This is a genomic window from Kordiimonas aestuarii, assembly GCF_025574465.1.
GTDB classification, from domain to species: domain Bacteria; phylum Pseudomonadota; class Alphaproteobacteria; order Sphingomonadales; family Kordiimonadaceae; genus Kordiimonas; species Kordiimonas aestuarii.
In genome coordinates, this window is sequence record NZ_JAOBPP010000021.1 from 55688 (window position 1) to 171030 (window position 115343).

The window sequence follows — 115343 nt, forward strand, 5'->3', positions numbered from 1 at the left end:
TCAATTTACGCCGGTCTTCCAGCGCCTTGTCTGCCGCGAGTTCGTAAAACGAAAAGGTGCCGCGCCCGGCGGCCTTGGCTTTTTTCATCGCGATCTCGGCACGCGCCAACAGATGTCCGGGCGTATCGGCATCATCGGGCGCGATTGCCGTGCCGATGCACGCGGTGAGACGGATTTCCTTGCCTGCGACAGTGAAGGGTTGCTCCAGCTTGCGGCGCAGGCGTTCCAGCAGCAATTCCGCATTCTCGGACAGCTTCACCCCTTCCTGTACAACGCAGAACTGGTCAGCGCCAATGCGCGCCAGGGTCACCATGCCGCGCAAACTGCTTTGCAGGCGCCCGGCAACATATTTCAACAGCTGGTCCGCTGCCGCCTGCCCGATCGCCGTGTTCATTTCCTTGAAACTGTCCAGATCAAGATAGTGCAGCACCACCTTGTGGTCCGCCTCTGCCGCCGCGTGCATGGCGTGTTGCAGCCTGTCCATCATCAATTGCCGGTTGGCAAGCCCGGTGAGGGCGTCATAATTGGCGAGATAATTGATCCGGCGTTCCGCTGCGCGCTGCTCCCGCAGGTCCCGCACCACGGCCACGTTATGGGCTTCGCCGCTGACGATAGCGCTTTTGAAATATAGTTCGGTCGGGATTTCTTCCGCCGCGGCGCTGACCAGCGTAGCTTCTTCAAGCTTGGCCCCCGCCTCCGCCAGCCGTGTCACATTCTGCCCGATGGGGAAATCACGGAAGTAACGGGTGAAAGCCTCACCCCTTATGCCGCGAATGGACTTGCCCACAAGGCGCAGGAAGCTTTCGTTCGCGTTCACGATATGCCCACCATGGTCGATCATCACGATGCCTTCGATGGCCGCGTCAGCAAGGCTTCGCAGACGATCCACCTCCACCGCGCCCTGCCGGGTGAGGCGAAAATCGGTCAATGCCATTGCAAGGCTCGCGCTCAACAGCGCAATCGCCGAGATCGATACCGCGAAGCTCATCACCGTGTCAGAGACCAGCTTTTCCGGCACCGGCGCATTGGCCACAAATGTCACGCTAACACCGGCAACCGATATCTGATGCAACGCGATCATGGCCCCCGCCAGCAACAGTGCCGCGAGGATCTGTCGGACCGCGTCTTCCATCTTGTTCATCACCACCATCGCCGCGCCTGAAAGGGTAAGCGCCACCAGCGTTGCCACCGCGCTATAGCGCGGGTCAAAATTCATCGTGCCCTGAACGGTGATCGCCAGCATCTCGACAAAATGGATAACCGCGATGCCGGCCCCCACAATCAGCCCGGCCAGAAGCCGCGCGCTTCGCGTTCTGTTGTAGGTTGAAAGGGCAAAGCCGACCCCGACAATTGCAATGCTCAGCACACCGGCGATGCCGCTCATGATCACGCTGTGCTTGACCGGCATGTGCAAATCCCACCCCAGCGACGCCATCATATGTGTGGCCCAAATACCGCTGCCCACCGCGAGGGCAGAGGTCACGAGCCAGCTCTTGCGGTCCCGTTCCGCGCACACCCGGGTGCGCTGCAGCAGGAAAAGACAGGTAACCGCACAGAAAAGCGCCAGAAAGGCTGCGAGCGCCAGCACACCGAGGTCATGCTCGTAGATAAAACTCGTGACAATTTTCTCAATCATAAAACGGTGTCCTGCGCCCCCATGGACATGATGTCAGTTACCCTAAAAGGGATTCATTTGAGAAACTATTAATTCATGACAAATAAGCGGGCAGACAATTTAATGGGTGGCGCGTAGTATGGTCTGACGCTGCCGCTGCACGGGGGAAACATGACGTACGCGAACGCCATTTCAATACTGAAGAACCGGTTTGGGGAGCAGCTCTCCACCCGCATGGCGGACCGTGAAGGCCACGGTAAGGATGAAGGCGGCCATGCCCCTATGCTGCCAGATGCCGTCCTGCGTGCCAGCACCAAAAACGAGGTTGCAGACGCCGTCAGGCTGTGCGCCAGATACCGCATGCCGGTGATACCCTTCGGGGCAGGCACATCGCTGGAAGGGCACATATGCGCCGTTCATGGCGGCCTCTCCATAGACCTCTCGGGCATGAACCGCATTCTTGCGCTGAACGAAACTGACCAGGACGTAAGGGTGGAAGCCGGTGTCACCCGGCAAACGCTCAACACCCACCTGCGCGACAAGGGCCTCTTTTTCCCGGTTGATCCGGGGTCAGAGTGCACCCTTGGCGGCATGGCGGCCACGCGGGCGTCCGGCACCAATGCGGTGCGCTACGGCACCATGCGCGAGCAGGTGCTGTCGCTTGAGGTTGTCACTGCAGACGGCGAGCTTATCGAGACCGGCTCCCGGGCCCGAAAATCGGCGGCAGGGCTTGACCTCACGCACCTGTATATTGGCTCGGAAGGCACGCTGGGCATTATTACGGAACTGAGCCTGAAGCTGCACGGGATTCCTGAAAAACTGGCGGCGGGCGTCTGCCGCTTCCCCAACCTTGGCGCCGCGACGGACACCGTGATGGCGACCATCCAGATGGGCATCCCCGTCTCGCGCATTGAGCTATTGGACGAACTGTCGATCCGCGCCGTCAACCAGCACGCAGGCACCAGCCACCTTGAGGCACCAACCCTGTTTCTGGAGTTTGGCGGCACGGCGGCTGGCGTGGACGAACAAATCGCCACCTTTACCGACCTCGCGCTTGCCTGCGGCGGGTCCCACATTGCTTTTGCGGACAATCAGGAAGACATCAACCGCATGTGGCATGCCCGGCACCAACTCTATTATGCCACCCGCGCCATGGCACCGGGCAAACAGGTAGTGACCACCGATGTGTGCGTACCCATTTCGCGGCTTGGTGACTGTATGGCCGAGACCCGCGCTGATTTTGAAAAAAGTCCGGTCATGGCCACAATGCTGGGGCACGTGGGCGATGGTAACTTTCACACCATCATGCTGGCCGACCCCGAGAGCGCCACCGAAATTTCGGCCATGGAATGGCTGAACGAACGCATGGTACGACGCGCGATTGACATGGGGGGCACCTGCACGGGCGAACATGGCATCGGCCTTGGCAAGCGCACGTTCCTTGCCTGGGAGAAGGGCCCCGCGCTTACGCTGATGCGGCAAGTGAAGACGGCGCTTGACCCGCATGGTATCATGAACCCCGGCAAGATGTTGCCTGACCGATAACCGGGAGCCATGCCCTGCTACAGGAACTATATATCGCGCTGACATCCAAAGCCGCGCCCGGTGCGCGGCAGGCCGGGCTGGTGCGCGAGTTGGCCGGCATCGCCGGTCGCCATCGACGGCAGAAAAAAGCCTGGGCCCAACATTTGCAGCACACAAAGGAATGTATCAGCGCCCACCTGCATGAAGCCGACGCAAACGAACCGGTACTTGTGCTTGGCGCCGGGCTTTGCCTTGACCTGCCGCTGGATGCCCTGAACGCCCATCCTGCTGGCACCTTGCTGGTTGACGCCGTGCTGCCGCGCCGCAGTAAACGCCTGCTGGCCAGTTACGGTAACATCGAGACCGAATGCGCGGACCTGACCGGCTTTCTTGACGCCTTCACGGCAGCCGAGGACCCGTTTGGCCTGACGCCGCCGGAAATCGCGCCCATGCCGCTGGCGGGATACGGCATGGCGGTCAGTTGCAATATCCTAAGCCAATTGCCGCTTGCCTTTGCGGCCAGCCCGCCCCTGAACGACGCGGAACAGGAACTGACAACCCGGGTGCAAAAGGCCCATGTGCGCGCCCTGATGGCCATGAGCTGCCCGGCGCTTCTCATTACCGATTACCAGCGCATTGAGACACACAGCGACCACAACCATGTTTTCACCAGCGTTGACAGAAACCTGCTGCCCGGTGACCCGCTTGAGACATGGCAGTGGCATATCGCCCCGATGGGCGAAACGGGGCGCGGGCGCGACATCACCCTGAACGTTGGTGCGTGGCTTCTGGGGAAATAACATCAAGCCACCGAACGATATGCACCGGCATTGTTTTTCTCCATGGCGGGGCCATATCAGGACCGTTATAGTAGGCACCAAAATGCGGGCCATCAGCATGCCCGCAAGACCAGATGATTGAGGCACCATGTTAGAAATCGTGCAAATTCCCGTCCTGTCGGACAATTATGTTTACCTGATCCATGAGCCCAAATCGGGCGAGGTGGCGATTGTCGACCCGGCCGTGGAGGCTGAAGTGGTTGAAGAACTGGAAGCCCGCGGCTGGACACCGGACTATATCCTTAACACCCACCACCATTATGACCATGTGGGTGCCAACCTCGCGCTCAAGCAGCGCTATGAGCTGAAGATCATCGGCCCGGCGGCAGAACGTGAGCGCATCCCGGGCCTTGATGTCGCTGTCGCCGAAGGTGACCACGCCTACCTCGGCGACATCGCCGCTGACGTTTACGACGTGCCCGGCCATACCAGCGGCCATATCGCCTATCACTTTGCCGAGACCCAGGCGCTTTTCTGTGGGGATACCATGTTTGCCATGGGCTGCGGGCGGCTGTTTGAAGGCACGCCCGAGCAGATGTGGCAGTCGCTTTCAAAGCTGATGCGCCTGCCGGACAAAACCCGCATTTACTGCGCGCATGAATATACACTGGCGAACGGCAAGTTCGCCCTGTCGGTGGAGCCAGACAACCCCGCCCTTCAGGCGCGGATGGAGAAGGTGCAGGCCCTGCGCCGTGACGGCAGGCCGACCGTGCCCAGCGAACTGGGCACCGAGCGGGAGACAAACCCGTTCCTCAGGCCCATGAGCGACGAGATACAGGACAGGGTTGGGCTGATTGGCGCGCCCTGGCCCAAGGTTTTTGCCGAAGTGCGGCGCCGCAAGGATAACTTTTAGGCAAGGATAATTTTTAGGTCGGGGACCACCCGCCACACCATCCATAAGGGGGATAAAGACAATGAAATACCTGACAGTAGGAGCAATGATGGCTGCTTTAGTTGGCACCGCCGTGTCCGCAGACGACGACCCATACCTTTGGCTTGAAGATGTCGAAGGCGAAAAAGCGCTTGAGTGGGTGCGGGAACGCAACGCGCATTCACTTGAAGTGCTGAAGGAAGACCCGCGCTTTGACGCGCTGATGGAACGGTCGCTGAAAGACTATAACGCGCAGGACAAAATCGCCTACGGGCGTTTGCTCGGTGGGTCGGTTCACAATTTCTGGCAGGATGACAAAAACGTGCGCGGCGTGTGGCGCCGCACCAGCCTGAAGTCCTACAAGGCGGGTGAGTCCAAATGGATCACCATCCTTGATGTTGACGCCCTGGCCGAAAAGGAAGGCGAAAACTGGGTTTATAAGGCACGCAAATGCCTCGCGCCCGATTTTGGCCGCTGCCTGATTGAGCTGTCGCGGGGCGGCGGTGACGCCGTTGTGGTACGCGAATTTGACGCCGTGACCAAACGATTTGTCGATGGTGGGTTCAAGACAGAAGAGGCCAAGCAGGAAGTTGTCTGGATTGATGCCGACACTGTGCTGATCGGCACCGACTTTGGCCCCGGCACCATGACCGACAGCGGGTACGCCAATCAGGTAAAAATCTGGAAGCGGAACGAGCCGCTTGCAGTCGCAAAGCTGATGCACGAAGGCGATACCAAGGATGTGGGCAGTTTCCCCTTTGCCAGCCACCGGCCTGACGGCAACTATGTGGGTATTGTGCAGGCTCCCGATTTCTTTACCGAGGTCGTCTACGTGCTCGACGGCGAGGAAAAGGCCTGGGACCAGAAGGAAATGCGCAAGCTGGCTCTGCCGGAAACCATAAGCTTCAAGGGCTTTTTTGGTGACATGGTCATTGTGCAGATGCGCAAGGACTGGAAATTGGGCAACAAGACCGTCAAAGCGGGAACCCTTGTTTCCATCAAAGTCGCCGACGCTCTCTCCGGGCGCGCCGAATATAGTGTCAGCACGATATTTGTGCCCACAGAGCGCAGTTCCATCGACGCGGTTGAGGTCGGCAAGGACCGTATTTTCCTTTCCGTTCTCGATGAGGTTACCGGCCAGCTTGTTTCCGCAAAACCGGGGCCAAACGGTTGGCAGACCAGCAATCTTGGCATGCCGCAAAATGGCGCGCTGAACGTTGTCAGCGCGGATGAATGGACCGACACGGCCTTCATCAATTTCGAAAGCTTCCTCCAGCCCGATACGCTTTATACCGTGGAGCTCGGCGGCAAGCCGGAACAGATCGCGGCCCTGCCCGCACGGTTCGACGCCAGTGACATGGTGACCGAACAGAAGTTCGCCACATCGAAGGACGGCACCAAGGTGCCCTATTTTGTCATTCGTCACAAAGACGTGGAAATGGACGGCACGACCCCCACCATCCTCTATGGTTATGGCGGGTTCGAGATCGCCATTGCGCCAACCTATCTTTCCGGCAGCGGCAAGCTGTGGCTTGAGGAAGGCGGCGCCTATGTGCTGGCCAACATCCGGGGCGGCGGCGAGTTTGGACCCAAGTGGCACCAGGCCGCACTCAAGGAAAACCGCCAACGCGCCTATGACGACTTTATTGCCGTGGGCGAAGACCTGATCGAGACCGGCTTCACCACCCCGCGCCATCTGGGTATCCGGGGCGGCTCCAACGGCGGCTTGCTTATGGGGGTGATGACCACGCAGCGCCCGGACCTTTGGAACGCGGTGATCTGTGCCGTACCGCTGCTTGACATGATGCGCTTCAACAAGCTTCTGGCTGGCGCAAGCTGGATGGGCGAATACGGCAACCCGGATGTGCCGGAAGAACGTGACTATATCCTCAAATATTCCCCGTACCAGAACCTGAACGCGGACAAGGACTATCCGGAAGTGTTCTTCTATACCTCCACCAAGGATGACCGCGTGCACCCCGGCCACGCCCGTAAAATGGCGGCGAAGATGCTCGGCATGGACAAGCCTGTCCTCTATTATGAGAACATCGAGGGCGGGCACTCGGCGGCGGCCAACCTGAAGCAGCGCGCCTTCACCGACGCCCTTCAGGTGGTCTACGCACTCAAAAAACTGAAGGACTAGTTTCCAGACAACCAAGGTTAAAAGGCGGGGCTTCCCCGCCTTTTTTCATGCAAGCTTTTCTATGTACCATTTCAATAAAATGTGATGTGCCAAAGCGGCAAACCCGCACTACCGTCGGCAGCACATAAAAACGTTCGAGGAAATACGCCCATGTTGAAATCTCTTTCCCTGCTTGCGCTTGCCGCAGGCCTAACCCTGCCCACGCCCATGGCGGTCCGTGCCGATGAAAAAGTCCCCTTCTCCGACAAAGCCATGGAGATCCTGCGCACGGCGGTATCGCTACGCACAGCGGAAGGCCACGGCAAGGTGCCGGAGCTAGCGGCCTATCTGGCGGAAGAGTTCAGGAAAGGCGGTTTCCCGGAAGAGGATATCCACCTGCTGCCGGTGGGGGACACGGCTGCACTTGTGGTGCGCTACCGCGGTGACGGTTCTTCAGGCAAAAAGCCTGTATCGCTGTCGGCGCACATGGATGTGGTTGACGCCCTGCCAAAAGACTGGGAGCGCGACCCATTCACGCTGATTGAGGAAGATGGTTATCTCTTTGGCCGCGGCGTGCTGGATAACAAGATGGGCATGACATCCCTGACCACCACCTTCCTGCGCCTGAAGGCCGAAGGCTATGTGCCCACGCGTGATCTGATCATCGCCTTCTCGGGTGACGAGGAAACCGGCATGGTCTCAACCCGGGCGCTGGTGAACGATTATATCGAACTGACGGACAGCGAATTTGTGCTTAATGCGGATGCCGGCGGCGGCGCGCTGGCGGCCGATGGCTCGGTCATCAGCTATAATGTGCAGGCGGCGGAGAAAACCTATATCTCATTTGACATGACCGTCACCAACCCCGGCGGCCACAGCTCCCGCCCGCGCGAAGATAACGCGATCTACGATCTCGCCACCGCGCTCAAAAAAATTCAGGCTTACAAATTCCCGGCCCGGTCAAGCGAACTGACAAGTGCCTTCTTCCGCGAAACGTCTGAGCTTGTGGACGGCGACCTCCAAAAAGCCATGGCGACTTTCGCCAAAAACCCCCAGGATGAATGGGCGGTCAAGACCTTGCGTTCGCACCCTGAATATGTGGGCACAACCGGCACAACCTGTGTTGCCACGATGCTGGATGCGGGCCACGCTGAAAACGCGTTGCCACAGTCCGCCACCGCCACCATCAACTGTCGTATTTTCCCCGGCGTTGGTGCGGATGCGACCCTTGCCAAGCTGAAGGAAGTGGTGGGCAACGACGCCATTACGTGGAAGCCGCTGAAGGAGCCGGTGGAAACCGCCGCCTCACCACTGAGGGATGATGTGATGGGGGTGGTCACCCGCGCGGTGCATGCACGCTTCCCAGATGCCAAGATCATCCCTTATATGGAATCCGGTGGCACCGACGGCATGCACTTCCGCTCCGCCGGGATTGAAAGCTACGGTATCTCAGGCATTTTCCTCAAGGGCTCCGACATGTTTGCCCACGGGCTCAACGAACGCCTGCCGCTCAAAAGCTTCTATGGCGACCTTGAGCATTGGTACATGGTACTGAAGGATATTTCAGACGACTAAACCAAGCTGGCAAAGGCAACAAGAGGGCGGGGTTTCCCGCCTTTTTTTATATCAAGCCCAGTTGGTCGTCCGGCGCCGCCACCGGGGCAAGCTGCCAATTGATTGGTGCTTTGCCCTGACTTTCCAGATACTCATTGGCCGTTGAAAACGGCTTTGAACCAAAAAAGCCGCGATAGGCGGAGAGGGGCGAAGGGTGCGGGCCTTCAAGCACCAGATGGCGGTCACGGTCAATGCCGGCGCCTTTTTTCTGTGCGTGACTGCCCCACAGGATGAAAACAAGCCCGTCATGATGACGGTTCAGTTCGTCAATGATGCGGTCGGTGAACTGCTCCCAGCCCTTTTTCTGATGCGACCCTGCCTTGTGTGCCTCCACACTCAACACCGCATTCAGCATCAGCACGCCCTGTTTGGCCCAACCTTCCAGGAAACCGTGACCCGGGTGCGTGACACCAAGATCATCTTCCAGTTCCTTGTATATGTTCTTCAGCGATCGCGGCACATCCACCCCGGGCTGGACAGAGAAACTGAGGCCATGCGCCTGCCCGTCGTCGTGGTAAGGGTCCTGCCCGATGATAACAACTTTCACCTCTTCCAGCGGCGTAAGATTCAAGGCGTGGAAAAAATTTCCACGGGGCGGGAAAATACGCTTTCCCGATTTTGTTTCATCTTCAAGGAAGGCAGCCAGCTTTTGCATATAGTTGGCGTCAAACTCGCTGGCGAGCACCTTGTACCAGCTATCATCCAGTGCTACGCCGTTCATTACATCTGCCATAATCGTCTTCCCAAAGCTTGCTCCCGCCTGTTTACACGGCAAACTGTGGCGCGAAAACCACTTTATCCCGGCGTGCCACGCAATTGTGATAATGGCGTTCCCGCACCACACCACCAGATAAGCCCAGCTAATCGGCGATACGTTTCAGGGCAGATGTTTCAACACCAGCGGAAACACATACAGCCAGTTCTACGACACCCTATATCATGAGAATAGCGTGCCTATTTTCTCTATTAATTAGATTATTATTCCTTAATTTGCTGTTATATATTTTATATAGGGTAAAATTTTCTACTACAGGGATTCAATTCTTCTCGTTTGTTCCTCTCGTCACCGCGCCTTATCTCAGGAAGCATCGAACAGTTTCATTTGCCTGTATGAGGACGTGGTCCTGAGGCACGAGGGCCAAGACCCCGCGAGGAGTTAAATATCATGAGCAGCATTCCGGTTTTCCTGACCGCTGAAAAACACCACATCCTGATCGTGGGTGCTACGGCAGCTGCGATGGCAAAGGTTGGGCTGTTCATGCCAACAGGCGCACGCATCAGCGTCACGGGTAGCGGCGCGCAGGCCGCGCTCAGGGACGCCGGCCTGCTACCGGAAGACACCGGCGCCAAGAATATCGTGGTGCATGACCGCGCCTTCACCGAAGATGACCTCACCGGCAAGACCCTTGTTTACATCGCGCTTGAAGATGACCTCGCGGAAGAACGGGTACTGCGCCTTGCGAACGCTCGCAAACTGCCGGTCAACGTTGTCGACAAACCAGCAAAATCAAATTTCACGACGCCTGCACAGTTTGCGCGCGGGCCCCTGCAAGTAGCCTTTTCCTCGGGCGGCATGGCACCGGTTTTTGTACGCCGCCTTCGTAGCAGCCTTGAGAGACTTCTGCCCCCTTCTCTTGGCGTGCTTGCCTCTGCGGCGGGGTCCGTCCGGTCTCACGTCAAAACCCTTATTCCAGACGGGACCCGTCGCAGGCTTTTTTGGGATAGACTTTATGATAACGCCGGTTCTTACGCCGACCTTGGCCAAGATGAAGTTGAGCGCCTGATTGTGGATGCCGCGCGCAATCACCGCGTGGGTGCCACAAGCGGGCAGGTCCAGCTTGTGGGCGCTGGCCCCGGCGATCCGGACCTCCTGACCATCAAGGCGCACCGCGCACTGCAACAGGCCGACCTGATTGTTTATGACCGGCTGGTGAGCCGTGATGTGCTGGCGCTGGCGCGCCGCGACGCGGAACTAGTGTTTGTCGGCAAGCGGGAAGGCGACCACGGCATCGGCCAGGATGGCATCAACAAGCTGATCGTGGATGAGGCGCTGAAGGGCCGCCGCGTGGTACGGCTCAAGGGCGGTGACCCGCTGCTGTTCGCCCGTGCAGGGGAAGAACTTGCAGCGCTCAGGCAGCATGACATTCATGTGGAGGTGGTGCCCGGCATCAGTGCCTTTCAAGGCATCGCTGCCACCACCCAGATCCCGCTGACAGACCGTGAATATTCAAGCTCTATCACGCTTGTCACCGGCCACCTCAAGGACGGGGCCTACAAGGACTGGGCGCGTCTTGCGGGAGACGGTCAGACGCTGGCGGTTTACATGGGCGTGCGCGGCGCGGGCAAGATCTCCGCAGGCCTCACCGGCGAGGGCGTGAAGCCTTCCACGCCGGTGGCAGTGGTTGAAAACGGCACCCGCGCCAACGAACGCCGCTTCTACGGCACACTTGCCGGCCTTGAAGAGCTGGTACAGCGCAACGCGGTGAAAAGCCCCGCGCTTCTCCTCATCGGTGACGTGGTCAATAACGCGCGTGAGCTGGCGCAGACAGAATTTGAAGCTGAGCGCCAGCGCGCGACAGCCTGAGTTTAAGGAGTACCGAGATATGGCTAAAAAAATTACCGGGCCACAGATGATTGTAGCCAACCGCCTGCTGGACGGGCGCGTGGTGTTCATGCGCGCGGATGGCAGTTGGTCCACAGTCGCCGGTGATGCGGGCACCGCTGAAGACGAAGGGGGTGTCGCAGCCCTTGAAACACTGGCGCAGAAATCGGCACATGCCAACGAGGTGCTGAGTATTGAGGTAATTGAAGCCACAATTCGCGACGGCAAGCCGTTCCCAGCCCACATGAAATTCGCCATGCAGGCCACAGGCCCCAGCGTGCGCACCGACCTTGGCTATCAGGTTTCCCCGAACTGGGAACGATAAGAAACACGACCAGAAGGCATCCAGACCCAAAAGGTATCCAGACCATGTACGCTTACGACAAATATGATCACGCGATCACCAACGCCCGTGTTGCGGAATTCCGCGATCAGGTGGAACGCCGCGTGAAAGGCGAACTGACGGAAGAGGAATTCCGCCCGCTTCGCCTGATGAACGGCCTTTATCTGCAATTGCATGCCTATATGCTGCGGGTGGCCATCCCGTATGGCACCCTGTCGGCAAACCAGATGCGCCGCCTTGCACATATTGCGCGCAAGTATGACAAGGGTTATGGCCATTTCACCACACGGCAGAACATCCAGTATAACTGGCCGAAACTGAGTGAAACACCGGACATACTGCAGGAACTGGCCGAAGTTGAGATGCACGCCATCCAGACCTCCGGCAACTGCATCCGCAATACGACGACGGACCAGTTTGCCGGTGCCACAGCGGACGAAGTAGCCGACCCACGCCCCTATGCGGAGCTGATCCGTCAGTGGTCGACCTTCCATCCGGAGTTCTCCTTCCTGCCGCGTAAATTCAAGATCGCCATCACCGGTGCCGCGCTCGACCGCGCTGCGGTGAAGTGGCACGATATCGGCCTTATTTTGAAGAAAAACGATGCGGGCGAGATCGGCTTTGAAGTTCTGGTCGGCGGCGGCATGGGCCGCACGCCCGTGATTGGTAAAACCATCAATGAGTTTGTACACGAACGCGACCTGCTCAGTTATCTTGAGGCCATCCTGCGCGTCTATAATGAGCAGGGACGACGTGACAATAAATACAAGGCGCGCATCAAGATTTTGGCGGAAGATCTGGGCGCTGAGGAATACGCCCGCCAAACCAATGAGGAATGGGCCCGCATCAAAGACCAGCCGCTGGATGTGCCTGCAGAAGAAGCCGCGCGCATCAAAAGCTTTTTCCGTGCACCGCCACTGCCTGTGCTGCCAGACGATGTGCCCGCCGTTGACGAGCTGGAAAAAAAGAACTTCCTTTTTAAAGCCTGGGTCAAAAACAACACCAATCCGCACAAGGTGCCGGGTCATGTGAACCTGACCATCAGCCTCAAGCCACACGGCGGCATTCCCGGTGATGCGACGGCGGAGCAGATGGACCTTGTGGCAGCCCTCGCTGACGAATACAGCCAGTCTGAAATTCGGGTCAGCCATGAGCAGAACCTCATTCTGCCGCATGTGGCGAAAAAAGACCTGCCCGCCATTTGGGCCGACCTTGACGAAGTGGGCCTTGGCACTGCCAACGTCGGGCTTCTGACCGATATCATCGCCTGTCCGGGACTTGATTATTGCTCGCTCGCCAACGCGCGCTCGATCCCGCTCGCGCAGGCAATCACGGAACGCTTTGACGACATCAAGCGCCTGCAGGATATCGGACCGCTGAAGATAAAAATCTCCGGCTGTATCAACTCGTGCGGTCACCACCACGCGGGCCATATCGGCATCCTCGGCGTCGACCGCAAGGGCGAAGAAAACTACCAGCTGCTGCTGGGCGGCTCCGGCGCGGAAGACGCGTCCAAGGCCGCCATTCTCGGCCCAGGTTTTGACGAACACGGCATCATCGATGCCGTGGAAAAAGTTGTCGCGGTTTACCTTGGCGAACGGGAAGACGGAGAAGAATTTCTTGCCGCCTACCGCCGCCTCGGCCCCGCAGTATTCAAGGAGGCGGTTTATGGCGCTCGTTAATCTTACAGGCGTCACACCCGGCACATGGGACGTGATCGACACAGACAGCGCCCCCAGGGAAGGGGCGGCGGTCGCCGTACCGCTCGCGCGTTTGGCGGACGAGGATGAAACCTTTTTCAAGGCTGTGGGCAGCGTTGGGGCAATTGTACCCACGGACGCAGCCTACACTGACCTCGCGCCGCTGGCGAACAAGCTTGCCTTTGTCGTGATCGACTTCCCCGCTTTTGGCGACGGGCGCGGTTTCTCTCTTGCCGTGCGCCTGCGCAAGGACCTTGGTTTCAAGGGTGAAATCCGCGCGACCGGCCCGGTGATCCCGGACCAGGCTTTATTCCTCAAGCGGGCGGGATTTGACACCATCGACGTCGCGGACGACCGCGAAGCGGCCTTTAAAGCAGCGCTGGAGCGCTTCGGCGCCTTTTACCAGACCGACTTTGTCGGCCAGTTGTCCGTTGCACACCTGCGGCACAGTAAAACCGACAGTTCGGACAAAGACGCAGATGGGGAACGTAAAGCATCATGACCGCAATGCCCGCCCTGAAGACTGCCGATTATTTTGATCCGCTCCATGCCGTGGATTATCTCGACGCGCGCTACGCACAAGTTGCGCCCGAGGAGGTGATCGACGGCGCGCTCAAATATTTCGGCCGCCGCTTTGCGCTGGTGTCGTCTTTCGGGTCGGAATCCGCGGTTCTGCTGCACATCGCCTCGCAGGTTTCCAAGGACATCCCGGTGCTGTTTCTGGACACCGGTAAACTGTTTGGCGAGACCAAACGCTACCGCGACCAATTGATCGAACTGCTGGGCCTGACCGATGTGCGCTCGATCTCGCCCGACACGAACGACCTACAGGCGCAGGACCCGAAAGGTGCCCTATGGGCCACAGATACCAATAAATGCTGCTTCATCCGCAAGGTTGCACCCATGGCGCGCGTGCTGGAAGGTTTTGAGGGCTGGGGGTCGGGGCGCAAGCGCTATCAGGGCGGTGTGCGTAGCCTGCTGCCGCACTTCGAGGCGTCGGACGGCCGCGTGAAAGTGAACCCACTCGCCTTCTGGAGCAAGGAAGACGTGCTTGACTACAAGGAACGCGTGAACCTGCCGGATCACCCGCTGGTAGCCGAAGGTTTTGCGTCCATCGGCTGCATGCCATGCACAGACCGGGTGATGGAAGGTGAGAGCGAACGGGCGGGCCGCTGGCGTGGACAAGCCAAAACAGAATGCGGCATCCACCTGAGCCTCGGGGAGAACCGTCGCATTCTTTCCAAATCTTAGATCACACGAGCATGATGGGGCTTGTGGGTGCCCATCACATTTCCCATTTAAGATTTTCTTGGCTGACGGCTCACAAGTGCCTATGATCAGCGTGATAAGTTTTTCTAACGCAGGATAGTTTATGAAACGCTCCCTGTTGCCACTGAATGCCCTGCGCGCGTTTGACGCGGCAGCGCGTCATATGAGCTTCAAACTGGCTGCCGATGACCTGTCGGTAACGCCCGCTGCCATCAGCCAGCAAATTCGTTCGCTCGAGGAATTCCTCGGTATTGAGCTTTTCCGTCGCACCAACCGATCGCTGGTACTGACGGAGGCCGCGCAGCTTTCGCTCGCACCGCTCAAGGAAGCGTTTGAGAAGATGGAAGAGGCGGTCGATATCCTGACGGAATCAAAAACCTCGAACGTGCTCAAAGTCAGTGTGTCGCCGTCGTTTGCCAGCAAGTGGCTGGTACCGCGCCTTGCGTCCTTCTATGAGCGCAGACCCGATGCGATTGTGAAAATCTCCGCGACCATGCATCTCACCGACTTCAAGGCCGAGGATGTAGATATTGCCATCCGGTATGGCCTTGGCGGCTATAACGGCATGTTTGAAGAAGAAATCCTGAGGGAGACCGTGTTCCCTGTATGCGCGCCCGGTATCATCAATGAGGACAACCTGACAGACAGCGCCTGCGCGGTTCTGAAGCACACGCTGATCCATGATGACAGTACGGTCGAAGATGACAGTGTACCCACATGGGCCATGTGGCTGAAAGCGGCGGGCGTTGAAATGCCAGACGGCATGCCCGCCATGCATTTCAATAACCACGCACTGGCGATTGAGGCCGCTGTTGCTGGGCGCGGCGTGGCACTGGCCCGCTCCGCCATCGCGGAGGAAGACTTGAAAGCAGGCAGGCTGATCAAGCCGTTTGGCGAGGCCGTGCCGATCAATTTCGCGCACTATATTGTCTGCCCGCAAGAAAAACTTAAGAATGAACGTGTACAAGAGTTCATTGAATGGCTTCGCACCGAAACCGGAAACGTGTGAGGCCTGCGATGTAACAGGCAAACGGGGGAGCCTGTCCGGGGTGGAGGATGGACGTGCTTAAACGCGCCCTTGTATGTTTTCTGCTGTATTTTATTCCTGCTGCATACGCGGCTGAGAATGACAAAACCGCTGATTGCCTGAAACTGGGTGCCGATGAAAGCCTTGGCCCCAGTTACACGACTTTCGAGACGTTTTTCACCGCGCTTTACGAGCGCGCGGGCCTTTGCGCGACCTCGGTTGCCATGGCGCCCAAGCGCATTGAGCAGCTTCTGGTACGCGGGGAACTGGACGGTGACTGGTTCAGGCCCAGCGACTATGCCACCGAATTTTCTGATCGTTTGATTGCCTTGCCACAACCGGTTTTTGGGCTGGAAGCGCGGCTTTTGTGGCTTGATAAAGCGGTGTTTTCCGGTAAACCGGAAGACCTTAAAGGGCTGACTGTTGGTCATCAGGCCGGTTTCCGCTGGCTGGAAACACACCTGCCCCAGATGGGCGCAAAAACCTTTGCCGTGTCCAGCACAACACACACATGGGATCTTCTGGATCGCGGACGCATTGACGTGTTTGCCACAAGCGGCGTGCATGAGGCCGCCCTGCTCGCCCACTTGCAGGAACGAACTGGAAGTGTTCATCGGGCGCTATGGACAACCGTGTCCTTTTACCACCTCTTGCACCCCAAACATGCGGACAAGGTTGACCGACTAAACACCGCACTCAGGGAAATGATCACGACCCACGATAGCGCGGCAGACCTGCAAATCCCCGGCATTCAAGCGGCGAAACTGGCTGATTAATGCAGTACCTCAACGTGTACGAGCACGAGGCGGTCGTCAGCGCAGTGGTTTCCGCGCACCGGCAGTTCCAGCACACCGATGGTGACAGACGGACGGCCAGCCCGGTCAAGCTTTCTGACATGATAGCGCACACTATCATGCCGGTAGAGTGACTGCCGCAAGGCCTCATGCAGGCTTCCGGAGAAATTGGAAAAATTGCCCACAGGGGAACCCGCTATCCGACGGCCAAAAATACGCTCCACCTCTGCACCCGCAAGATGTACGCGCGCCTCGTCATCTGTGTCACAGTCTATGAGCGCCACATGCGGCAGGAAACGCGCCATCACCCGGATGTTGAGGTCGCGCTTTTCAGGCGGGAGGCCGTCTTTGATCAGGCCATGCCAACAATCCAGCAAGGCAGGCGCCCTGCCCCGGCGAAGACAAGACCTGAAACGATCAAGTTCCTGTTCACTGATAGCCCGCCCTTCATAGGCAGGTCCGATATGAAGTTCCATTATTTCAGGGGGAGTGCAATCCTCTGAACGTCCCCCAGGCTGAAGATGCAGCATAAAAGCTCCTTGGCACCCCAAGACGTGCCTCTTAACCATAACACACATGATATGAAATACATTGATTAAGAAAATTTTACTTATTTTTTAAGTAGTTGTAAAAAAAATCAACCGATGACCAGACAAATTTTACTTATACTGTTCTTAACGAATCGGCCTAAAAACTGTACCCGACACCAAAACCAAGCGTCAGGTCGTACTTTTTAGTAATGCCCGGGTTCGCCCAGACTTTGTCGTCAAGATAGGTGCTGCTACCAAAAGCAATCACCGACCAGCGGTCACCGACACGGTACAGCGCCGTCAGTTCCGCCGAATAATTGATCACGTCATCGCTCAACTGATAGACTGGCAAAATTGCATCCTTGCCGTCCTCGATCATCTTCGCTCGCTGTTTGACCGTCACCCCCCACATATGGTTTGCAAGTTTCCGGCTCTGCCATGAGGCACTGATCCCGGGCGTGACGGTCAGCCTGCCCGACCGGAAGCTATAGCTGTAGCCGACGGAGACTTCCTGCCCATTATGGGTGTCAGTGACATCCTGCAGGAAACTTGCCGTCAATGAACCAAATCCGCCGTGTAGCCCAAGGCGGACGCCCGCATCAGCGGTGATTTTATCCCTGCTTGAGCCCGCCAGGGTTCGCGCAGATGCGATGATGTCAAACGACACATGCACATCGTTCGGGTTACCGCGTGGCGGCAGCAAGCGGTATCCGGCCTCAAGCCCCTGAAGGTAGAAACGCTCGCCCCGGTAGCTGACATAAGGGAAGGCATTGAAGCTTGTACCCTCCGCACCAAACGGGCTTTCATACAACAGGCCAATACCGCCCGCGGTCCATTTTGGCGGACCATCCTGCCCATAGACCGCACCACCGATTAAAAGACAGCAGAATACGCCAATGATCCCTGTCCGGTTCCTCGCCAGATTTTTCATTTCCGCTCCTTGCCCAGGTCGCTTTGGGTCATGCTGCATTTGAAACCATTGTTGTTACGTTTAAACGCATAAAACAGTTCAATTACGCCAATTGCCCCCAAGCCAACCTGTTTGTTAAAGTTTGGTAAACACTTTCCTGGCTATGCTGCCTGGTAAATTGCCGTTGGGGGCATCATGATCAAGTCGCTGATACATATAAGCCTGATCGCTTCCGCAGTTGTGGCCACTGCCACGATTGAGGCAGTGCTGCCGCTCGTGATCGACGGGCGCGATGTTCCGCAATATGGCTATATTACCAACTCCCGCGAATACGGTACACTTGAGGGGTGGCAGCAATGCGTTACAAAAACGCAGGTAGCGCCGCCAGCTGACACGCCATACAGCGCGTATGAAAGCTGTATGGCCTATACGGCACGCATCATCGAAAACCCTGCGGTCAGTGTTGCTGTCAGCGGCTTCGCAGCCGGGAATACATGCGGCAAAAAGGACGTAGCCCGTTGGTCTCGCGCGGTTGAGGCAACAGTGACAAACACGTCGGGTGACACGCATTTTTTCGCTGTTGAGCTACAGGCTGAAAACCCGGGCGCCCATAGCGCGGCACGGCAACAGCGGGTCAATGTGGAGTTGCCACCACGAACCAGCAAGGAAGTTTGCTTTATTGCGTTTGCCTTTGAAACGGCTGCGGAACTGGAAGCCTTCCAGCGTATTGAGGCACAATCCAGCGTTCGGCTTGTTCGCGGCACCGGGGTCGCCATCAATGGCGACAAGCATACCGTCTTCGCGCAACAGCCCCTTTCCAACTGAAAGCCGTAATATCGGGAAAACCGGGCCACGCTGATGCGCGGCCCGGGTCGTTGCTCACTCTTCTGTCGCCTGCGCTTCCGCCTCATTATCAGCGTAGGAAGGATCAAATGCCTTGGAGAGGAACAGCGCGTTCAGGAACAGGCGTTCCGAGCCCAGGTATGTCGCGCGGAAGTTCGGGTCATCCGCGAACAGGATGACAGATCCCTCTCCCACCCGTTCAGCCGTCATCATGGGAGTGCCCTTGATCTCATTCAGGCGGCGGTCGGATGAATAACCGCTGATCAGCGGGCTGTCGGTATAAACCGCAACCTGCGCATACGGGTCTTCCGGCACCGGCAGGGTGAAGGTGGAGTTTTTGTTGGTGGCCACAGTGCGACGCACCAGGCCAAAACCAAGCGGATGGGTGATATCGAGGTCGCTTTCAAACACCGCGCCACCGATTACGTCTTCCGCATCTTTCTGGCCTTTCTGGGCATAGGACAAACGTTCCACCATCTTCTCAGGCTTCTTCTCGTCTTTCTTCTTGTCCTTGTCGGCGGCAGTCAGGTTTTTCGCGGCCCATTCCGCTCCCTGACGGCTGGCCACAACCGTGCCCCCCGCTTTTACCCACGCCTTGAGGTCATCCACCATGTCTTTCGGGAAGCCAGACCGACCACCCACCAGAATAATGTGGGTATAACGGTTCAGGTCAATACGGGAGAGACGGTCCTGCCGCACCAGGGTCACCGGCATCTGCATGCGGTGGTCCAGCACGTGCCATACCTCACCCGCGTCATAAGGCGACACACGGCCCCCCACCACCAGAAGCGGCTTGACCGGCTTGAGGTCAGCAACGGAGTTGCGGCCTCCAAGGTCCGCGCCCACGTTCAGGGTGTGGCCGCTGGTGGCGGCATGCACCTGAATATCGTCCTCATCGGCGATCTGCTGCATCATGGCATGGATGCTGGCGCTCCCCACGGTTTGCAGGTCATTGGCAACAATCACCGCGCCCCGGTCAAAATTGATCACACCGCGTGTGGTCTGCACCTCGATCGGTTCCTTGGCGATACGGGCCATCACCCCGGCTTCAAGCAGGCGGCCAACGGCGCGCGGCGCATAATAGTCAGACCAACGGAACACATAGGCGTAAGGTGCACGATCCACAGGCTTGGCCACCCCCGGCGCATCGCCTGTTGCCTTGTCCCCCAGCTTGCCGCGCAGGCCAGATGTTACGGCTGCGTAATCAAGCCCGTATGCTGCGGGAAGCGTCCAGCCCGACACATCGTAAAACACCTTGTCCGGGAATTCGGTGATACGACCAAAAAGCGCTTTTGCCATGCGGTACTGGGTCTGGTCCATTGGCACGATGTAGGCGCCTTCGCCAAACGTGCGGCCGTCCGTTTTCACTTCACCCTTCAGGGCATAGGCGTCAACCCGGTGCCGCTCAAGGAACTGCAGGAACATGCTCAGGCGTGTCGGGTCTTCCGGCGCGCGGAACACATAGCCTTTCACGTTATCGTCTTTCACGAGGTCAGCCACCTGGGCATAGAAGTCCCGCTGATAGGCATGCAGCTTGGTGCGCATTGCCGCCGCGCCCTTGATGGTCGAAAGGCTGGTGCGGAAATGCTTCAGGATATTGTCGGCATAGGTCTTGATGCCCTGATCACTTTCGCGCGCGATACCCATCTGGGCACCCGCTTCATAAAGAATACCAAGCGAGCCGTTGATCTGAGGGTATGTGGAGCCCTTGCCGACATAATAGTTGTCGAAGCCTTCTTCGGAGAAATAGAGCGTGCCGGCTTTATCCAGCGCTTCGCGGTGATAGCCTGCAATCTCAACCAGCAGTTCACGGCCACGTGCCGGAATAAGCGGGTGTTTGCGCGTTGGTACACCAGGGTGGAAATAATAGGTGCTGTTGCCGCCCATCTCGTGGAAATCGCCGGAGACTTCAGGCTTCCACTTGTGCCACTCGCGGAGCCACGCCTGGCTTTCAGGCTGCGTCTGCAAAAGCCATTGGCGATTGAGGTCAAACCAATAATGGTTGGTGCGCGCGCCAGGCCAAACCTGATTGTGCACCTCATGTGCGGGATCAAGCGCCCGGACCTCTGAGCCATATTGCGTGACCCATGCCGCGCGGCGGGCGTGGCCATCCGGGTTGAAAATGGCCGTGATCAGGATCACGCTGTTCTTGAGCGTTTCGTCAATCTGCGCGCCCTTGGCAGCAGCAAGGTGATAGAGCGTCGGGATCGCGGCGTCCATGCCGCTTGATTCCGCACCGTGCACACCATAGTTCAGCCAGGTGATAACCGGCAGGTCGTCAGACGCCTGATCCGCGGTTTCAGGGTTGGAACGTTTGACATGATTCTCGCGGATTTCCTCAAGCCGTGCGAGGTTTTCAGGGCTTGAGACCGTGATGAACAGGATCGGGCGATGCTCGTGCGTGTAACCGATAGTGCGTATCTGCATCCGCGGGCTTTGCTCCACCACCTCACGGATATAAGAGACCATCAGGTCATGGCGCACCGGCTGGTCGCCAACATCATGGCCGAACACTTCAGCCGGTTTTACGATGCCTTGGTCATATTCAAGGCCCGGCACCAGATAATAATCAAGCGGTTCAGCCTGCGCGGCGCCGAGCGCAAAGCCTGCGCCCGCGACAAGCGCTGTCGCCCATTTCAAGAATCTCTGTCGCATTAATGTCCCCTATTTTTTCAAATCGTCGTAATTGATCGGCTCATGACGGTTCAGGCTTTTTGCCATCTCGGGCATGTCATACTTCAGCCCGTTCCCGCAGTTGAACAGCACCACCCGGTCGCCCGCTCCCACACGGCCGTCCTTCAGCGCTTCCTTATATGCAGCGTAGGTCGCTGCGCCCTCAGGGCAAACCAGGACGCCTTCCCGCGCACCGATTTCGCACCGGGCATCCTCAATTTTCTCATCATCGACCGCGATGGCAAAACCACCGCTTTCGCGCACGGCGTCAAGGATCAGGAAATCCCCCACCGCCACCGGCACGCGGATGCCGCTGGCAAACGTATGCGCACCCTGCCACAGCGTCGCGTGACGCTCTCCGTCCTCATAAGCTTTCACAATGGGCGCGCACCCCGTAGCCTGCACCGCCACCATGCGCGGACGCTTGGAGCCAATCCAGCCCAGCGCTTCCATTTCGGCGAAGGCTTTCCACATGCCGATAAGGCCCGTGCCGCCGCCTGTGGGATAGAAAATAACATCCGGCACCTGCCAGCCAAGCTGGGCCGCAAGCTCCAGCCCCATGGTTTTCTTCCCCTCGATGCGGTAAGGCTCCTTCAGCGTGGAAAGGTCAAACCAGCCCATGGCGTCCTTGCCTTCGCCTACAATCTTGCCGCAGTCGTTGATCAATCCGTTCACGCGCCAGACCTTGCCGCCCTCAAGCGCAATTTCGCGCACATTGGCGTCCGGCGTATCATCGGGGCAGAAGATGTAACTTTCCATGCCTGCCCGCGTAGCGTAAGCCGCCATGGCCGCACCCGCGTTGCCGTTTGTTGGCATGGCCAGCCGCATTAGTCCAAATTCCTTCGCCATGGAAACCGCAAGCGCAAGCCCGCGCGCCTTGAAACTGCCGGTTGGCAGGCGGCCCTCATCCTTGATGACAATCTCACCCGAGATGTGCAGATCCTGTGCGAGGGTTGGGCAGGATATGAGCGGCGTATCGTCCTCGCCCAGCGCAATGACATTTTCAGTTTTTGTCACCGGCAGCAGCTCGCGCCATTTCCAGAAGCCGCCCCCTCGGGCCCATATCTCGTCGCGGCTGATGCTTTGGCGGATACCTTCAAGGTCATAACGCACCAGAAGCGGACGGCTGGCGCGCGACAAACCATGCACCTCGCCCGCTTTATAATCGCTCTCGCCCGTCAGCCCGCACTCAAGATGGCTGACAAATGTGGAAAATTCTATCATAGCTCCCCTCTTTCATAGGCTGCACAGCCTAGGACCTTGCCTTATTCGAGACAAGGGCTTGACGTGCACGCCTCCCATATAAATTTTGAGGGCCATGGAAAAGAAAATCACATGTGCGTTATGTGGTCGGAAATTCGGGAAACATGTGGAGATGCATCATCTTATCCCGAAGTCGCAAGGGGGGAGGGACACAATTCCGCTACATCCTATTTGCCACCGCAAGATTCACGCCCTATTTAACGAGAAGGAACTGGCGAAACGTTTCGCCACCATCGCCGCGTTGCGGGAAAACGAGGATATCAAGCGCTTTGTCGCATGGCTTAGGGGTAAGCCGCCCGATTTCCATCGCCGCACCGCGCCAAAAGGGGGACGCCGGCGCTGAACTGGCAAAAACGCGCAGGATGCACATGGGTATTTTATGATCAGCAGGCCACCGATTACCTACGAAAAATGGGGCCAATGCGGCAAATACTTCGAATGGCAGGATCACCACGTCTTTTACCAGCGTGGCGGTAATGGCGAAGCTTTGCTGACGATCCACGGTTTCCCGACCTGTGGCTGGGACTGGGCCTGGGTCTCCCGGGCGCTGGTCGGCCAGTTCCACATGATCGTGCCTGACCTGCTGGATTATGGCCGCACGCTCAACAGCCTCAAGAAAACCTGCACCATCATGGACCAGGCCGACATGCTGGATGCGCTGATGGCGCACCGGGGCATTGACGAAGTGCATATCCTTGCCCACGACGTGGGCGACACAGTCGCGCAGGAGCTGATCGCCCGGCACAATGAAAGCTCGCTTTCCTTCCGGGTCCGTAGCGCACTGTTCCTCAATGGCGGCATGCTGCCAGCCCACCACCGCCCGCGCAAGGTGCAGACCCTGCTGGCAGGGCCGCTGGGCCCGATGATCTCGCACGTGGCGGGCAAGGGCAAAATGCTCAGGGGCCTTGCCGACGTGTTTGGCCCGCACACAAAACCCACCGACGTGTCCCTGGACGAATTCTGGCCTGCCATGGTCGGCGTGAACGGCCGCGGCGCGTTTGCCCGCCGCATCCGCTATATGGCGGAACGCATTGTGCACGCCGAGCGCTGGAAAAGCGCCCTGAGGGACGCGCAACTGCCCATGATGCTGGTCAACGGTGTTGATGACCCTGTCTCGGGCGGGCATGCGGCAGACGCCATAGAAAAGGAACTGCCCAATATCAAGGTGGTGCGCCTGCCCGGCATTGGCCACTTCCCGCAGATCGAGGCGCCGGAAGCCGTGGCCGAGCTTGTGGACCAGTTCCACAAATGTATCGTGCGCAACGGCTATATCAGGCCGTCAGAGCTGAAGGCGGCGCAGGGCTTTTCGCTTTAACCTTTGCACCCGCATATGAGCGGGCAACTTTCTTTTGTTTCCGCTTGACCCTCTCGGCAAATTCATCAAATTTGGGCGCCATAAAACAAAGGCCCCACGATGAGCGAGCAACATACACTCCATCATAAGACCGAAGGTCCGGAAACCGGCGGCTCGCAAGCAATTGTCGCCTTCCTGACCATTGTCGCGGGCACCGTTCTGGGCCTCGCGGGCATTGACCTCGTGCTGCCCTCCGTCCCCGCCATGCCGCAGATATTTGCCACCGATACCGCCACAGCCCAACTGGTGCTGGCGACCTATGTGGCGGGCATGAGCCTTGGCCTTCTAATGTTCGGCGCGCTGGCGTCTCACTTCGGACGGCGGCGGCTTTTCATCGGATCGCTCGCGGTCTTTGGTGTTCTGTCGCTGCTGGCTGTCATGACAGATGATATCCACACCCTGAACGTCATCCGCTTCTTCCAGGGCGCGGCGGCCAGCGGTGGTGCCGTGCTGGCGCCGGGCCTTATTCGCGCGCTGTTCTCCGACCTGGGGGCCATCCGCGCCGTCAGTGCCATGGGCAGCATCGAATCGCTGGTGCCGGGCCTTGCGCCCATCGCAGGCGCGTGGCTGTTTGACGCCTACGGCTGGGAAGCCAGCTTCAAGATCACAGGCGTGCTGGTGCTGGCCATTTGTGCGCTTGTGCTCATCAAACCGTCGCTGTTACCCCACATCGGCCAGAAGCGCAGCGGTACCCCGTCAAGCTATTGGCGGGTGATGAAAAACAGGGCCTTCATCCGCTATGGGTTAAGCCACGCGCTAATCCTTGGCGGGCTACTGGTGTTTGTCTTCTCCACCCCCGCCGTGGTGATCGAGACCATGGACGGCGTGATCGAAGACTTCATCCGCATGCAGTTTGTCGGCGTATGCCTGTTTATCGTCTCGGCCAATATCAACGGCAGCCTCGTCAAACGTTTTGGCAACGAACCCGTTATCATGGCGGGTACCGTACTGTCGCTCGTGGGCTGTGTGGGTCTTTTTGCCTATGGCCTGTTTGGTCCCAACGACCCCTATAACCTTGTATATCTGTTCTGGGTTCTCAACCTTGGCCACGGCATCAGAAGCGGGCCGGGTTTTGTACGCGCGCTGCAAACCACCCACGGTGAGGACGACCGCGCTTCCGCGCTGATCATCCTCGCCACCATGCTGATCGCGGCCGTGGGCACCGCCGTCGTAGCCCCTTTCATCAAGTTCGGGCTTGCCGCGCTGACATTTGCACTGGTGCTGATTGTATTGCCTGCGCTGGTCCTCATGGTCGTATTCCCACCTTTCACCGAAGGCGGCCAGCCCGCGCAAAAGAATTAAGGAGCTGCCATGTCCCGCATTTCTTATGTCAATGGTGCTTATGTCCCCCATAGGGACGCTGCGGTTCATATCGATGACCGGGGCTATCAGTTCGCCGACGCGGTATATGAGGGCGTGACGGTTCGCCATGGCCGCATGGTCGACCTTGAACCCCACCTCGAACGCTTGTGGCGCTCCATGGGGGAACTGAGGATTGCGCCCCCCATGGAGCGCGGGCCAATGCGTTTTGTCTTCCGCGAGGTGATCCGCCGCAACCGCATTGAAAATGGTTTCCTGTATATCCAGATCAGCCGCGGTGTGGCCCGGCGCGACCATGCCTTCCCCACCACACCCACGCATCCCAGCCTCATTGTCACCCTGAAGCGCCTTGATGTGGACGGCGTTATCAAACGGGCGGAAAAGGGCGTGAAAGCCTTCGCTGAGCCCGATATCCGCTGGGGCCGGTGTGACGTAAAATCAACGTCGCTCCTGCCCAACATCCTTGCCAAACAGGCAGCCAAGGAAAAGGGCGGCTTTGAGGCCGTGCTGGTGGACAGGGACGGCTTTGTCACCGAAGGCAGCAGCACCAATATGTGGATTGTGAAAGAGGACGGCACGGTACAAACCCGCGCGACCACTGACAACATCCTGCCCGGCATCACGCGGGCGACGCTGTTGAAGCTGGCCGGTGAGTTGCAGATCAGGGTGGTGGAAGAAGCCTTCACCCTCGAGGACGCCCGAGGTGCGGCTGAGATGTTCCTCTCAAGCTCCACCGGTTGCGCGACGCCGATCGTGGAGCTGGACGGCCATAAGATAGGCGACGGAACCGTGGGCCCCGTCGCCAAACGTCTGGTAGAAGCTTACCGCCTCTATATGGAGGCCTGATTACGCCTCAGACGCTGCGGCGCGTGCGCCCCAGCCCTTGCCGGCCATAAAGGCCAGCACGGCACCAACAATCGCACCATTTACCAGATGCATGATCATCAGCGGCATGCGGGTCGCCTGCGGGAAACTTGCGAGCGAGCTGTACCAAATGCTGTCTGTCGCCAGAAGGTAAAGCCCGATCATCAAACCGAAGACAACACCGGCTTTAATATCCCCCGTCCCAACAGCTTTGGTAAACAGCCAGACCACAACAATGGTCTGCACCAGATGGTAGATCATGACGCCTATCATGGTCTCTTCCATCGGTTTCATGGCGGCAGCCGCCTCAACCCATGCTTCCGGCATCAGGAACATGGGCTCAACGGTATAGAGCACGCCATACACAATAAACGCGACAACAATATTCAGGATAAATTTACCAACATTCATAGGTCCCTCCCCTTACGTTGGTGTTGAAAACCTCGCTGTCCTGAGTGTTATTCCCTACGCGCCATCCCCTTGAGGCTTGTAGAGTTTGGCCAGCACCATGCCGACAACCGCCCCGATAAAGAGGTGGATGACAATGGCGTATGGTAGCGGCGAGATATCGACGTCTAGCCCTGTGTACACAGATAGGTGAGTGGCTGCCAGAAAACACCCAATCAACAGGCCGAAGCGCGCGCCGACTTTGATGCTCGAAGAAGCAACAAATAAGTTGAACAGCAACACTACGACGCTGGTTTGTAGCAGGTGTCCCAGCATCTGGAATGGCATCAACCGGTCTCCGGGTGAGCGGATTATATCAGCGTTCGCCGTGAAGATATCGGCAAAGATGACGCCCATCGACATCACGTAAAGCGCCAAATATATAATAAATAAAACACTCACACTCAGGACAAACCGTCCGATGCTCATTCAAGCCTCCCCCTAGAAGCAATTGGATGCCGACTAGTCTTTGTTACCGCCCCCATCTTCAGCTTTTTCTTCGGCCTTGGCCTCTTCTGCTTCCGCAAGGATGGCCTCATCCGTCTCAACCTCCCCTTCATCCACGTCGCCATCCGCTGTTACCAGTTCAAGCTTGGGTGTGGGGCCGTCGGTCTTCAAATGTACCACACGTTGCGGATACGGGAACTCAATTCCTTCAGCGTGGAATTTGTCCCAGATATGCAACATCACTTCACTGGCGATATTGGAGACCCCGTTTTGCGGGTCTTCTATCCACATCCTCAGTTCAAGATCCACCCCGTCGGCACCAAATTCTTTCAGCAGCGTGCGCGGCTCCGGGCTTGACAGCACGCGGCTTTCCTCGCTCGCGGCTTCCACCATCAATTCCATCGCGCGGCGGATATCGCTTTCGTAGCTTACCTGCACCGGGATGCGGCGACGCACCAGCCGATGGCTGTGCGACCAGTTGACCACCGGCTGGGTGATCATATCCTCATTCGGGATCAGGAACTCGGTGCCGTCACGCGTGATCACGCTGGTGTATCGGGCGGCAAGCCGGTTGATGGTGCCGTAGGTGCCCTGTGTTTCGATCACGTCACCGGGTTTGATCGACCTGTCCATCAACAGGATAATGCCGGAGATAAAATTCCCCACCACCTTCTGCAAACCAAAACCGATACCAACACCCAGTGCACCACCGAAGACCGCAAGGGCGGTGAGGTCAATGCCCGTGGCGTTGAGCGCAGTGAGAAAGGCAACCGATACCAGGATGATCTTGCCCGATTTGGTAACCAGCACCCGCGCGCTGGGGGGCAGCGTGGAGAAATTGACGATCTGTTTTTCCATCAGGCCCGAGAGCGCAAGCGCCGCCCACAAAAGCGCGCCAAAAGTCACGATACCCTGGAAAACATCCAGCACGCTGACAGACGAATCGCCAAGCGGCAGATGCGCGCCTTCAAGCACGATCAGGATAGGATCAAGAAGTCCGATGATGTTAAGGGCTGCCAGCGTCCAGGCGATACCCGCGATCAGCCGCGCCAATTCCCGGTTGGCAATGATACTGACCGCCAGCCGGATAACCAGCCATGCGGAGAACAGGCTTGTCGCGATCGAGAGGATATAAGGTCGGCCAAGAAGCGGCTCTACGAGCAGCATGGCGGTCCATATCAGGAGGATCGTCATCGCGGTCGACATGACCGACAGCAGGAAACGGTCGCTGAATTTTCGGATGATAGGCTTGTCGCCAAAGGCCTTCAGCAGTCCCTTGAGCATTTTGGAGCAGGCAAAGCGCGACGCCGCGTACACCACAATGACAATGGCGAGTTCAATAAGTCTCAGCGGCGCAAGCAGGTTGGCCTGGAGCCATATCCAGACATCGTTCCCAAATTTCAGCAGATCCGCCGTAAGTTCCTCTTCCATATGGGGAGTTTAGCGGCGCTCGCGGAAAAAGTCTCTAAGCAATTGCGCTGCTTCCGCTTCCAGGATACCGCCATAGACTTCCGGTCTGTGATGCGTGGTGCGTTGGCTGAAGATGCGGGCACCGACGGTCACGCCCCCGCCCTTCACATCATCAGCGCCATAGTAAAGACGCCGGATGCGGGCAAAGGCAATGGCCTGTGCGCACATGGCGCAGGGTTCAAGCGTCACATAAATGTCGCAGCCTTCCAGCCGCTCCGAACCGAACCGGCGCGCCGCCTCGCGAATGGCGATCAGCTCCGCGTGGCCCGTGGGGTCGTGTGGGCCGACCACATCGTTGCCTGCCGCCGCCAGCACGTCGCCGTCCGGCCCCACGACCACGGCCCCGATGGGCACCTCACCGCGACGGGCGGCGGCGCGGGCCTCATCAAGAGCCAGATGCATATGCGGAAAGTGATCAATCATGCGCCAGTGTTAGCGCGAAACGTCCTCGCCGCCAAGGCACCCGTTGCCGGACACACGGTTAAATGTACCGCCTTCCCATGTGAAGCTGACCGCGCCGCCCTCACCACCGCGAGAGACCGTGAGCTTCGATGGTTCGCCATACGCCCGCTCGAGCAGATATGCGGTCCCCTCAGGGCCCGCCAGAATTTCGGCGGAGAAGTTACCAATCTCCAGCGTCAGGCGACCATCCACATCACACAATGTGGCAGCGCCATAGGCAGGGGAAGCATAGCTTCCCACAAGCGCCGAACGCAGCGTGGCGGCCTCGGGACTCGTGGCCTTGCGCAAGGCCTCTTCCCTGATGCGAACGCGGAAATTGGCATAGCCCGCCTGGCTTTCGACCCGGCCCTCAAGCCGTCTCGCGGCATTGCTGTCTGCCGCCTCCAGTCCCAGCGCGTAATCCGTCGCCTGCTGCAGGGCATTCCAGCCAAAGGTCCAGCCATAGGCGCGGGCCCCATTGATAGAGGAGATGACAAGGTCATCATCGGGCAGGAAGACCATGAAGATCATCATGCCGTCATAGGTGCCGCCATGATAAAATACCCGGTGGCCAGCATAGTCACAGGTTTGCCAGCCAAGGGCATATCCGTCGCATGACATGTCGGCATATTTTTTCGCGGGTTCACGCTTGGCATAGGCTGTCTGCGCCACGCCATAAACCGATGGCTCAAACACCGCCCTGTTCAGGTTCGCCTGAAGCCACTTCACGGCGTCCTTGGTGGAGATAAAATGACCGCCCGCCGGATGCATCATGTCATCCTTCTTGGCAACGGCAACCGACCAGCCGGTTTTTGAAATCGGGTTGAAATGATTGCCAAGGCCAAGCTCGGCTTGAGGAAGTTCGCTTGGCGTATTGCTGGCACTTGTCAGTCCAAGCGGGCCATGGATATCGCTTTTCAACCAGTCCGTCCAGCTGCGGCCGGTCTTGCGTTCCAGCACGGCAGCGTAAATCAGGTACCCAAGGTTATCGTAGGAAAAACCGGGTTCGATCGGCACCGAATGCTGTTCCAGTATTGCTTCAAAATCCGCAACCGGTGTGCCGCCGACATAAGCGGTGCGGATAACAAGCGGGTCATTCTCAAAACCAAAATTGTGCGACAGCAGCTTGCGCATGGTGATCCCGGCCGGGTTAATCGGCTCGGGCAGTTCAAGCCCCGGCCACTCATCTGCAAGCGTGGTATCAAGCGACAGGACACCCTCGGCGTCCAGTTTGGCAGCCAAAAGCCCCATAAAACTTTTGCTGACCGACGCGATATAAAGCCGCGTATTCATATCAAGCGGCGCATCCGCACCCGCGACCTTCTTGCCGTGCAGGCGGCTATAGAGAAGCGTGTCGCCGCTTGCCACCGCCAAGCTATAGCTGGGCGGCGCATAGGGGCTTTGCTCCATCTCGGCCATGAAACCATCCAGCTTGTCGGCAAGGCTATCAGCGTTGGCCGCGCAGGAAAACGCCAGCAGGACGCCAGCACCCAGCACGCGACGGGGCATGTTCGTTGGTTTTCGGTTCATTTTCTGTCCTCATTGTCGTCGTGTATATTTATAATACCCTCACTTGATGTGAGCTCCTACTACAGTTGTAGTTATTAATAGTGAGGTCAAGCAAAAAGTCCGTCCCGTTGATTGCGGCGCGGATTCAGTTGCACCCGCCCGGGCACGGCCCTATTGTGCGCGCAAACAGACAAGGCACGAATGATATGAGCGACAACACTGAACAAAAAGGCGAACGCATCGCCAAGGCGCTGGCACGCGCTGGCGTGGGTTCCCGCCGCGATGTAGAGCGTATGATCGCGGACGGCCGCGTGTCGCTTGATGGCAAGAAGCTCGAGACGCCTGCCGTGCTTGTTGAAAGCCTGGCGGGCATCATGGTGGACGGGGAAGCCATTGGCGAGGTGGCCGACACCAAACTGTGGCGCATGAACAAGCGCCGCGGCACCCTGACCACCCACAAAGACCCGGAAGGCCGCCGCACGGTCTTTGACCAACTGCCGGGCCATGTGGGCCGCGTGATTGCCGTAGGCCGTCTTGATATGAACACTGAGGGCCTGCTGCTGCTGACCAACGATGGCGAACTGGCGCGCTATCTTGAACTGCCGGCAAATGAGCTGATCCGCCGCTATCGCGTGCGCGTGCATGGCCGCGTAGACGAAGACGCGCTGAAGAAACTTTCTGACGGCCTGACCATCGACGGTACGCATTATGGCAGCATCGACGCCAAGCTTGAACGCGTGCAAGGCACCAATGCGTGGCTGACGGTGGCGATCCGCGAGGGTAAAAACCGTGAAGTGCGCCGGGTGATGGAACATCTGGGCCTTGTGGTGAACCGCCTCATTCGCACGCACTATGGCCCCTTCACGCTTGGCAGCCTGAATGACGGCGCCGTCGCTATTGTGCCAGAAAAACAATTGTACGATGTGCTGTCCGACTTTTTCAAAGAAGCACCGCGCTCCGTCGCCACGCCCGAAAAAAAGCGCGACCCCAGCAAATGGGCCAAAGCCAAGGCACCCAAAAAAGTGAAGCTGGGCGGCAAGCGCAAACCCCGTATCCGCGACGGTGAAGACGACCGCCGCACCAACGCCAAACCCGGTGAAAAACCATTACGCCGGGGCGGTCGCAAATCGGAAAGCAGACTGAAGGCCGAGCGCACAGGCTCTGCAAAATCGGCACACCCGGAAGGTCGCCCCGAAGGGCACCCACAAGGCGAGAACAAGCGGCAAGGTGAGGGGCGGCCCGCGTCTCGCCCAGCTTCCCGGCCAGCTTCCCGCTCGGCGGCGGCCAAGCGGGTCGCTGGACAGGGGCGCCCGCAAAAACGAGGCCCTAAAAAATGACCCGCATCATTGCCGGGCGGTTCAAAGGGCGGCGTCTCGCGGTGCCGAAGGGGCGCGACATCCGCCCCACGACAGACCGCATGCGCGAGCGGCTTTTCTCCATGCTGACACACGCCCGCTACCCGGACATGATGGGCGCCAACGTGGCTGACCTTTTTGCCGGCACGGGGGCACTGGGACTTGAAGCCCTGTCGCGCGGCGCGGCACATGTTACCTTTGCCGAGAAAGCGCGTGGCTCACTGGACTGCCTCCGGGGCAATATCACGAGCCTTGGCGTGCGCGAGGAGGTTGCCGTGCTGCCATCCGACGCCAGCAAGCTGCCGCCCGCCAGAAGCCGTTTTGATATCATCTTCATGGACCCGCCCTACCGTATGGGCCTTGTGCGTCCCACCCTTGATGCCATTATCATCGGCGGCTGGCTGGCCGAAGACGGCGTAATTATATGCGAACTGGCAAGCGATGACGCCACCGAACCGCCGGACGCGCTGGAGGTGGTGGATGACCGCAGCCAGGGCCAGCAGCGTATATTGTTCCTGAAGCAATCCTGACCCCTGCCCCAACTCTGTCGACGTGATCAACCCGCAGCGTGGCGTGCGCTATTGCGTCGCCACGGATGGACGGGTCCCATTGCGGCCGGACGCGGAAGAATAATCTTTCCAGCCCACGGCGAAGGGTCGGGCCCCGAGCGTACGTATATTGGGCATGACACGGCCTCGGGCCAATCGCCGGAGGTGTGTCTATGTCAGGGCGCCTCATTACCTGTCGAGTCCATTTCCGGCCGGAGGGCCCTGGCGCACATTCTCGTTCACACGCCTGCTCTGTGGGAAACCCCGTGGGCAGGTTTGAACAACCTCACCCTCGGGCATGTACCAAAAGTGCATGCCCGTTTTTTATATACCTCAACGTGATACGCACGCTGTGGTTTACACCTTTAGGCTTGGGAAGTTTAAGCCTCGGAGGAAAAAAGAAAACCCCGACGCACGTGTCGGGGCTCTCAGAGAGAGGGGACAGCCCGCAGGGCCATCCCAATAGTCGCTATCGTGCGATTAGAACTTCACGCGCGCACCGACAAAGAAGCGGCGACCCAATACGTCATAGACGTCAGCAGCCGTATCCGTGCCGGTTACGTTGAATGTTGTACCCGACAGGAGGTTCGGTGCCTTGTTATCGAGCAGGTTGTCGATACCACCAAAAAGCTCAACACTTTCCCCAACACGGTAGGTCGCGTTCAGGTCAAGGTACACTTCGGCACCAACCGAGATATCGTCCGGCTCAAGACCGAAAGCTGCCAGGAACTGGTCATCTTCGTAGGACTTGCCGAGGTAAGTACCCGTCAGGCCGATATCAAACTTCTCGTGGCTATAGGTCATGTTCGCCGTGAAACGATGTTTCGGGTCGCCAATTTCGCCCACGAACGGATCACGGTCTGCGCCGGGAACCGGAACGGTGTAGCCCTTGAAGTAGTTGGTATAGGTGATGCGGGAGTTCAGCGTACCGTTGATGCCGATCCCCTCAAGACCTGTAGCGTGACGTACCGTGATGTCGAGACCTTCGGTCTTCAGCGCACCACCGTTCACAAGCGGCGCATTGATGAACTCGATCGAGCCCGTGCTGTTGGTTGCCGTCGCCGTTGGACGGCGGGTGATCAGGTCACAGAAGGCCGCGTCGCCCTGGGCATAGCACTGGTCCAGAATGAACTGGCGTGGTGGTGCAACGATCGCGTCCTTCACCTCAATGCTGAAATAGTCAGCCGTGATGGTGAAGTTGCGCAGCACGTCGACATTCGACGGCGTGAGCACAACACCGATGGTGTAACTGTCGGATGTCTCTTCAAAGAGATCCTCGTTACCGCTGTTGAAACCACTGATACCCTGAAGGTCAGACTGGTTGATCGTAAAGGTGCCGTTTGCTGCGATATTTGCGGCAACACCAGCGTTCGAACGACAGTTGTCGCCGGTTGCCCCGCCACCTGTTGCACCAACACCCGCACACGGGTCGGTCAGGCCGGACGGGAATGTCTGCGATGGGCCGGTAAACAGTTCACCAATGTTTGGTGCACGCACGGAACGAGCGTATGTTGCACGGAACTTGATGTCCTCGATTGGCGACCAGTCCAGACCAACGGAATAGGTATAAACCGTGCCCACTGTCGAATAGTCGGAGATACGGCCAGCGCCGCGCAGGTTCATGCTTTCAGCCAAAGCCATGTCTGCGAGGATTGGAATGTTCAGCTCTGCATACAGTTCTTTCACGTTGAACGAACCAGCCGTATCCGGCAATGCGTTGCCCGCATTCAGACCCGCGTTTGTCAGCGCATCATTGTTTGCGGAGCTTGATTCCTTGCGGTATTCACCACCGATAGCAACCCCAAGCGGACCGGCAGGCATCTCAAAGAGCGAGCCGGAGATATTGGCGTTGATCACCTGCTGGGTGATGCGTGTTTCAAGGGTCTGATCAGCTGCGATATAGTTGATTGCATCCTGGCTGATGGAGCCGTTGCCGAAGATGTTGATCGGCACACAACCTTGCGCACGGGCGTCCGCGTTTGCACAAATAACGTCGGTGGTTGAACCGTTGTTGTTGGCGTCGTTCACATCCTGGATACCGGCAAGTGCAGAAGCGAAGTTCAGCACGTTCACCTGACCGTTGGACTGTTGTGATTCCGTTGTGCGGCCATAAACATAGCTGACATCCCAGTTGAACTTGTCGTCAAGGATGCTGCCTTCGAAGCCCGCAGCGAAGCGGAAGAAATCGCGGTTTACTGAACCGGTACGCGAGCCAAATTCCAGCAAGCGGCGGGCAAAGCTGATATCGCGCAGGCCGTCGCCGTCGCTGTCAACAGCGTCAGCCACAATTGCATCTGGCACCAGTGGGTTTACCATGGTTACGCCGTTGACAACCGTCTCGATATTCATCAGGCCACCGGACGCGGGGTAGATGTTGTCGGAACCAAGCGCAAACGGCTCGATCTCACGGGAAGAACGGGTGTTGGCGTATGTACCCTCTGCAAAGAAGTTCAGGTTTTCAGCTACTTCATAGTGACCGCGCGCCGCGAAGAGGTACCGCTGAACCGGCACAGCAATGGTGCGGTAGTTCTGGCGGTTAAAGCCGTCCGGGCCGATCTGTTCGCCAGCGTAATCACCACAATTTGCCGGTGCTGTGCCGCCGTTGGTGCTGAAGCACGGGCGCAACTCGCCGTCCTGGCCATAGGTCCAGGTGCGGCCGGAACCGGTGTCGAAACGACCCTGTGTCGGGAAGCTGGAGAGGAAAGGCTCCGACGGGGTGCCGAAATCGTCCGGGTTGCCGGTCAGGCGGAACAGATCGATATCGTCAAGCATGGTATTGTCACGCTCACGCGACAGCACACCCTGCTGGTCGGAGTAACCGATATGCAGCATCATGTTACCCTTGCCATCAGCAAAGTTGCCGCCAGCTGTTACGCTCGCCTGATACTGTTCGTCATCGCCTTCTTCGGTGATGCCGTATTGTGCAGTCGCCTCAACGCCTTCAAAATCTTTCTTGAAAACAAAGTTCACAACGCCGGCGACAGCGTCGGAACCGTAAAGCGAGGATGCACCGCCCGTCAGCACGTCAACGCGCTCAATAAACTGGGTTGGGATCACGTTGAGGTCAACCGTCGCCGTGCCCGGACGACCGGCAACAACGCGGCGGCCATCGAACAGAACAAGCGTACGGTCAGAGCCGAGGTCACGAAGGTCGACCGTCGCGGCGCCGGTCCCGGATGTCAGGAACGCGGAATTGGAACGGCTAAGGCCTGGAACACCAAATTGCGGGCTCTCAAGCAGAATTTCCTGGATGTTGGTCGCACCCGACTGACGAATGAATTCGCCGCCAATCACATGAACCGGGGAGACGGACGAGATGTCCGGAGATACGATGCGGGAACCCGTTACGACCACTTCTTCAAGGGTTTCGTCAACAGCTGCGTCTTGCGCTGCCGCGGCGCCCGTCAGTGCCAGCGCGAGAGCGGCCGCGGTGCCGCCCAGAAGCTGTGCCCGAAGAGCATTTTTGGACAAGTTTTTCACTTTCTTTCCTCCTGAATAGTTACCCCCGAACAGGGAGCCGGATCAGAAGTACTCGGCGGAAAGTTTTTTAAAAACTGCAATTTCCAATAAGTAATTGTATATTTTTTATGTAATTATTACGTGTGTCATTAATAACACATGAAACTAACCTAGTAATTAATACTTTTAGTTTATACTATTACTAAGGTTTATCACTTTTTATTATAAACCTACGGCAAGTCGAGCAACCGACGTCCTATGCCGTTTATGACTCAGGTACTAATCTGGCGGGTGATTCAAAATTGCGACGAGGACAGCTGGGAAGGTCAGGCCGGGATGATATCAAAAGGCGCCGTTATGCGCGGCGCATCATCTGCAAACGGCTCGGTACCGTGCCACATATAGGATGGAAACAGCACCACAAGACCGGGGGCGGGGCAGATGCGCCGCGCCACGGTTTCCAGCTCGGGTGCGAGCCCTGCACCACTCTCGCCAAACTTGATCCAGCCCTTGTGGTCCGCATCGCCTTCGGAGACGGAGGGCGGTACAGCCACATAAAACGAAGAACTGATCCAGCCCTTCGGATGGACATGGTTCACATGAAACCCACCCGGCTTCAGCCGCACAGACCATGACCCGTTAAAGCGGAAACCCGCCGCCTTGCGGGACAGGAAGGGATGCCCGGGGCCGGCCGGCAACCGGGCAATAAAAGCCGCGACCACCTTTTCAATCTCGCGTCTGAGCGCACGGATAACCGGGTCAGGCCGGGTCAGAAGCGCACCATTGCTTTGCGTCCCGCCCTTGAGCGTCTGGTCCAGCGGCTGGCTTTTGCTGGTGTGTAGCGGCGCAAGCACCCCGCCAAGGGCCTTCAGAAATACCCCAAGGCTGTCGTAGCCATCAGGCACGCCAATGATGTCGGCACCGATGAAAGTGTCATAATCATTCAGCCACGCGGCACGACTGTCACCCATCAGCCGCCAGCACAGGCCACGATAGGCCCACATTTCCTGATCATGCGGCATAACATCTTCCGCCCGCTCAAGCGCCGCCAGCGCTTCATCATAGCGCGCAAGCCGCGTCAGGAATTTTGCCTTGTCCAGCCAGATGGGGGCCGCGGCGAAGGCGGCGGATTTTTTCACCGCCCCATTATAACTGGCAAGGGCCTCCTCCATCTGCCCCGCACTCGCCAGCAAGCGCGCCTGGCGGTGCAGCAGCGCGGGGCTTGTGCCAACAATGCGCAAGGCGTCCTCGACTGCGGCAAGCGCCTCGGTGTGCCGTCCGGCCAGCTCAAGCGCGCGCACCTGCGCCTCCCGCATCGGGGCCGACATCGGTACGGCTTTCAGGCATACGCTGTAGGACTTGCCGAAAAGCGCCTGCTTGCCGTTCTGCCAGTACAGGCGGTTGAGCGCGTCATGCGCTTCTATATAGTCCGGCTTGAGGGCGATCGCGGTTCTGAATTCAAGGTCCGCACCATCCACATCACCGGTGTCATAAAGCGCCGTGGCATAAGCATAGCGCAGCTCCGGCACCTTGGGGCCAATGGTCAGAGCCTGCTCATAGACGCTCACTGCCTCAGGGGCGCGGCCCAATAGGCTGAGCACACCACCAAGGTTATGCAGCGCGCGGAAATACCGCGGATTGACAGCAAGCGCCTGACGGTAGGCGGCTTCTGCCTTCGCAAGATGGCCCAGCTCCTTCAGGGACAACCCCCGGGCTGTCAGCACCTGCGCGTCAGTTGGCAATGCCTCAAGACGGGCCAGCGCGTCGTCGTGACGCCCCAGCTTTTGCAGCACAATGGCAGCGTTCAGCATCGCCGTGGTCAGGTCGGGCTGGTGGCTGAGCGCCGCCTCAAAGGCAGCAAGCGCCGCTTCGTGTTCGCCCATCTGGTTCAGGAGGTTGCCAAGGCTGTTGTGAACGCCTGCATCCTCGGGGGTCGCGGCCAGGGCGTCGCGGAAATATCGCTCCGCTTCTGCCGTGCGGCCTTCAAGTTGCCGGACAGCCCCCATGAAATGCAGCGCGTTGGCCGCGCCAGGCTGTATGCGCAAAACATCCTGAAATATGGCTTCCGCACGCTTCAGGTCTTTTACCCTCAGCGCTTCAAGGCCTTTTGCTATTGTCGCTTTTACGTCCACCACAGCTTACCCCCAGGGGACAAGCTTACGCGCTGGTGGCCCTGAGGCCTAGTCCATCATCGGTTTAGGCACGCTGGGCCACGACGCCGCGCCCAAATGCCCCATTGGCTTTTGGCCAAAAACCTGCAAACTATAAAAGCGTAAGTTCTACAGGCGCTTACCTGCGGGAAGCTTTCAGGGAAAGGCATAATGCGCGAAAAGGAACTCAGGCTGGCGCTCGTCTGTTATGGCGGCGCGTCCCTTGCGATTTATATGAACGGGATCTCCGCCGAGATCCTCAAACTCGTGCGCGCGTCCCGCGCGTATCACGGCGTGGCCAACCGTGCGGCGCGCCAGGCCAGCAGCTTCGAGGACGCAGCCCCCACGCGGCCATATGTTACCGACACGGAAAAACTGTATTTTGAACTGCTGCAGGCGGTTGGTCACAAGATTGACCTGCGGGTGATTGTGGACGTGGTTTCAGGTGCCAGCGCAGGTGGCATCAACGGCATTTTCCTCGCCCGCGCGCTGGCGCATGACCTGGATTTCGACCCCTTGCGCACCATGTGGCTCAACCTTGGCGACGTTGAGGAACTGATGGAAGATGACACCCTCGCCGATCGCTGGAGCAAATTTTACATCTATCCGTTCCTGTGGCTTTTTGGCCGCCGCGCCTTCGGCCCCGTCGAACCGAATGAAGAGACCAAACGCAAACTGTTTCGTTTTGTGCGCTCGCGCTGGTTCCAGCCGCCCTTCTCCGGCACGCGCATGCTGACATGGATGCTCAATGCGGTTGAAAACATGGGGCACGTCACCGGTGACGAAACCCTGATGCCGCCCGGCCACAAGCTTGACCTCTTTGTCAGCCTGACCAACTTTTTTGGCCAACCGCGCCGGGTCAAGCTACATGACCCGGTTGAGGTGCTTGAACGCCAACACGGCATCACGCTCAATTTCAGTTACCGGCAGGCACCCGGTGGCCTGACAATGAGCGAGTTTTCTGACGGCAACCTGCCCGCGCTTGGCTTCGCAGCCAGAGCCACCTCCAGTTTCCCCGGCGCTTTCCCGCCCCTCAGGTTGCATGACCTGGAGACCCGGCTGGCGGCAAGACGGCAGGACTGGCCGATGCGCGATGCCTTTCTGGCGAAAAATTTCCCCGCGCTGATCGCCGACAAGGCCACCCTGAACGAGATGAGCTTCATCGACGGCGGTGTCACCAACAACAAGCCCTTTGGGTCGGCCATCAAGGCGGTGTATGAACGCCCCGCGCACCGTGAGGTCGACCGCCGCATCATCTATGTCGACCCGACCCCCGACGACCCGGACAAGCTGACGGAGAAAAGCCGCCACGCGGAACTGCCCGGCTTTTTCCGCACCATATTGTCATCGCTGGCCGAGATCCCGCGCACGGAACCCATCTATGAAGACCTTCGCGCCATCGACCTGCAGAACAAAAAAGCCCGGCGCTTTGAGGCAACGGTGCAATCCGCCGAAGCGGAGGTGAACCGCATTGTCGACAGCGCGCTGACGCTTGAGCCGGAAAAGAAGGTCGAAGTTGCCATGCTGGCATCATGGCGGGAGCGCGCACATGAACTGGCACACAAGCACACCGGCTTTGCCTACGCGTCCTACATGCAGGCCAAGACAGTACGTCTCATCGAACGGCTCGCACAGTTGATGGTGGACGGCTCGGCCGCCCGCGGCACGGCGTTAAGCGAAAGCGACACCTTTGACGCGCTGCGCCGCTGGGCGGAGATGAAAGGCCTGCTGTGCCCGGAAGGGGGTGTGGTGAACATCGTGCCCGAGCGCGGTTTCCAGCACCACGTGAAACGCCTGCGCGAACTGGATGTGGATTACCGCATCCGGCGGCTGCGTTTTGTCATCCTCAAGCTCAACCGCCTGATGCAACAGGCAGACAGCAGCCATCTGGTCGAGCCGGTCAAACACATCAAGAAAAAAATATATGAGAAGCTGGAAGAGTTCCGCGCCTGCTGGCTGGTCAGCACCTATCCGGCCGATATTTTCGCCTGCGATGACGAGATGCGACTCACCGGGGACACGATTGAGGCATTCCTGACCGCGATCGCGGCGACCATCAATCTCGAAGATCTGGACTTCGCGCTGGACGAAACGCTGGCGGATATTCTGTCAGAGCTGCCACATTCCGAACTGCGCACCACGCTGTTCCGCGCCTATGTGGGCTATGCCTTCTATGACGTACTGACCCTGCCCATGAATGCGAGCGCCGACCTGCTGGAAATGGACGAGATCCGCGTGGCACGCATCAGCCCCATTGATTGTTCGTCAATGCACGCAGACCCGATGGATGACGTATTGATGGGTACCCAGCTATATAATTTTGGCGCTTTTTTTTCCCGCGCCGCTCGCGAGAATGACTATATCTGGGGTCGCCTGCACGCCGCCAAGCGGCTGACCGATTTTGTGCTGGATGCCGCAGGGCCGGACGCCTTGCCGGACGGTTTCGACCTTGAGGACTTCCGTCGCCGGCTTTATCTCGCCGTGCTTGAGACCGAAGCCCAGCATGTGGAGCGGCAGGGCGATATGGTCGAAGAACTTAAAAGACGCTTCGGCGGTGACGCCTGAAACCGAAAACGTGTATCTATACACGCTGATGCGCTTGCGCTAAACTCCTGCCCTGATAAACAGACACATTCATCATGCAAACATGGGGGGCTATGGGCATGGCAATGCATGAATTATCCTATGAGGACGCGCGGCCACAAATGAAGCCGGGCGACGTGATCGCCTTCTCCGGCAAAGGCCATTTTTCCGATATCATCAAGATGGTTACCTTCTCGGAAGTCAGCCACGTCGGCGTGATCCTGCAAACGCAGATCGCCAGTTTTGCCGACGGGCGTTATTTCAACCAGATCATCGAAGCCGCCACCGTACGGGGTTTCTCGGGTGTCAACATCTCGCGCTTTTCCGAGCGCATGGAGGAATATCAGGGTGCTATCTGGTGGCTGCCGATCAGGAAGGATCTGCGCGCGGACGAAGACGCGCACAAAACCTTCTATAATTTCCTGTTCGGCCACGCCGAGGCCCGCACGGAATATGACCTGCCGCAAGCGCTGAAATCAGCGGCTGACAAGTTTGACGACCTGCCGTTCAATATGAACGGGCCATTTTACAACAAGGAAGACTTCGCGCGCTTCTTCTGTTCGGAACTTGTCGCAGCGGGGCTTGAACGCGCCGGTATCGTCGACACTGTCAACGCGTCGGAGGTCACGCCGATCGATCTGTGCCGCTGGGCGATATACGAGGATGACTATTACCTCCTCAAACCTGACACAGACGGCACGAAGCCCGACATCACGCGCTATAACCGCATGGACCCGGCCGCCTGGAACGTCTGAGCTTCAGGCGCGGCAGCCTTCAAGCCGCACGTCCATCAGCCCTTCCGGCGCACACTGGTGCGCCAGAAGGCGTTTGATACGCGCCACCCTGTCGGCATTGGCGTCCGCATGCGCCACGGGGTCAAGCTCGGCGGGGGCGACCACCATGGCAACAAGGCCTAGGAATTCATCCATCGACAGCATCATCAGCTCCTTGCCGTACCAGCGCCGCGCCGCTTCATGAAAGCCGATCACCGGCCCGGCGGCATCCCGGCCCATATAGGCGACATTGAGAAACGCCTTGAGGATATCATGCCGCGTGACCGTTGCGTGCATGCCAAAGCGAGTCATCAGCATCAGCTCAAATTTGGCGAAGCCGGGTTTGTAGTGGTCAAAATAAACGCGTTTGCCAAGCCCCTGGCTCAGGGTAGTGACCCCGGCGCCCGGGGTTTCAAGGTCAATGCCCTTGTTGGTCCAGAAGGTGGGGTCCTCCACCGCCAGAAGCGCGTCAATGCGCCGCTCGGGGATGGTGTCCAGCTCCACTTCGGCTTCGGTGTTGATGGCAGCGATACGCCAAGCGGAAACGTCCCGCGCTTCCCATACCCGCGCGCCCCAATAAATCACCAGGCCCAGCAGCACAACAAGCACCGCTTTCCCAATCATCTTCAGCATCACCATGCGTTTTGTCCCAATCGCCATTACACCTGTGCAAGACGTGAGGGTGACAAGCGATTATGGCGGCGGCTAGGCCGGATGATGGCAGCTTTTTCGCTTTTATCCTTGATGTGACAGCAAAATTTGCCTGAAATGGCATAAATCGAAATTGGGAATCGTCATGAAAAAACACATCATCGCCACCTCAGCCGCCATGGGCCTGCTGTTTGCCCTGGCCGCCTGCAACAGCCCGGAGCAGGAAGAAACCGCAGGCGAAGCCGCCGCAAAACTTGAGGTCGCCCTGCCCACCGCGCGGGACGGCGTGGTCACGGACCGTTTCGCCCGCATGGCGCTTGAATGTGTGCACCGCGAATATCCCAATAAAATCAGCCATGTGCTGAACTCAGACGCGGACGCCAAACCACCCAAAGCGCTGACCCCGGCCTTTTACGGCTGTTTTGACTGGCATTCCAGCGTGCACGGCCACTGGCTGCTCACGCGCTTGTTGAAGCTGGACCCCACGTCGCCCATGGCTGCGGCGTCCGAGGCGGCGCTGGCCGAGAGCTTCACGGCGGAAAACCTCAAACGTGAAGTGGCTTATTATAGCGCCGAAGGCCGCAACGGCTTTGAACGCCCTTACGGCATCGCATGGTATTTGCAACTGGTGGCCGAACTGCATGAAAGCGACAATCCCACCCACACCGCGTGGCGTGAGACCCTGCGCCCGCTTGAGGACGCCATTGTTGCGAAGATGAGCGACTGGCTGCCCAAGCTGGCCTACCCCGTGCGCCTTGGCACCCATAACCAGAGCGCTTTTGCCTTCGGCCTGATGCTGGACTATGCCCGCACGGTGAAAAACAAGGCATTTGAAGATTTGCTGATCGAACGGTCACAAAACTTCTTTGGCGCGGATGTGGATTGCCCCATCGGTTATGAACCCTCGGGCGAGGATTTCCTCTCGCCCTGCCTGATGGAAGCTGACCTCGTGCGCCGGGTGATGACAGACGAAGGCTTCGCTGTGTGGCTGAGCGCCTTCCTGCCCGGCATCCCCGATGACGGCAGCACCGGCTGGCTCACCCCCGCGATTGTCAATGACCCGACGGACGGCAAGCTGGTGCACCTGGACGGTGTGAACCTAAGCCGCGCGTGGGCACTTGAAGGCATCGCCAGCGCGCTCCCGGAAGGTGACCCCCGCATCGCCAGCCTGACCGCTACAGCACATATACACAAGGAGACCGGCATCAAAGCCGTCAGCGACGCCCACTATGCCGGTAGCCACTGGCTCGCCAGCTTCGCAACATATTTGACGACCAAGCGGGGAATTGCTGAATAAACCGCAGTCATCCGGCGTCACTCCCGCGAAAGTGGGTGCCGGTGGTAAACACAAGCCGGACGTCCGTCTGCGCGGACATGACGCGCCAACACAGATTTTATTAATCAATTAGAAAAATCATCTCGCTTGATGCAAGTTTTCGCCAATGATACGCATCATGAAATTCATGACAGCGAGATATTATGAAAAATTTTCTAATGCGCCATCAGCCCGCCACCCGGAAACGAGATGCGTTGGCCGCCGGGTTGGGGGGCCTGCTTGCTATCTTTGCCGTGGGCGGATTATCTGTGCTTGCTGACGCACCTCTATTGATGGCGCCCTTTGGTGCGAGCTGTGTTTTGCTGTTCTCTGTGCCCTCAAGTCCTTTGTCGCAACCCATCAATGTGATCGGCGGGCATGTGGTCGCCACTGTCATCTCGCTGGTGCTGACCACATTTTTACCAGCCGAGTGGTGGGCGCTGGCGATTGGGGTCGGGCTGGCCATCACCGTGATGGGCCTGCTGCGCATCACCCATCCCCCTGCCGGCGCGGACCCTATTGTGATCATGCTGGCGGCGCCGTCGTTTGATTTCCTGTTCACGCCGGTGCTGCTGGGCAGCCTGATCCTTGTGATTGTTGCAAAAGCTGTACACCGAACGACAGGTACGGCCTATCCATTACCTGTGCCGCCGACTGCGCAAATACCTGCGCAAATGCCAGAGCCCGCATTGGTCCGAACCGAAACGGATGCTGCTTAAATTCGGGTCACGCCCGCGAAGACGGAAGTCCATATCTTCCGCCTACTGGGTGTTCTTCTGCGCGGGTATCACCACCGCAGCTACCTCCGCCCGAACAGCTTTTCGATATCAGAAAGCTTCAGCTCCACATAGGTGGGGCGGCCGTGGTTGCATTGGCCTGAGTGCGGTGTGGCTTCCATTTCCCTGAGCAGCGCGTTCATCTCATCCACCGTCAGGCGGCGGCCTGCGCGCACGCTACCGTGGCAGGCCATGGTGCCGCATACTTCCTCAAGCCGTTCCTTGAGCGAAAGGGCCTCATCAAGTTCTGTCAACTCATCCGCGAGATCGCGTACAAGGCCGGGCACGTCCATCTTGCCCAGCATGGCGGGCACCTCGCGCACCATCACCGCGCCTTCGCCAAAGGGCTCAATAATCAGGCCAAGGCCCGCCAGCTCCTCGGTGCGGGCGATCAGCCTCTCGGCGGGGCCATCTTCCAGTTCCACCACTTCAGGCAGCAGCAGGGACTGCCGCGCCACGCCGGTGGCGGCGATCTGTTTTTTCATGCGTTCATACACCAGCCGTTCGTGCGCGGCGTGCTGGTCCACAATCACGATGCCGTCGGCTGTCTGGCTGACAATATAGGTGGCGTGCACCTGCCCGCGTGCGGTGCCAAGCGGGTATTCCGGTGCGCCGGTGTGCTGCGGCATGGCGGCTGGGTCACCATGCTCAGGCGCGCGGGCGGAGGGCATGGCCATGTCGCCCCGGCGTTCAAACGCCATCTGCTCATTGTCTGATAGCCTGAGGCCCGCGCTCTCAGTGGGGGCATACATATCACGCACCACATCCTGAAAACCCTGCGGCAGGGTCGGGCGTTCATGCCCGCGCCCCCACGGCAGGCTTGTCGTGCCCTCAGGGCGGATAGCGCCAAGCGCTGCACTGGCCACCGTGGTGGAAGCGCGGTGCCCGGCGGCATTGAGACCGTGCCTGAGCGCCGAGACGATCATGCCGCGCACAAGCCCTGCATCCTTGAAGCGCACCTCGGCCTTCGCCGGGTGCACATTCACGTCGACAAACTCGGCCGGAACGTCCAGAAACAGCGCTAAAACCGGATGGCGGTCCCGCGCCAGATAGTCCTGATACGCGCCGCGCACGGCACCGGTCAGCAGCTTGTCTTTCACCGGGCGGCCATTGACAAACAGGAACTGCTGCATGGCATTGCCGCGCGAATAGGTTGGCAACCCGGCAAAGCCTGTCAGCCGCAGGCCTTCCCGCTCGGCGTCAATCTCGATGGCGTTTTCGCGGAACTCGCGGCCCAGGATCGCGCCCAGGCGCTCAAGCCGGGCATCACCCGTCAGGCTGGCGACCGGGGGCGCGCGGAACGTGGTGCGGTCCCCGTCCGACAGCGAGAACGCGATATCCGGGTGCGCCATGGCAAGACGTTTCATCACGTCCGCCGCCTGGCTGTATTCCGTGCGGGCGGTTTTCATGAACTTCAGCCGCGCGGGTGTGGCGTAGAAAAGGTCCCGCACCTCCACGCGCGTTCCCTCACCAAAGGCTGCTGGCTCAACGGCGTGTTTTTTGCCTGCCTCCACGCGCACTGCCCATGCGTCGTCAGACCCGCGCGCCCGGCTGGTAACCGACAGCCGCGCCACCGCGCCGATGGACGCCAGCGCCTCACCCCGGAAACCAAGGGAGGCGATGTTGACAAGGTCTTCATCCGTCAGTTTTGAGGTGGCGTGGCGCTCCACGGCAAGGTTCAACTCGTCGGCGTCCATACCGCGGCCATCGTCGGTCACCTGTATCAGCGCACGGCCCCCTTCGCGCATGACAACGTCTACCCGCGTTGCACCCGCATCGACGGAGTTTTCAACGATTTCCTTCACAGCACTTGCCGGGCGCTCAACCACTTCACCCGCTGCGATACGGTTGATCGTGCGTTCAGAAAGCAGGCGGATAATGCCCGCAGTTTTAGGCAGGTCATGTCTGTTTTGGCTGGTCATGGCCGGACCCTAGCAGGGAATGAGCGTGCACGGAAGATTGCGCGTTAAGGCGAACAAAAATTTACCCATTATTACCGCTGTCAGAAAGCTATATTGCCGTCGTCCTCTTCGGGTAGCGGTGTATTACGGTAAAGCCGCGAGGCTTTTTTCTCCATCTCCTCAAGGGCGCCGTCTTTCAGGGCTTGGGCAAGCTTTTCCTCGGTCGTCGCCTTTACCTCGGTTTCAAACTTGCGGGCCTCCCGGGCGGACAGGGCGTCAATGTCCTCTTGGCCTTCAAAGCCCCACCTGGCCATCACTTCGGCGCGGGCGGCCTCTTCAGCCTTACGGCGGGTTTCATATTCCACCCAGCCCAGAAGACCCAAAGTGGCAATGCCGCCCTGGACCGTGATGCCACCCTCGACGGTCGAAAGGTCCCTCTGCTGGGCATCAAATGCCTTCAGGAAAGCCTGAAAGCGCTTGTTGTCGTCCACGACCACACGGCCCTTGCCCCCCATAATATCCTGAAGTGCCTCGGTTTGTTCAATTTTCATCGCTCATCCCCTTGTCGTGCCTGCCAGTTGTGTCCGCATGGGGCATGCAAGGTGCGTGCCCCAAACTGCGTGCCCGGCAAAGGTGGCAACAGGTGGGACGCGGGACCCACCTGCCATGCCTTTACACGTTGGACCAGCCGCCATCGACAACAACATCCGTCGCAGTCATATAGCTTGCCTCATCGCTGGCCAGAAACAGCACCGCATTCGCGATCTCAAGCGGGGTGCCGGGGCGCGCAAGCGGCGCGCTTGAGCCGATGAGCGCCTCAAACCCGCCATAGCTTTCCGCCCCGACGTTGGAATTGGCGAAAAACTGGGTTGGCACAAGGCCCGGGCTGACGGAATTAACCCGAATGCCCGCCGGCGCCAGCTCCGCCGCGAAGCTGCGGGCAAATGACCGGACGGCCGCCTTGGTGGCAAAATACAGGCTGCCGGTTGCCATGCCCTTGGCTTGTACCGACGACGCATTCAGCACAATTGACGCCCCCTTGCCCAAAAGCGGTAGAAACTGTTGCACGGTGAAAAAGACCCCTTTGACGTTCAGGTCAAACTGATGGTCAAAACTTTCCTCGCTCACATCATCAATCGCAATGAAAACACCATTGCCCGCGTTGGCGAACAGGATATCCACCATACCAAAGGTTGCTTTTGCCTTGACGGCCAGTTTTTTGACGCCCTCAAACGTACTGGCATCGGCGGCGATACCGTGTGCACCTTCGCCCAGCTCTGCCACCGCGCTGGCCACCTTGTCATCGCTGCGGCCGGTGATCAGCACCTCAGCGCCTTCTTCCAGGAAACGGCGGGCTGTCTCAAACCCGATACCGGTCGTGCCGCCGGTGATGACGGCTTTTTTGCCGGGAAGTCGTTGATTACTCATGTTGCAGGCTCCATATTTAACTGATCAGTACAAATGCAAATGGTGTTTTGTACTGATCAGTCAATAACCTTGTGTAAGTTTTTTTTGGAGGCATCATGGCAAGGCCCAGCAAATATGACCGGGACAAGGTGGCAACCGCCATCATGAACACCTTCTGGGAACACGGGTATGAGGCCACGTCGCTTGACCGGCTGGAGAAGGCGACAGGCCTGAAGCGCACAAGCCTTTATAATGCCTTTGGCGACAAGCAGGCGATGTTCAAGGCAGCGCTTGACCGGTACAACAACACGGTGGGCACGCCGCTTGTGGCCATGCTGGAACAGGGCGACCCGCGCGCCGGGATCGAAGCTTTTTTCAATGCGCAATATGACATGCTGTCGGATGTCCTCAGCCCGCCGGGGTGCCTTGCGACCGGGTCGACAAATGAGCTTGGCTATCGCTGCGACGCGCTTGGCGCGCTTGTACAGACCAAAACCACCGCCCATGCTGCCGCGCTTGCTGAGGTTTTCAGCGGCTGGCAGCACGCGGGGAAAATCGACCCGGAGGCCGACCCGGCCGCGCTGGCGGCGCTTCTGCTGGCCCTCTCGAACGGCATATCAACCCTGAGCCGCACCGGGGCTGACAGCCCGCTGGCACGGCAGGCCCATGCAAGTGCCGTCACCGCCTTCGACCGTTGGATCCCGTCGCCCTGACCGCCCCGCAATAATACTTAACCAAATGGTTGACTATCTGACTTTCCCTGCTATATTCAACTATATGGTTAAATACAATACAGATCGGCTCGACGCCACCTTCCATGCGCTTGCGGACCCCACCCGCCGTGGCATGCTCGCATCCCTCATGAACGGAGAAAAAACCGTCAGCGCGCTGGCACAACCTTATGCCATGTCGCTCGCGGCCGCCTCCAAACACATCAGGAAGCTTGAGGTCGCCGGGCTTGTTGACCGCAAGGTGGAAGGCCGCACGCATTATTGCCGCCTGAACGCCGCCAATATGGCCGAAGCCCACGCATGGATGGAACGCTACCGCCGCTTCTGGGAAGGCAAGCTGGACCTTCTGGGCGCGCTACTGGACGCCGAAGACAAGGCGGATAAAACCAGCTGAATGGCACCGCACAAAACCCGCACACTTCCCGCACAGCTGTGCAAGGCGCGCAAATGCGCCACAGCCCGGGTCACGACAGGAGGAAAAATTGACAGTCAACGATAGCTATGCACAGAAATCAGCAGACGATACCATTGAAATCAAAAGGCTTTTTCCAGGGCCTATAGAGCGGGTATTCTCCTACCTGACCGACGCGGAAAAGCGCGGTAAATGGCTGGCGGGCGGTGACGACATCCGCACAGAACCCGGACAGGAATTCACCCTGGTTTTCCGCCACGGCACCCTCTCCGCCCTGGGTGAAAAAGCACCGGACCAATATAAGGCCAGCGACGCACCGGCAGGCATTCGGTCACGCTGCACCCTTGACGCCATCACCCCGCCACACAGCCTGACCATGAGCTGGGGTGAAAGTTTTGGCGACGTATCGGAGGTAACTTTTTCGCTTGAAAAACAAGGCGATAAGGTGTTGATGACCATCACACACCGCAAGCTGACAACGCCTGAACTGATGGCCGACGTCTCCGGCGGCTGGCATGCCCACCTTGATATCATGGTCGATGTGCTGGAGGGCAAGCCTGCCCGCGCCTTCTGGGCCAACCACACCCGCCTCGACACGGAATACCGCAAGCGCCTCAAGGCAAATTAACCCCGGCTGGCGCAAGGGAACCCTCCCCTGCGGTGAACGCCTGTAAACGGTATCTTTAAAGTAGAACAAAGGCTTGATGGACCCGCCTCTGGTCATGCTCAGGAAGCGGGTCCATTGTTTCCGGTTAAGCCCTGAAGCTTATTTAAGCTTTTTGGCGAGGAAGTTTTTGATTACACCGGCGATCTCCTTGCCATGGCTCTCAAGCGCGAAGTGCCCCGCGTCATAGAGATGCACCTCGGCGTCCGGGATATCCCTTTTGAAAGCTTCCGCGCCAGCGGGGCCAAAGAAGGGGTCATGCGTACCCCAGACCGCCAATAGCGCGGGTCTGTATTCCCGAAGATAGGCCTGCCACATGGGATAGAGCGCCACGTTGGATTTATAGTCGCCGAACAGGTCAAGCTGCAGTTCAGCGTCGCGGTCCAATATCGCCTGGTCATGCGTCCATGCGTCCGGGCCAAGCCTGTCTGCCGGTGTGCCGTGCGTATACTGGAACTTGGTGAAGTCAGCGGTGAGAAGCGCCCTCAAGGTGTCGCGATTTTTCTGTGACGGGTCTTGCCAATAAGCGCGAATCGGGCCCCAGGCATCCATAAGCCCTTCCTCATAGGCATTGCCGTTCTGGGTGATAATTGCTGCGACCTTCCCCGGGTTGGCAGCCGCAAGCCGGAAGCCAACAGGGGCACCATAGTCAAATACCATCACGGCATATTTCTCAATGTCCAGAACCTCGGTCAGGCCTTCTACTGCCTTGGAGAGATTGTCGAAGGAATATTCATACTGGCCGCGCGGCGGCGCAGTCGTGGAACCGAAGCCCGGAAGGTCCGGTGCGATCACATGATAGCTGCCACTCAGTTCGGGGATAAGATTGCGGTACATATGGCTGGACGTTGGAAAGCCGTGCAGCAGGAGCACAACCGGCGCGTCCTTGGGGCCTGCCTCACGGTAGAACATATTCACCTCACCCACCATGGCCGTACGGTAACGCACTTTGCCGCCATCTGTACCGGTATTTGCATCAGCGTTGACACTTATGGCAACCAGTGGAAGCGCGAGCGTCATCATCAATTTCTTCACGGTTTTAATCGTCAACATGGCTAGTTTCCTTTTCCATTATTGGCCCCCGAAGTGGCACGAAGCCTCCCCGGTCAGGCGGCTATGCGGCCAGCTCTGTGGCAGCGGGGAAATCAACCTCGGTTGCCAGAACCTTGTTGATATAATTGGTGAGGGTGTTCAGCGCGACGTGGGTGATGATCTCCACGATCTCGGCATCGCTATACCCCGCGGCCTGAACTACTTTCATCAGTGCCGGGTCAATCTCGCCGCGATTTATGGTGATGTCATAGGCCAAGCGCACCGCCGCGTCAGCCTTGGCATCGGTTGAGCCGCCGCGCCGGTTGGCAGCGATCTCATGGCTGGTCAGTTTCGCCATATGCTGGCCAAGGTAGGAATGCGCCGCCAGGCAGTAGTCACAGTCATTGGCCTGGGCGACAGCCAGCGCAATGCGCTCACGGGTCGCAGGGCTATTGGCGATGATACGAAACATGTTGGGCACGGAGCCGATCGATTTCTGGACTGCCGCCAACAGCGGTTGGGATACAACGGGCGCTGCACCAATATTTTCTGGGGTATTGATCAATGACATTTCGTTGGTCCTTGCTTGTGTGTTTTCCGGCGGAGACCCACCCTCACCCGGCGATGAACCAACGCTAATACCTTCCCTAACTCAGAAGAATATCGTATTATAAAAACACTTTATTCCACTATTCGGAATAAAGATGCGAGGAGGAGACCCTTGGATGGACCGGTTTCGAGCGCTTGAAGTTTTTGTCGCGGTGGCAGAAGCCGGGAGTCTGGCGGGAGCGGCCAGGAAGCTATCAATCAGCGCCCCCTCGGTCACCCGCATCGTCGGCGACCTGGAAAGTCATCTTGGCGTGGTGCTATTGCACCGCACAACGCGCTTCATCTCGCTGACCGATGTTGGAGCGATCTATCTTGAGGATGCCCGGCGTATCCTGCAGGATCTTGACGCTGCCAACGATGCCGCACGCGGTGCGCATCACACCCCCAAAGGGCACCTGCGCGTCACCGCCTCCACCTTGTTTGGGCAAATTTATATCACCCCGATTATCAGCGAATATCTGAACCTTTATAAGGACACGACTGTCGAGGCGGTATATCTCGACCGGGTGGTCAATCTTCTGGAAGAGGGGCTGGATGTCGCAGTGCGCATCGGCCAGTTGCAGGACTCCAGCCTGATCGCGACCCGCGTGGGCGCAGTACGATCAGTGGTCTGCGGCGCCCCTGCTTATTTCGAAAAGCACGGGCTGCCACACAAGCCTGAGGACCTGCATGACCACACGCTCATCGCCTTGAAACTCGCCAACTCCCGGCCAGGGTGGCGCTTCGCTGATGGTGAAATCAAGGTCAAGCCACGGCTTGAGTTCACCTCCGTCCCCGCTGCAATTGCCGCGGCAAAAAAAGGTATCGGGCTGACGCGGGTACTTTCGTACCAGATCGCGCCGGAACTTGAGGCTGGCACCCTCCAGACTGTAATGTTCGACCACGCGCCGGAGCCGTTACCGATCCATATTCTCTATGGAGACGGAAGGCGGGCATCCGGCAAGGTCAGGGCATTTGTCGACCTTGCTGTCGCGCAGTTGCGCGGCAATCCTTTCCTGAACTAAGCCGACAAGCCCAAATGCGGCAAAGAACAACCGCCTGGTCGTCCCGGGCGATCTATATCTTTTGAAAACCCTTGCTCTCGCGTTATCAATTCACATATGTAATATGATAACATAAATGGATACCTAAAATGGACAACCTATTGGAATTTCTTGGATACACGCTGGCGATTGGTATTGGCGCGACAGTTGTGATGGACTTGTGGGCGGTGTTCATCCGCCGGTTTTTTGGCATTCATGGGCTGAACTATGCCATGCTGGGCCGCTGGATCGGGCATATGACGCGCGGCAGGGTTCGCCACCAAAGCATAGCAGACGCCGCTCCCGTCTATAACGAGGCGCCGGTGGGCTGGGCCATACATTATGCGACCGGCATTGCATTTGCGGCAATATTGCTGTTGGTGGTGGGTGCTGCATGGGTGAAAAGCCCGACGCTTCTCCCCGCGCTTGCCACAGGTGTGGGAAGCGTTATCGCACCATATTTTATCATGCAACCCGCCCTTGGCCTGGGCGTTGCTGCATGCAGGACACCAGCGCCAAATGCCGCACGACTGAAGAGCCTGACGAGCCACACTGTTTTCGGCATTGGATTATATCTGGCCGCGCAGTTGCTGGCCGTGTTCTAAAATACAAAAAGCCGCCCGTCGGGCGGCTTTGGCGTTTAATGCCGGGGAATGCCTACCGTGCGCCGCTTTCGCTGGAAACGCGGGTAATGCTGATGTTATCGGTGCGGAACTGGCGCTCTTCAGCGTCCAGCAGGTCAGCCATCAACACAGCCTTTTTCACGACATCAAGATCCTTCTGGCCCGCGTTCGAACGCACGTCCGGCTCTGAGCGACCCAAGCGGGAGAGAAGTTCGGCCTCTCCTTTGCTTTTCGGCTTGGAACGCTTGAATTCCTTGCCCGGAAACAGCGCCTCAAAGGCTTGCCTGCCTGGATCGATTTCCTGTGCATTCGGCTCGCCCGGACGCGGCGGCGTCAGGTCAGCTTCCGGCGGCACCACAAGCGGCGCGCGGCTCACAACGTCAAATTCGTTGGGGCTGTTTTTCTTCGATCCACACGCGGCGAGCGCAAGGCCCGCAACCAGTACAAGCGCGATGGGCTTGAAATTCATGAACTCTCTCCTTCAGGGTCGCGCGAACTCTCGGCAACCTTTTGGGCATTTTTAGGGCTTTTATCGTCGCCCCGCAACCCATCAATGATCAACAGGAGCACGCCGATGGTTATCGCGCTGTCCGCCACGTTAAAAACATAGAAATTATAGCCCCATGCATGCAGGTGGATAAAGTCCACCACCGCCCCATGCACAAGGCGGTCAATAAGGTTGCCTATGGCCCCACCCAGAATAAGCGCCAGCGAGGTGGCCTCGAACCGGCGCAGGGTTTTCATCAGCCAGTGCACCAACCAGATGCTGATGGCGACCGTCAGCACCACAATGCCCCACTTACCAAGGCTTTCGCCCAATGGAATGCCCATGGAGATATTCTGGTTCCAGACCATGGAGAAGCTGAGGAAAGGCAGCAACGGCACGCTGCCTTTCTCAGGGAGGTTCAGCCCTTCGAGAATCCACCACTTGCTGAGCTGGTCCACCACCACAAGGATGGCAGCGACAAACAGCCCGCGACGCAAGAAAGGCCCCGCCTTCATCAGGCAGCGGTCCCGGCGTCGATATGTTTCACAGCGTCGGAACAGCGGTTACACAGGTCACCGTGTGCTGTGACCTCTTCTGAAACCACCCAGCAGCGCTCACATTTGTCACCGCTCGCCGCCGTAGTAACCACCGCAATGTCCTTGACGTCATCAAGGGTGAACGCACCCTCCGGCGCATCGGCTTCCAACAAACGGGCCGACGAGGTGATCATCAGCTCAGCGATATCAAGGCCGGCCATGGCTTCCACATAGGCATAGTCCGCCACATAGACCGTCACGTCTGCCTGCAGGCTGGAGCCAATGCGTTTTTCGCGGCGGTCAAGTTCCAGCGCGCCGGTCACAACGCGGCGTAGGCGGCGGATTTTACTCCACTTTTCTGCGAGGTCCGTATTTTGCCATTCGGCCGGTGTCTCAGGCCATGTCTGGCGGTGCACACTTTCAGCAGCCTCACCATGACGCGCCAGCCACACTTCTTCTGCAGTAAACGCCAGAATGGGTGCAAACCATGTGGTCAGGCGGTTAAACACCTCATCAAGCACGGTGCGGACCGCGCGGCGGCGCACGCTGCGCGCGTCATCGCAGTAAAGCGAGTCTTTGCGGATATCAAAATAGAAGGCCGACAGCTCAAGGATACAGAACTGATACAACGCCTGGAAGATAGGGTTATAGTCAAAATTATTCGCCCGGTCGCGGATCAGGGTATCAAGCTCCGACAGGCGGTGCAGGATAAAGCGTTCCAGCTCCGGCATTTCGGAAGCCGGCAGACGCTCTTCTGCCGAAAAGCCCGCGAGGTTACCCAAAAGATAACGCATGGTGTTGCGGATCTTGCGGTAGGCATCCACCTGCCCCTGAATGATCTGGTCGCCGATGCGCACATCTTCCATATAGTCGACCGAGACGACCCACAGCCTCAGGATATCAGCACCAAACTGCTGGATGATGGTTTGCGGCGCCACGGTATTGCCAAGCGACTTGGACATTTTCTTGCCCTCGCCATCCATGGTGAAGCCGTGGGTCAGCACGTTCTTGTAGGGCGCATGACCACGGGTACCACAACTCTCTAGCAGGCTGGACTGGAACCAGCCACGGTGCTGATCCGAGCCCTCAAGATACAGGTCGGCGGGTGACTGCAGGTCTTCACGGTTCTCGCAAACAAAGGCGTGGGTACAGCCGCTGTCGAACCAAACGTCGAGGATATCGAAGACCTGCTCGTAATCTTCCGCGGCATATCTGTCTCCGAGGAAATCCTGCGCCGGCACAGCAACCCATGCGTCGGCCCCGCCTTCCTTGACGGCATCCACGATACGCTGGTTCACAGCTTCGTCCTGCAACACGTTACCGGTTTCCTTATGGACAAACACAGTGATTGGCACGCCCCAAGCACGCTGACGCGAGATGACCCAATCAGGCCGGTCGGCAACCATTGAACGGATACGGTTCTTCGACACCGCCGGGAACCAGCCTGTGTCCTCGATACCCTTCAGCGCCGCGTCACGCAGGCCCGTTTTGTCCATGGAGATGAACCACTGCGGCGTGTTGCGGAAAATCAGCGGCGCCTTGGAGCGCCAGCTATGCGGGTAGGAGTGGCTGAGCATGCCTTTACTCATCAGCGCGTCCGCGTCCGCGAGCAGGCCACAAACCTCATCCGCAACCTTGTAGACATGTTTGCCTGCCACCAGCGGCACATTGTCGTAATAACAACCCGCTTCGTTGACGGTGAACGGCACTTCAATGCCGAACTTCACATGCGCAACCTGATAGTCATCATCACCATGACCGGGGGCCGTGTGCACAAAGCCAGTACCGGCCTCGGTGGTGACATGGTCACCCGGCAGCATGGGCACATCAAAATCATACCCCCCGTTGCCGTCTTTATGGCCCCGCCACGGGTGCGCCAGAATGCCGCCTTCAAGGTCTTTGCCCTTGAGATGATTGATCACAAGGTAATTGTCCACCGTCGCGCGTTTGACAAAATCAACGACCAGCGCGTCGGCAACCACCAGGCGGTCACCCGCTGCCATGGTCGCCCCGTCTGCCACTTCCGTTACCTCGATGACGATATAGTCGATATCCGGGCCATAACACACGGCGCGGTTGGCCGGGATGGTCCACGGTGTTGTCGTCCAGATAACAACCTTGGCGCCTTCGACGGCTTCCGTCGGTACTTTTGCAAACTGGAAGGCTACATCGATTTGTGTGGAGGTATGATCGTGATACTCAACCTCGGCCTCCGCGAGCGCGGTTTTCTCGACCGGCGACCACATCACCGGCTTTGAGCCTCGGTAAAGCGCACCTGCGGTCGAGAATTTCAGCAGCTCTTTCACAATCTGCGCCTCGGCGTCATAGGCCATGGTCAGATAGGGGTTGTCCCAGTCGCCAAAGATACCAAGGCGCTTGAATTCGTCGCGCTGCACACCAACCCACTGGTCGGCAAACTCGCGGCATTCACGGCGGAACTCGACCGGGTCCACCTCATCCTTGTTTTTCTTTTTCTTGCGGTATTTTTCCTCGATCTTCCATTCGATCGGCAGGCCGTGGCAATCCCAGCCCGGCACGTAAGGTGCATCCTTGCCCTGCATCTGCTGAGACTTGACGATCACGTCCTTGAGAATCTTGTTCATGGAGTGGCCAATGTGGATATTGCCGTTGGCGTATGGCGGGCCATCATGCAGGACAAATTTCTCACGGCCCTTCGCATCGGCGCGAAGCTGGCCATAGAGGTTATCCTTGTACCAGCGCTTCAGGAACTCCGGCTCGCGCTGGGGCAGGCCCGCACGCATCGGGAAGTCGGTTTTCGGCAAAAATACAGTGTCGCGATAATCGCGTTTCGAACTGTCATCAGCAGACATGGTCTATCGTCTCGTTTCTTCTGTCTTGTGCGCGCCGGGTATGTTTGCGCTGCACATAATATGGAATTCTGGAAATACTTGAAACCCCGGTCGCTAAGCCTGTAGCGCCGGGCCAGTAATTCGAATGGTTATCGTGGCCATGAGCCAACCTTTTGTCTGCACATTTTGCATGGGCGAACTTTTAACAACCTTCACCGGGGGTGTCGAGCGGAAAGGCGCGGCTGAATTGCCGCAATATGGCGGCTATAAGCCCTTGAAGGCCTTCTGCATGTTCGCAAACGGGAAAACCCCTTTCTGCGCCTGACGGCGTTCGGGCCCTTTATAAGGCGCCACACCGCTGCGGCGGCATGGGCCATAATACCCTGTTACGCGGATAAACGGCTTGGGCTGGACGAGAATGCTGTCCAGGTTCTTGATAAGGCTGGCCGTGGTAAACGGCATAGCCAGCATCTTGTTCACGCCGGCGTCGCGGGCTTCGATCACCTTCTTCCGGTCCGGTTCCTTGATGGCATACATAATGGGCGCAACGGAGACAGGAGCATTCTGGAAACGAATAAACCGGCAAAAGTCCAGCCCACCCACTTCGGGGAAAGTGTCCTCAAGCAGCACAAGGTTAAAGGACGTGGTTTTCATATGCTCCATGGCGGCGCGATTATTGTCGGCCACAACAATATGGGCGGCACGTTGTTCCTTGAACACTGCGCGCGCGCCAATTGCGGCCTGGCCGTTTTCAAGCGCAATCAAAACACGCAAATCGCTTTTCTCACCGAGAGACACGGACCACTCCTTTTTGGACGTCTGGTAGGCAGGAAAGCATAGAAAAACCCCACAAAAGCCGAGCGGTCAAGCAATAGGGTTCAAAAATGTGAAGATGGCGCCCACTTTATGAAAGCGGAGCTATAGCACCAATGCCTCAACCGCCGCCAAGGATACGCCGCTTGGCCTGGTCTGAGATAATTTCAGGATCTCGCACCCTACGTTCCCGGCCGCCAGGGATTGGTCCGGCCCGCACCCGCCGATCCGGCCCGTTATACGCGGTGCACTGCACGATGGGACGGGGGTCTGCAGCCGCGTCATCGATCGCCTTGATCAGGCTGGCACCGGAAAAGGGCATGACCGCGATTTTGGTCGCGCCCGCATCCCGCGCCAGCAGCACAGATTTCTGATCCGGCGAATGCAGGCCAAAAATGATGGGCGCCACCGCCATCGGCGTGTTGGTAAGGCGAATGAACCGGCAGAAATCGACACCACCAAGAATGGGGAAAGCTTCATCAACGACAAGCATATTGTAGGAGCGGGACTGCATCTGCTCGACCGCCGCACAGTTATCAAGCGGCGCAAACACTCCGCCCACCCTTTGACGCATCAGAATATCCTTCAGGCTTTCCGCAGCCTGCTGGTTTCCAAGCGCCAAAAGAACATGCAGCTTTTGAAGTGAAGCCCCCACCATGCGCAACCGTCTCCCCATTCGGGCCTCTTCACGTTAGGCGGCGAATGTTAACAATATTTAAAACGGGAGGCACCGTAGCGTATCATAACACTAGGGTTGTGACTTCCTCCTTTTTCGGCGCAGCAGGTTAAGCGCCTCAACGCCCAGTGAATAGAGCATCGCAAAGTAGATATAGCCTTTCGGCACATGAAAGCCGAGGCCTTCCGCAACAAGAAACACGCCGATGAGCATAATAAAGCTGAGCGCAAGGATCTTCAGCGTCGGGAAACGCTCGATGAAACTGGCGATATAGCCGCTGGAGAACATCATCACCAACATCGCGACGGTCATGGCTGCGATGATAACGACGATCACGTCGGTCATACCCACGGCCGTCATCACCGAATCAAACGAGAAGACAATATCAATCAGCACCACTTGCGCGATCACCGCCACCATGCCGCCAGTTACCGCCTGGGCTTCCTGCTTTTTGTCGCCGGTGACCTCATCATGAATACTGTTGGTCCCCTTATAGAGCAGAAAACCGCCCCCAAGCAGCATCAGGATGTCCTTGCCAGAGAGCGGATGGTCGAACAGGGTGAACCACGGCTCCTGCAAACCAATGATCCATGTCACACCAAGGAGCAGCAGAATACGCATGAGAAGAGCAAGCGACAAGCCAACAAGCCGCGCGCGTTTGCGCTCATCTTCCGGCAGATGACCCACCAGTAGCGCAATGAAAACCACATTGTCGATGCCGAGGATGATCTCCAGCGCCGTTAGCGTCAAAAAACTGACCCACACATGGTAATCAAAAAGCAGTTCCATGAAGTCCCCTATGGTTTCAAATGCTTAAGCAGGAATAAATGCTGCAAGACAAAAACGGCAAATCGGTGACGCCACCATCACCTGCCCCATTCACCGGGCCCGCTTGTGCGGCTCCGGAAACAGCTGAAGATAACGTTCAAGCGTGGGATGACCGAGGCGGTCAGCAGCGTTTTCCGGTTCAGCAAGCACAATTTTTGCGGTTTTGCAGTCACGCGTAATCTGCGCCTTCAAAGCGTCAAGACCGTCAAATTTCTGCTCGGGCCGCAGGAACGCCACCAGCTCTGCGCGCATATGCTTACCGTAAAGGTTACCCTCATAGTCAAACAAATGCACTTCCATCAGCACATCGCGCTTGTCAAATGTCGGCCTGAGACCAACATTGACGACGCCCAAATGAACCCTGTCATCGCCTTCCACGTGAACGCGCACCGCGTAAACGCCAAGCTTGGGCTGCAGGCTTTCTCCCAATTCCACATTCGCGGTCGGAAAACCGATGGTCCGGCCGCGCCTGTCGCCCTCGGTTACCCGTCCGTTGATCGACCACCAATGCCCAAGAAGGGCCGCCGCCTTGCGAGCCTCACCGGCCTGCAGGGCCTGCCGCACAAGCGTGGAGCTGTATATCTCGCCCGCATAGCCCTCGAGCCCGACGGTTACCGGACGAATGACACTGAGGCCAAACCCCTCCATTTCACCCATCCAGCCGAGCACGTCTGTGCCGCCGCCACGGCCTTTACCGAAGCGGTAATCATAGCCCACGCAAACATGTTTTGCATCCAGCCCACCAACCAGAATCTCCAGCACAAAGTCCTGCGCGGACTTGGACGCAAGGTCCTTGTCAAACGGCAGCACGAGAAGCTGGTCAACACCAAATTCATCCAGAAGCTGGGCGCGTTCCCGAAAGGGCGTCAGCCGGAACGCAGGTGCCATGGGCGCAAAAAAGCTGACCGGGTGAGGTTCTGTCACAACGACCGTGAGGTTTAGCCCCATCGCCCGCGCCAGCCGCCCTGCCTCACCGATCACGACCTGATGGCCACGATGGAAACCGTCAAAGTTCCCAAGCGCGACAACCGAGCCACGTGCTGATTGTTTCACTTCATCGGTGTGTCGGTAAAGCCGCATGGAGAAATCTGGGTCCTTCTGTCACCGAGTGAGGCGCAAAAAAAAGGAATTGCGCCGCAATTTTTATTCTTTCGGTCGGCTGGGGACATACACGATTGCATCGCCAACGACCACCATTTTATCCCCAACCATGCAGCGCGTCGCAAAGACAATACGGTTTTTCTCGGGCACCAGTTCGGTCACTTCAGCGATTGCTTCCACCTCGTCGTTCATGCGGACCGGCGCGATGAATTTTGTACTCTGGCTGACAAACACAGCCCCGATACCCGGCAGCTTGGTACCTAGCACCGCAGAGATGAAGCTGGTCCCCAGCGCCCCATGCGCGATGCGCTCACCGAAGCGGGTGGTGGCCGCATAGTCGCTGTCCAGATGCAACGGGTTATTGTCGCCCGAGACCTCCGCGAAGGCTTCCACAAGTGCGGGCGTCACCTTTGTGACAACCGACTCGCGTTGCCCGACCGTAATTTCGTCAAAAAAATACTGAGCAACCATAAACCCCCGATCTCCCTCATATAATGGTGAAAACTTTAGGCAAAACCACCCGCACGGCCCACCGATACCGCCTTCGCGGCAGACAAATCCTCTCTATCACGCCATTGCGTGCGTCGGAAGTATTTGAATTATCGCTACCTTTGGGTTAACCAATTCTTTATTAGATCGGGGCTAGGGTCCTGACAAAGGGAATTGAACGGTGCCGTGTTTTGGCATCGGAGGTGCGAAATCATAAAACTGAGGAAATATCATGGCCGTTGATTTGGGTATGCCGATCCTGATCGTCGACGACTACAAGACAATGCTGCGCATTGTCCGCAATTTGCTGAAACAGCTTGGCTTCAATAATGTTGACGAGGCAACCGATGGCGCCATGGCGCTGGAGAAAGCCCGCGCCAAGCAATATGGTCTCATAATCTCTGACTGGAACATGGAACCCATGACCGGTTACGAGCTTCTGAAAGAAGTGCGCGCTGACAACCAGCTTAAAGCCACTCCTTTCATCATGGTAACCGCAGAATCGAAAACCGATAACGTGATTGCCGCTAAAAAGGCGGGCGTGAACAACTATATCGTCAAGCCGTTTAACGCTGCTACGCTGAAGCAAAAACTGGTGGCAGTGCTCGGAGAATTCTAATGGCGGGCGAACAGCTTCCGAAACAGATTGAGCTGCTTGTCGATAATTTGCGGAAGCAGAATACGGCGCAACTGTCCCTGACAGACGTTGCGTCTGTCACCGAAGTGCTGATCGGCACGATGACTGTTTTCTTCCGGTCAATCGACACCTCAATCTATCGCGAATGCCGTTCGCTTAGCGACTATATCCATAATGCCCGCAAAGAGATCGCGGCACTCCAGCCCGGCGATCTCGAGAGCAACCGTATTCCACGGGCGGGGCTTGAGCTTGATGCCATCGTGCAGCAAACCGAAGAAGCCACCAACACCATCATGGAGTCGGCCGAGGAGATCATGGGCCTCGATCCTAGCGACACGGAAAACTACGTTGCCAAAAGCCAGGATGCCGTCATGCGCATCTTTGAGGCATGCTCCTTTCAGGATATTACCGGTCAGCGAATCTCGAAAGTGGTCGAGACACTCTCACACATCGAAAAACGCGTGCTTGAGCTGAGGAACTTGCTCGGTGTTACCGAGGAAGATATTGAACAGGCCAAGGCCGACCATGTGGAGGAAAAAGTCACCAGCGGCGACAAGGCTCTGCTCTCCGGTCCGGCCTTGCAAGGTGAAGGTATCGACCAGTCAGAGGTGGACGCCCTGATGGGTGGCGGCGCCACCACGCCTGCTCCAGAACCGGCACCAGCCCCTGCGCCCGCTCCAGCAGCCGAACCGGCCCCCGCACCCAAGCCAAAGGCTGAAGCGCCAAAGGCCGTGAGCCCGAAACAACTGGATAAGATGTTCGAAGAGGATTTCGACCCGGTTGCTGAGCACGAAGAGGCCGAAGCGAAAAAAGCCGAGGAAAAGAAGAAGGCCGAGGAAGCTGAGGCGAAAAAAGCCGAGGAAAAGAAGAAGGCCGAGGAAGCTGAGGCGAAAAAAGCCGAGGACACAAAAAAGGCCGATGCCAAGAAGAAAGACAAGGAAGTTGAGCTGCCAGCTGGCGAGGAAGTCAGCCAGGACGATATCGACGCCCTGTTCGGCTAACCGCACCTCACCACACAAGCGATTCCATGACGGCGTGGGGAACTGCTTTCTCCGCGCCAAATATTTCTCTGAAACGACCAACCGAAACCTGACCACGGGCGTCTGCCGCACTCGTGAGCACCGGGTACTCGTCACGATGGATACCTCCTGCAATAAACAGCCCGCGATAGCCCGCGGCATGAGCGCCTGCCATATCCGTCTGCAGGCTGTCGCCGATCATCATGACCTGCTCGCCTGAGAGCGAACCGGGCGCGAGGCCGATTTCCGGCAGGCAGGCCTCTAGCGCGCTGGCCATGGGTTTGCCGAACCAGTGCACCTCGCCGCCCATCGCGGTATAAAGGTCAGCAACTGAACCCGCGCACAGGTATAGCTTTTCGCCCACATGCACCACACGGTCCGGGTTGGCACACAGGAACGGCACATTTTTTTTGGCCGCACCCGCAAGCCAGCCACGATGGCTTTCCACATCAAAAAAATCGAGGTCCGTCGCAAGGATGATATCCGCCTCGTCCGGCGTTTTGACCATGGTAACCGGCAGGCCATCAACGGTGTTGTGGTCGCTTTCAGGGCCCATGTGATAGAGCTTCGCTCCTCGATAGCGGGCCCGAACCTCATCTCGTGCCAGCCCACCCGAGGTTACGATATAATCCGTGAGCGCGGACGGCATGCCCATTTTGACAAGCAGGGCGCGGACATGCGTACGCGGGCGGGGAGCATTTGAGAGGAACACAGTAAGTACATTGTTCGCACGGGCCTTCTCGATGGCCTCAACGGCTTCCTCGTTCAGGCGAATACCGTCATGCATCACGCCCCAAAGGTCACAAATGATCAGCGAAAGTTCAGGGCAAAATTCACGTAAACCACGGCTCAGGGAAACAGCAGCCGCCTGTCGGTTGGGCATAATAGACTTTCTATAGTTCGCGGTTCATGTCATTAGCTGCGGTCGGCTCACCAAACAGATAGCCTTGGGCGAATTCGGCGCGGGCTTCAAGGGCCTGCAACACCATGTCTTCGTTCTCGATCCGGCTTACAATAAGCTGCATGCCCTTGCGGCGCAGGAAGGATTTCACTGCTTCCGCGTCACCGTCCTCCGGATTTGCTGCCAGCAGGTCCTGCAAATCAGACTTGATAAACTGGAATTTACGGTCACCCAGAAGGGCAAAGTCCTGATTGAAGTCTTTCACAAGATCCATCGAGAAGCCAAAACCCTTGCGGCCAAGAGTCAGCAAACGATCTTTCACGTCGCCCTCCAGGGTCATGTAATCCTCTTGCGCGATCTCGAACACCAGCCGGTCGCGGAACTCTTCATTCGCGGTCATGAAGTCGATGAACTGCGGGAAAAACTCTTCGTCCGCCATCGAATATTTTGACATATTGCAGAAGAACCGCACATCGGGGCGGCGTTTGCCCATGCGGCGCACAAGCTGGATGAGCCGGAACAGCAGCAGGTTGTCAATCGTGCCGATCAAACCCTTGCTTTCGGCAATTTTCATATATTGCCGCGGCAGCACGATCCGGCCTTCGTCATCCCGGACTCGGCTGAAACATTCGTAATGCACTGTCCGGCGCGCGGGCAAGGCCACGATCGGTTGCAGGTAAAGGTCCACCCGGTTTTCAGACAGTGAATTCCGCACCACCGACAACAACTGATCTTCGCGCTTGATCAGGCGGATCGGGGCCTTCTTGCGCCCCAGCCCCTTGGGTGCCGCTTTGCCCACCGGTTTAGGAATCGCATCACTCAGCGCATCGGTGTTGCTTTCGCTTTCATCTTCATCGTCCCGGTCCACCTCATCCGAGCCAGAGTCAACCACCGCCATCGCTGCTTCTTCCGGCGTCAGTTCAAGCTCGGCGATCTCCGCCTCGCTCATGGGTTCGGCTTTATCCTCTGGCTCAGGAGCTACGGGCGCTTCCGCTTTGCCCGCCTTGGTTTGCACTTCCGTGTCAGCGCTCAACTGCAGCGCTTCCTCATCTGTGCCCGACTTTTTGGCCTTCTTCGGTTTGGCGCTGAACTCGACTTCCCGTTCCATTACCTGTGTAAGCAGGGTGTGCAGCACCTTCAGCTCGGAAACAAGCTGGTCGCTTTTTTCGTCACCCTTTTCACCGTGCCTGCGGGTACGCTCAAGGTCTTTCCTCAAGATCAGGACCATATCCTCAAGCTTCTCAAGCCGGCTGTCCGCATCTTTTTCGGCGCGGCGGGCAATCAGCCACATCTGGATCTGCCAGGCGCCAAAAAACACCAGAAGGCCGAGGATGCTGCTCAAATCGCTCGGCACCTCAAAGGCGCGCGGCGGGATCACTGTGATCGCCACCCCCAGCACAGCGTATGAAACAAGCAGCAAAATCTGCGTCATGATGGACATGAAGAACCGGTCCCTTTCCCATTCCCGAAACCTGAGTGCATGCTGGCACAAGCACGCGGCAAGGTTAAGACTTTTATTGCAACATCACGCGCTGGTGCTTTTCAAGCCAAGCACTTGCGGCCTATAGTGACTTTAGCGACTTTGTCATGAGGCTGCCCTACTCGGGCGTCATACTTCTGTCCCGGCGTTACTTTAGGGGTAAAGCCGCCGGGCAGCATGTTAGGGAGACAAACACATGAAGAAGTTTTTACTGCTTATCCTGATCCTTTTGGTCGGCGGAGGCGCCTATGCCTACTATAAGCTCGACACCATCGTCAAAACCGGGGTTGAGACCAAAGGCCCCGAAGTTCTGAAGGTGCCGGTGGGCGTGAAAGGTATCTCTCTCTCTCCCTTCTCGGGTAGCATCGGAGTCAATGGGCTTACCATCGGGCAACCTGAAGGCTTTGGTGATGGCCAGATCGCCACGCTTGAAGGCTTCGATATGAAAGTCAGTACCAAATCCCTGTTTTCTGACCATATCATCATCGATAGCATCATGGTGGATGCGCCCAAGCTCGATATCCGCAGCAAAGGCGCACAGACCAATTTTCAGGCCCTGCAGAAAGCCATCGGCTATCAAGCCAGCACAGAACCCACCAACGTGACGCTCACCATCAAGAAGATGACGGTCAAGGGCCCGGAGATCGCTGTGCTCTCTGAGGGCGGCATGCTGAATGTGGACGAACGCATCAAGCTTGAAGACTTCACGATCACCGATCTCGGCACAGACGAAAAAGGCCTCGCGCCGCAAGAGATCGCCCGTCACGTGATGGCGGTACTGGAACCTCAGATTGCCAAGGCGCTGGTAAAGGCGCAGGCTTCAGGCAAACTGCAGGAACTGACAAAGGGCGCCGAAGGAAAACTGGAAAAGGGCATTGGCAGCCTTGTAGGCAAGCTGAAGAAAAAAACCGATGACGAAAAAGAAGAAGACGGCAATAACTGATTGATTTCTGGACGCAACAGTCCAATATTCGCTTCACCTACAGGGAGATCACTATGTCACTGGAAAAAATCACAGACGAAATCCGCGGCCGCGTTGGCGCGCATTCGCCAATTTCTGCTATTATCAAGTTCGACTTCGGCGACGACGGCGTTGTGCGCATCGACGGCAAATCGTCACCAACGGTTGTCGACAACGCCGACACCGAAGCTGACTGCACGGTTAAAACCACGATGGACAATTTCGTTCAGATCGCGGAAGGCAACCTTAACCCGCAGATGGCTTTCATGACCGGCAAATTACGTGTAGAAGGCGACATGAGCCTTGCCATGCAGCTTGGCTCCATCCTCGGATAAGCCATAAAGGTCGTTATGTTTGAAAAGTTTCGCAGTGCCGCCCTCGCCTTGAGCGTATTTGTCATCCTTCTTGGGATCGGCGCCTATGTGATGGTGCAAATGGGCGGCGGCGACAAATTATTCGGGGGCAAGGACGGGTCTTTGCCCCCAGTCGATTTTGGTACACTGGACAGGTCCTTTGATGACCCGAGTTTCCTCCTGTGTGCGAAAGACGTGTGCCCCAACGCAGATGTCGATGGACCCGCCCCCCGATTTGAGGTGGATGCACAGGCCCTGCGGCTTGCCATCGTTGACTTTGCCGACAATATGCCAACGGTCAGCACCTTCCGCTTTGACCCGATGAACAATCAGTTCGACTTCACCGAACGCCTGCCCGGTGAAAGCCTGCCATCGGTCATTACCGTCAGAATCACCGATGTAGACGGCTACACCAGCACCTTGGCGATCTACAGTCGCACCCCTGTTGGCAACAGCAGCGCCGCTGACCACGAAAAACGTGTCACCCGCTGGCTTCGCATGATCGAAACCCGGCTCGGCCAATAATCAATTTGTATTTTTCCGGGAAAAGCGCCTGAACCGCACCTGAACTACCTCGGGTAAGCGATCAGTAGTAGTCGCTATCAAACTCGTCATCGGCCTGGCTGGGCACCGAGGCTCCTGGCAGCGACTGGTTGCCGTCCGCCAGGGCCCCCAGGGCACCGGCAGGCTGGAACGCGGCCTGTTGCTGGTAAGCCTGCGCGCCTTCCGATGGCGAAGCCTGTGTCGGCGTGCTGAAAGCCCTGTTGATGGCAATTGTCTCACGCACGCTGGCTTGTGTCGTCAGATAGCTATCCCGCGCGCGGCTGAGGTTTGAAACCGGCGGCAACGGTGCTCCGGCTTCCTGCGTGCGGGTTTCAGCAAGGATGAACTGCACACCGGTAGAAAGCAGGCCACGCCCCGCAGGTTGCTGGGCTTTTTCAGCGGCGGGTGCCAGGCTGGCGCTGGCGACATTTTGGGCACCATCAAGCCCACGCGAGAACGCACCCGTGCGTGTCTCCGTCGAGCCAAAAGGACGCGCTGGAGCACGGTCTGTACGTGAGATTGGCGCCGCGGCACGCGACTGCATGGCAAATGCAGCATCCGCCATTTATACACCCATTTAATTACACCCAGCGACAATTTACCCCGGCAAGGGCCGCTCTGGCAATGCAGAAGCGCAAAAAAGCCTGGATTGAGTGCTGGAACACCCGGTCCGCCTGTGCTATCGCTCAGGCCACATACGGTGTGTTCCGCCATTCTGACCGTAAAACTCAGTGGACAGAGGGAAGGTGCCGAGGGGGCCACCGGGGGAACGCATGACAAGAATAACTCAAGATAAAGCGAAAAGTTGACATGGATAATAATACGCTCGCGATTTACATTCACGAACTCCGCAATCAGTGCCTGCACGCGGAAGCGTCTTTCAGTATTTTTAACCAGGCAATGGCCAACAAAGCCGGCGCAGGCATCCTGTACGGCGGCCAAAGCATCCTGATCCCGGGTAGCCAGATCTCATCGCTGTTGTGGCCGACACGTGCCCGCGCCCGCAGCCGGGGCGAAGCGCTGCGCAAGGTTCTTGGCCTTAATGAAAAGCACCCTCTCAATGATCGCCGCCTGTGTGAGCTGTGGGAACGCTCGGACGAAAAGTTCGAAGAATGGGTTAACCAGACCAAGGGCCAGCAGGTCATTTTTGACCTCGTGGGCGATCCATCACAGGTTGGGGACGGTGATATCAAGGACGAGTGTGTTTACCGTGCCTATAACCCGACCACGCGCGTTTACTGGTACCGCGGTGTTGCCTATAACCTGCAGGCCGTGGCGAACGCGCTGACCGATGTTGCCAAACGGGTCAACACGATTTACGCCCAGATGTTCCCTGAACAGGCCAAGGCAGACGCTGAAGCCCGTCGCCGTGCCGCCGACGCGCAGCAAACCGCGCAGGTCGCGGCTGACGCGCAAGCCAGCGCGGCAAACGATGCATCGGGTGACGAAAAACCCGGCGAAAAACCAGCAGCAAAAAAAGCTGCACCAAAGAAAAAAGCCGCCGCTAAAAAAGCGCCTGCCAAAAAATCGTCCAAATCCGAATAATATAAGTCGCATCTGGGGCCCGGCCACAAGCTTGGGCCCCAATATAATGCGTAATAATGCGCGTACTGGATAATGCGCAATAATGCGCATACTGGCGATTTGACCTATTTGCCTGATTGTGCATTTTTTGTATGATACGACCCGCTTGAGCCAACAGCGCCCGAGTTGAGCACCAGAACAAGGACTTGTGCACCGATGAAAAAACGACTGTCTTTTGTAGTTGCCGCTGCACTATTTGGAAGCCTGCCCGCAAGCGCCCTCGATTGCGGAGAGCCGCCGATGCAGCAACCTGCTGTGCCCGATGGCCATCGCGCCGACGCTGATGATATCCGCACGGCGCGTGATGCTGTGCTCGGGTATTCAAAAAAGGTGGATGAATATCTCACCTGTATGGACCAGCGCGCTGGCGATATCCTGCCGTATCTGACCAAAGAGCAGAAATTGCGCTGGGATGAGGACCTGACCAGCATCCACAACCACCGCCGTGACCTGCAGGTCAAGCTCAATGAAGCAATTCGCGCCTACCGCAGGCAAGACAGCTGATTGGCTGAATTTGGCAAGTAGCCGGAAGGGGCTCCAGGGGCCCCTTTTTTTATTGCCCGATTACCCACCCAACAATAATGGACGCTTGCGTCTATAAAATTTGACAGCCCACAAGGTGCGCCCCATCTTCATGACAAAGGTCCAAAAAGAGGGATGATCATGTTGGCACGCCGCGCCGTTTATGATGAAGAGCATCATATCTTCAGAGATGCCGTTCGTAAGTTTTTTCAAACTGAAGCAACACCGAACGGAGAGGCCTGGGCAAAAGCGGGGCAGGTGCCGCGCGCATTCTGGAACAAATGCGGGAAAGCCGGGATTTTGTGCCCGCAATTGCCGGAGGAATACGGTGGTGTCGGTGGCGATTATCGTCTGAACTGCGTTATCAATGAAGAGCAGGTTTATAACCGTGGAGGCGGGGCCGGGCTTGCCGTGCACTCTGACATCGTCGCCCCCTATCTGCTGCATTATGGCTCGGACGACCTGAAGGAACGTATCCTGCCCAAAATGGCATCCGGTGAAATGGTTGGCGCGATCGCCATGACCGAACCCGGCACCGGCAGTGACCTGCAAGGCATCAAAACCACCGCTAGACTTGACGGCAATCACTATGTGGTCAATGGCTCAAAAACCTTCATCTCAAACGGCCAGAATTGCGACTTTGTTATTGTGGCCTGCAAGACAGACCCCAAGGAAGGGGCCAAGGGTGTCAGTCTCGTGGTGGTGGAGTGCGACCGCGATGGTTTCCGCCGCGGCCGCAACCTCGATAAAATCGGCCAGCATTCTTCCGACACATCAGAGTTGTTTTTCGATGAGGTCCGTGTACCTGCCACCAACCTGATCGGACACGAAGGCGCCGGTTTCATGTATCTGATGCAGCAACTGCCGCAGGAGCGCCTGTCCATTGGTGTCATCGCGATGGCAGGCGCCCAGCGGGCATTTGACATCACGCTTGACTATGTGAAGGAGCGGCACGCGTTTGGCCGTCCGATCTCCGCGTTCCAGAACACACGGTTCAAGTTGGCGGAAATGAAAACGGAGATTGACGTCGGCTGGGCGTTTATCGACCAGTGCCTCGCCCGTCATGTGAAAGGGGAGCTTGATGCCGTCGGTGGCGCGATGTCCAAACTGTGGACCACTGAAATGCAGGGCCGTGTTGTGGATACCTGCGTTCAGCTTCATGGAGGATATGGTTTCATGGCCGAGTATGAGATTGCCCATCACTTCACCGACAGCCGGGTACAACGCATTTATGGCGGCACGTCAGAGATCATGAAAGAGCTGATCGGTCGCTCGCTCTAAAAAGCCTTGTGAAAACATATAGGTGGTAGCCTTCCGGCTATCCCCACGCTATCGTGGCGAGTAGCCAATACCAAGGGTTCCTTCATCATGACCATGCCCAAGCTAACCGCCGTGATCTGCTTCGCCAATGAAGGCGAGGAGGTGGAAAATACAGCCCGTGGCATCCGGCAGACCTGCGGGGATGAGGTTGATATCCTGCTCATCAACGATGCATCGACGGACGGGGTGGATTATGAAACGGTTGCCGACAGATATCACTGCCGTTATCTCGTGAACGAGGAACAGATCGGGCCTGCCCACGCGCGGCACAAGGGAGCCAGCTGGGCGAAAACGGAAAATATCATCTTCCTTGATTCCCATATGCGCTTTTATGCCGACGACTGGCACCATATTATCAACGATATTATCGACAATGACCCCAACGCGCTCTATTGCACACGAAGCCGCCCTCTTAAGCAGGGTGGTGTTTATGAGGGCGGTGTTGTGGGCCACGGTGCAAGCCTCGTGTTCGAGCAGGAAGATTTCAACAAATCCCTGCAACCCAAATGGAACACCGACCAATTAGCCGAAAGCGGCACCTCATATATTCCCTGCATCCTGGGCGGAAACTACGCATCCCGGCGGGATTATTTTCTCGGCATCGGCGGCTACCGTGGGCTGCATCGTTATGGCGGCGAGGAAGCGCTGGTAAGCATGAAAAGCTGGTTGTCTGGCGGCACCTGCCAACTGATCGAAGATGTCGAGATCGGCCACATCTACCGTGACGAAAAGGGAGCACCATGGAGTGGTAATATAAAGTATTATCATTTCAATAAGTTAGCGACAGCCGCCATCCTCTTTGAACTGAAGGAATATGAGCGTTACAAAGCGCAGCTTAAGGCGTTGCCGGAGTCCCCGCAGGCTTTCAAGGTGTATGAAAGCCGCAAGCATTTTGTCGAGCGCGCGCGCTTTCTGTTCCAGACCATTCGCCGCCAGCCGATGGAATATTTTTACCAGTTGAATGATGCCTTCCGCCGGGGCGAAAAAATCTCCCCCGCGTGAGTTTAACTCTCTGTCAATATTCACGGTTTAACAAAGAGGGATCAACCGGCCCACAGTGGATTGCAGGCGGCAATTCTTCATGCTAGACCGGGCAAAAGAATGCTCGAGACCAAAGCCAGACAAAGGAAACCGCAATGGCCCGCAAGAAAGTCACCCTGCAAGCAAGCCTGCCCCATGGCACCTTTTATTGGGTTACTGAGGTAGAGGCGGGGTCTGAAGAAGAAGCTGTTGTGGCGGCCGAGAATCTTTTCATGGCTGAGATGGACAATATCGACGAATGGGAATTTACCGATTTCGCTATCGACAATTCCTGAACGCCCGCACACCCCGCCTGCCTGAAAATAGCCCCGGCCGGTGCCAATACAGTGACCCAAAACCCCTTGCTGCACCTGATGTGAAACAGACCATGGGCACGCCCTATGGTGTTTCGCTGCCAGCCTCTCTGCCCGCACACATATCGCCCACTGAGCGTTTTAGCCAGCGATCAAGCGCGGCAAATGACGCGTCCCAACGCGCGTCATGCACGCCTTCCTCACTGAAAAACCAGAAGCGTTTGTTGTAGGCCTTGGGGCGGATGACCTCCCTCACTGAAACACGGGTTGAGCATTCCCCTTCGGGCGCCAGCTCTATGCGGTACCAGCGCTGGTCCCTGTCAGATTCCTGAATGGTGGCGAAGAGCCGTTCAGGCAATGCTTCCTTGGTCTGTTCCACCGCATGCCAGGTCTTGTACCCGCGCTTCCAGAACAGAAGGCGTGTGGACCCGGCCTGCACCATGTCGCCAGTCAGGCGCTGGGTGTCCACCAGCTCAGCCTGCCAGCGCACGCGATTCTTGTCGTCATCGATAAAGGCCCAGATGTCCCTGGCGCTGTAGGGCATTACTTTCTCGTAGGTCAACTCGAACCCGGCATCGATCACCAACACAAGGCGAAAGACGACAGAGAAAACCACAGCGGCAATCACTGCCACCACAGATTTATGCAACAGATTCCAGTCTCTAAAACGGTCTCGCACCTTCAATCCCCTTGACCACGCGGCTTACCCAGCCCACTTTATTGATAGCACCGTCCGATGCAAGGGCGGCATAATTCTGGGGAGGGCATATGACAATCACACTTATTACGGCAAGCTTTCTGGGCCTGCTTCTTATCTATCTTTCCTTCAATGTCTCCAAGCACCGCGGCCGGGCCAAGGTCTCGATTGGTGATGGTGGCGACGATAAGTTGGCACACGCCATTCGCGCACACGGCAATCTGACAGAATTTGCTCCGATGGCACTGATCCTGCTGGGCCTTCTGGAGTATCAGGGCACAAACCCGCTGTATATAATGGTTCTGGGCGCCGCTTTTGTTCTGGGTCGCCTGATGCATGGTCTGACCTTCGGCAAGTTCGAAGGTCGCAACCCCTACCGGTTCTGGGGCACCATCCTGTCATGGCTGGTGATTGTGCTGGCCAGTGTGCTTGGCCTGCTGAAGGGTTACCACCTGATGTAACCAGCCCGCGGCCCGTTGCCCGCGTTCAAATCCTGACTGAATGGGTTTCCGTCATCTCAAACCCGTTCAGTCCCTTTGCAAACACCTGCACATCCAGTTCGCCGTCACATATCTCGACAATATTAAAGCCGTTTTCCTGGCCGCGAAGCCGGGTCGACAACGCAGTGGAGGCGCTGAGATAAACTGTCTTGTGGCCCTCATCCCCCAGCGTGGTGACCGAGGCGTGATGCACATGCCCCGTCAGCACCACATCAACCTTCAGCCGCCTGAGCGCAGCCTGGGCGCGGCGCGCACCAAAAACCCTGGTATCAAGCGGTACGTTCACGGCGTCATGAATGGGATGGTGGAACACGCACACCCGGTGTTTGGCCGGGCTTTTCTCAAAAACACCTGCAAGATACTCAAGCTGGCTCTCGGAAATGGCACCATTGGCCCAGTTCCAGTGCGGCAATGCCCGCCGGGCTGAATTGAGGCCCGCGACAATAACCCCTCGCCCCTCATGCACAGGGCACAGCTCATCCTTAATGTGTTTGCGGTATTTTTTATAGGGGTTGGCAAATCGTTCCCACAGATTAAAGCGCGGGATGTCATGATTTCCCGGTACCGACAGGACCGGCGCACCGAGGCTTTCAAGGAAAGTCCGCGCGGCACGAAACTCGCGCGCGCTTCCCACCTGCGTAAAATCACCGCTAACCACGACAAGATCCGGCCCCGCCCGCCGTATCACGCCCACAAGTGCCTCAACCACATCGGCCTCCTCGGTGCCGAAATGCAGGTCTGAGAGGTGCACAAGGCGCATGAAGCTCATCAGAAAATCGCCGTCCATGTTGTGTACATGCCCCAAAGCGAAACGAGACATATGATGAAGGAGAATACGAGCATCAGTCCGTCCCGGCCGACAAGGCCAAGCCCCATAAACAATATACCTGACGCAGGTAACGCCGCCAGAAACGGAATGAAGCCCAGAATACTGATCGATATCGCCAACAGGATACAGATGATTGCGCCGACCGGCTCAAACTCGCTTTTTGTGAAGTACCGCAGGCGCGGGTAAATCACCTTATCCACCTTGGTCGTATAGGGCTTTGCCTTTTCGAGCGCGTCGATGAACCTGTCCCGACTGAAGGAGAACCGCGAGAGCCGCGCCGGTATCCAGGGGTGCCGACGTTTAAGCAGTATTTGCAACGAGACCAGGAGGACAATAAGCGCGCAGACATCCGGCACGCCGGGGATGGCACCCGTCGGCAAAATTGTAATGAGTGCAGGACCGATCAGAAGCGGACCATAGCCACGGGAATTAAGGGCCTCCACCAGCGCCTGCACACTGATCTCGTCTCCTTCTGTTTCATCCCGTATGGTGTCCAGCGTTCCACTCAGCGCGTGCGTATCGGTCATGACATCTCTCCGTCCCCCTGAGGTACAAGAAGGTTCAACGCCCGCGGCTCAATCCGGAAATGAAGTGGCATTTCCACCGTACGGGTTTCTCCGTCGAGTGAGATTAACTCCTCTTTGTGACCGGAATGCAGCACAAGCTGCCGCGCCTGCCACTCGCGCACCACCGGGTCACGCCCCCAACCGCCTGTCGGCAAGCGCATCAGCAAACGGACCTTGTCCCAGTTGTCCGCAGGTGCCGCTGAATAAATTGCCAGCGCACCGCCCCGCAGGTTGCGGCGGCGGAAGCTTTCCATCAGCCAGTTGCCTGACTTGTCAAACGCGTTGCTTGAAATAACAAGCATCGCCGTGTTGAGACGACGGCGGCGCTTGCCGATCGTCAGTTCCACGCGGCGCTGGAAAACCTTGTCCATCCTGTTGAAAACAAAAGCGGTCAGACGCGGCAGCAAAACAAGGTCGTTCTGACCTCGGTTTTCTTCCCTGAATTCAGAAGATTCGGCAAGCATGCCAAGGGCAGCGCAGCACAGGAACAACTCGTCCCCCGCCCAGCCGACATCAATGGCGACTTCACGCGCGCCAGTTGCGTATGCCGCCAGCGCAGCGTCAAGGTCCGGCGGGATGCCCGCGTCGCGCGCCAGCAGGTTCATGGTCCCAAGTGGCAGCACGCCAAAGGGCTTATTGCTTTCCAGCATATACTCCGCACAGGTTTTAATCGTGCCGTCGCCGCCGCCGATCAGGACCGGGTGTTCACCACCCGCGGCCTCCGCCAAACGGTCCCCCAACGCATCGGGCGCGACAAATTCCAGCTTTGCAATTGGCAAATCGCTCTCGGCCACCGCTCGCTCAAGCGCTTCGCGCCCGGTCTTCCCGGCGGTGCCTGATCCGCTATTGATCAACAGATGGTAAGGGGTTGTACTGGTCATGGAGCTCACCCGGCGAAGTTTTTATAGACGCCTGCATAAATACATCCCCGGTATGACCGGTTTTAGACCACATCAGTCTTTGCCGTTCATTTCCTCTTTTTTATTGGGTCCGCTGTCCGCTATTCCCTGCACTTTCTCCCGGTAGATTCCGCCCAGCGTCAAGGTCAGGACAATCGCGAGAAAAATAAGGATCGCAACGCCGTAGAAGCCAAAACCAACAGTCAGACCAATGGTGCCCGACGCCCAGATACTGGCTCCGGTCGCGGTACCGACAACAATGTTGCCTTGTTTGACAATGGCACCCGCACCCAAAAAGCCAATACCGGTCAACACGCCCTCCATCAGCTTGGACATATCGATATGCGGGGTCCCTTCGGTGGTGAGGTAAACATGCTGGATTTCCTGCCCCAAAATGGCAATACCGCAGCTACTGACAGCGATGATCATATAGGCGCGAAAGTCTATCGGTTTGTTTTTATTGTCACGGTCAAGCCCAATGATCATACCAAGAATCAGCGCAAGGGCGACCCGCAGCACCAGTTCAGGCAACGACACCACGGAAATATTCAACGTCGACAACAGAGTTTCCATATAATCAATCTCACATTCTTTTTTTAAGTTGGCGGTACTATGCAAGCCGTGTTCGCTGGCCTGCCGGACGCCTATTTTTCCGATAGTGCAAGCCGCGCGCCGAGACCGATCAGCGTCATGCCGGATAGCCAACCCACCCACCGAGAGCCCATGCATGACGCCTTGACCCGACGCGCAACCTTGTCAGCAGCAAGGATGACGATGACATCCGCGCTTGAAAACGACAGGTTCACAAACGCGCCAAGAATAAGGAATTGCGCCCACATCGGTAGGCTGGCCGTAGGATCAATAAACTGTGGCAGGAAGGCGATGAAGAAAATCGCCACCTTGGGGTTGAGTATCTCGACCCACATGCTTTCAAAAAATGCGCGGCGGGCTGATTTGCCGCCCACAGCTGGCAGGTCACCGGCTTTCTGCTGCTGACGAATGAGCCCGATACCCAGCCATATGAGATATATTGCCCCGCCCACCTTCACCACCGTATACGCAAACGGCACATGAGTGAAGATAACGCTCAACCCCAGGGCTGCTGCAATCACATGGACGTAACAGCCCAGATGGATGCCAAGGGCGGCCATGAATCCGGCCTTCCGGCCTCGTGCCAACGTCTGCGCGGCGGTATATAGAATTGCCGGCCCCGGCACAAAGGCGAAGATTGCGGTCGCGATAAAAAACGGTATCAACTGCTCAAAAGACGACATGGCCCAGCCCCTATCTGGTTGTTGCAAATAAGCATAGGAAAAGATGGTGCCGGAAATGAGGCACCTGTTTGATGTGTGGAATTAAAAGCATCGGATTTCAAGTGCTCAGTTTTTGCCGGATATCGTCATAAACCGCGACAGGTCGGACCGGGCTGCGGCGTCAATCCAGCGCAGATAAGGCACTTGCCATGGCGGTGTTTTTTCGTACCCATGTGCGGTCAGGATATCGTCTACCGCCTTGATCACTGCACGCCCTGCCGAATCGTTACTGCACCCGATGTAGCTGGTGACAAGCCCTGCTTCTTCAGCAATGGGTAGCGTGACAAGACTGTTCATCTGGTCCTTGCCAGCATGCAGCCGCATGAAGTAGCCAACTTCGTCTGGGTAGGCAAAAGTATAGCTCACCCGCCCGCGTGCGAGCATCAAAAACGCAAGCTCAGGCCGTGCAGCCGTATGCAGCAACCCGCGTTCCCGCGCACGCCTTACAAACGGATCAAGCACAGCGCCGTAGGTCCGGTCTTTTACGGCACTGCCCTGCATGCCGTCTATTCGGGCAAGGGTCGCGAGGCTTATTTGCCCACGCTCGTCAAGATAGGGGTCAATGCGTGCCATATCGCTTTCACCGACCACGAGGCGGATCGGCAGAGAGGTCAAAATAGGGCGAGAGAAAATCATAAATCTTTCCCGTTCCGGCGTGCGGCCAAGCGCACCGGCACAGGCTGCTGTGCCGTACCGCACACTTGCAATTACCCTGGCCAGAGCGGTCTGGTGGCGTTTGATGGTGAAACCGGTCAGCCTGTTTTCGAAATAGCTGAGGATTTCATCCTGATAGCCCTGCCCCTCAAAAGGGCCACTGCCGATGAAGGCCGGGGGAAAGCTGTGAGTATACCAGTTTATGGTTGAAGGCTGCCGTGACGTGCTGTCCGAATCGTCTGTCTGGCGATATTCTGCCCGGATAGCAACAGACGGCGTCAGCGCAGCCGCCAAGAGCAACATAGCAGCAAAAACGCTGAAACAATGCATGGTACGCCTCCCCGGCAGAATCACGTTTCCTCTCCCCTGACGCCATATCGACTATCATCATCGGCGAGCGCGCTGTCCGATGCAAGAGATGAAAGTGATTCACCTTAAGGGATATGAACTGACCTACCCGCCCGCACCTGGCGACGGTAGGGTCGACCGCTGGGGGGCGACCATGCGGCCAGGCGTTGAAGCGTTTGACATTAACCGCGCGAGCAGATCACGGTTTTCCGGTAAAATCAGTGTGTGTTGACGCGGCGGTCGCTTCGTCACATAAGGTGCGCGAACAACCCCGGCCCCTTTCCGGGCAAACATGCAGACCCGATAACGATTGAGACAGGTACACGCGTGAGCATCCGCGATTTGAGGCAGGCCCCTTTTGTCCTTCTGGATGACAGCCGCCCCCCACACCGGGCGGGGCGGTCGGTGCTGTTTCATTCTCCTGATGACATTATCACGGCTCACCGGCTGGAAGAGGTTGGTCCGGCCTTGGCGCGCATGGATGACGCCGTGGCTCGGGGCTATCATCTCGCAGGCTGGATCGGATACGAGTGTGCCGCCTATTTTGAACCCCGGATTAAAAAGCGCATGGGGCCCCTGGCAAGCGAACCACTGCTGTGGATGCTGGTCACACGACAGCATCAGTCACTGACGGCGGCCGAGCTGAACGACCTTTTTCATGCCAGCCATCGCGGCAGCGGACGCCCAGCTCGGCTCGAGATCGGCACGCCGAAAGAAACCTCCGCGAGCTATGCTTCCGCCCTCAACCGCATTCACGACTATATAGCTGCAGGCGATGTGTATCAGATCAATCATACCTTCGTGCTGCCTGTTAATGTCGAAGGCGACGCACTGACGCTATATGAGCGGCTACGGCAAAACCAGCCGGTGCCCTATGGCGCTTTCATCGATACCGGTGACCGGCGGGTTCTCTCCCTTTCCCCGGAACTGTTTGTCGAACGCCACAAAACGCATCTTGCCTGTCGCCCGATGAAAGGCACCGCCCCCCGCGGTCGCACCACCGCAGAAGACCAGACCGTGGCGGGGTTTTTGCGTAGTGACAGCAAATCCCGTGCAGAAAACCTCATGATTGTTGACCTGATTCGTAACGACCTGAGTCGGATCGCCAAACATGGCAGCGTTAAAGTGCCGGCCCTTTTTGAGGTTGAGAAGTACCCCACATTGCATCAGATGACCTCAACCGTCACCGCCGATGCGCCGGACGACCTGACACCATCTGAGCTTCTAGCCGCGCTGTTCCCATGTGGGTCGGTCACCGGCGCGCCAAAAGTACGGGCGATGGAAATTATCAATGAGCTTGAGCATGACCCTCGCGGCGTCTATTGCGGCGCAATCGGCCATTTCAGCCCGGAAACGAATCAAGGCGGACCGCGCTGGAGCCTGAATGTGCCAATTCGCACCATTGTGCTGGACAGCGCCGGGCATGGGCGCCTGAGCATAGGCAGTGGTGTGGTTGCCGATAGTGACACAGCGGCTGAATATGAGGAATGCCTGCTGAAAGCGCGGTTCGCCCGCGAGGATGCTGACAGTTTCTCCCTGATTGAAACGTTGCGACTCGACACCGATGGCACCTACGCACGGCTCGACCGGCATCTGACCCGCCTGGCGGATAGTGCTGCATACTTCGACTTTACTTATGATGACGCCAATGTGCGGGAGGTTTTGGCAGACCATGCGGCAGTATTTTCAGGCGCAAGCAAAACACGCCGGGTCCGGCTGCTTGTAGGACCACGCGGCTCGGCATCTGTCACCAGCACAGCATTGCCAGCCAAAGGACAGACGGAAGCTCGCGTCTGCATCGCCCGGCAGCGCACACGATCAGCCGACCGGTTTCTTGCCCATAAGACGACGCGCAGGCAGACGTATGACGGGGCCTTCGCCCAGGCTTTCAGCGCCGGATATGCTGATACGGTCTTCTTCAATGAACGCAATGAGTTGACGGAAGGCGCTATCAGTACGGTCTTCATTGTGGAGGGTGGCAAGTGGTATACCCCTCCCCTTGATGCTGGCGTACTGCCGGGTATCCTACGCGCGGAGCTGTTGGCGTCAGATGAAATGAAGATCATCGTCGAACCCATCAGCCGACGTCGGTTTCTGGATGCCGACGAGATATATATTGGCAACAGCGTGCGTGGTCTGCGACGCGTCACGCTGGATATCACAACACGTTAGGAGAGACGGCATGCGGCTTGCGCGATTGAGGAAAGACGATCTCGACATTCTCGCTTTTGTAGATGGCGACCGCTTTCTGCCCACAGGTAGCGCGCTCCCCGGCGCTCCACAGGACCTGGGTGCATTCCTGCGCACCGCGAGCTGGAACACAGGCGCTGAAGCCGCCGCCCGCCACGAGGGCTGGTTGTCGCTTGAGGGTGTGACTTGGCTGCCGCCACTCGGCCCCGCCAGCCGCATTTTTTGTGTTGGCAAAAACTACGCCGACCACGCGCGCGAAATGGGGATGACAGCGCCAGGTGGCCCGGCAGCCCCTGACATCTTCATCCGTTTTCCGTCCAGCTTTGTCGGCCATGGCGGAGACATAGAATACCCTGTGGGTGACCCCACTTTCGACTTCGAGGGCGAACTTGCTGTGGTCATGGGTCGTGCCGGACGCGCTATCGCCCCCGCAGATGCATGGAACCATGTTTTTGGACTGACGGCCGCCAACGACGGCTCGTTACGCCGCCTGCAAAAGCGCACAAGCCAGTTCACGCTGGGGAAAAATTTCGACCGGTCCGGCGCACTCGGCCCGACCATCGCACCAATCCACGCCTTTGATCTGCCGCTCAGGCTTGGCGTGCGCACCTTTGTGGACGACGCCGTGATGCAAAACGGCAATACCGACCAGATGCTGTTTGATGTGCCCCATGTGATCGCCACCATCAGCGCAATAACAGAGCTTGAGCCAGGCGATATTATCCTGACAGGCACACCGGCCGGTGTCGGCGCAGGGCGTACCCCCCCGTTGTTTCTCTCCCCCGGCCAACGCCTGCGCGTGGAGATTGACGCGCTCGATTCGCTTGAGGTTTCGGTGCAGCCCGTCGATATCGAACCCGTCTGAGGCCAACAGAAGCACCAGACATGCAGCCCGCCGCCTTGGCTTCGGCATGCTCTCACCACGCTTTTGCCTAAATTTTCATGCACACATTAACTGGTTCTTTAGATGTGAAGCGTAGTCTTTTCCTTGTCGCAGAGGGTCAGCTTTGGTGGGGATTGAGCCGACCCGTATGAGACACGCTCGATAGCTTAACTAAGGTAAAAAGAGTATGCGTTCATCATCCACCGGTGCTTCCTCTGTATCCACGGCAGATTTCGAAGATAGTTATATTTCTGACGACTGCCGCGCTCTCGCCGTCCGGCTTTCGGGCCATATGGGTCTTGAGCATGCAATGCAGATCAGTAACGAGAATCAGTGGCATGGTGTCGTAGCCGCGCTTCGCGAAATGCAGCAGAAAAAAAAGCGCATCTGCTGAACTTTCTAAACCAAAGTTTTAGGGTGTAACTTTTGTTACGCCCAAGCTGTAATCATCAACCGATAGTAGCGATACCCCTCTAAACATTTGACTTTTTACCAAAAAAGTTACATTATCACATAATCAAACACCCTGTCATTCAGGTGATCCGACGCAGTAAAATTATATGTTGACTCCGTCTCAGACACGAAAAGTGAAATTTTTGCTTGGAATCGCAGAAGATTCTTGGATGATAGGCACCGAGCCGGACCGCCCGTCTCATTTTCGAAAATGGTGCATGTGAGTGCACCGGATATGAAAACAACGATAAAAATCGTCCTCCCACCTCCCCGAGGAGGGACATGTGATGGCGAGAAACATAACGAGATAACACGGAATTAATTCGTGAGGCGGTCGGCACAATTGGGAGAGGTACGGGAAAGCCTTTTGAAACAACATTCGTATCAGACCGGAAATGATAAATTTCGGCTTCTGCGTGATGTTGGCTTGCTCCCAATTTTATAGGGTAAAGGTTTCGGGCCTTAAGGGTGTTCTCGCCCTGCGGCTTATAATCTTTGCAAGGTTTAATCCGCTGCATGGGGGATCTTTTCGGAGATAAATCATGCGGCTTTGTTAAAACCCATGTGGGCAGAAAATGGATAAGGCTAAAGTGAAACGGATAGCTGTCTCGACGGCTGCGGTTGCCTCGATCCTTCTCGGCGCAACTCTTGCCAACGCACAAGATGCACGCCTGAAGTCGATCGTAGAAGAGGTCAACCAGGCCACTAAACTCGCACAGGAATCTCAGCAACGCATTGATAAAACTGCTGATGCCACTTCCAAACTTTTTGGTGAATACCGTACGGTATTGAAAACCAACGCTGGTCTTGAGGCTTACAATGCCCAACAAAAGCGTGTGATCAAAAAGCAGGAAGAAGAGATCGTCAAAATCAAAAACTCGATCGGTCGTATCGACGAAATCAAACGTCAGATTACGCCGCTCATGCTTGATATGATCTCCAACCTGGAGGAATTCATTAAAGCGGACGTGCCTTTCCAGCGCGACGAACGCCTTGAGCGTGTCGAAGCCCTGCGGGATGCCATGGACGATCCAAACGTAAGCGATCCAGAGCGCTTCCGTGTTGTGCTTGAGGCCTACAAAGCCGAAACGCAGTACGGTCGTTCTGTAAACGCCTACGAAGCAAAACTGGACGATGGTCGTACAGTGAACTTCGTTCGCGTCGGTCGTGTTGGCTTCTATTATCAAACCAAAGACGGCAAAGAGTCCGCGGCTTGGGATAAAGAATCCGGTACGTGGAAGAAACTGGACGAAGAGTTTGCGGCTCCTGTGAAAAATATGATCCGCATGGCTCGTCGTCAGGTTCCATTTGATATCGTGGAACTTCCGATCCAGGCGCCGAAAGGGAAATAACAATGAAAAAGATTCTGACATCAGCTGCTGTCCTGGTCTTTGGCGCGACCTTCGCCGCCCAGGCTCAAACCGCCGATCTCAACTCCCTTCTCACCAAAGTTCGTGAAGGCAGCGTGACCGAGTCCGCTGAACACAAACGTCGTGAGGCCGAGTTCCAGGCGCGTAAGAGCGAACAGCAACAACTTCTCGCGCAGGCTCGCGCAGAGCAAGAACGCCTCGAGCGCGAATCTGCGCGTCTTGAGGAAACTCGTCGCGCAAACGAAGAAGAAATCGCAAAACAGGTTCAGATGCAGCGCGACCGTCTTGGTCAGCTTCAGGAACTGTTCGGTGTTCTTCAACAAGCTGCGGGTGACGCCAAGTCTGTTATCAAGACGTCACACGTGACCATCGACAACCCAGGTCGCATGGAAGAAATCGACAATCTGGTAGCAAAAGCTGCGGACGCATCCGAGTTGCCAACAATCGACGAAATCCGTACATGGCCTAGCCAGATGATCCTCGAAGCAATCGGTTCCGGCCAGGTTGTGACCTTCGATCACGAAGTGAGCCTGACAGACGGCACGAGCACGGTTGTGCCGCTGACCCGCGTTGGTGACTTCGCGTTGATGAGCGGTGACAAATACTACACGCTGAACAACGACGGTTCTGTTGCTGAACTGCAGCGTCAGCCTTCCAGCCGGTTCACCGACACTGTGGATGAGTTCACGGACGCAAACTCCGGTCTCGTGGGTGTTGGTATCGATCCGACCCGTGGTCAACTCCTCAACCTCGAAGTTGAGCGCCCGACACCACGCGAACGTCTCGACCAAGGTGGCGTAATCGGTTACATCACTCTTGCTCTGGGTGCGGTTGGCGTTCTGATGGCGATCGTACAGTGGATTTACCTCCTGATCGTTAAAGGCAAAGTACGTCGTCAGATCCAGTCTGACACGGTCAACACCAACAACCCGCTTGGTCGTGTTCTTGCTGTTTACGAAAACAACAAAAACGTTGACGTAGAAACGCTTGAGCTGAAGCTCGACGAAGCGATCCTGAAGGAAACGCCCGCCCTTGAGCGCTTCCTTGTTCTGATCAAACTGATCTCCGCTGTGGCACCACTCTTTGGTCTTCTTGGTACGGTGACCGGTATGATCGAAACCTTCCAGGCCATTACCCTCTTTGGTACTGGTGACCCAAGCATGATGGCTTCCGGTATTTCGGCCGCTCTCATGACGACGGTTGAAGGTCTCATGGTCGCTATCCCGACTCTGCTCCTGCACGCCTTTGTTGCCGGTACCTCCAAGTCCGTGATTCACGTACTTGAAGAGCAATCCGCTGGCATCATCGCCGTACACGCAGAGAAGGAGCATGCGAATGCTAGCGCTTAATGAAGCATTCGACGCGATCCGCCAGTTCATGGAAAGGGGCGGCGACGTCCTTTTCCTGATCCTCGCGGTCACGTTCATCATGTGGGTGCTAATCGTTGAGCGTCTCTGGTACTTCACGCTGGAGTTCAAGAAACAGAAGAACCGCGTAATTGATGCATGGGAATCCCGTGCCGAGCGCCGGTCCTGGTATGCACACAAAATCCGTGCTGCCATGATCTCTGAAGTGAACGACAACCTTAATCAGGGAATCGGTCTCATCAAAACGCTCGTCGCCCTTTGTCCGCTTGTCGGGCTTCTGGGCACAGTTACCGGCATGATCGAAGTGTTCGATGTCATGGGTTCGCAGGGGTCTTCAAACGCCCGTGCAATGGCAGCAGGTGTTTCAAAAGCAACAATCCCGACAATGGCGGGCATGGTTGCTGCGCTCTCGGGCGTGTTCCTGAGCACCTATATCGAACGCGTCGCCAAGCGTGAATCAGAGCGGCTCGAAGATAGCCTGACCATGGATCACTAGGACCAGAAAGTCGGAGTTTAACCAATGCGTAAATTCTCGAAGTCAGAGGAAGAAGCAGAAGTCAACATGACGCCGATGCTAGACATCGTGTTCATCATGCTGATCTTCTTCATCGTTACCGCTTCCTTTGTCAAAGAAGCTGGCCTGGAGATTAATAAGCCGGAGGATAACAATACCCAGAACAATCCTCCGCCACCGGACGATGACAAGCGTGCCATTGCTTTCATTATCGATGACAACAACCGTATCTCTCATGATTTCCGCAACGTGGATATCTCGGCGGTTAGTTCAATCATCAAGAAGGAAAGTGTGGAACGCCCGGAAGCGCCGGTTGTGATCCAGGCTTCAGAGGGTGCCTTTACCGGCAACGTCATTCGTATCTATGACGCTGCACTGGCTATCGGCATTGCTCGCGAAAAGATCGTCGTAACGCCCAAGAAATAAAGCCGGTGGGGGCTAGCCCCCGCCTCAAGGGCCGCCCTTCAGGGCGTAGTGGAGAAAACAATGCGAGACCACGCACAAAACCAAGAAGAGGATGCTGAAATCAACATGACGCCGATGCTAGACATCGTGTTCATCATGTTGATCTTCTTCATCGTCACCGCGGTCTTCGTGAAGGAAGCCGGGGTTCAGGTCGTGAAGCCCGACGCGGAGTCAGCTGTTATCCAGAAACAGGTTAGCATTCTGATCGCCGTGACACCGAGCGACCTGATCCATATCAATCGTAACGAAGTGAAGCTGGAGGAAGTCCGCACCACTGTGGAAAAACTCCATGCGGAAAACCCGAAGGGGACAGTTGCGATCCAGGCTGATGTCGAATCGAAGGCAGGTTTGGTGATGAAAGTGTATGACGCTGTGCGCGATGCCGGCGTTGACAAAATAGCCATTGCTGCGGAGAGGAACTGATGATTACTCGTGTAATTTCGTCGCTCTTGGCCGCATCCGCTGTAACCTTTGGCCTGTTCTTTCTGATGAACAAGCTGGTTGCATTCAATGACGATGTTCGTCTGGATGAGGATAAGCAGCTACGGTTCATCGATGTTGTTGAAGACATCAATGAACAACCACCACAGCGCATGGAGCGCAAGGTAGAGAAGCCGCCAGAAGTGGAAGCTCCGCCGCCAGAGATGGAAACACCTCAGGTGGAGATTGACGGACCGAACAAGATGAACCTTTCGATTGGCCGCGCGAACTCCGGTTCCGGTGTTGATCTTGGTTCCATCGACCTCGGGCCAAGCCAGGATGGTGACTATCTGCCGCTTGTACGTGTACAGCCACAATACCCCCGCCGCGCTCAGGAACGTGGTATCGAGGGTTACGTGATCGTGGAGTTGACGGTGGCCGAAGACGGTACTGTACCGCCTGAAAGCATCATCATCATCGAAGCCGACCCTAAAGGCTATTTTGAACGCGCTGCGACAAAAGCCGCAGAGAAGTTTAAATACAAGCCGAAGGTTGTAAACGGCAAACCGCAAAAGGTGACCGGTGTTAAATACCGCTTCTCCTTTGACTTGGCTGATTAAGGGGGACAGGAGAAAATCATGGATATGATCAAAACCATCAAGTCCCTTCCTATGGCTGTTGCAGCTGCTGCGATCCTCGCGGCACTGCCACTGCCGGAGGGCGTCAGCCTGAGCGGTAAAGCCTTTGCACAGGAAGAAGAACAGTCCTACGCCGAACGCGCCAAAACGCGAAAGGTACCGGCCATGAGCCTGGATATTCACAAGAAGATCCAGAAAGCTCAGGAGGCCATGGACCTCAAGGAATACACTGAAGCAAAAGAGATCCTCAACGAAACGCTCGAAAGCAAACGCATCAACGACTATGAAAAAGCCGTTGCGTGGCAGCTGAAGGCAATGATCTCTTATGAAGAGGATGACACGGCGGCCACAATCCGGGCCTACGAGGAAATCCTCAGCTATTCCGAAAGCATTCCTGTCGGCCTTGAGCTCAACATTCTCTATGGTCTGGCCCAGCTCTATTATAGCGAGGAAAACTACGATAAAGCCCTCGAATATATCAAGATCTGGGAGCCCCGGGCTGAAGTTGTCAGCGTTAACCACCTTGTGTTCATCGCACAGGTTTATTACACCCTGACCGACTTTGACTCAGCGCTTGACTACATCTACCGCGCCATTTCCGACGCTCAGGCCGTTGATACGGTTGAGGTGAAGGAGCAATGGTACGGCATGGCGCTTTCGGCACACTGGGAGCTTGGCCAGTATACCAAGGTCCGTGACGTGCTCGAAATCCTGCTGATCAACTGGCCGAAGCCGCAATACTGGATCCAGCTTGCGGGTGTCTACCAGGAGCTTGGCGACGAAAAGACCTCTTACTCGCTTACAGAAGCCGCTTACAAGCAGGGCTTCCTCGACGATAAGCCGGTTCAACTCGTCAACGTGGCTCAGATTCAGCTGGCGCGTGGTGCGCCGATCAAATGTGCCTGGGTACTTGAGAAGGCTTTCAAGGAAGACCGGATCGAGAAAACAGCGCAGAACTACAAAACCCTTGGCCAGTGCTACCTGATGGCAACGGAATATGAAAAGGCCCTCAAGCCGCTTTCTGTTGCCGCCAAGAGCGAAGCCGATGGTGACCTGTGGTTCCAGATCGGGCAGGTTCAGATGCAGCTGACACACTACAAGGACGCGGTAAACAGCTTTGACAATGTTGTTGACGCCTTCAAGGGTACGAAGGACACCAAGGACAAAGGCAAGACGCTAACCGCTGTCATGCAGAAAGGTCAGGCCCTGACCGAGCTGAAACAGTTCAAGGAAGCGCACGACGCCTTCGACGCTGCCCGTAAAATGGCAACCGACCAGAAGGACCGTCGCATGATTACCCAGTGGCGTAATTACCTCAAAGCTGAAGAAGCCCGCGAAGAGATGCTGAAGGGCTAAAGCCAAGGCTTTCAACCAGATTACAAACGGCGCTCCTCGGGGCGCCGTTTTTTGTTTGCAGCCCCGCACGATCGCTGATCATACTCGGAGCTTCGGGCAACCCTTTCCACAATGGGCAGAAGCAAGGCAGAATGGGACGGCGGCCTACGCCCTGAAACCCTTGAAGCTTCGCAGAGAGCAATCATACGCGCCGATCATGTGCTTATAATCTACCCTCTCTGGTCCCGGGCATGCCTGCACGACTCAGTTTTTCGAACAGATACTGCGCCCTGATATGAAGGGTAAAGGCAAGTAACCGCTTGCCTGGCGCAAACTCCTGAAAGGCTGTTCCGCACACATTGTCGTAACTATGGGTATGCCGGGTCTGGCCCACCGGTTATTCGCCGCTCAAGCGCAACACCCCCGCCTTCTCCGGCGTGGGACCGACCCGCAGCGCAGTTTTCGGTATGGTGGAAGGCGCGAGCGATAACCGTCGTCAGCGCTGGCTTGATAAAATAGGGCGACTTGGCCGGGATGTGCGATATATTGTTATAATATAACTTTTTTATATCTCGCCTTGGTGTTATTGTTATGTTGTAACAATAAGGAGGGTATCATGAACACAACGAATATGCGGGCATTTCCCATTGTGAGCGGGGCAGCCTTCACAACCTTCGGCCTGTTTCTACTGATGCAAGGGCTTATCACCAAAGACAATATATCATTCCCGGCAGAACGGCCGGTCTTCAACCCGAACATCATTTTGGCTGTTCCGGACGAACCAGAGATACGACCCATCAATAGAGTTGCGCCGCCGCAGGAGGTGAAGCCCGTGCCAGTCCCGCCAAAGCCGACGGTGGACCTTGGTGATGACAAATTCATAGGCCTTCGCCTCGGCCCTGCCCCCATGCCGCAAACCGGCGCCGGAGACGACGGTGGGTTCCGTCCCGGATATATGGACGGTGAGCGCATACCGCTCGTGCGTGTGCAACCACAGTATCCCCGCCGGGCACTTGAGCGCGGCATTGAAGGCTCGGCTGTGGTTGAATTTACCGTACGCGAGGACGGGACAGTGGCTGATGCTCGGGTGATTAAGGCGGAACCCCAGGGCTTGTTCGAGCACGCCGCGCTCGCTGCTATCGCCAAGTTCAAATACAAACCCACTGTCGTGGGCGGTATCCCACGCGCGTCAAACGGCATCCGTTACCGGTTTGTTTTTGAACTGACCAGCGACGACTGAGGAGACAACCATGAGATATAAGACTTCATTGAACCACTGCGGAGCGAGCCCCGATATGACGCCGACGCTGGACATTGTCTTCATCATGCTGATTTTCTTCATCGTCACATCAAGCTTCATCAAGGAAAGTGGCATCACCCCCAATATACCCAAAACGCAAACCGGGCCCAAGGCACCAACCACGCCCATCGCCTTTCGCATCAGCGCCGACAACAACATCTTCTATGAAGGTCGGCTGGTGGACCCCTGGATGACCGAAGCCATCATCAAAGAAGAGAGTACCGCGCGCCCGGAGGCCCCTGTGGTGATAGCAGCCAATGAGAATAGCCATACCGGCCTTCTCGTACGCCTTCATGACCAGGCGTCCAAGGCGGGCATGGCAAACGACAGGATTGCGGTTCAAGTAGAGTAATGGGCGTTACACGATGAACCGCAAGCGGGATGGCAAGCTATTGCCATCCCGTTCTTTTTGAACATCCTGTATTTCCTTCGGTCCCAAAGCGTTTATCATCCCATTATCGCTGATCGTTTCTTGATGGGGGAATGCATGAAACTGACCCACTTGTTCACCGGTACCGCGCTGACGCTGTCCGCCACTTTTGCAAGCATACCCGCACAAGCACTGGACGCAGACCTCTATCTTGCCGCGGCATCCACCATACGAAAAGTCCCCGCCATGAGCCTGACCGTTCACAAGAAGATTCAGGCTGCACAAGAAGCCATAGCAGACAAGGACTACCCCCGTGCACAAGCCGTATTAAATGAAACGCTTCGCCTGACACGCATCAATGACTATGAAAAAGCCGTCGTCTGGCAACTCAAGGCCATGATTGCCTTTTCAGAAAACGATTCACCGGCAACCATCGAAGCATATGAGACCATCCTCAATTATCGCGACTCAATCCCGGAAGCACTGGAGATCAATATTCTCTTTGGCCTTGCCCAGCTTTATCACTCTCAGGGTGACACGAGACAGGCAGCCGAATATGCCAACAAGACTGTTTACCGGATGCCCACGTTGTCACAGGCCCAGAGCAGGTTTCTGGCGGAGCTGTATTATCTCACCCGGGATTTCGCCAAAGCGGAAAAACACATCGAAGTCGCCATCAATGCCGGACAGGCCTATGGCGGCGGCGGCGTCAAGGAAGTCTGGTACAAAATGCTGTTGTCTTCCCAATGGGAACAAGGCCACCAACTGGAAGCGAAAAAGACCGCGCTGGCCCTGATCAGTCGGTGGCCGGAGCAAAAATATTGCCAGATCCTCGCGGGCATGATGATGGAAATGCGAAACACCGACGAGCAAATGACCCTCGACGAAGTACGCACAAATCAGGCTGCCTGTGCTGATGTCACAACAACCTCGCCCGTCGAAAATCTATATCTGGATTTCCAAGTGGCTTTTGAGAAGGCCCGCTCGACACAGGCTGCAAAAGCACAACCAGCTGAAACAGACGCCAAGGCGAAGCAGCCGCGCAGAGGCCAGAAAGACTATCTGCCAGTCGTACGGGTGCAACCCCAATTTCCTGCCAAAGCGTTAAGAGACGGGATCACCGATGCGCGCGTGCTCATAAGCCTTGATATCGAGAAGGACGGTAGCGTCAATTCCCGCTCCATCAGGATATTGGAAAGCAACCCCGCAGGGTATTTTGAAGACAGCGTCAAGCGTGCGGCGTCAAAATTCAAATACAAACCTGAAATCGTTGACGGTAAAGCTCAACGCGTCGAAGGCGTGAAATATACCTTCACTTTCAAGGTGGAAGATTAGAAAAAGGCAGGCCATGAGCCTGCCTCCCTCTTCCGGCCAGTACAGCGACCTAGTCGACCACGGCCTCATTCACATATTTGCGCATGTCTGTCCGCAGATCGACCACCCCATAAGGCAGAACATTTGTCATCACGATAGCGACAATATCCTCTGTGGGGTCTATCCAGAACACGGTATTGGCCATACCACCCCAGTAATATTCACCGGCTTTACCGCCACCGCCAAAAGCTTCGGCATCTTCCACCACGGCGAAATCAAGCCCGAAACCTGTTACGCCCTTGCCTGCAATGCCGTTTACACCGTCCGGTAGTTGATTAGTACGCATCATCCGGACCGTCTCCGGCTGAAGGAGCCGCACCCCATCAAGTTCGCCACCATTGGCGACCATCTGGGCGAAGCGCCAGTAATCGGCCGTCGTGGAAACAAGGCCACCACCGCCTGATTTGAACTGCGGGTTAATGGTGAAGTCCTGTATCAGCTTGTTCTGCGTCGGTACGAGGCCTTTTTCCTTGTCCACGTCATAAATGCCAACCAGCCGGTCTGCTTTGCCCTCTGGCACATAAAACCCGGTGTCGTGCATGCCCAGGGGTTCAAATATCCTCTCACGCAGGAACACGTCAAATGGCTGACCTGAAAGCACCTCAACCAGATAGCCTTGCACATCAACCGCCAGCGAATAAACCCAAGCGGCCCCTGGCTGATAGAGCAGTGGCTCCGCTGCAAGTTTGGGCGCCCATTCGCTCAAGGGCTGGTCGAAGCCGATGAGCTGGTTCTTGCGGTAGCTCATATCGACCGGCGTTTCACTGAATACACCATAGCTCAGCCCCGCAGTGTGCCGCATCAGGTCACGGACAGTCACCTCACGCGCAACGGGTTCAGTAACAAGGCTGCCGTCTTCTGCAACGCTTTTAAAAACACGCTGCCCCTTGAAAGCCGGTATATATTTGGAAACCGGGTCATCAAGCTCGAACTTGCCTTCGTCGTACAGCATCATAAGCGCGACACCGGTCACCGGTTTGGTCATGGAATAAATACGAAAAATGGCATCCTCAGACATGGGTTCGCCGCTCTCAATGGTGCGAGAGCCATAGGTGGCAAAATGCGCGACCTTACCCTTTCGCGCTACGAGCGTAGTCAGCCCCGCAAGCCGTCCGTCATCTACATACGCCTGAAAATGCGCTGTCATGGCATCGAGCGTATCGGCAGAGAGATTAACCTCCGCCGGTGACACTTCCGGCAGGTCTGCTGCAGAAGCGGTTGTTGTCAGGCCAACCAGAAGAATAAATATCGATAGATGTTTGAGCATGAAGTACTCCTCCCCTTGGGAGAAAAAGATAGCGCAGCGTCAGGGAAAAACAATGCACAAACAGTCACCGGGCTGTTACCCGACGCTGGATACGTTTACTATCCCCTAACCTTAATGCTCTAACAATAAATACTGGCCTCTGAAGGCTACACTGGCATAAACTTGGTTTCAGTGTTGGGGGGTCGTAGGCAGGAGTATCTATGATCCGGCGAATTTGGCAGCATGGATGCCGAATAGTGGGAACCGCTCATCGAGCGTTACCTGTTGCGCTGTTGGTCGTCATGCTTGCGGTCCAGCCATACGCCCGTGCCGAGATCATTATTGTCGACAGCCACAAGTCGGACGAAAGCATCGGCCTTGCTCAGGCAATCAGCCGTCACTGCACACGCTGTGGCCAGATACAATATATGGACATGAAGCGCAGCCCCCAGATCGGGCGGGAAATCATTGCCGAGCTGAAAGCACGCGAAGCCAACAAGCAGCTTGACTTGGTCATCACCCTCGGCCGACAGGCCACCACTGTTGTCACCGGTGACTTGAAAAAAACACCTATATTCCACACCTTGCATCCCCAAGCGTTGCCACTGTCGGGTAGCAGCCGCCACGTTCAGGAATTTGCGATTACGCCCAGTCTGGCGATGCAACTGGATGCCTTCAAGGCGCTGGCACCGCAGATGAAGCGAGTGGGGTTTCTGGCTCGCCGCAGCACCATCGAACCATTTCGCGATGAGATCATAGCATCGGCAACTGCCAATAGCTTGAGCGTCAACTTTTATTATGTGGACCACCTTGATGACATTAGCCCTGGCCTGCGACAAGCGATCCGGGAAACCGACGGGCTGCTTTTTCTGCGGGATAGCCTTGTCATCAACAGCGACACCATTCAGTTTATCCTGCGCCTGACCCTTGAGAACCGTGTGCCCACCTTTGCCTATTCGCCTGCGCTCGTAGACATGGGGATGACGGCGACCCTGTCCCTGAGCACGGAAAATCTGGCGCAAAAGATTGCCGCCGCAGTGGATGCCGTATTAACCGATACGCCACCTTCTCTGGACGCCCATCCGGAAAGCAGCTTCGTGCTGGAGGTGAACGAGCGCTCGTTCAAAGGCGCTCTCGGCGCGGTTAGGGAACGCATACCCGGTATGAGGGTAGTATTCAGATGAGCGATCCAAAAAATCCGGCACAGAACGTGATGCCCGTTGGCGGGCCTAACAGCGATAAGAACAGTTCTACATTGCGCTCCCGCGCGATTGCCTTCCTCGTGTTTCTGGTGGTAGCCGTTGGTGGCATGATGGCTTTTGTCTTTGTCGGCATGTCCAACCAACTGATGACCGCAGACCTTGAAACACGCGGTCGAGCTGCGGCCGCAAGCATTGCTGAAAATGCCAAACTGGGGCTTCTGGTCAGAGACAAAAAAATCCTGCGGGAGGCCTTGTCGCCATACCTGATTGATCCGGATATCCGGTATATTGATGTTATCGATGGCGACGGCACCACGCTTTTCAGCCTGCCTGAGAACCATAGCAGGATCGGCGACACCATTGTAATTCAGGAGACGCTTGACGGACAAAAACTGACCATACAGCACCTGAGTGCCAGCAAGGCCGCAGACAAGGTCAGCTACCATATCGGGGCACCGGTCATGCGCGACATGATCAGCGACACCAATGGCGACCCCTTCACCGACGAGGGCCGTGAGGCGGTGCCTTCAGAAAGCCCGCGCCTGATTGGCATGGTGCGACTAGGTCTTTCAACAGCAAGGGTGCAGGACCAGATAGACACCCTCGTCTCGCGCGCCGGGCTTGTTGCCGCCTTACTGGCAGTTGTCGGGCTTCTGGTCGCATCCACCTTGTTGCGCCGCTGGTTGAGCCCTCTGGAACTGCTGACCGACGTCGCACGTAAAATCAAGCGCACCGGCCTTGAGGATGCACTTAATGAGAAAGCCCTGAGCGAAATAGCGGCAGCAAACCTTCGTGGTAGAACCGGCGAGTTGGCAACGCTTCAAAGTGCCTTCCTCGACATGCTTGAGGAGTTGAAGCTGCATGACCGTGCACAGGCCGAGCAAAAGGACCGCCTGGAACAGATGGTTGTCGAGCGCACCATGGAACTGACCTTCGCCAAGGAAGAAGCAGAGGCCGCCAATATCGCCAAGTCAAAATTTCTTGCTTCCATGAGTCACGAGTTGCGCACACCTCTCAATGCCGTCATCGGGTTTTCGGAAATGCTTCAACAGGACATCATGGTGAAGCCTGAGCAACAGCAGGAGTACCTTGGTTATATTCGAGACAGCGGAAAACATCTTCTGGATATCATCAATGATATACTTGACCTTTCCAAACTGGAGGCGGGACGGTTTGAGCTGCAGATTCGTGACGCTCTACTCGATGACATCGTCGAGGGTGCCGTTGCGATCAGCCAACCCGTCATTGAGCGTAAAAACCTCTCCTGCAGCGTCGATTGTCCTCCGATCCAGATACGAACCGATGCCCGCATCCTCAAGCAGGTGATTATCAACCTAGTATCAAATGCGGTAAAATTCACACCAGCAGACGGCAGCGTTTCCATTACCGCGACAGAATCCGGTGACACATACTGCCTGACGGTGACAGACACCGGGATCGGTATGAGCGATGCGGAAATCGAAGTGGCGCTGCAACCCTTCTCACAAGTCAGCGACCATATGTACGTACAGCAGGAAGAAGGTTCGGGCACCGGGCTTGGCTTGCCCCTGGTGGAGCATTTTGTCTTGCTGATGAAAGGCGATATGCGCATTGAATCAGAAAAAGGCGCTGGCACCCGGATATATCTCACGCTTCCTATACACCCTGAACCGCCCGAAAGCAGCGACCCCGGAAACGATTTCGACTATATTTAGGCAGGTATTGTTGCCGGGCCGGTCACAGCGCTGTCGCTGCCTCGACCGCTCAGGCGTTTTCAGGCTGGATCGGCTTGAATTGCCGCAACAACTTGTAAAGGTCGGACAATTTGGTTGGCTTTGCAAGCACACCGGAAAAACCAACCGCCGTGTATTTGGCAACGTCTTCCTGCGTGACATTCGCCGTCAGCGCGTATACTGCAACAGTACCATCCATTTCACGAATGCGTTTTGTCGCTGTAATGCCATCTACACCCGGCATTTGAATATCCATGAAAACGAGGTCCGGCCTGACATCCCGGAATTTTGCCACAGCTTCTTCACCGTCCCGTGCACGCACAATTGTGCAATCCGTGGCTGACATCATGCGGTTGAAAATCATGCTATTAATTTCAACATCTTCCGCATGCAGCACCGTCAGTCCGGCCAGATCCGGCGCCATTGTATCAACCTCTGCCTCACCCTGCACTGGCGCGTCATTCGCACGCAGAGGCAAGTGCACCCGAAACAGCGTCCCCTCTCCCTTTTGGCTATAGACCTGTATCTTGCCTCCGATCAGGTCCACCAGGTTCTTGACAATGACAAGCCCGAGTCCGGTGCCGCCAAAACGCCGGTTGATAGATGCATCCGCTTGCGTAAATGGCCGGAAAAGCTGGGTAATCTCGTCCTGAGTCATGCCGATACCTTGATCGGATATGTCAAACTGCAATGACCGGCGCCGGCCATCCTGCCGGGACATAACCTCAAGCTGTACACGCCCTGCCTCAGTAAACTTCACCGCGTTCGATACCAGATTGAGTAATATCTGCCCGATCCGCACTTCATCGCCGATCCAGAAACGGTGCACGTCATCCTGCTTCACCAGTTCAAAGTCTATGCCCTTGTTTTCCGCACAACTCCTGACATTACTGACAACATAATCAAGCACATCTTCAAGGTCGAAAGCACGATGCTCAATCTCAAGCTGATGGGCTTCGATCTTGGAAAAATCCAGTATGTCGTTGATAACAGACATCAAATTCTGCGCCGATGCACACGCGATGTCCAGCAAGTCCCTTTGCTCCGCGTCCAGTTTGCCCTTGTTCAATAACTGGATCACTCCGATAACACCGTTCATCGGTGTGCGGATTTCGTGCGACATATGTGCGAGAAATTTCGACTTTTCACGGCTGGCTTCCTCCGCGCGCTGCTTGGCCTCAAGAAGTTCCTGCTCGTGCTCCTCCTGCCGTTTGATGACCTTGATGGTAAGCGCAAAAAGAACCATTAAAACCGCAAGCACGGCTATGGGCATCAGGCGTTTGCCCGTCTGATAATCTGCCCGGGCTGCCACCTGCCATGCACCATAAGGCAGGCGCACGGTTGACTGTGCGGCAGATGATGATGAAAACAGGGCCGGGTCCCCGAAAATCATGTCACCTTCAGCGCCCATCGCATTTTTGCCGCGCAGCGCAAATTCCGCGCCCTGAACCAGCCCCTCTATACTTTCAAACAAGGCTTCAGCGTTAATCACCACGGACACCACACCCCACAGCTCTCCATTATCGGAGCGAAAGATCGGTTGCCGTGCAATAATGCCTTGACCGCCCTGCACAAGGCTCAGCGGCCCCGCGAGCACAATCGTGCGCTCATCAACTGCTTTTTGCACCATGGGCATCTGCCCGGACTGAGCCCGAAAATCAAACCCCACGGCTTTTTCATTCCCCTCAAGCGGGTACATATGGCTGATCACAAAGTCGCGCGCGGCCCCCATGTTGCGGATATGGTTGCGCTGGGTCAGCAGGTCTTTTGCAAATTTGGCGAACTCTTCCTGCGTGAGCTCCGGTTCCACCGAAATATAGGACTTCAGGCTTGCCGTAAGGGCAAGGTCTTGAACCAGAGCTTCTTCAAGGAATGCCCGGTACTGGGCGAGAAGGTCGGTGGAGTGTGCGAGATGCTCCTGCTGTTGTGCTTTCTGAAGCCAATACAACAGGCTCAGCCCTACCAGAAGGAAGGCCAGACAGACCGAGAGAATGCGCTGTTTGTACTTTTTTGTCATCAACACCCAACATTCATGTCCCCGCTGGCCAGATGTTTATACTTGGTATTGAGTTAATCGGTGGTTAAAGCACCATAAAACAAAGCCACCCTCAGGACCCATGCCGGGGGTGGCTTTGCTGGCATCTCTTCAGGTTTTAAGCTGCAGCACGGTATTCAACACCTTCAGCTGCCAGCGCTTTCGCGAACGAAGGCCATGCTGACACTTCCGCCAACATGCGGCGCACATTGGCCCCCAGCGGGATGTCCACGTCGAAATAGCCACCCCAGTTGGCATACACAGCCAGCATGATGTCGGCGACCGATAGCTTGTCGCCGGTTACAAACCGGGTTTTCGCCAGCTGTTTATCCACCAGCGCCCACAGCTTGCCCGCCACTCCTGCGGCCACTTGAAGTGCCTCATGTCTGGATGCCTCGTCACTGATGGCGCGCAGTGAGAAAAACATTTTGCTGTAGGCCGGATGCATGGTGGCATTGCCAAACAGCAGCCATTCAAGCGCCTTGGCACGGTCCGGGCTGCCCGCTTTTGGCAGTAGGTCAAGATCGTGTTTTTCAATCAGATACAGCGCTTGCGCCGCGCCTTCCCGAATTAGTTCATTCCCAATCTTGAGCACCGGCACGGCGCCAAGCGGCGTGATGGTGGAAAAATCCTCAAGGTCGTTTTTGTTCACCACGTCAAATGGCTGGTCGCTTTCTATCAACAGCGTGTGGATTGCCAGCGAACAGGCGCCGGGGGAATAATAAAGTGTGTACATCATTGTCTCCTCTTTGAGCGTCAGGGTCGGTTAGTTGGAAAATCGGGCATCAAGGTCGGCCACCAGCGCGGCCACCACATCCGCCGCACGGCGGTGTTTGAGAAGCGGCGCACCCTGCCCGGCGTAAAAGGAGGCCAGCTCAGGCCGGTCAGCCAGAAGCGCCGCTTTCTTGAGCGGTGTGGTAAACCACGCCTGGAGCGGGAACGGCAACCGGGCGCCGGGGTGTGCATCAACAGCCTCAACAAACTCATTGGGCATAAAGCGTGCAAGCCGGCCGGTGTATGCACGGGACAAAACCGTCTCATCCGCCGCCGTACTGAACAGAAGCTCCCGATGCAGGTCGCTGGTATTGGATTCTGCGCAGGCGAGGAACGCGCTGCCAAGCTGCACCGCGTCAGCGCCCAGCGTGAACGCCGCCGCCACACCGCGTGCGTCACCTATGCCGCCTGCGGCCACCACCGGCAGGCGCACAGCGTCGCGTACCTGCGGCACCAGTGCCAGCATGCCGACAAGCGAACGCTCCGCGGCCTTGATGAAGGATGGTCGGTGCCCACCCGCTTCAAAGCCGGTGGCCAGCACAATGTCCACGCCCGCGTCTTCAAGTGCCCTGGCTTCCGCTACCGTCGTGGCCGCGCCCAGGGTCTTGATCCCCGCGTTGCGGCAGCGCGCCAGCACATCTGCCGATGGGATGCCAAAAACAAAACTGAACACATCGGGCTTTGCTTCAATCAGTGCCTCTATCTGGCCTATGTAATCCTCCACATGGCCTTCAGGCGGCGGCGGGGCCTGCATGCCCAGTTCATCGTAATAGGGCCGGAAAAAATCCAGTGCCTCGGCGTACCTCTCAGCCGTCAGGCCTAGCCCGTCCGCGTCCGCGACCGAAACCCACAGGTTGAGCGCAAAGGGTTTGTCCGTCAGGGTGCGAATCTCGCGGGTGACAGTCCCAATCTCGCCCGGTGTCAGGTTATGGGCACCAAAGGAGCCTAGCCCACCGGCATTGGATACGGCTGCCACCAGTTCCGGTGCGGAAAAGCCGCCTCCAAACGGCCCCTGAATGATCGGGTATTTGATGCCAAGGGATTCTGTAACCGGTGTATTGAACCACATGTTGCCGTGCCTCCTCGCTGGTCAAAGTAAACAAACTTTACGAAACCAGATAACCACGGCATAGTTAGTTTCAAGAAGTAACTGACATTATGAGGTTACCAGTTGGTAAGGACGTGATCATCAGGTAACTCTTTATAAATATTGTGTTTTTATGAAAAGGCTTGCACCACACCATGATCGCACGGCGCAAAAGCAAGGTCAGCCCCCCACCCTATAGATGCCCGCTGAGCGAATGTATGGCGATCATTGGCGGCACTTGGACCCCAAACATCCTGTGGCACCTGAGCAAAGGGCCGCGCCGTTTCAGCGAACTGAAAGACGATATCCAGGGTGTATCGGCCAAGGTGTTGACCACGCGGCTCAAACGGCTGGAGGCTGACGGTATTATTCACCGCAACGTCATGCCCACATCGCCCCCCACAGTGGAATATTCCCTGACCGACCTTGGCGAGGAATTGTTGCCCGCGATCGAGGCTATCGTCGACGTGGGCCACCGCATCAAGGAACGACAAAATTCGGCCTGAGGCCTACACATCAACACATTCATCCCCACATGTGTATGCAACCATAAATAATAACCACGATGCGACAGTGATGGGGGAAATCATGAGAACGTCGAAAACCTTCTGGAACAAGGCAGCTGACCGCTATTCAAAATCGGCCATCGCCGATCCGGCCGCATATGAAAAAAAGCTGGAACTGACCCGCGGCCATTTCACTCCGGAGATGGAGCTGCTGGAGATTGGCTGCGGCACCGGCAGCACCGCGCTTTTGCACGCGCCCCACGTGAAACATATTCGCGCCACCGACATTTCCGAGAACATGCTCACCATCGCGCGGGAGAAGGCCGAGGCCACAGGCGTCACCAACATCACCTTCGAATGCGCCTCCGTCGATGACCTTGAGGTTGCAAATGGCAGTCTCGATATGGTGCTGGCGCTTTCGATATTGCACCTGCTGCCGAACCGGCAGGATGTGATCCGCCGCGCTTACGCGATGCTCAGGCCCGGCGGGCTTCTCATCACCAGCACCGTATGCCTGAGCGACGGCTATGGCTTTCTCAAGTTTATTCTTCCTGTCGCCCAGTGGCTTGGGCAGGCGCCCTATGTGGACTTTCTGACTGCAAAACAGCTGGAAGCCGAAGTCAAGGCTGCCGGGTTCGAGATTGAGCATAACTGGCGGCCGGGGCCAAAGAAAGCCGTGTTCATGGTGCTGAGGAAACCTGCGGCCTGATAACATACCGATAGCGATCAAAGCGGGGAAGTGATGATGGCAATCATATTCGGCAAAACCCTTAAACACATGGTCGGTGCCCTCGCCTTGGGGCTTGCCCTGACAAGCAGTGCTGTAGCGCGGTCTATCACGATCAATGTGGACAGCTCCCTTGCCGAGTATCTCATCGGCATGGTGTGTTCGCACAAGCCGGTGAACGCGGAGGCATTGAAGGCCAATCCCGCGCTGCAGAGCCAGATAAAGCACCATTCAAACCTTTCCGAAACCCGCTCATTCGGTGCCTTCCTCGCAGGACTTGAAGCTGCCTCGGCTTGCACCGTGCCCGCACAGGACCCCTACGCCTTTGGCGATCTTGTGCGGGAACGCAAAAAGTTCGAAAGCGCGGTCAGCTTCTTCAAAAGCAAGCAGGCCGAAATTGAAAGTTTTGTGCGCGAAAGCCTGAGCGCCTATGCGCCAAAAGATCTCAACTATGAGGGCAACCTGGTGCTCTCGGTCGTGGGCAACAAATGCGGCGGCTTCAGCATGGACGGACAGTTTTTCCTGGCGCTGAACTGCCTGCGCGGCACCTATGAAAGCGAAGAAGAAACCGCCAAGCTGATCGCCGCGCATGAAATTTTCCATGACATGCAGTATGAGTTTTTCTTCCCCTTTGAGGAAGACATGGCCCGGGTGAAAACGCTGGATGACGCGTTTGACTATCTGTTCATGAACCTTACCCTTGAAGGCACGGCGGAATTTGTCGCTGACAGCCGCAACGTTACCGGCAACGGCATGTTATCGGACTATCTGCGCCGGACCACCCAGGGCGCCAATCATCAGATACCCTATCTTATTCGCCTGTTTGGCTATAGCGCGGAAATGTTGAAGGACGACGGTAAACTGAAGCAGCGGGTGAAAGACCTCTACAGCCTTGGTTTTGGCGGCAATAATGGCCAGCTGTTTTATTACGTTGGCGCCGCCATGGCCCGGCATATCGAAGCCACATATGGCCGCGAAGCGCTGGTGTGCATTATGGCCAAACCACCTGAACAGTTTATGCGCGCTTATAACGCTGCGGCGGTAAACACCTCGGGCGAAGCCACCCCGCCCCTTGGCGACGCAATGATGACGGCGGCGAACCGGCTGAGCGATACGCGGACCGATGACCAGCTCTATGAGATGTGTATACAATAAATGGTGCCCCCGGTCTGAGGCCTGGGGTTCTTCCCAAAGAGCGATAGATGCCACTAAGCTGTTTCGTTTCAAAAACTTAGCTGTCATCCGCCAAAATCGAGAGTTAGAGATTCTTCTATGTCCCACCGCGTAATTCGGCGTCAGTGCGCCGCCAATTACGCCACGGATTATAGGAGAATATCATGGCAACTTACAGGAAACGCGGAGACACATGGCGCGTCGAAATCCGCAAACAAGGCCACTATCTGTCTGCATCCTTTAGCACAAAAGCCCGCGCGGTGGAATGGGCCACGCTCAAGGAAGCCGAGATCATGGAGGGGAAACTCACCAAGATTGCAGGTGACATTCTGGTTGGCGATGCTTTCCGGCGCTATGCCGAAGAGGTATCCCCGCTAAAACGCGGCATGCGCTGGGAGGTTATCAGGCTCACCTCTCTGCAAAAGGATGAATTGGCCAAGGTGCCAATGAAATTCCTGAATACCCAACACATGGCCACGTTCCGGGACAAACGGTTGAAGGAAGTGTCACCGTCAACTGTGAACAGGGAACTGAACCTGATGTCCGCCGTCTTCACGAAGGCACGCAAGGAATGGCTGTGGCTCCTCAAGAACCCTATCCACGACCTTGACCGCCCCCGCCAGCCACGCCCCCGCGACCGACTGATCTCGCAGGGTGAAATCGACCGGGTCATACTGGCGCTCGGATACTGCGACCATCGGCCTGTCCGCACCAAGAGCGAACTGGTTGGACTGTTCTTCCTGTTGGCAATCGAGAGCGGTATGCGGCTCGGTGAGATGTGCAGCATGGATAGTTCGTCCGTTTTCTTGGAAAAGAAATATGTGCAGCTGAGCCGAACCAAGAATGGGGATGATCGACAGGTGCCCCTCTCGCCTCGTGCGATAGAACTGTGCCAGCAGTATCTCGACACATATTTGCAGGTAGAGTCCCGCGTTGCCTCCGCACTGTTCAGAAAGGCAGTTGCAAAGACGGACATTCAGAATCTCCGCTTCCACGATACCCGCCATGAGGCAATTACACGGCTAGCACGCAAGCTGGACGTACTCGCCTTGGCCCGCGTGGTGGGGCATCGGGATATCAAAAGCTTGATGATCTACTACAATGAGAGTGCAACGACGCTGGCCGCGAAGTTGGCATAGTGGCATATACCTAGCAATTGTTGTTGCCTATACCGTTCTTTGAACCTCATAGGGAGGACAGTCTTGTCCAACTTCCTCCCTATGTATGATCCTCAAAGTCGCCATGTGAAGGTTACAATGGATGAGCGTCAGACACTGTATTGTTTCGCCAACTCAAGGCTCTTTTTTGATATACCAATATACCAAGCATTCATCCGCTTATCCCACTTTCGACAAGCGACAAACGTACGCCAGTCGAATTCATAAACAGCTTCCAAGGTCCAGTCCAATCGCAGCTTAACAACCAGAAGATATTCAAATAGCTGCTTATTTTTGTCTTCTTGGTCAGGATAGATCGTTCCGGTCTTCTTTGCATTGCATACTGTTTTTATTGAATAGCGCTCGCCCTTTCTCGAAAGAGCATCAACATTGGCAGTGCCAGTGGCAGCCGGCGTTAGATTTGGGCAGCCTGGGGTCTTTTTGAAGAAGTCGATGACGAGTTCTTCCCCCATCTGGCCGATCGTAAAAGCTATTCCTCGATCTCGCATTTCAACATCAACCGCTGCCCGCAACCTGACAAGATCGGCATCTGCGATACGTGCTAGTCCATTAAGTAGTGATTCCGCGCCATCAACTGACATGCAAACGAGCTTCCTTTTCAAACTAGTACCTTCCTCCAGCATCACGAGAAGCTAGAGAAGTTTGGGTCCAGCTATTGTGCCTGAGGATTCGAGCGAATTTCACTAGCTAATCGGGATGTCTCAAATTGCATGAATGTAATGCAGTTATGTATTACATCTTCCATTGGCAGCCTCTCTGCGCCCCTAATCGCACATTCCCATACTGTTAAAACCCGCCAGTTTTCTTCATTCAACAACGCTATGACACGCCTATCTCGCTCACGATTTCCGGTGATCTTATTTTCCCAAAATTCTCTGCGTGTTGTCGGCAACTTGAACTTATTACAGTCATGACCATGCCAAAAGCATCCATTCACAAACAAACACACTCTATATTTTGGAAACACTAAGTCCGGGCTGCCCGGTAAGTCTTTCCTATGAAGTCGGAAGCGAAAGCCTCGCGCGTGTAGCTCACGCCTAACCATCAGTTCAAGACGAGTATCTTGTCCCTTAATCCTACGCATATTGAACTTGCGTTGCTCTGGTGTAAGAACATCAACCACGCTCACCGACCTGATTTTGGCGGGCGCCCTCGCTTACGTTTTCCGACTGTGCTGTTTTCAGGCTCCGCACCCTTCGATTTGCGGCGATTCTGATTAACTGTTGCCATGGCCAAGGCCGTTTCTAGGCGCGCAGGAGCTTTAGTATCTGGCGTCCATGCTTCGGCTTGCTCAAAGAAGTCCTCATCACCAATTTCTGAAGCAAGTAGATCTACATCCATATCAACCCTGACGGGCAAAGGAAATCTTACAACTTGACCACTAACAATCCCCTGACCTGGGCCAAAACCAGGAACCATCTTTGCGTCTGCGTCAGTAAGATTCTCCATAATTGTTTTCACAAATGCTTGATCCCTCGGATTTACGAGACGCAGGATCAGATATGAATTGCACTGTGAGACAATAGTTTCATCGAGGCGGCTCGGACGTTGAGAAATGAGCATCAAGCCAGTCCCAAATTTCCTTCCTTCGGTAATAATACGTCGGATCACCGGAAGGGAAGGTGCATCCTGAGTGCCCTCTCTTACGGAAGGGATAAAGGTATGTGCTTCTTCAACGACCGTCATAAAGGGAGCAATTCGCCCAGTTAAATTTGACCGAAACTCAAAAAGAGTCTCCATAGTGATAGCTGCTATGGAGCATTGTGTGACATGGTCATAACCACCCAGATACAATATCGAAACTTGGCCTGGCCTGATAATCCCTTCTGGTTGGCTGAAAGGGCTCGGAAGCGGCTCAAATGGAAAATCCTTCAGCTTAGAACTTTTTCTCAGTTGCTCACTGGTTAGTTGCATCCGCTTGAGCTTGTCCAGAACAATTCTGAAGCTTCGGCGTGCCGCACCAACTGTCCCTTTCCAATTGCCTGTACCAGTTCCGGCTGGGGCACTAGTTCCTGTGATATCTCGTCCGATTTGATCCAACAATCGCTCAATATACTTGAATGCAGGCTCGGCTTCGTCAGCAGCCTGCCTGTCGTAAAGGGCGCTTACATAACTCATTTGAGCCTCGGTGAACCCACTGGTCATTTGCGACACAAGCTTTGTGATCAAATCTTCACCATCTCGCTGTACCAGAAGTTCTGGGAAAAAGAGCTTGATTTCACATCCGGGCGCTTCTTGCCGCAGCAGTTCCCGACACTTCACAAGCCCAATATAGTCACCATGTGGATCGAGTATAAGCAAAGGATAATGATGAGCTATCAGCGCTCTTATAATGCGACGAGCCGCTACTGTCTTGCCGCCGCCGGTCATAGCCAAAATAGCCAAATGCCTTGCTACAAGTCTGGGCGCAGAGAGTGTTACCGCAACATCGGAACGGGCAATCAGCGATCCAATATGAACATTTCTCTCACCATCGCGTCCGCCAACTAAAAGTTGTCTCACAATTTCTGCAGGAGGGTGCCAAACCGAGGAGGCAGGTTTGACAGGATATGTTAGTGGAGAAAGTCTCGAAAAATTGTTTTCCGGTGTCGTACCAAGAATAAGACAAACTGCTTCAAGCTGATCCCGCGTACCAGATAATACCGTATCTTCGAGCGAAATTCCTTCGCCCGCGATTTCTTGCGCTGCTTCATAAGGGAAAAACGGATTAAAGCGATGGATATCTGTAACCCTAGCCCAAACATATACTCGATCAGGTGATGTTTCCCGATCTGCAGGCACCTCCATGCGCATCGCGACAATATCGCCCACTCGAGCCTGAAATTGCTTCAAAATAAATGTAAACTCAGAAGTGCCGGCATTGCCAACGACGGTGCCAACTTTCGTCCAGCCATTTCCTTCCTCTGTCACAGCTATCTCCCCCCAACATGATTTCAACTACTTGTAAATTCCCGGCCGCAGCAAGAATTCTCGTCCAGAGCCACACAGCATTCGCCGAACGGCATCAAAAAGCCTCATATCTTCGTTCTCAAGAGCGGTCCGCATAGTACGAACGACCGTATGCGTGTTAATGGGTCGGCTCATCCAGTTAGGAATTCGGGCAAACTTGTCTACGATGTCTAGTCCGACAGGAAAGGCATATCTGGGCAACAACAGAGAACAATGTAAGACTAGCGCGGCAATCTCATTGAAGCGAGCCCTATCCTTTTCGAAGATTTCGATGCGGATGGGGGCCGACCACTCGGTCGCCTGCAAATAAAAAACTAGCGGTTTTGGGTATTCTAGGATTTCTGCTTTCCAAGCCTCCGGCGCACGACGCGCCTCATTACGGTCAATGATTACCGGAAGCAAGGCTTCTCCGGGCTCAAGAACACAGCGAAACAACAAGGAGTCCGTAATACGCTGCCCTTCAAAATCTTCATCCCCTGAAGGATCTACTGCATTGCGAAACCAATGCTTCCATTCAGCGGGAGGTACTGGCAGTAGGTCCCGGATGAGTTCATCTTCGAGGCTGTCCAGAACGGCCCGACATACCGACGTAGTACTACTCTCTCGTTCAACAACACCACACACCACGGTAGAGGATGTTTCAAGAAGCTGTAGTTGACGCAAATGGACGCTGATAAAATTTCGTTCTCGCCCTGTTCGTCCCTGCTCTCCTTCGGGCAGAAATTTTTCTATTGCAGCACTAGAAAAGTCTGGGAAACGATGTCGAACCCGACCGTCCTGCATCACGTCAGTGTAACGGGAGACAGGATTAACAAGGGCGCCGTGGACTAAAAGCCAACTAAGGTCAGCATATCTTGATAACAGTTGGACCGCACCAGCTGCCTCAATTGAAATTCGTGCAGCATCCCTTAGCGCTCCGACATCGGGAAAAGAGTCGCCAAAGACCCCCGCACCTTCATAGGCATATAACTCCCCGATGAGACTCTTTAGCGTTATGAAATCTTCGCGCTTATCACCAGAAATACCTGGGATAACGGTATAGCCCCCAACCCGCGCCGCGATTGGCGCAGAACCCAACATTGAAAGATTGGCAAGACCGCCATCCACAAAACCTGTCCGCTGCCCCTTGAGCGTTGACCAAAAAGCACTGTGGTTGCGTTCAACTCGCACAATGCCACCCGTCTCAAGTAGTATTCGGCGGAGCTGCGTAGCCAGCGCATCAACAGTTTCCATAAACCGAAACTGTGCAGGTGCCGACAAATCCCCAGCCGCCTTAAACATGCGCTCCATAATATGGGGGCTACGAATCTTTTCATGTATGGTTTTTGGTTTGCGCGACAGATTCGGTTCGTCATCTTCCGGCATAGGGGGAATGGTAATTTCGTGCCCGGCCTGTCCTTGCTCCTCTGAGGACCAGTCCATGGCTGGGCAATGCAAGGAGAGGTCACCAAAGGGTTTTTCCTCCTCATAGAACCCTGCCATACTTCCGCTGAGTAGCCGCTCCACTATCGCTGCTACGCCCGCATGAAGAACACGCTGGTGCTTTTTGGAAATGAACACGATAGTAACGGGATGCGTTCCATCATTGCTGGCCACTGAACGGATAAGAACGAGATCTTTGCAATCCAGCTCCGCGAATGCGTCGCCATCAATTTTGGTACCACCTAACCGCCAATTTTTGCCACTTTTTCCGAGACGCCGTGACGAACGCACCACTATTCCATTATAGACGCAAACACAGTTCAGATCGCATCCACCCTTTGCAACTGCTTCTGGAGATAGTAGATGCTGCGCGAGAGTGGAATTAATATTAATAGCCCGCTGCTTACTTGTCGCTGAAGTGCGGTGTGCAGCAAACAATCCCAAGTCCGACTCCGTTAGTGATCGAACGATTATAAACTCGCGTCTACCCGCCGCAACCTTCAAACCTCATCTCCCCCCAGCGGCTACTTCTCTTGGTGAAACCATCAATGCGGCATTAATTTCTTTCAGGAGATTGGCGCCTATTGCTTTTGCGAGCAAAGGAGGTACTGCATTGCCAATCTGTCTGAACGCAGGATTCATGGTACCAAAAAAACGAAAGCCGTCTGGAAACGATTGAAGCCGAGCCGCCTCCCTTACCGAGATGGTGCGCGCTTGTTGGTTATCATAATGAATGTGGCTGTAACCGTCTTTACCGAGGTGAGCCATTAACGTCCTCGCTGGTTTGTCAGCCTCCATTTTGCGCCACTTATTAGGAAACTTGGTATGATCATAGGGAGGAACAATCTCCGCTCGCAGTGTATTCCACTCCTCCGAGTCGACTGACGGAGCAGAGCCAAGTTCAGCGCGCTGCGTAAGCGCTTCAGCAAACATTGCTTCGGCCACCCTATATGCTTCAGGGTATTGATCTCCGGGTGAGAGGCGCGCAAACAGCTTGTAATCCCGAGGTAAGTATCGGATCACATGGTCTTTGAGAGCGACGGGGGCAGCGAAATTCACCCATTCACGCATACACCGGGCGTAATCCGAAAGTTCATCGGATTCAGGGTAAGGAATTGGTACGTCAAACCGCCTAGCACCACGCTTCAGTCGACCATTTGCAAGCTCGTCCATCGCGTTAATAGGTGGCAAGTCGGAGAGGGCCTGCCACGCCGTGACTGCTGGAGGAAGATCTGCATTTGCTTCGGGGCTGGGTCGCCAGAAGCAGTCAGGTCCATGAGTATCGCTGCGAGTTAACAACTTCATTGCGACCGCACGAGTTCCTTCATAACCAGCAGGTAATTCGATCTGGTGGGTCGGAGGAGGGAAGCTGACAGTATTCATCACCTCTTTACGGACGGCGATTAAAAAGGCTCTGTCCCGCATCTGTGGCACTCCATACATCGCTGCATTTAACAACGTGTAGCCACATACATAGCCAATGCTGGACAATACCTCGCAAATTTCATGCGCGATGTTGTGCCCGCCAAAATTTAGCATATCTGGCACATTCTCAAGAACAACTGCTAAGGGCGTACATGCCTTAACGTAATCGATATACTCAATATAAAGCCGAGAGCGAGGGTCATGTCGGAATGCCTCGGGATGATCAGCAACTTCACGTAATTTAGATCGTCCTACGCGGGCGAACGCTTGGCATGGAGGACCACCCACAATTACATCAAACGCCGAAGCTGGCTCACCGAGCTTCAACTCGGCAGTCAATTTCTTCGGCGGTGTGCGAGTAATATCTCGGGCCTCTGAGTGGCAGGGCTTACCTGTATGGAAGTTTTCACCATGAGATTTGGCAGCATGGGGATCAAGCTCGATAGCTGCCGAAATTTCGTAACCAGCCGCTTGAAATCCCAATGAGAGCCCACCACATCCAGAAAACAGATCCAGTACCCGCGGCTTCCCACCCGCTTGTAGGCGAGCTATCTTCTGGCTAATCAATCTCACGTTAGTGACGCCGCCAGCATTGGCGGGGATCAGACGGCCCGAAGTCCTACCGTTCATCTGTCCTCTCCCATTACCTTCATTCACGAAACATATCCACTTGCGCTGCGAATTTTTCCCGATCAAGGTGTTCTCGTACCAAGCGAGCTATCAAAGTGCTCTTCTTGTAACCTCGCTCATCACAATATGATTCAAATCGCCGCGCCTCTTCTCGAGACAGAAGCACCGAGATTCTCGTCGTGCCAATTTTGCTGGTTTTCTTACTTTCCATAATGCCAAACATATCTGAGCAAATTTCCCATCTCAACACAAATGCGCACTTTTGCTCATACAAACACATTGTTACTGATATTTACTCAATGCTTCACTCTGCTTTGTGACAATACGGCACGTAGCTGATCGCGGCGGAATTGAAAATCGGGCCCTTTGGGAGACTCAAATTTGACTCGAATGTCAAAACCGGCGACATGCTCACCAGCTTGAGTGGTCATATCATACCCTGCAATCCAGGACGCAATTTCATCACAGGATGCGAAAATAATGCGAGGCGATCTATTCGGAGATAATCGCTCTCGCACAAACTGCTTCAGGCTTTCCCGGCGGGCATCGCCCGGCACCACCATCCAGACTATCGAAAAACCGGCATCAAGTGCCTTTTCGATGTTGGAAAGCTCGTATTCCTCACGATTTGTGACGGACACCTCCACCGCAATGCGAAGCGCATGCCCGAACAGCGCGATGTCGATGCGCTTATCGTTCGGCAGTACATATTCAATTGCAGCCGCAAAGCCGTGCTTCTTAGCTATTGCAGCAATTTTATTTTGAATGGCACGATGGCCAGACGGCTCGGCCTCAGTGGCGGTGTGGGCAATCTCTGGTGCTTCGGTCGCAGGCTGCGGCTCGGTTGCAGTTTTTGGCTTTGGCTCCTCGGGCACATAGCACACCCTGTCCCGGTTTCTTCCGCATAGGGATGCCTGCTCGTCAGCAGTCATACTCTCCTGAGCTTCAAGGCGTCCAAGCGGGATGTCGATTTTGAGAGCATGCTGCGTCTGGTTGCGCACCGACAATGCAAACTCCGCCTTGTCGTCCCTCTTCCGCATCGATAGCAACATATCGGCGGACGTGCGCATATCCGCCGCCAATACCTTGGCATCCTTGTCGCTCACACCCCCAGCAAACTTCACACTGGTGTTTGCCGCCAACACCGCATTTAGTCTCCCCGATGTCTGCGCTAGGCTCTGGTGCGCCAAGGTCAGGCCAAAATTATACTTCCGTCCCTGCACCAGCATCGTCTCGATGGTTTCGTCAAAATAGTCCTGAGCCTCATCCACATAGAGAAAGGTGGGAGTGCGTTCATGCTCCTGAAGCGTGGCACGTTCGATGATCGCATGTTCAATCAACGACAACACAAACCGTCCAAAGATGGCGGCACCGTCAGCCTTCAGAAGGTCCTTGGCCGTGTTCACCAGAATGATGGAACCGTCATTCAGCGCGTCGAAGAAATTGATCTTCGACTTCGGTGCTGAGAACAGCCGGTCAAATGTGGGAATGGACAGCACCGTATAAAGTCGCTGCTTTATCTGTTGCCGCGTCGAGCTGAAGCCACCCCTTGAGAATTCCTGCTCAAAGAACCTCTTGGCTGTGGGATCAAGCTGCTGGATGTAAGTCTTGAATGGCGCCGGATTGTCCATCAGTTCGATAAGTGTGTGAATGGTGGCTCCGTCGATGGTCAGCATCAGGCGAGCGAGATAGCGGAACACTGCACCCTGCTTGGCCGTCAGTTCCGCCCCTAAGAGTGAGCCGAAGAAGCGGCCATAGATATCCACCAGTGAATTGAAGGCCAGTTCCCGCTGGTGAGGCGTGTAACTCTCTAGTCGGTCAAGACCGGCGTCAAACAAATTGAGCGCGGGCGGATGTTCGATATCTGCGGGATCAATGATGATCAGACGTTCGCCAAGCGGTCCCGCAAACTGCTTGAGGTTCGACAGTTTGCGGATGAGGTCACCCTGACTATCCACAACCACCAACGAGAGTTTCTCTTGAGCCGCACTTTCGATGTCTCGAAGTAGCATATATTGCAGGAGCTGTGTTTTGCCGTGCCCTGTGCCGCCGAGCACATGGGTATGCTCAAAACGGGTTGCTTGCGCCACCGCAATAACCACTTTGTCATCGAGGAAGGCCAGAAAAGGTGTCCCGGCCAGATAGGCTTGAGCAAGCTTGTCGGGATCTTTGATGGTGGAGGCTTCAGGGGATTTGCCCCCAGCCTGCTCCAGATTATGATCAAACCGATGCTGCAGCCGACGAAATAGGTTTCTGTCTGTCAGATCCTGATCGAAGAAGGGAAGGATCATTCCTTCAACAACAGCGCCGCAGTGGGGAATGCTAGCCAGCATTTCAGCATCAAAGGTCTGTACGCCTGCCCCTGTGCGATCAGGATTACGAAAGGGAACCGAGTACAGGCTGTTTAGCGATACCGTAAACGCATCCAGCATTGCCTGATACGTGCCTTTGAAATCCTTCATCAGATCAAGCTGTGTGCGCAACAGGGCACGCAGATCAAAATGCTCTGCAACTGTATAGGACGTGTCCCAGTCTATGTGGGGCAGGACAAACAGGTCTTCATAGTCGATGACTTGAGCGACCAGCTCGGCCAGCTTCTCTCGGTGCGCATGTTCCTCGGACAAGCCAAAGGTATCAGCCAGGTCTCCGGCAAGCATGAGGACAAGGCCAGCCCTACCCATGGTATCTTCCAAACCCTCGCGCTCCAGCAGGAACTGCACTCTGTGGTACAGGAACCATGTCTTCCGCTCTTCGGACGGACGGAACAGGCCGTTCGCAAAAGCATGGAACCGCGCGGCAATATGAAGGCTCATCAAATGCCCTCAATAATCACCCGTCGCGCCTCTTCTTTGGGAAGCGCCTTGATGGTGGAGCGGACCTCGTCGTCCCAATGTTTAGCGCCCTCCATCACTTGCCGCAGGAAAGAGCAGATGGTCTCAAGCCACGCTTCCTTGCGGGCGAGGTCCACCACACTCTCACAGGTGAAGTACCTGCCGTGCATGAGGTCACGCACATAGATGGTCTCGCGGTTCTGATGGTAATACCAATAGCCATACCCGCATCCGCCGAGCAGCCCCAACATGACTGCCATCATGCCGGAGTAGGACATGGAGAAAACAATGATCCATGCAATGATAAAGATGCCAAACGCCCGCATGCAGGCTTTCTTGAAAAGTTTCGGCTGATCGGAATAGATCAGCACAGCCTCGTCAAAACGGTATTTTTTGACCAGTTCGGTTTCCTCAGCGTCAAATTCCACTTTGCCAAATAGCTTGAATGCAACACGACCAAGGTCGCTCGACGTCTGCGAGCGCTTGAACAGCAAATCCATGGTTACCCCCTGCCCATATGTTAGCCAAGGAGCGAAGATTATCGCAAAAATAGATAAAATTCTACTTTTAGGAAATTCTAGGCGGTAGCGTCACAGCACTGAAGGGGCGAGACGGCACGCCATCAATCATAAGCTTCAGGTAGACGTTGTGGTTGGGGAGGTTGATGAGGTCTTCCTGGCTAATATCTGGATAGAACTCCCGTGCCATATAGGGAGCATCCTGCGCACCGACGCGGAAGGATATCAGTGTGCCCACATTCCCTAAAATGGCGGCCCGGATGCTTTCAGGGATTTGGTGCAGATGCTGGTGCGCCAAGATTAGCCCCACCTTCATCTTGCGGAGCTCAGATACCGCATTGGCAAAGCTATCGGTGGCAATGTTCTGGAACTCATCGGCATAGATGAAAAATGGCTCACGCATATTCTCTGGCTGGTCCGCCCGGCTGAAGGCTGCGTTGGTGAGCATGGTGACGAGAAGTCCACCCAGTAGGGAAGAGGTATCGTCGCCAATACGGCCTTTGGCTAGGTTGACGATCAGGATTTTCCGCTCGTCCATGATGCGCCGGAAAGACAGCGGCTTCTCCGGTGCTGTCAGCACGCGATATAGCATCGGATCGGACAGGAAGGCCCCCACCTTGTTTAGCACCGGTCCGAGTGCACTGGCACGATTGAAGCCACCAGCTTCAAAATCATGTTCCCAAAATCGCTTCACCTGCGGATTGGCAATGTGGGGTACCACAGACTCTCGAAACTGATCATCCGTGAACAGACGGGGAATATCGACCAAGGTCGCGCAGTGTATGTCCAAAAGGGCCAGCAGCGCGTTGCGCAGAATATGCTCCATGTTCACACCCCAACTATTGCCGGCCCATTGCTTCTTGAACACCTCCAATACGCCGGACGCCACGAGTGGCCGTACATCTGGAGATACGCGTCGCAGGGGGTTGCAGCCATATAACTGGTACGGGTCAGTGGCGTTGAAATAGATCAGGTCGTCGGAACGAAACAATGGAATACGGTCCGGTATACGCTCCGCCAGGTCCCCATGCGGGTCGAGCAAAACCAAGCCACGACCGGCACGGACATCCTGTTGAACCAGATTTTCAAGGAGCGTAGTTTTGCCGGCACCCGTTTTGCCTATGATATAAATGTGGGACAGACGGTCGGGCTGCTTGATGCCGAAGCGCTTCTGTTGGTTACGAAAATTTGTCCTCGCAAAATGAGAAGCCCCTGCTTCGTGGTATTTCATTTAGCTATTGTGTTTGATGAGAAGCAGTAAAGCTAGGCGCCTCACTTGCGAATTTATTACAACTGCCCCAATCTCGCTGTCGAACTGCTAGTATTGAATGCTTTCTGGAAAACAGAGAGTTCCTAACTGGCATTCTCGACACGGCATCGGAAATTACTTAGCTCAATGACAATTTTTGAGGCGGCGACCAATGCTGCTGGGTTTTTGTAGCATTTCGCCGAAGGAGACGTACTTGCCGCATTATAAACCCGCCACAATTGGTAATACCGCCCTACTTTAAGAGCTTTCTCGAACTCTCGTCGTGACCATTCGAATTGCCCATCTGTGCCGGTCGTGGATTTCACCTCGATCCAAAGTACATGCCCATCTTGATCCACCGATTTGATATCGTGGTCCGCGCCGGGATTATACTCGGAAGTCCAGACGACTAAATCTTCGGGGTTTGAATAACCTAGTGCCCTGACCCTTTCCAACTCCATTTGGTAGACGAGCTCTTCGCCCCGACGCCCGACAGAACGGTCTCTCTCCACGTCTTCCGCAGTCGGAGGGGTCCAAATACTCCGCTTGCCGCCGCTGCGAGGGCCACGACATGTGTCCGAGGGCTGCCCGCCGATACCTGCTTCAGAAACCATTAAAGAGACATTCTCTATATCTGGTAACACAAGAGACGAAGAAGAGGACACTTTAGGGTCGCTTGACTTCGGCTTTGAGGGAGAGCTCGTCGTCATTTCTTGGTCGTCCACAAACCTGTTGGTTTCGTCAGAGTCATCCGCTCCAACACCATCCATCACATGGAGAATTATCTCTTCTCTCAAATCATCATTTGTATCATCTGATGGCGGGGCATCACAGTCCAGCGTCGCGCTATCTTGCTGTAAATCTATCCCCATTCTCTGCAAGTAGACGTATATGTCCTCGCTCTCCCGGGATAAAAGCAATGGCAAAATCAAGCTGGCAAATACGCGCATCTGAGCAGCATTGACCGCCCCAACCAGTTCAGCCAACGACTGCGCAAGAAGTTGTTGGCAGTCGAATTTTGTTTTTGGCCTAACTAACCCAATGGTGCCTTTCAGCACGCCACATTCCGCCTGAATTTTTACAAGCTGCCTGCCAACTCGATAAGCTCGATGGATGGTTTCATAGACGCCAATTTCATCGATATCGTGCATCCGACGTTGAAATTCTTCATAGGCTGGCAAGGTCGCTTCAAAGCCATGTTGTTGGCGTCCGGTCAGTTCATATATAGCCCGTATAAAAAGTGGGCGGTGGATACCGGTGAGCAATGACGCATGCTGTTTTGCATGAAACCATATCGGTGGTTGGGAGCGGTCGCCAAAAGACAGCTTTCCGGCGCCCGCGACAACACTAAGTAGTTGAACGCTCATACTCCCAAGAAAATCTCGCGAATAATCGCTCGGATCAGCGATGCCCAAGTCGCTGTCCGCTTCTATAAGCACTTTCGCCAATTGGGGAAAGTCTGCTTCCACGAAAGTGCTCTCCTTGACATGAGCACGCGAGAAAAGTCGCCCCCTACAATCCAACAAGCAGCAGATGTCATCCCCAAGTTGCTCAGGAAGGCCTGCCGCACCCCGAATGTTATATGCCGCCATCAACTGACGACGATGCCGGGCTGTAACGCGCTCTTTTTGACCGTACATCTCGTGGATGCTCGTTAAAAAAATAATCCAGTGATCTTCGCTTGGAGCGTTTCTGGCCCCGAGATCAACGTAGGCACGCTCCAATGCCGGGCCTGACCTGAAAACGGGAAGCGCTTCATCAAGAATCGAGGGAATATTGTTCCCAACTAATATATCTTCCGGCGAATGGTATCTATCACCAACCCACAGAATCGGCTCATCCACCGGCAATTTGAAAGACTTTCGATTTCGTAGCCAAGCGGACGCCAAAGCAGAGTAAAATAGATCTGCCTCGGGAGGTGCTTTTCCTAATGCACGCTGTGACGATAAAATTCCAATCAATGTCTCCGGCGAAGGTGCTTCCAGAACTCCGAGCTTGCGATAAAGCTCTTTTCTCGTACCTGCCACGATTCTACTGTCGTCATTTAATATTCTACGGTTTTTCGTGGTATCAAGATGCAAACTGATCGGCGCTTCAAGTTTTCCCGACCGGCTGCGCAAGAAACAGAGGTCACTAAGTGAGGATACCAAAGATGGCCTGAGGAGAGCCATGTTATCGGCCAGAAAGGCCTCAAATCGCTCTGCATCCGCTGGACGGATTCCCAGAGAGTGAGCAAAATTAAGCACATCCTCACCATTTATATTTTTTCTAGCCCCTAGCCGTTTCAAAAGCTTCGAATGCCGGGACAGTTCTTTTGAGGGCATATTTACCGTAGGGGAAAAAAGCTTCGCCAGGCCCCCTTTTAGAGAGACAATTTCGGACGGGACAACCCACTCGCCCCGATGATTTTTCAAAACCGGGCTCGCCTTGAGCGTCGGCAATATTTTGCGTGCCAACACTATGTTGCCAGATAGCAATTTAGCATAGAGCGCTTCACGTTCGACCGGGTCTATATCTCCATCTATTGCACGCTGTGCTGCATCTAATATCCAGCTTTGCTCGTCAAATTTGCGACAAAGGCGAGCGATTGCTTGGTGGTGGATTAGATTAGGGTGAAGTCTATTTTCAAGCGGCTCTGGACAGGCATCCCAGATCGTATCGTCTACCAACACCAGTTGGTTTGCGGGTTTGAGTTTTCCGGACGCCGTTAACGTTGATGGGGAGGCTTCAAGGTCCACCCGGCTGGGCTTGGAAATATGTCTCCACAATTTTGTCAACGCCTCAGCCATCCGCTCTTGCGTGACTACCTGAGATAGAGCCGTCACATGATTAACAAAGTGGAAATTGGCCTCACTGTTGCCGACTTTCGTGGATAGGCCGTCGGCATCCTCACCCGCACACCTCAAGCGTACCAGAGAAGCCACTGTAAATGGTTTTACGCCAGATTTGCGCGCCAGCGTTCGAACAATTTCATCGGCCTGTAGTGAAAGGGCTAGGTATCTCTCATTGCTCAAAAACCCTTCCAATTCTGGGAAATCTGGCGACACAAGTTCGGAAGCGACAGCATATTTTTCCGGTCCTTTGGCGCTTAGGACGGGCCAACATTTCTCTTTAGCCAAAAGCACACCCAAAGCCTCAGCATATCGGCTAGGCGAACCTGAAGATTCGCAAACCACTGCCTTAAATGCAGCAGCGCCGAACCGGCTAAACCAATCTTCTCTGATCAGATCGATAGTAAATTTGGCGGCTTGCTCCTGAAGCCATCTATTCCATTCGCTCTCGATCAAGCTACTCCGATCTGCGTCGAGGTCGAATGGTGCACTCACGCTTGCCGTACAACCAGTGCGGCTATCAGGTGTTTGCAAGGGGTAATAGAAATTCCCAGTTTGGCTAAGGTC

108 protein-coding genes (2 of these 108 running past the window's edge) are annotated in these 115343 nt (G+C 56.2%); 58 read left to right on the forward strand and 50 right to left on the reverse strand.

Annotation, left to right across the window (positions count from 1 at the left end; genetic code table 11):
• Positions 1-1636, reverse strand: the 5' portion of a protein-coding gene (locus OEU85_RS12815; RefSeq protein WP_262691891.1) for a bifunctional diguanylate cyclase/phosphodiesterase. Its footprint begins 779 nt before the window's first position; the window shows 1636 of its 2415 coding nt (coding positions 1-1636); its start codon is at positions 1634-1636; its stop codon lies beyond the left edge, outside the window.
• Between the two features lie 150 nt (positions 1637-1786).
• Between OEU85_RS12815 and OEU85_RS12820 the strand changes: the two genes are divergently transcribed.
• From OEU85_RS12820 to OEU85_RS12840, 5 genes are all read left to right on the forward strand, one after another.
• Entirely contained in the window at positions 1787-3160 is a 1374-nt protein-coding gene (locus OEU85_RS12820; protein ID WP_262691892.1) for an FAD-binding oxidoreductase, read from the forward strand.
• Between the two features lie 80 nt (positions 3161-3240).
• Entirely contained in the window at positions 3241-3939 is a 699-nt protein-coding gene (locus OEU85_RS12825; protein WP_262691893.1) for a hypothetical protein, read from the forward strand.
• 127 nt (positions 3940-4066) lie between these two features.
• On the forward strand, positions 4067-4831 hold the full coding sequence (gloB, locus tag OEU85_RS12830) for a hydroxyacylglutathione hydrolase (RefSeq protein ID WP_262691894.1): 765 nt from the start codon (positions 4067-4069) through the stop codon (positions 4829-4831).
• Between the two features lie 61 nt (positions 4832-4892).
• Positions 4893-6992, forward strand: a complete 2100-nt coding sequence (locus tag OEU85_RS12835; protein WP_262691895.1) for a prolyl oligopeptidase family serine peptidase — start codon at positions 4893-4895, stop codon at positions 6990-6992.
• 150 nt (positions 6993-7142) lie between these two features.
• Positions 7143-8546, forward strand: a complete 1404-nt coding sequence (locus tag OEU85_RS12840) for a M20/M25/M40 family metallo-hydrolase (RefSeq protein WP_262691896.1) — start codon at positions 7143-7145, stop codon at positions 8544-8546.
• A 46-nt stretch (positions 8547-8592) separates the two neighbouring features.
• Here the strand turns inward: OEU85_RS12840 and ung are convergent, their stop codons facing one another.
• Positions 8593-9318: a uracil-DNA glycosylase gene (gene ung / locus OEU85_RS12845; protein WP_262691897.1), complete on the reverse strand. Its 726-nt coding sequence runs from the start codon at positions 9316-9318 to the stop codon at positions 8593-8595.
• A 432-nt stretch (positions 9319-9750) separates the two neighbouring features.
• Between ung and cysG the strand changes: the two genes are divergently transcribed.
• The 7 genes from cysG to OEU85_RS12880 all read left to right on the forward strand — a co-directional run bounded on the left by cysG (position 9751) and on the right by OEU85_RS12880 (position 16302).
• Positions 9751-11169 (forward strand): siroheme synthase CysG, encoded by a 1419-nt coding sequence (cysG, locus tag OEU85_RS12850; protein ID WP_262691898.1) that lies wholly within the window; start codon positions 9751-9753, stop codon positions 11167-11169.
• 19 nt (positions 11170-11188) lie between these two features.
• Positions 11189-11512, forward strand: a complete 324-nt coding sequence (locus OEU85_RS12855; protein ID WP_262691900.1) for a DUF2849 domain-containing protein — start codon at positions 11189-11191, stop codon at positions 11510-11512.
• Between the two features lie 44 nt (positions 11513-11556).
• Positions 11557-13212, forward strand: coding sequence for a nitrite/sulfite reductase (locus tag OEU85_RS12860; protein WP_262691901.1), 1656 nt, complete (start codon positions 11557-11559; stop codon positions 13210-13212).
• Positions 13199-13732 carry a DUF934 domain-containing protein gene (locus tag OEU85_RS12865; protein WP_262691902.1) on the forward strand — a complete coding sequence of 178 codons (534 nt, stop codon included), beginning with the start codon at positions 13199-13201 and terminating at the stop codon, positions 13730-13732. Before OEU85_RS12860 ends, OEU85_RS12865 begins: the two co-directional genes overlap by 14 nt.
• Entirely contained in the window at positions 13729-14481 is a 753-nt protein-coding gene (locus OEU85_RS12870; RefSeq protein ID WP_262691903.1) for a phosphoadenylyl-sulfate reductase, read from the forward strand. Before OEU85_RS12865 ends, OEU85_RS12870 begins: the two co-directional genes overlap by 4 nt.
• Positions 14482-14602: 121 nt before the next feature.
• On the forward strand, positions 14603-15508 hold the full coding sequence (gcvA, locus tag OEU85_RS12875) for a transcriptional regulator GcvA (RefSeq protein ID WP_262691904.1): 906 nt from the start codon (positions 14603-14605) through the stop codon (positions 15506-15508).
• A 47-nt stretch (positions 15509-15555) separates the two neighbouring features.
• Positions 15556-16302, forward strand: coding sequence for a transporter substrate-binding domain-containing protein (locus tag OEU85_RS12880; RefSeq protein WP_262691905.1), 747 nt, complete (start codon positions 15556-15558; stop codon positions 16300-16302).
• Here the strand turns inward: OEU85_RS12880 and OEU85_RS12885 are convergent.
• The gene (locus tag OEU85_RS12885) at positions 16299-16697 is read right to left on the reverse strand and encodes a PAS domain-containing protein (protein ID WP_262691906.1); all 399 of its coding nucleotides are present in this window, start codon (positions 16695-16697) and stop codon (positions 16299-16301) included. The two genes, OEU85_RS12880 and OEU85_RS12885, sit on opposite strands and share 4 nt — an antisense overlap.
• Positions 16698-17007: 310 nt before the next feature.
• Positions 17008-17781, reverse strand: a complete 774-nt coding sequence (locus OEU85_RS12890; protein WP_262691907.1) for a MipA/OmpV family protein — start codon at positions 17779-17781, stop codon at positions 17008-17010.
• A gap of 174 nt (positions 17782-17955) precedes the next feature.
• Between OEU85_RS12890 and OEU85_RS12895 the strand changes: the two genes are divergently transcribed.
• On the forward strand, positions 17956-18585 hold the full coding sequence (locus OEU85_RS12895) for a hypothetical protein (RefSeq protein ID WP_262691908.1): 630 nt from the start codon (positions 17956-17958) through the stop codon (positions 18583-18585).
• Between the two features lie 54 nt (positions 18586-18639).
• On the opposite strand, the gene OEU85_RS12900 is transcribed toward OEU85_RS12895, so the two are convergent.
• Both OEU85_RS12900 and OEU85_RS12905 read right to left on the reverse strand, forming a co-directional pair.
• Positions 18640-21258 (reverse strand): M14 family zinc carboxypeptidase, encoded by a 2619-nt coding sequence (locus OEU85_RS12900; RefSeq protein WP_262691909.1) that lies wholly within the window; start codon positions 21256-21258, stop codon positions 18640-18642.
• Positions 21259-21267: 9 nt separating this feature from the next.
• Positions 21268-22500: a threonine synthase gene (locus OEU85_RS12905; RefSeq protein ID WP_262691910.1), complete on the reverse strand. Its 1233-nt coding sequence runs from the start codon at positions 22498-22500 to the stop codon at positions 21268-21270.
• 94 nt (positions 22501-22594) lie between these two features.
• Between OEU85_RS12905 and OEU85_RS12910 the strand changes: the two genes are divergently transcribed.
• From OEU85_RS12910 to OEU85_RS12925, 4 genes are all read left to right on the forward strand, one after another.
• Positions 22595-22882, forward strand: coding sequence for an HNH endonuclease signature motif containing protein (locus OEU85_RS12910; protein ID WP_262691911.1), 288 nt, complete (start codon positions 22595-22597; stop codon positions 22880-22882).
• 36 nt (positions 22883-22918) lie between these two features.
• The gene (locus OEU85_RS12915) at positions 22919-23854 is read left to right on the forward strand and encodes an alpha/beta fold hydrolase (RefSeq protein ID WP_262691912.1); all 936 of its coding nucleotides are present in this window, start codon (positions 22919-22921) and stop codon (positions 23852-23854) included.
• Between the two features lie 99 nt (positions 23855-23953).
• Entirely contained in the window at positions 23954-25195 is a 1242-nt protein-coding gene (locus OEU85_RS12920) for an MFS transporter (RefSeq protein WP_262691913.1), read from the forward strand.
• 9 nt (positions 25196-25204) lie between these two features.
• The gene (locus OEU85_RS12925; protein WP_262691914.1) at positions 25205-26059 is read left to right on the forward strand and encodes a D-amino-acid transaminase; all 855 of its coding nucleotides are present in this window, start codon (positions 25205-25207) and stop codon (positions 26057-26059) included.
• Here OEU85_RS12925 and OEU85_RS12930 read toward each other — a convergent pair whose 3' ends face one another.
• From OEU85_RS12930 to OEU85_RS12950, 5 genes are read right to left on the reverse strand one after another with little or no spacing between them, the layout of a single operon-like run.
• A complete protein-coding gene (locus OEU85_RS12930) occupies positions 26060-26488 on the reverse strand; it encodes a hypothetical protein (protein WP_262691915.1) in 429 nt (142 codons plus the stop codon).
• Positions 26489-26542: 54 nt separating this feature from the next.
• On the reverse strand, positions 26543-26953 hold the full coding sequence (locus tag OEU85_RS12935) for a hypothetical protein (protein WP_262691916.1): 411 nt from the start codon (positions 26951-26953) through the stop codon (positions 26543-26545).
• Between the two features lie 33 nt (positions 26954-26986).
• Positions 26987-28402, reverse strand: coding sequence for a mechanosensitive ion channel family protein (locus OEU85_RS12940; RefSeq protein WP_262691917.1), 1416 nt, complete (start codon positions 28400-28402; stop codon positions 26987-26989).
• Between the two features lie 9 nt (positions 28403-28411).
• Positions 28412-28864: a nucleoside deaminase gene (locus OEU85_RS12945; RefSeq protein ID WP_262691918.1), complete on the reverse strand. Its 453-nt coding sequence runs from the start codon at positions 28862-28864 to the stop codon at positions 28412-28414.
• Positions 28865-28873: 9 nt separating this feature from the next.
• Positions 28874-30412 (reverse strand): serine hydrolase domain-containing protein, encoded by a 1539-nt coding sequence (locus tag OEU85_RS12950; protein ID WP_262691919.1) that lies wholly within the window; start codon positions 30410-30412, stop codon positions 28874-28876.
• Positions 30413-30597: 185 nt separating this feature from the next.
• Between OEU85_RS12950 and OEU85_RS12955 the strand changes: the two genes are divergently transcribed.
• A complete protein-coding gene (locus OEU85_RS12955; protein WP_262691920.1) occupies positions 30598-31728 on the forward strand; it encodes a pseudouridine synthase in 1131 nt (376 codons plus the stop codon).
• Positions 31725-32276, forward strand: coding sequence for a 16S rRNA (guanine(966)-N(2))-methyltransferase RsmD (gene rsmD, locus OEU85_RS12960; protein WP_262691921.1), 552 nt, complete (start codon positions 31725-31727; stop codon positions 32274-32276). Before OEU85_RS12955 ends, rsmD begins: the two co-directional genes overlap by 4 nt.
• 498 nt (positions 32277-32774) lie before the next feature.
• Here rsmD and OEU85_RS12965 read toward each other — a convergent pair whose 3' ends face one another.
• Positions 32775-35774 carry a TonB-dependent receptor domain-containing protein gene (locus OEU85_RS12965; protein WP_262691922.1) on the reverse strand — a complete coding sequence of 1000 codons (3000 nt, stop codon included), beginning with the start codon at positions 35772-35774 and terminating at the stop codon, positions 32775-32777.
• Positions 35775-36079: 305 nt separating this feature from the next.
• Complete coding sequence (locus OEU85_RS12970) at positions 36080-37888, reverse strand: tetratricopeptide repeat protein (protein WP_262691923.1); 1809 nt, start codon at positions 37886-37888, stop codon at positions 36080-36082.
• Between the two features lie 186 nt (positions 37889-38074).
• Here OEU85_RS12970 and OEU85_RS12975 point away from each other — a divergent pair, with 186 nt between their 5' ends.
• Positions 38075-40468, forward strand: a complete 2394-nt coding sequence (locus OEU85_RS12975) for a patatin-like protein (protein ID WP_262691924.1) — start codon at positions 38075-38077, stop codon at positions 40466-40468.
• A 98-nt stretch (positions 40469-40566) separates the two neighbouring features.
• Positions 40567-41241 (forward strand): hypothetical protein, encoded by a 675-nt coding sequence (locus OEU85_RS12980; RefSeq protein WP_262691925.1) that lies wholly within the window; start codon positions 40567-40569, stop codon positions 41239-41241.
• 3 nt (positions 41242-41244) lie between these two features.
• Here the strand turns inward: OEU85_RS12980 and OEU85_RS12985 are convergent, their stop codons facing one another.
• Positions 41245-41919 (reverse strand): transglycosylase domain-containing protein, encoded by a 675-nt coding sequence (locus OEU85_RS12985; protein WP_262691926.1) that lies wholly within the window; start codon positions 41917-41919, stop codon positions 41245-41247.
• Between the two features lie 136 nt (positions 41920-42055).
• Between OEU85_RS12985 and OEU85_RS12990 the strand changes: the two genes are divergently transcribed.
• Positions 42056-43207, forward strand: a complete 1152-nt coding sequence (locus tag OEU85_RS12990) for a DUF2891 domain-containing protein (RefSeq protein ID WP_262691927.1) — start codon at positions 42056-42058, stop codon at positions 43205-43207.
• A gap of 182 nt (positions 43208-43389) precedes the next feature.
• On the forward strand, positions 43390-43944 hold the full coding sequence (locus OEU85_RS12995; RefSeq protein WP_262691928.1) for an HPP family protein: 555 nt from the start codon (positions 43390-43392) through the stop codon (positions 43942-43944).
• Between the two features lie 80 nt (positions 43945-44024).
• Here OEU85_RS12995 and mutL read toward each other — a convergent pair whose 3' ends face one another.
• The 3 genes from mutL to OEU85_RS13010 form a co-directional block, all read right to left on the reverse strand.
• Positions 44025-45923, reverse strand: a complete 1899-nt coding sequence (gene mutL, locus OEU85_RS13000) for a DNA mismatch repair endonuclease MutL (protein WP_262691929.1) — start codon at positions 45921-45923, stop codon at positions 44025-44027.
• Between the two features lie 80 nt (positions 45924-46003).
• The gene (locus tag OEU85_RS13005) at positions 46004-46453 is read right to left on the reverse strand and encodes a hypothetical protein (protein ID WP_262691930.1); all 450 of its coding nucleotides are present in this window, start codon (positions 46451-46453) and stop codon (positions 46004-46006) included.
• Positions 46454-46574: 121 nt separating this feature from the next.
• A complete protein-coding gene (locus OEU85_RS13010) occupies positions 46575-47330 on the reverse strand; it encodes an SDR family oxidoreductase (RefSeq protein WP_262691931.1) in 756 nt (251 codons plus the stop codon).
• Positions 47331-47425: 95 nt separating this feature from the next.
• Between OEU85_RS13010 and OEU85_RS13015 the strand changes: the two genes are divergently transcribed.
• The 3 genes from OEU85_RS13015 to OEU85_RS13025 all read left to right on the forward strand — a co-directional run bounded on the left by OEU85_RS13015 (position 47426) and on the right by OEU85_RS13025 (position 49080).
• On the forward strand, positions 47426-48022 hold the full coding sequence (locus OEU85_RS13015) for a TetR/AcrR family transcriptional regulator (RefSeq protein ID WP_262691932.1): 597 nt from the start codon (positions 47426-47428) through the stop codon (positions 48020-48022).
• A gap of 25 nt (positions 48023-48047) precedes the next feature.
• Entirely contained in the window at positions 48048-48434 is a 387-nt protein-coding gene (locus tag OEU85_RS13020) for an ArsR/SmtB family transcription factor (protein WP_262691933.1), read from the forward strand.
• Between the two features lie 88 nt (positions 48435-48522).
• Positions 48523-49080 (forward strand): SRPBCC family protein, encoded by a 558-nt coding sequence (locus OEU85_RS13025; RefSeq protein ID WP_262691934.1) that lies wholly within the window; start codon positions 48523-48525, stop codon positions 49078-49080.
• A gap of 138 nt (positions 49081-49218) precedes the next feature.
• Here the strand turns inward: OEU85_RS13025 and OEU85_RS13030 are convergent, their stop codons facing one another.
• Together OEU85_RS13030 and OEU85_RS13035 are read right to left on the reverse strand one after the other, a co-directional pair.
• Entirely contained in the window at positions 49219-50169 is a 951-nt protein-coding gene (locus OEU85_RS13030) for an alpha/beta fold hydrolase (RefSeq protein WP_262691935.1), read from the reverse strand.
• A 61-nt stretch (positions 50170-50230) separates the two neighbouring features.
• Positions 50231-50719, reverse strand: a complete 489-nt coding sequence (locus OEU85_RS13035; protein ID WP_262691936.1) for a carboxymuconolactone decarboxylase family protein — start codon at positions 50717-50719, stop codon at positions 50231-50233.
• Positions 50720-50873: 154 nt separating this feature from the next.
• Here OEU85_RS13035 and OEU85_RS13040 point away from each other — a divergent pair, with 154 nt between their 5' ends.
• Both OEU85_RS13040 and OEU85_RS13045 read left to right on the forward strand, forming a co-directional pair.
• Complete coding sequence (locus OEU85_RS13040) at positions 50874-51761, forward strand: LysR substrate-binding domain-containing protein (RefSeq protein ID WP_262691937.1); 888 nt, start codon at positions 50874-50876, stop codon at positions 51759-51761.
• Between the two features lie 128 nt (positions 51762-51889).
• Positions 51890-52384, forward strand: coding sequence for a DUF2938 domain-containing protein (locus tag OEU85_RS13045; RefSeq protein ID WP_262691938.1), 495 nt, complete (start codon positions 51890-51892; stop codon positions 52382-52384).
• A 52-nt stretch (positions 52385-52436) separates the two neighbouring features.
• Here OEU85_RS13045 and OEU85_RS13050 read toward each other — a convergent pair whose 3' ends face one another.
• The 8 genes from OEU85_RS13050 to OEU85_RS13085 form a co-directional block, all read right to left on the reverse strand.
• Positions 52437-52871, reverse strand: coding sequence for a DUF3035 domain-containing protein (locus tag OEU85_RS13050; RefSeq protein WP_262691939.1), 435 nt, complete (start codon positions 52869-52871; stop codon positions 52437-52439).
• Positions 52868-53404 carry a signal peptidase II gene (lspA, locus tag OEU85_RS13055; protein WP_262691940.1) on the reverse strand — a complete coding sequence of 179 codons (537 nt, stop codon included), beginning with the start codon at positions 53402-53404 and terminating at the stop codon, positions 52868-52870. The genes OEU85_RS13050 and lspA overlap by 4 nt, the downstream gene beginning before the upstream one ends.
• The gene (ileS, locus tag OEU85_RS13060; RefSeq protein ID WP_262691941.1) at positions 53404-56256 is read right to left on the reverse strand and encodes an isoleucine--tRNA ligase; all 2853 of its coding nucleotides are present in this window, start codon (positions 56254-56256) and stop codon (positions 53404-53406) included. Before ileS ends, lspA begins: the two co-directional genes overlap by 1 nt.
• A 243-nt stretch (positions 56257-56499) precedes the next feature.
• Positions 56500-57033 carry a response regulator gene (locus OEU85_RS13065; RefSeq protein ID WP_262691942.1) on the reverse strand — a complete coding sequence of 178 codons (534 nt, stop codon included), beginning with the start codon at positions 57031-57033 and terminating at the stop codon, positions 56500-56502.
• A gap of 136 nt (positions 57034-57169) precedes the next feature.
• On the reverse strand, positions 57170-57724 hold the full coding sequence (locus OEU85_RS13070; protein WP_262691943.1) for an ANTAR domain-containing protein: 555 nt from the start codon (positions 57722-57724) through the stop codon (positions 57170-57172).
• 72 nt (positions 57725-57796) lie between these two features.
• On the reverse strand, positions 57797-58513 hold the full coding sequence (locus tag OEU85_RS13075; protein ID WP_262691944.1) for a TerC family protein: 717 nt from the start codon (positions 58511-58513) through the stop codon (positions 57797-57799).
• A 90-nt stretch (positions 58514-58603) separates the two neighbouring features.
• Positions 58604-59632, reverse strand: a complete 1029-nt coding sequence (locus OEU85_RS13080) for a bifunctional riboflavin kinase/FAD synthetase (RefSeq protein WP_262691945.1) — start codon at positions 59630-59632, stop codon at positions 58604-58606.
• Between the two features lie 63 nt (positions 59633-59695).
• Positions 59696-60124 carry a MaoC family dehydratase gene (locus tag OEU85_RS13085; protein WP_262691946.1) on the reverse strand — a complete coding sequence of 143 codons (429 nt, stop codon included), beginning with the start codon at positions 60122-60124 and terminating at the stop codon, positions 59696-59698.
• Positions 60125-60374: 250 nt separating this feature from the next.
• On the opposite strand from OEU85_RS13085, the gene OEU85_RS13090 reads away from it, so the two are divergent.
• Positions 60375-60761, forward strand: coding sequence for a response regulator (locus OEU85_RS13090; protein WP_262691947.1), 387 nt, complete (start codon positions 60375-60377; stop codon positions 60759-60761).
• Complete coding sequence (locus OEU85_RS13095) at positions 60761-61780, forward strand: protein phosphatase CheZ (RefSeq protein WP_262691948.1); 1020 nt, start codon at positions 60761-60763, stop codon at positions 61778-61780. Before OEU85_RS13090 ends, OEU85_RS13095 begins: the two co-directional genes overlap by 1 nt.
• Before the next feature lie 7 nt (positions 61781-61787).
• Here the strand turns inward: OEU85_RS13095 and OEU85_RS13100 are convergent, their stop codons facing one another.
• Positions 61788-62681 carry a TIGR01459 family HAD-type hydrolase gene (locus tag OEU85_RS13100; RefSeq protein ID WP_262691949.1) on the reverse strand — a complete coding sequence of 298 codons (894 nt, stop codon included), beginning with the start codon at positions 62679-62681 and terminating at the stop codon, positions 61788-61790.
• 10 nt (positions 62682-62691) lie between these two features.
• The gene (locus OEU85_RS13105) at positions 62692-64140 is read right to left on the reverse strand and encodes an EAL domain-containing protein (RefSeq protein WP_262691950.1); all 1449 of its coding nucleotides are present in this window, start codon (positions 64138-64140) and stop codon (positions 62692-62694) included.
• A gap of 235 nt (positions 64141-64375) precedes the next feature.
• On the opposite strand from OEU85_RS13105, the gene OEU85_RS13110 reads away from it, so the two are divergent.
• Genes OEU85_RS13110 through OEU85_RS13120 form a run of 3 tightly spaced genes read left to right on the forward strand, consistent with a single transcriptional unit; the run spans position 64376 to position 66018 of the window.
• Positions 64376-65122, forward strand: coding sequence for an AsmA family protein (locus tag OEU85_RS13110; RefSeq protein WP_262691951.1), 747 nt, complete (start codon positions 64376-64378; stop codon positions 65120-65122).
• Positions 65123-65175: 53 nt separating this feature from the next.
• Complete coding sequence (locus OEU85_RS13115; protein WP_262691952.1) at positions 65176-65475, forward strand: SCP2 sterol-binding domain-containing protein; 300 nt, start codon at positions 65176-65178, stop codon at positions 65473-65475.
• A gap of 15 nt (positions 65476-65490) precedes the next feature.
• Complete coding sequence (locus OEU85_RS13120) at positions 65491-66018, forward strand: hypothetical protein (protein WP_262691953.1); 528 nt, start codon at positions 65491-65493, stop codon at positions 66016-66018.
• A 61-nt stretch (positions 66019-66079) separates the two neighbouring features.
• On the opposite strand, the gene OEU85_RS13125 is transcribed toward OEU85_RS13120, so the two are convergent.
• Positions 66080-66601 carry a hypothetical protein gene (locus OEU85_RS13125; RefSeq protein ID WP_262691954.1) on the reverse strand — a complete coding sequence of 174 codons (522 nt, stop codon included), beginning with the start codon at positions 66599-66601 and terminating at the stop codon, positions 66080-66082.
• A gap of 245 nt (positions 66602-66846) precedes the next feature.
• Between OEU85_RS13125 and OEU85_RS13130 the strand changes: the two genes are divergently transcribed.
• From OEU85_RS13130 to OEU85_RS13150, 5 genes are all read left to right on the forward strand, one after another.
• Positions 66847-67581, forward strand: a complete 735-nt coding sequence (locus tag OEU85_RS13130) for a hypothetical protein (RefSeq protein ID WP_262691955.1) — start codon at positions 66847-66849, stop codon at positions 67579-67581.
• Positions 67582-67860: 279 nt separating this feature from the next.
• Positions 67861-68124, forward strand: a complete 264-nt coding sequence (locus OEU85_RS13135) for a hypothetical protein (protein ID WP_262691956.1) — start codon at positions 67861-67863, stop codon at positions 68122-68124.
• Between the two features lie 162 nt (positions 68125-68286).
• Positions 68287-69423: an acyl-CoA dehydrogenase family protein gene (locus OEU85_RS13140; RefSeq protein ID WP_394805429.1), complete on the forward strand. Its 1137-nt coding sequence runs from the start codon at positions 68287-68289 to the stop codon at positions 69421-69423.
• Positions 69424-69510: 87 nt separating this feature from the next.
• The gene (locus OEU85_RS13145) at positions 69511-70464 is read left to right on the forward strand and encodes a glycosyltransferase (protein ID WP_262691958.1); all 954 of its coding nucleotides are present in this window, start codon (positions 69511-69513) and stop codon (positions 70462-70464) included.
• A gap of 134 nt (positions 70465-70598) precedes the next feature.
• Entirely contained in the window at positions 70599-70778 is a 180-nt protein-coding gene (locus tag OEU85_RS13150) for a hypothetical protein (protein ID WP_262691959.1), read from the forward strand.
• Positions 70779-70881: 103 nt separating this feature from the next.
• Here OEU85_RS13150 and OEU85_RS13155 read toward each other — a convergent pair whose 3' ends face one another.
• Positions 70882-71475 (reverse strand): SRPBCC family protein, encoded by a 594-nt coding sequence (locus tag OEU85_RS13155; RefSeq protein WP_262691960.1) that lies wholly within the window; start codon positions 71473-71475, stop codon positions 70882-70884.
• 89 nt (positions 71476-71564) lie between these two features.
• On the opposite strand from OEU85_RS13155, the gene OEU85_RS13160 reads away from it, so the two are divergent.
• The gene (locus OEU85_RS13160; protein WP_262691961.1) at positions 71565-71954 is read left to right on the forward strand and encodes an MAPEG family protein; all 390 of its coding nucleotides are present in this window, start codon (positions 71565-71567) and stop codon (positions 71952-71954) included.
• Positions 71955-71979: 25 nt separating this feature from the next.
• Here OEU85_RS13160 and OEU85_RS13165 read toward each other — a convergent pair whose 3' ends face one another.
• From OEU85_RS13165 to OEU85_RS13190, 6 genes are all read right to left on the reverse strand, one after another.
• Entirely contained in the window at positions 71980-72780 is an 801-nt protein-coding gene (locus OEU85_RS13165) for a metallophosphoesterase family protein (protein WP_262691962.1), read from the reverse strand.
• Entirely contained in the window at positions 72762-73349 is a 588-nt protein-coding gene (locus OEU85_RS13170) for an exopolysaccharide biosynthesis protein (RefSeq protein ID WP_262691963.1), read from the reverse strand. Before OEU85_RS13170 ends, OEU85_RS13165 begins: the two co-directional genes overlap by 19 nt.
• Positions 73346-74269 carry a diacylglycerol/lipid kinase family protein gene (locus OEU85_RS13175; RefSeq protein ID WP_262691964.1) on the reverse strand — a complete coding sequence of 308 codons (924 nt, stop codon included), beginning with the start codon at positions 74267-74269 and terminating at the stop codon, positions 73346-73348. The genes OEU85_RS13170 and OEU85_RS13175 overlap by 4 nt, the downstream gene beginning before the upstream one ends.
• Positions 74270-74341: 72 nt before the next feature.
• Positions 74342-74860: an MgtC/SapB family protein gene (locus tag OEU85_RS13180; RefSeq protein ID WP_262691965.1), complete on the reverse strand. Its 519-nt coding sequence runs from the start codon at positions 74858-74860 to the stop codon at positions 74342-74344.
• Between the two features lie 71 nt (positions 74861-74931).
• Positions 74932-75561, reverse strand: a complete 630-nt coding sequence (locus tag OEU85_RS13185) for a LysE family translocator (RefSeq protein WP_262691966.1) — start codon at positions 75559-75561, stop codon at positions 74932-74934.
• A gap of 105 nt (positions 75562-75666) precedes the next feature.
• A complete protein-coding gene (locus tag OEU85_RS13190; protein ID WP_262691967.1) occupies positions 75667-76584 on the reverse strand; it encodes a transporter substrate-binding domain-containing protein in 918 nt (305 codons plus the stop codon).
• Between the two features lie 345 nt (positions 76585-76929).
• On the opposite strand from OEU85_RS13190, the gene pabB reads away from it, so the two are divergent.
• The 13 genes from pabB (at position 76930) to OEU85_RS13255 (ending at position 89242) form a co-directional block, all read left to right on the forward strand.
• Positions 76930-78774 carry an aminodeoxychorismate synthase component I gene (gene pabB, locus OEU85_RS13195; RefSeq protein WP_262691968.1) on the forward strand — a complete coding sequence of 615 codons (1845 nt, stop codon included), beginning with the start codon at positions 76930-76932 and terminating at the stop codon, positions 78772-78774.
• Positions 78775-78784: 10 nt separating this feature from the next.
• Positions 78785-79657, forward strand: coding sequence for a fumarylacetoacetate hydrolase family protein (locus OEU85_RS13200; protein WP_262691969.1), 873 nt, complete (start codon positions 78785-78787; stop codon positions 79655-79657).
• 205 nt (positions 79658-79862) lie between these two features.
• Positions 79863-80069 (forward strand): hypothetical protein, encoded by a 207-nt coding sequence (locus OEU85_RS13205; RefSeq protein ID WP_262691970.1) that lies wholly within the window; start codon positions 79863-79865, stop codon positions 80067-80069.
• A 634-nt stretch (positions 80070-80703) separates the two neighbouring features.
• Positions 80704-81480: a DUF3450 domain-containing protein gene (locus OEU85_RS13210; protein WP_262691971.1), complete on the forward strand. Its 777-nt coding sequence runs from the start codon at positions 80704-80706 to the stop codon at positions 81478-81480.
• A gap of 2 nt (positions 81481-81482) precedes the next feature.
• Entirely contained in the window at positions 81483-82847 is a 1365-nt protein-coding gene (locus tag OEU85_RS13215; RefSeq protein WP_262691972.1) for a MotA/TolQ/ExbB proton channel family protein, read from the forward strand.
• Positions 82834-83361 carry a MotA/TolQ/ExbB proton channel family protein gene (locus OEU85_RS13220; RefSeq protein ID WP_262691973.1) on the forward strand — a complete coding sequence of 176 codons (528 nt, stop codon included), beginning with the start codon at positions 82834-82836 and terminating at the stop codon, positions 83359-83361. Before OEU85_RS13215 ends, OEU85_RS13220 begins: the two co-directional genes overlap by 14 nt.
• A 24-nt stretch (positions 83362-83385) precedes the next feature.
• Entirely contained in the window at positions 83386-83805 is a 420-nt protein-coding gene (locus tag OEU85_RS13225) for an ExbD/TolR family protein (protein WP_262691974.1), read from the forward strand.
• A gap of 60 nt (positions 83806-83865) precedes the next feature.
• A complete protein-coding gene (locus tag OEU85_RS13230) occupies positions 83866-84267 on the forward strand; it encodes an ExbD/TolR family protein (RefSeq protein ID WP_262691975.1) in 402 nt (133 codons plus the stop codon).
• Positions 84267-84884, forward strand: a complete 618-nt coding sequence (locus OEU85_RS13235; protein WP_262691976.1) for an energy transducer TonB — start codon at positions 84267-84269, stop codon at positions 84882-84884. Before OEU85_RS13230 ends, OEU85_RS13235 begins: the two co-directional genes overlap by 1 nt.
• A gap of 18 nt (positions 84885-84902) precedes the next feature.
• Positions 84903-86258 carry a tetratricopeptide repeat protein gene (locus tag OEU85_RS13240; protein ID WP_262691977.1) on the forward strand — a complete coding sequence of 452 codons (1356 nt, stop codon included), beginning with the start codon at positions 84903-84905 and terminating at the stop codon, positions 86256-86258.
• A gap of 595 nt (positions 86259-86853) precedes the next feature.
• Positions 86854-87477, forward strand: coding sequence for an energy transducer TonB (locus OEU85_RS13245; protein WP_262691978.1), 624 nt, complete (start codon positions 86854-86856; stop codon positions 87475-87477).
• A gap of 10 nt (positions 87478-87487) precedes the next feature.
• Entirely contained in the window at positions 87488-87889 is a 402-nt protein-coding gene (locus OEU85_RS13250; RefSeq protein WP_262691979.1) for an ExbD/TolR family protein, read from the forward strand.
• Positions 87890-88024: 135 nt separating this feature from the next.
• Positions 88025-89242 carry an energy transducer TonB gene (locus OEU85_RS13255; protein ID WP_262691980.1) on the forward strand — a complete coding sequence of 406 codons (1218 nt, stop codon included), beginning with the start codon at positions 88025-88027 and terminating at the stop codon, positions 89240-89242.
• Between the two features lie 49 nt (positions 89243-89291).
• On the opposite strand, the gene OEU85_RS13260 is transcribed toward OEU85_RS13255, so the two are convergent.
• Positions 89292-90548 (reverse strand): serine hydrolase domain-containing protein, encoded by a 1257-nt coding sequence (locus OEU85_RS13260; protein WP_262691981.1) that lies wholly within the window; start codon positions 90546-90548, stop codon positions 89292-89294.
• A gap of 236 nt (positions 90549-90784) precedes the next feature.
• Here OEU85_RS13260 and OEU85_RS13265 point away from each other — a divergent pair, with 236 nt between their 5' ends.
• Both OEU85_RS13265 and OEU85_RS13270 read left to right on the forward strand, forming a co-directional pair.
• On the forward strand, positions 90785-91711 hold the full coding sequence (locus tag OEU85_RS13265) for an ABC transporter substrate binding protein (protein WP_262691982.1): 927 nt from the start codon (positions 90785-90787) through the stop codon (positions 91709-91711).
• Positions 91708-93423 (forward strand): sensor histidine kinase, encoded by a 1716-nt coding sequence (locus OEU85_RS13270; protein WP_262691983.1) that lies wholly within the window; start codon positions 91708-91710, stop codon positions 93421-93423. The genes OEU85_RS13265 and OEU85_RS13270 overlap by 4 nt, the downstream gene beginning before the upstream one ends.
• Positions 93424-93472: 49 nt before the next feature.
• Here the strand turns inward: OEU85_RS13270 and OEU85_RS13275 are convergent, their stop codons facing one another.
• The 3 genes from OEU85_RS13275 to OEU85_RS13285 form a co-directional block, all read right to left on the reverse strand.
• A complete protein-coding gene (locus OEU85_RS13275) occupies positions 93473-95458 on the reverse strand; it encodes a hybrid sensor histidine kinase/response regulator (RefSeq protein WP_262691984.1) in 1986 nt (661 codons plus the stop codon).
• Between the two features lie 136 nt (positions 95459-95594).
• Positions 95595-96215 carry a glutathione S-transferase family protein gene (locus tag OEU85_RS13280; RefSeq protein WP_262691985.1) on the reverse strand — a complete coding sequence of 207 codons (621 nt, stop codon included), beginning with the start codon at positions 96213-96215 and terminating at the stop codon, positions 95595-95597.
• A 27-nt stretch (positions 96216-96242) separates the two neighbouring features.
• On the reverse strand, positions 96243-97319 hold the full coding sequence (locus OEU85_RS13285; RefSeq protein ID WP_262691986.1) for an NAD(P)H-dependent flavin oxidoreductase: 1077 nt from the start codon (positions 97317-97319) through the stop codon (positions 96243-96245).
• A gap of 236 nt (positions 97320-97555) precedes the next feature.
• Between OEU85_RS13285 and OEU85_RS13290 the strand changes: the two genes are divergently transcribed.
• The 4 genes from OEU85_RS13290 to OEU85_RS13305 all read left to right on the forward strand — a co-directional run bounded on the left by OEU85_RS13290 (position 97556) and on the right by OEU85_RS13305 (position 100882).
• Positions 97556-97843 carry a winged helix-turn-helix transcriptional regulator gene (locus OEU85_RS13290; RefSeq protein WP_262691987.1) on the forward strand — a complete coding sequence of 96 codons (288 nt, stop codon included), beginning with the start codon at positions 97556-97558 and terminating at the stop codon, positions 97841-97843.
• 82 nt (positions 97844-97925) lie between these two features.
• Positions 97926-98552 (forward strand): class I SAM-dependent methyltransferase, encoded by a 627-nt coding sequence (locus tag OEU85_RS13295; protein ID WP_262691988.1) that lies wholly within the window; start codon positions 97926-97928, stop codon positions 98550-98552.
• 36 nt (positions 98553-98588) lie between these two features.
• Positions 98589-99725, forward strand: a complete 1137-nt coding sequence (locus OEU85_RS13300; RefSeq protein WP_262691989.1) for a DUF5700 domain-containing putative Zn-dependent protease — start codon at positions 98589-98591, stop codon at positions 99723-99725.
• Between the two features lie 182 nt (positions 99726-99907).
• Positions 99908-100882, forward strand: coding sequence for a tyrosine-type recombinase/integrase (locus OEU85_RS13305; protein WP_262691990.1), 975 nt, complete (start codon positions 99908-99910; stop codon positions 100880-100882).
• A gap of 128 nt (positions 100883-101010) precedes the next feature.
• On the opposite strand, the gene OEU85_RS13310 is transcribed toward OEU85_RS13305, so the two are convergent.
• The 9 genes from OEU85_RS13310 to OEU85_RS13350 all read right to left on the reverse strand — a co-directional run.
• On the reverse strand, positions 101011-101502 hold the full coding sequence (locus OEU85_RS13310; RefSeq protein WP_262691991.1) for a hypothetical protein: 492 nt from the start codon (positions 101500-101502) through the stop codon (positions 101011-101013).
• 71 nt (positions 101503-101573) lie between these two features.
• Positions 101574-102050, reverse strand: coding sequence for a very short patch repair endonuclease (locus tag OEU85_RS18625; RefSeq protein ID WP_394805422.1), 477 nt, complete (start codon positions 102048-102050; stop codon positions 101574-101576).
• Positions 102047-103831 carry an ATP-binding protein gene (locus tag OEU85_RS13320; protein ID WP_262691992.1) on the reverse strand — a complete coding sequence of 595 codons (1785 nt, stop codon included), beginning with the start codon at positions 103829-103831 and terminating at the stop codon, positions 102047-102049. Before OEU85_RS13320 ends, OEU85_RS18625 begins: the two co-directional genes overlap by 4 nt.
• A 27-nt stretch (positions 103832-103858) precedes the next feature.
• Positions 103859-105736: a DNA double-strand break repair nuclease NurA gene (locus OEU85_RS13325; protein ID WP_262691993.1), complete on the reverse strand. Its 1878-nt coding sequence runs from the start codon at positions 105734-105736 to the stop codon at positions 103859-103861.
• Between the two features lie 63 nt (positions 105737-105799).
• Positions 105800-107347: a DNA cytosine methyltransferase gene (locus OEU85_RS13330; protein WP_262691994.1), complete on the reverse strand. Its 1548-nt coding sequence runs from the start codon at positions 107345-107347 to the stop codon at positions 105800-105802.
• A 296-nt stretch (positions 107348-107643) separates the two neighbouring features.
• The gene (locus OEU85_RS13335; protein WP_262691995.1) at positions 107644-110160 is read right to left on the reverse strand and encodes a type IV secretory system conjugative DNA transfer family protein; all 2517 of its coding nucleotides are present in this window, start codon (positions 110158-110160) and stop codon (positions 107644-107646) included.
• Entirely contained in the window at positions 110160-110678 is a 519-nt protein-coding gene (locus tag OEU85_RS13340; protein ID WP_262691996.1) for a hypothetical protein, read from the reverse strand. Before OEU85_RS13340 ends, OEU85_RS13335 begins: the two co-directional genes overlap by 1 nt.
• 67 nt (positions 110679-110745) lie before the next feature.
• Positions 110746-111927, reverse strand: coding sequence for a type IV secretory system conjugative DNA transfer family protein (locus tag OEU85_RS13345; protein WP_262691997.1), 1182 nt, complete (start codon positions 111925-111927; stop codon positions 110746-110748).
• Between the two features lie 122 nt (positions 111928-112049).
• Positions 112050-115343: the 3' portion of a DUF3883 domain-containing protein gene (locus tag OEU85_RS13350; protein ID WP_262691998.1), read on the reverse strand. Its footprint extends 1008 nt past the window's final position; 3294 of the gene's 4302 nt are visible here — the last part of the coding sequence; its start codon lies off the right edge, out of view; its stop codon occupies positions 112050-112052.

Bases quoted from the DNA above. Each gene is read 5' to 3' on its own strand.
- OEU85_RS12820 (WP_262691892.1), top strand. From the start codon at position 1,787: ATGACGTACGCGAACGCCATTTCAATACTGAAGAACCGGTTTGGGGAG.
- gloB (WP_262691894.1), top strand. From the start codon at position 4,067: ATGTTAGAAATCGTGCAAATTCCCGTCCTGTCGGACAATTATGTTTAC.
- OEU85_RS12835 (WP_262691895.1), top strand. From the start codon at position 4,893: ATGAAATACCTGACAGTAGGAGCAATGATGGCTGCTTTAGTTGGCACC.
- OEU85_RS12840 (WP_262691896.1), top strand. From the start codon at position 7,143: ATGTTGAAATCTCTTTCCCTGCTTGCGCTTGCCGCAGGCCTAACCCTG.
- ung (WP_262691897.1), bottom strand. From the start codon at position 9,318: ATGGCAGATGTAATGAACGGCGTAGCACTGGATGATAGCTGGTACAAG.
- cysG (WP_262691898.1), top strand. From the start codon at position 9,751: ATGAGCAGCATTCCGGTTTTCCTGACCGCTGAAAAACACCACATCCTG.
- OEU85_RS12855 (WP_262691900.1), top strand. From the start codon at position 11,189: ATGGCTAAAAAAATTACCGGGCCACAGATGATTGTAGCCAACCGCCTG.
- OEU85_RS12860 (WP_262691901.1), top strand. From the start codon at position 11,557: ATGTACGCTTACGACAAATATGATCACGCGATCACCAACGCCCGTGTT.
- OEU85_RS12865 (WP_262691902.1), top strand. From the start codon at position 13,199: ATGGCGCTCGTTAATCTTACAGGCGTCACACCCGGCACATGGGACGTG.
- OEU85_RS12870 (WP_262691903.1), top strand. From the start codon at position 13,729: ATGACCGCAATGCCCGCCCTGAAGACTGCCGATTATTTTGATCCGCTC.
- gcvA (WP_262691904.1), top strand. From the start codon at position 14,603: ATGAAACGCTCCCTGTTGCCACTGAATGCCCTGCGCGCGTTTGACGCG.
- OEU85_RS12880 (WP_262691905.1), top strand. From the start codon at position 15,556: ATGGACGTGCTTAAACGCGCCCTTGTATGTTTTCTGCTGTATTTTATT.
- OEU85_RS12890 (WP_262691907.1), bottom strand. From the start codon at position 17,781: ATGAAAAATCTGGCGAGGAACCGGACAGGGATCATTGGCGTATTCTGC.
- OEU85_RS12895 (WP_262691908.1), top strand. From the start codon at position 17,956: ATGATCAAGTCGCTGATACATATAAGCCTGATCGCTTCCGCAGTTGTG.
- OEU85_RS12900 (WP_262691909.1), bottom strand. From the start codon at position 21,258: ATGCGACAGAGATTCTTGAAATGGGCGACAGCGCTTGTCGCGGGCGCA.
- OEU85_RS12905 (WP_262691910.1), bottom strand. From the start codon at position 22,500: ATGATAGAATTTTCCACATTTGTCAGCCATCTTGAGTGCGGGCTGACG.
- OEU85_RS12910 (WP_262691911.1), top strand. From the start codon at position 22,595: ATGGAAAAGAAAATCACATGTGCGTTATGTGGTCGGAAATTCGGGAAA.
- OEU85_RS12915 (WP_262691912.1), top strand. From the start codon at position 22,919: ATGATCAGCAGGCCACCGATTACCTACGAAAAATGGGGCCAATGCGGC.
- OEU85_RS12920 (WP_262691913.1), top strand. From the start codon at position 23,954: ATGAGCGAGCAACATACACTCCATCATAAGACCGAAGGTCCGGAAACC.
- OEU85_RS12925 (WP_262691914.1), top strand. From the start codon at position 25,205: ATGTCCCGCATTTCTTATGTCAATGGTGCTTATGTCCCCCATAGGGAC.
- OEU85_RS12930 (WP_262691915.1), bottom strand. From the start codon at position 26,488: ATGAATGTTGGTAAATTTATCCTGAATATTGTTGTCGCGTTTATTGTG.
- OEU85_RS12935 (WP_262691916.1), bottom strand. From the start codon at position 26,953: ATGAGCATCGGACGGTTTGTCCTGAGTGTGAGTGTTTTATTTATTATA.
- OEU85_RS12940 (WP_262691917.1), bottom strand. From the start codon at position 28,402: ATGGAAGAGGAACTTACGGCGGATCTGCTGAAATTTGGGAACGATGTC.
- OEU85_RS12945 (WP_262691918.1), bottom strand. From the start codon at position 28,864: ATGATTGATCACTTTCCGCATATGCATCTGGCTCTTGATGAGGCCCGC.
- OEU85_RS12950 (WP_262691919.1), bottom strand. From the start codon at position 30,412: ATGAACCGAAAACCAACGAACATGCCCCGTCGCGTGCTGGGTGCTGGC.
- OEU85_RS12955 (WP_262691920.1), top strand. From the start codon at position 30,598: ATGAGCGACAACACTGAACAAAAAGGCGAACGCATCGCCAAGGCGCTG.
- rsmD (WP_262691921.1), top strand. From the start codon at position 31,725: ATGACCCGCATCATTGCCGGGCGGTTCAAAGGGCGGCGTCTCGCGGTG.
- OEU85_RS12975 (WP_262691924.1), top strand. From the start codon at position 38,075: ATGCGCGAAAAGGAACTCAGGCTGGCGCTCGTCTGTTATGGCGGCGCG.
- OEU85_RS12980 (WP_262691925.1), top strand. From the start codon at position 40,567: ATGGCAATGCATGAATTATCCTATGAGGACGCGCGGCCACAAATGAAG.
- OEU85_RS12985 (WP_262691926.1), bottom strand. From the start codon at position 41,919: ATGGCGATTGGGACAAAACGCATGGTGATGCTGAAGATGATTGGGAAA.
- OEU85_RS12990 (WP_262691927.1), top strand. From the start codon at position 42,056: ATGAAAAAACACATCATCGCCACCTCAGCCGCCATGGGCCTGCTGTTT.
- OEU85_RS12995 (WP_262691928.1), top strand. From the start codon at position 43,390: ATGAAAAATTTTCTAATGCGCCATCAGCCCGCCACCCGGAAACGAGAT.
- mutL (WP_262691929.1), bottom strand. From the start codon at position 45,923: ATGACCAGCCAAAACAGACATGACCTGCCTAAAACTGCGGGCATTATC.
- OEU85_RS13005 (WP_262691930.1), bottom strand. From the start codon at position 46,453: ATGAAAATTGAACAAACCGAGGCACTTCAGGATATTATGGGGGGCAAG.
- OEU85_RS13010 (WP_262691931.1), bottom strand. From the start codon at position 47,330: ATGAGTAATCAACGACTTCCCGGCAAAAAAGCCGTCATCACCGGCGGC.
- OEU85_RS13015 (WP_262691932.1), top strand. From the start codon at position 47,426: ATGGCAAGGCCCAGCAAATATGACCGGGACAAGGTGGCAACCGCCATC.
- OEU85_RS13020 (WP_262691933.1), top strand. From the start codon at position 48,048: ATGGTTGACTATCTGACTTTCCCTGCTATATTCAACTATATGGTTAAA.
- OEU85_RS13030 (WP_262691935.1), bottom strand. From the start codon at position 50,169: ATGTTGACGATTAAAACCGTGAAGAAATTGATGATGACGCTCGCGCTT.
- OEU85_RS13035 (WP_262691936.1), bottom strand. From the start codon at position 50,719: ATGTCATTGATCAATACCCCAGAAAATATTGGTGCAGCGCCCGTTGTA.
- OEU85_RS13040 (WP_262691937.1), top strand. From the start codon at position 50,874: ATGGACCGGTTTCGAGCGCTTGAAGTTTTTGTCGCGGTGGCAGAAGCC.
- OEU85_RS13045 (WP_262691938.1), top strand. From the start codon at position 51,890: ATGGACAACCTATTGGAATTTCTTGGATACACGCTGGCGATTGGTATT.
- OEU85_RS13050 (WP_262691939.1), bottom strand. From the start codon at position 52,871: ATGAATTTCAAGCCCATCGCGCTTGTACTGGTTGCGGGCCTTGCGCTC.
- lspA (WP_262691940.1), bottom strand. From the start codon at position 53,404: ATGAAGGCGGGGCCTTTCTTGCGTCGCGGGCTGTTTGTCGCTGCCATC.
- ileS (WP_262691941.1), bottom strand. From the start codon at position 56,256: ATGTCTGCTGATGACAGTTCGAAACGCGATTATCGCGACACTGTATTT.
- OEU85_RS13070 (WP_262691943.1), bottom strand. From the start codon at position 57,724: ATGGGGAGACGGTTGCGCATGGTGGGGGCTTCACTTCAAAAGCTGCAT.
- OEU85_RS13075 (WP_262691944.1), bottom strand. From the start codon at position 58,513: ATGGAACTGCTTTTTGATTACCATGTGTGGGTCAGTTTTTTGACGCTA.
- OEU85_RS13080 (WP_262691945.1), bottom strand. From the start codon at position 59,632: ATGCGGCTTTACCGACACACCGATGAAGTGAAACAATCAGCACGTGGC.
- OEU85_RS13085 (WP_262691946.1), bottom strand. From the start codon at position 60,124: ATGGTTGCTCAGTATTTTTTTGACGAAATTACGGTCGGGCAACGCGAG.
- OEU85_RS13090 (WP_262691947.1), top strand. From the start codon at position 60,375: ATGGCCGTTGATTTGGGTATGCCGATCCTGATCGTCGACGACTACAAG.
- OEU85_RS13095 (WP_262691948.1), top strand. From the start codon at position 60,761: ATGGCGGGCGAACAGCTTCCGAAACAGATTGAGCTGCTTGTCGATAAT.
- OEU85_RS13100 (WP_262691949.1), bottom strand. From the start codon at position 62,681: ATGCCCAACCGACAGGCGGCTGCTGTTTCCCTGAGCCGTGGTTTACGT.
- OEU85_RS13105 (WP_262691950.1), bottom strand. From the start codon at position 64,140: ATGTCCATCATGACGCAGATTTTGCTGCTTGTTTCATACGCTGTGCTG.
- OEU85_RS13110 (WP_262691951.1), top strand. From the start codon at position 64,376: ATGAAGAAGTTTTTACTGCTTATCCTGATCCTTTTGGTCGGCGGAGGC.
- OEU85_RS13115 (WP_262691952.1), top strand. From the start codon at position 65,176: ATGTCACTGGAAAAAATCACAGACGAAATCCGCGGCCGCGTTGGCGCG.
- OEU85_RS13120 (WP_262691953.1), top strand. From the start codon at position 65,491: ATGTTTGAAAAGTTTCGCAGTGCCGCCCTCGCCTTGAGCGTATTTGTC.
- OEU85_RS13125 (WP_262691954.1), bottom strand. From the start codon at position 66,601: ATGGCGGATGCTGCATTTGCCATGCAGTCGCGTGCCGCGGCGCCAATC.
- OEU85_RS13130 (WP_262691955.1), top strand. From the start codon at position 66,847: ATGGATAATAATACGCTCGCGATTTACATTCACGAACTCCGCAATCAG.
- OEU85_RS13135 (WP_262691956.1), top strand. From the start codon at position 67,861: ATGCAGCAACCTGCTGTGCCCGATGGCCATCGCGCCGACGCTGATGAT.
- OEU85_RS13145 (WP_262691958.1), top strand. From the start codon at position 69,511: ATGACCATGCCCAAGCTAACCGCCGTGATCTGCTTCGCCAATGAAGGC.
- OEU85_RS13150 (WP_262691959.1), top strand. From the start codon at position 70,599: ATGGCCCGCAAGAAAGTCACCCTGCAAGCAAGCCTGCCCCATGGCACC.
- OEU85_RS13160 (WP_262691961.1), top strand. From the start codon at position 71,565: ATGACAATCACACTTATTACGGCAAGCTTTCTGGGCCTGCTTCTTATC.
- OEU85_RS13165 (WP_262691962.1), bottom strand. From the start codon at position 72,780: ATGGACGGCGATTTTCTGATGAGCTTCATGCGCCTTGTGCACCTCTCA.
- OEU85_RS13170 (WP_262691963.1), bottom strand. From the start codon at position 73,349: ATGACCGATACGCACGCGCTGAGTGGAACGCTGGACACCATACGGGAT.
- OEU85_RS13175 (WP_262691964.1), bottom strand. From the start codon at position 74,269: ATGACCAGTACAACCCCTTACCATCTGTTGATCAATAGCGGATCAGGC.
- OEU85_RS13180 (WP_262691965.1), bottom strand. From the start codon at position 74,860: ATGGAAACTCTGTTGTCGACGTTGAATATTTCCGTGGTGTCGTTGCCT.
- OEU85_RS13185 (WP_262691966.1), bottom strand. From the start codon at position 75,561: ATGTCGTCTTTTGAGCAGTTGATACCGTTTTTTATCGCGACCGCAATC.
- OEU85_RS13190 (WP_262691967.1), bottom strand. From the start codon at position 76,584: ATGCATTGTTTCAGCGTTTTTGCTGCTATGTTGCTCTTGGCGGCTGCG.
- OEU85_RS13200 (WP_262691969.1), top strand. From the start codon at position 78,785: ATGCGGCTTGCGCGATTGAGGAAAGACGATCTCGACATTCTCGCTTTT.
- OEU85_RS13205 (WP_262691970.1), top strand. From the start codon at position 79,863: ATGCGTTCATCATCCACCGGTGCTTCCTCTGTATCCACGGCAGATTTC.
- OEU85_RS13210 (WP_262691971.1), top strand. From the start codon at position 80,704: ATGGATAAGGCTAAAGTGAAACGGATAGCTGTCTCGACGGCTGCGGTT.
- OEU85_RS13215 (WP_262691972.1), top strand. From the start codon at position 81,483: ATGAAAAAGATTCTGACATCAGCTGCTGTCCTGGTCTTTGGCGCGACC.
- OEU85_RS13220 (WP_262691973.1), top strand. From the start codon at position 82,834: ATGCTAGCGCTTAATGAAGCATTCGACGCGATCCGCCAGTTCATGGAA.
- OEU85_RS13225 (WP_262691974.1), top strand. From the start codon at position 83,386: ATGCGTAAATTCTCGAAGTCAGAGGAAGAAGCAGAAGTCAACATGACG.
- OEU85_RS13230 (WP_262691975.1), top strand. From the start codon at position 83,866: ATGCGAGACCACGCACAAAACCAAGAAGAGGATGCTGAAATCAACATG.
- OEU85_RS13235 (WP_262691976.1), top strand. From the start codon at position 84,267: ATGATTACTCGTGTAATTTCGTCGCTCTTGGCCGCATCCGCTGTAACC.
- OEU85_RS13240 (WP_262691977.1), top strand. From the start codon at position 84,903: ATGGATATGATCAAAACCATCAAGTCCCTTCCTATGGCTGTTGCAGCT.
- OEU85_RS13245 (WP_262691978.1), top strand. From the start codon at position 86,854: ATGAACACAACGAATATGCGGGCATTTCCCATTGTGAGCGGGGCAGCC.
- OEU85_RS13250 (WP_262691979.1), top strand. From the start codon at position 87,488: ATGAGATATAAGACTTCATTGAACCACTGCGGAGCGAGCCCCGATATG.
- OEU85_RS13255 (WP_262691980.1), top strand. From the start codon at position 88,025: ATGAAACTGACCCACTTGTTCACCGGTACCGCGCTGACGCTGTCCGCC.
- OEU85_RS13260 (WP_262691981.1), bottom strand. From the start codon at position 90,548: ATGCTCAAACATCTATCGATATTTATTCTTCTGGTTGGCCTGACAACA.
- OEU85_RS13270 (WP_262691983.1), top strand. From the start codon at position 91,708: ATGAGCGATCCAAAAAATCCGGCACAGAACGTGATGCCCGTTGGCGGG.
- OEU85_RS13275 (WP_262691984.1), bottom strand. From the start codon at position 95,458: ATGACAAAAAAGTACAAACAGCGCATTCTCTCGGTCTGTCTGGCCTTC.
- OEU85_RS13280 (WP_262691985.1), bottom strand. From the start codon at position 96,215: ATGATGTACACACTTTATTATTCCCCCGGCGCCTGTTCGCTGGCAATC.
- OEU85_RS13285 (WP_262691986.1), bottom strand. From the start codon at position 97,319: ATGTGGTTCAATACACCGGTTACAGAATCCCTTGGCATCAAATACCCG.
- OEU85_RS13290 (WP_262691987.1), top strand. From the start codon at position 97,556: ATGGCGATCATTGGCGGCACTTGGACCCCAAACATCCTGTGGCACCTG.
- OEU85_RS13295 (WP_262691988.1), top strand. From the start codon at position 97,926: ATGAGAACGTCGAAAACCTTCTGGAACAAGGCAGCTGACCGCTATTCA.
- OEU85_RS13300 (WP_262691989.1), top strand. From the start codon at position 98,589: ATGGCAATCATATTCGGCAAAACCCTTAAACACATGGTCGGTGCCCTC.
- OEU85_RS13305 (WP_262691990.1), top strand. From the start codon at position 99,908: ATGGCAACTTACAGGAAACGCGGAGACACATGGCGCGTCGAAATCCGC.
- OEU85_RS13310 (WP_262691991.1), bottom strand. From the start codon at position 101,502: ATGTCAGTTGATGGCGCGGAATCACTACTTAATGGACTAGCACGTATC.
- OEU85_RS13330 (WP_262691994.1), bottom strand. From the start codon at position 107,347: ATGAACGGTAGGACTTCGGGCCGTCTGATCCCCGCCAATGCTGGCGGC.
- OEU85_RS13335 (WP_262691995.1), bottom strand. From the start codon at position 110,160: ATGAGCCTTCATATTGCCGCGCGGTTCCATGCTTTTGCGAACGGCCTG.
- OEU85_RS13340 (WP_262691996.1), bottom strand. From the start codon at position 110,678: ATGGATTTGCTGTTCAAGCGCTCGCAGACGTCGAGCGACCTTGGTCGT.
- OEU85_RS13345 (WP_262691997.1), bottom strand. From the start codon at position 111,927: ATGAAATACCACGAAGCAGGGGCTTCTCATTTTGCGAGGACAAATTTT.